Origin of the sequence: Natrialba sp. PRR66 (assembly GCF_034808065.1) — an archaeon.
Taxonomy (GTDB): domain Archaea; phylum Halobacteriota; class Halobacteria; order Halobacteriales; family Natrialbaceae; genus Natrialba; species Natrialba aegyptia.
The window spans coordinates 288,133-373,728 of record NZ_JAXHGN010000006.1; the positions used below are offsets into that span (position 1 = coordinate 288,133).

Annotated in this window: 69 protein-coding genes and 7 pseudogenes (1 of these 76 only partly in view); 32 read left to right on the forward strand and 44 right to left on the reverse strand. The window is 59.7% G+C overall.

The features are described 5' to 3' along the window. From SM755_RS20435 to SM755_RS20450, 4 genes are all read right to left on the reverse strand, one after another. Window positions 1–1,396: the 5' end (the start) of a S8 family serine peptidase gene (locus SM755_RS20435; protein WP_323174287.1), read on the reverse strand. Its footprint begins 3,671 nt before the window's first position; the window shows 1,396 of its 5,067 coding nt (coding positions 1–1,396); its start codon is at window positions 1,394–1,396; its stop codon lies beyond the left edge, outside the window. Between the two features lie 300 nt (window positions 1,397–1,696). Then, complete coding sequence (locus tag SM755_RS20440; RefSeq protein ID WP_323174288.1) at window positions 1,697–2,455, reverse strand: SDR family NAD(P)-dependent oxidoreductase; 759 nt, start codon at window positions 2,453–2,455, stop codon at window positions 1,697–1,699. A gap of 59 nt (window positions 2,456–2,514) precedes the next feature. Then, the gene (locus tag SM755_RS20445; protein ID WP_323174289.1) at window positions 2,515–3,888 is read right to left on the reverse strand and encodes an aspartate aminotransferase family protein; all 1,374 of its coding nucleotides are present in this window, start codon (window positions 3,886–3,888) and stop codon (window positions 2,515–2,517) included. A 218-nt stretch (window positions 3,889–4,106) separates the two neighbouring features. Further along, window positions 4,107–5,414, reverse strand: coding sequence for a M14-type cytosolic carboxypeptidase (locus SM755_RS20450; RefSeq protein WP_323174290.1), 1,308 nt, complete (start codon window positions 5,412–5,414; stop codon window positions 4,107–4,109). A gap of 611 nt (window positions 5,415–6,025) precedes the next feature. Here SM755_RS20450 and SM755_RS20455 point away from each other — a divergent pair. Further along, a complete protein-coding gene (locus tag SM755_RS20455; RefSeq protein WP_323174291.1) occupies window positions 6,026–6,928 on the forward strand; it encodes a DNA adenine methylase in 903 nt (300 codons plus the stop codon). A gap of 164 nt (window positions 6,929–7,092) precedes the next feature. Here the strand turns inward: SM755_RS20455 and SM755_RS20460 are convergent, their stop codons facing one another. Further along, on the reverse strand, window positions 7,093–7,551 hold the full coding sequence (locus SM755_RS20460) for a helix-turn-helix domain-containing protein (RefSeq protein ID WP_323174292.1): 459 nt from the start codon (window positions 7,549–7,551) through the stop codon (window positions 7,093–7,095). 371 nt (window positions 7,552–7,922) lie between these two features. Between SM755_RS20460 and SM755_RS20465 the strand changes: the two genes are divergently transcribed. Next, window positions 7,923–8,681, forward strand: a complete 759-nt coding sequence (locus SM755_RS20465; RefSeq protein WP_323174293.1) for a DUF1801 domain-containing protein — start codon at window positions 7,923–7,925, stop codon at window positions 8,679–8,681. 108 nt (window positions 8,682–8,789) lie between these two features. Here SM755_RS20465 and SM755_RS20470 read toward each other — a convergent pair whose 3' ends face one another. Together SM755_RS20470 and SM755_RS20475 are read right to left on the reverse strand one after the other, a co-directional pair. Continuing rightward, the gene (locus tag SM755_RS20470; protein WP_323174352.1) at window positions 8,790–9,236 is read right to left on the reverse strand and encodes a YeeE/YedE family protein; all 447 of its coding nucleotides are present in this window, start codon (window positions 9,234–9,236) and stop codon (window positions 8,790–8,792) included. Window positions 9,237–9,334: 98 nt separating this feature from the next. After that, on the reverse strand, window positions 9,335–9,829 hold the full coding sequence (locus tag SM755_RS20475) for a YeeE/YedE thiosulfate transporter family protein (protein ID WP_323174294.1): 495 nt from the start codon (window positions 9,827–9,829) through the stop codon (window positions 9,335–9,337). A 289-nt stretch (window positions 9,830–10,118) separates the two neighbouring features. Between SM755_RS20475 and SM755_RS20480 the strand changes: the two genes are divergently transcribed. The 4 genes from SM755_RS20480 (at window position 10,119) to sod (ending at window position 12,671) form a co-directional block, all read left to right on the forward strand. Further along, entirely contained in the window at window positions 10,119–10,361 is a 243-nt protein-coding gene (locus SM755_RS20480) for a sulfurtransferase TusA family protein (protein WP_323174295.1), read from the forward strand. 4 nt (window positions 10,362–10,365) lie between these two features. Continuing rightward, window positions 10,366–10,992, forward strand: a complete 627-nt coding sequence (locus tag SM755_RS20485) for a DsrE/DsrF/DrsH-like family protein (RefSeq protein ID WP_323174296.1) — start codon at window positions 10,366–10,368, stop codon at window positions 10,990–10,992. A 24-nt stretch (window positions 10,993–11,016) separates the two neighbouring features. After that, window positions 11,017–11,715, forward strand: coding sequence for a DUF2270 domain-containing protein (locus SM755_RS20490; protein ID WP_323174297.1), 699 nt, complete (start codon window positions 11,017–11,019; stop codon window positions 11,713–11,715). A 353-nt stretch (window positions 11,716–12,068) separates the two neighbouring features. Next, window positions 12,069–12,671, forward strand: coding sequence for a superoxide dismutase (sod, locus tag SM755_RS20495; RefSeq protein ID WP_006667799.1), 603 nt, complete (start codon window positions 12,069–12,071; stop codon window positions 12,669–12,671). Between the two features lie 94 nt (window positions 12,672–12,765). Here sod and SM755_RS20500 read toward each other — a convergent pair whose 3' ends face one another. The 3 genes from SM755_RS20500 to SM755_RS20510 form a co-directional block, all read right to left on the reverse strand. Beyond that, on the reverse strand, window positions 12,766–13,728 hold the full coding sequence (locus SM755_RS20500) for a helix-turn-helix domain-containing protein (RefSeq protein ID WP_323174298.1): 963 nt from the start codon (window positions 13,726–13,728) through the stop codon (window positions 12,766–12,768). Window positions 13,729–13,955: 227 nt separating this feature from the next. Beyond that, window positions 13,956–14,348: a DoxX family protein gene (locus SM755_RS20505; protein WP_323174299.1), complete on the reverse strand. Its 393-nt coding sequence runs from the start codon at window positions 14,346–14,348 to the stop codon at window positions 13,956–13,958. Window positions 14,349–14,494: 146 nt separating this feature from the next. After that, a complete protein-coding gene (locus tag SM755_RS20510) occupies window positions 14,495–15,973 on the reverse strand; it encodes an amidohydrolase family protein (RefSeq protein WP_323174300.1) in 1,479 nt (492 codons plus the stop codon). A gap of 273 nt (window positions 15,974–16,246) precedes the next feature. Here SM755_RS20510 and SM755_RS24530 point away from each other — a divergent pair. The 3 genes and pseudogenes from SM755_RS24530 to SM755_RS20520 form a co-directional block, all read left to right on the forward strand. Further along, window positions 16,247–16,433: pseudogene (locus tag SM755_RS24530) on the forward strand (IS5/IS1182 family transposase); the annotation flags it as partial. A 26-nt stretch (window positions 16,434–16,459) separates the two neighbouring features. Further along, window positions 16,460–16,795, forward strand: coding sequence for a transposase (locus SM755_RS24535; protein ID WP_369335267.1), 336 nt, complete (start codon window positions 16,460–16,462; stop codon window positions 16,793–16,795). A gap of 246 nt (window positions 16,796–17,041) precedes the next feature. Then, window positions 17,042–17,272 (forward strand): annotated as a pseudogene (locus SM755_RS20520) (hypothetical protein); the annotation flags it as partial. A gap of 7 nt (window positions 17,273–17,279) precedes the next feature. On the opposite strand, the pseudogene SM755_RS20525 reads toward SM755_RS20520, so the two are convergent. Together SM755_RS20525 and SM755_RS20530 are read right to left on the reverse strand one after the other, a co-directional pair. Further along, window positions 17,280–17,612, reverse strand: a pseudogene (locus tag SM755_RS20525) (transcriptional regulator TrmB); the annotation flags it as partial. A 135-nt stretch (window positions 17,613–17,747) separates the two neighbouring features. Further along, a complete protein-coding gene (locus tag SM755_RS20530; RefSeq protein WP_323174301.1) occupies window positions 17,748–18,812 on the reverse strand; it encodes a zinc-dependent alcohol dehydrogenase family protein in 1,065 nt (354 codons plus the stop codon). 150 nt (window positions 18,813–18,962) lie between these two features. Between SM755_RS20530 and SM755_RS20535 the strand changes: the two genes are divergently transcribed. The 3 genes from SM755_RS20535 to SM755_RS20545 all read left to right on the forward strand — a co-directional run bounded on the left by SM755_RS20535 (window position 18,963) and on the right by SM755_RS20545 (window position 22,847). Next, the gene (locus SM755_RS20535) at window positions 18,963–20,486 is read left to right on the forward strand and encodes an aldehyde dehydrogenase family protein (RefSeq protein WP_323174302.1); all 1,524 of its coding nucleotides are present in this window, start codon (window positions 18,963–18,965) and stop codon (window positions 20,484–20,486) included. A gap of 196 nt (window positions 20,487–20,682) precedes the next feature. Next, window positions 20,683–21,312: a helix-turn-helix domain-containing protein gene (locus SM755_RS20540; protein WP_323174303.1), complete on the forward strand. Its 630-nt coding sequence runs from the start codon at window positions 20,683–20,685 to the stop codon at window positions 21,310–21,312. A gap of 11 nt (window positions 21,313–21,323) precedes the next feature. Next, entirely contained in the window at window positions 21,324–22,847 is a 1,524-nt protein-coding gene (locus SM755_RS20545) for an aldehyde dehydrogenase family protein (protein WP_323174304.1), read from the forward strand. A gap of 69 nt (window positions 22,848–22,916) precedes the next feature. On the opposite strand, the pseudogene SM755_RS20550 reads toward SM755_RS20545, so the two are convergent. Beyond that, a pseudogene (locus SM755_RS20550) lies at window positions 22,917–23,734 on the reverse strand (IS5 family transposase). A 152-nt stretch (window positions 23,735–23,886) separates the two neighbouring features. Then, the gene (locus SM755_RS20555) at window positions 23,887–24,987 is read right to left on the reverse strand and encodes an MFS transporter (protein WP_323174353.1); all 1,101 of its coding nucleotides are present in this window, start codon (window positions 24,985–24,987) and stop codon (window positions 23,887–23,889) included. A gap of 419 nt (window positions 24,988–25,406) precedes the next feature. Between SM755_RS20555 and SM755_RS20560 the strand changes: the two genes are divergently transcribed. After that, a complete protein-coding gene (locus SM755_RS20560) occupies window positions 25,407–25,745 on the forward strand; it encodes a hypothetical protein (protein WP_323174305.1) in 339 nt (112 codons plus the stop codon). A 282-nt stretch (window positions 25,746–26,027) separates the two neighbouring features. Then, window positions 26,028–26,489 (forward strand): VTT domain-containing protein, encoded by a 462-nt coding sequence (locus tag SM755_RS20565; protein ID WP_323174306.1) that lies wholly within the window; start codon window positions 26,028–26,030, stop codon window positions 26,487–26,489. Window positions 26,490–26,569: 80 nt separating this feature from the next. Here SM755_RS20565 and SM755_RS20570 read toward each other — a convergent pair whose 3' ends face one another. From SM755_RS20570 to SM755_RS20600, 7 genes are all read right to left on the reverse strand, one after another. Next, a complete protein-coding gene (locus tag SM755_RS20570; protein ID WP_323174307.1) occupies window positions 26,570–27,400 on the reverse strand; it encodes a 2-oxo acid dehydrogenase subunit E2 in 831 nt (276 codons plus the stop codon). Window positions 27,401–27,435: 35 nt separating this feature from the next. Continuing rightward, a complete protein-coding gene (locus SM755_RS20575; protein ID WP_323174308.1) occupies window positions 27,436–27,699 on the reverse strand; it encodes a lipoyl domain-containing protein in 264 nt (87 codons plus the stop codon). After that, window positions 27,696–28,730 (reverse strand): pyruvate dehydrogenase complex E1 component subunit beta, encoded by a 1,035-nt coding sequence (locus SM755_RS20580; RefSeq protein ID WP_323174309.1) that lies wholly within the window; start codon window positions 28,728–28,730, stop codon window positions 27,696–27,698. Before SM755_RS20580 ends, SM755_RS20575 begins: the two co-directional genes overlap by 4 nt. Next, window positions 28,730–29,743, reverse strand: coding sequence for a thiamine pyrophosphate-dependent dehydrogenase E1 component subunit alpha (locus SM755_RS20585; RefSeq protein WP_323174310.1), 1,014 nt, complete (start codon window positions 29,741–29,743; stop codon window positions 28,730–28,732). The genes SM755_RS20580 and SM755_RS20585 overlap by 1 nt, the downstream gene beginning before the upstream one ends. Before the next feature lie 345 nt (window positions 29,744–30,088). Beyond that, the gene (locus SM755_RS20590; RefSeq protein ID WP_323174354.1) at window positions 30,089–30,958 is read right to left on the reverse strand and encodes a universal stress protein; all 870 of its coding nucleotides are present in this window, start codon (window positions 30,956–30,958) and stop codon (window positions 30,089–30,091) included. 456 nt (window positions 30,959–31,414) lie between these two features. Further along, complete coding sequence (locus SM755_RS20595) at window positions 31,415–32,569, reverse strand: MBL fold metallo-hydrolase (protein WP_323174311.1); 1,155 nt, start codon at window positions 32,567–32,569, stop codon at window positions 31,415–31,417. A gap of 111 nt (window positions 32,570–32,680) precedes the next feature. Further along, window positions 32,681–35,116, reverse strand: coding sequence for a heavy metal translocating P-type ATPase (locus tag SM755_RS20600; RefSeq protein ID WP_323174312.1), 2,436 nt, complete (start codon window positions 35,114–35,116; stop codon window positions 32,681–32,683). Between the two features lie 233 nt (window positions 35,117–35,349). Between SM755_RS20600 and SM755_RS20605 the strand changes: the two genes are divergently transcribed. Beyond that, on the forward strand, window positions 35,350–35,946 hold the full coding sequence (locus tag SM755_RS20605) for a TetR/AcrR family transcriptional regulator (protein WP_323174313.1): 597 nt from the start codon (window positions 35,350–35,352) through the stop codon (window positions 35,944–35,946). Continuing rightward, window positions 35,946–37,442 carry an MATE family efflux transporter gene (locus SM755_RS20610; protein ID WP_323174314.1) on the forward strand — a complete coding sequence of 499 codons (1,497 nt, stop codon included), beginning with the start codon at window positions 35,946–35,948 and terminating at the stop codon, window positions 37,440–37,442. Before SM755_RS20605 ends, SM755_RS20610 begins: the two co-directional genes overlap by 1 nt. 277 nt (window positions 37,443–37,719) lie before the next feature. Here SM755_RS20610 and SM755_RS20615 read toward each other — a convergent pair whose 3' ends face one another. From SM755_RS20615 to SM755_RS20630, 4 genes are all read right to left on the reverse strand, one after another. Beyond that, a complete protein-coding gene (locus SM755_RS20615) occupies window positions 37,720–39,636 on the reverse strand; it encodes a hypothetical protein (protein WP_323174315.1) in 1,917 nt (638 codons plus the stop codon). Window positions 39,637–39,721: 85 nt separating this feature from the next. Then, on the reverse strand, window positions 39,722–40,084 hold the full coding sequence (locus tag SM755_RS20620) for a hypothetical protein (protein ID WP_006667815.1): 363 nt from the start codon (window positions 40,082–40,084) through the stop codon (window positions 39,722–39,724). Between the two features lie 126 nt (window positions 40,085–40,210). Next, the gene (locus SM755_RS20625; protein ID WP_323174316.1) at window positions 40,211–40,909 is read right to left on the reverse strand and encodes a hypothetical protein; all 699 of its coding nucleotides are present in this window, start codon (window positions 40,907–40,909) and stop codon (window positions 40,211–40,213) included. A 329-nt stretch (window positions 40,910–41,238) separates the two neighbouring features. Continuing rightward, a complete protein-coding gene (locus SM755_RS20630) occupies window positions 41,239–42,012 on the reverse strand; it encodes an IclR family transcriptional regulator (RefSeq protein ID WP_323174317.1) in 774 nt (257 codons plus the stop codon). A 607-nt stretch (window positions 42,013–42,619) separates the two neighbouring features. Here SM755_RS20630 and SM755_RS20635 point away from each other — a divergent pair. The 4 genes and pseudogenes from SM755_RS20635 (at window position 42,620) to SM755_RS20645 (ending at window position 45,711) form a co-directional block, all read left to right on the forward strand. Further along, the gene (locus SM755_RS20635) at window positions 42,620–42,931 is read left to right on the forward strand and encodes a hypothetical protein (RefSeq protein ID WP_323174318.1); all 312 of its coding nucleotides are present in this window, start codon (window positions 42,620–42,622) and stop codon (window positions 42,929–42,931) included. Between the two features lie 183 nt (window positions 42,932–43,114). Next, window positions 43,115–43,273: pseudogene (locus SM755_RS24540) on the forward strand (glycoside hydrolase family 4); the annotation flags it as partial. A gap of 128 nt (window positions 43,274–43,401) precedes the next feature. Beyond that, window positions 43,402–43,770, forward strand: a pseudogene (locus tag SM755_RS20640) (DUF296 domain-containing protein); the annotation flags it as partial. Between the two features lie 489 nt (window positions 43,771–44,259). Further along, complete coding sequence (locus SM755_RS20645; RefSeq protein ID WP_323174355.1) at window positions 44,260–45,711, forward strand: aldehyde dehydrogenase family protein; 1,452 nt, start codon at window positions 44,260–44,262, stop codon at window positions 45,709–45,711. Here the strand turns inward: SM755_RS20645 and SM755_RS20650 are convergent. The 4 genes from SM755_RS20650 to SM755_RS20665 all read right to left on the reverse strand — a co-directional run bounded on the left by SM755_RS20650 (window position 45,705) and on the right by SM755_RS20665 (window position 49,722). Beyond that, window positions 45,705–46,565, reverse strand: a complete 861-nt coding sequence (locus SM755_RS20650) for an NAD(P)-dependent oxidoreductase (protein WP_323174319.1) — start codon at window positions 46,563–46,565, stop codon at window positions 45,705–45,707. The genes SM755_RS20645 and SM755_RS20650 overlap by 7 nt on opposite strands. Window positions 46,566–46,641: 76 nt before the next feature. Then, window positions 46,642–47,112, reverse strand: coding sequence for a universal stress protein (locus SM755_RS20655; RefSeq protein ID WP_323174320.1), 471 nt, complete (start codon window positions 47,110–47,112; stop codon window positions 46,642–46,644). Window positions 47,113–47,253: 141 nt separating this feature from the next. Next, entirely contained in the window at window positions 47,254–48,387 is a 1,134-nt protein-coding gene (locus SM755_RS20660; RefSeq protein ID WP_323174321.1) for a mandelate racemase/muconate lactonizing enzyme family protein, read from the reverse strand. 84 nt (window positions 48,388–48,471) lie between these two features. After that, on the reverse strand, window positions 48,472–49,722 hold the full coding sequence (locus SM755_RS20665) for a mandelate racemase/muconate lactonizing enzyme family protein (RefSeq protein ID WP_323174322.1): 1,251 nt from the start codon (window positions 49,720–49,722) through the stop codon (window positions 48,472–48,474). A 758-nt stretch (window positions 49,723–50,480) separates the two neighbouring features. On the opposite strand from SM755_RS20665, the gene SM755_RS20670 reads away from it, so the two are divergent. Beyond that, a complete protein-coding gene (locus SM755_RS20670; protein WP_323174323.1) occupies window positions 50,481–51,557 on the forward strand; it encodes a mannonate dehydratase in 1,077 nt (358 codons plus the stop codon). 287 nt (window positions 51,558–51,844) lie between these two features. Here the strand turns inward: SM755_RS20670 and SM755_RS20675 are convergent, their stop codons facing one another. From SM755_RS20675 to SM755_RS20685, 3 genes are read right to left on the reverse strand one after another with little or no spacing between them, the layout of a single operon-like run. Beyond that, window positions 51,845–53,140, reverse strand: coding sequence for a TRAP transporter large permease (locus SM755_RS20675; RefSeq protein ID WP_323174324.1), 1,296 nt, complete (start codon window positions 53,138–53,140; stop codon window positions 51,845–51,847). A 1-nt stretch (window position 53,141) separates the two neighbouring features. Next, on the reverse strand, window positions 53,142–53,702 hold the full coding sequence (locus SM755_RS20680) for a TRAP transporter small permease (protein ID WP_323174325.1): 561 nt from the start codon (window positions 53,700–53,702) through the stop codon (window positions 53,142–53,144). A 57-nt stretch (window positions 53,703–53,759) separates the two neighbouring features. After that, window positions 53,760–54,794: a TRAP transporter substrate-binding protein gene (locus tag SM755_RS20685; protein ID WP_323174326.1), complete on the reverse strand. Its 1,035-nt coding sequence runs from the start codon at window positions 54,792–54,794 to the stop codon at window positions 53,760–53,762. 337 nt (window positions 54,795–55,131) lie between these two features. On the opposite strand from SM755_RS20685, the gene SM755_RS20690 reads away from it, so the two are divergent. Continuing rightward, window positions 55,132–55,416 (forward strand): hypothetical protein, encoded by a 285-nt coding sequence (locus tag SM755_RS20690; RefSeq protein ID WP_323174327.1) that lies wholly within the window; start codon window positions 55,132–55,134, stop codon window positions 55,414–55,416. Here the strand turns inward: SM755_RS20690 and SM755_RS20695 are convergent. After that, a pseudogene (locus SM755_RS20695) lies at window positions 55,375–55,670 on the reverse strand (UxaA family hydrolase). The gene SM755_RS20690 and the pseudogene SM755_RS20695 sit on opposite strands and share 42 nt — an antisense overlap. Window positions 55,671–55,759: 89 nt before the next feature. Here SM755_RS20695 and SM755_RS20700 point away from each other — a divergent pair. Further along, window positions 55,760–56,698, forward strand: a complete 939-nt coding sequence (locus tag SM755_RS20700; RefSeq protein ID WP_323174328.1) for a dihydrodipicolinate synthase family protein — start codon at window positions 55,760–55,762, stop codon at window positions 56,696–56,698. Between the two features lie 946 nt (window positions 56,699–57,644). On the opposite strand, the gene SM755_RS20705 is transcribed toward SM755_RS20700, so the two are convergent. From SM755_RS20705 to SM755_RS20745, 9 genes are all read right to left on the reverse strand, one after another. Next, a complete protein-coding gene (locus SM755_RS20705) occupies window positions 57,645–59,480 on the reverse strand; it encodes an IucA/IucC family siderophore biosynthesis protein (RefSeq protein ID WP_323174329.1) in 1,836 nt (611 codons plus the stop codon). 20 nt (window positions 59,481–59,500) lie between these two features. Then, a complete protein-coding gene (locus SM755_RS20710) occupies window positions 59,501–60,913 on the reverse strand; it encodes a lysine N(6)-hydroxylase/L-ornithine N(5)-oxygenase family protein (RefSeq protein ID WP_323174330.1) in 1,413 nt (470 codons plus the stop codon). Then, the gene (locus tag SM755_RS20715; protein ID WP_323174331.1) at window positions 60,910–61,563 is read right to left on the reverse strand and encodes a GNAT family N-acetyltransferase; all 654 of its coding nucleotides are present in this window, start codon (window positions 61,561–61,563) and stop codon (window positions 60,910–60,912) included. Before SM755_RS20715 ends, SM755_RS20710 begins: the two co-directional genes overlap by 4 nt. After that, window positions 61,560–63,452 (reverse strand): IucA/IucC family protein, encoded by a 1,893-nt coding sequence (locus SM755_RS20720; protein WP_323174332.1) that lies wholly within the window; start codon window positions 63,450–63,452, stop codon window positions 61,560–61,562. Before SM755_RS20720 ends, SM755_RS20715 begins: the two co-directional genes overlap by 4 nt. Next, the gene (locus SM755_RS20725; protein ID WP_323174356.1) at window positions 63,449–64,936 is read right to left on the reverse strand and encodes an aspartate aminotransferase family protein; all 1,488 of its coding nucleotides are present in this window, start codon (window positions 64,934–64,936) and stop codon (window positions 63,449–63,451) included. Before SM755_RS20725 ends, SM755_RS20720 begins: the two co-directional genes overlap by 4 nt. 2 nt (window positions 64,937–64,938) lie before the next feature. After that, window positions 64,939–66,318: a diaminobutyrate--2-oxoglutarate transaminase gene (locus SM755_RS20730; RefSeq protein WP_323174333.1), complete on the reverse strand. Its 1,380-nt coding sequence runs from the start codon at window positions 66,316–66,318 to the stop codon at window positions 64,939–64,941. A gap of 765 nt (window positions 66,319–67,083) precedes the next feature. After that, window positions 67,084–68,139 (reverse strand): glucose 1-dehydrogenase, encoded by a 1,056-nt coding sequence (locus tag SM755_RS20735; RefSeq protein WP_323174334.1) that lies wholly within the window; start codon window positions 68,137–68,139, stop codon window positions 67,084–67,086. Further along, on the reverse strand, window positions 68,136–68,516 hold the full coding sequence (locus SM755_RS20740) for a RidA family protein (RefSeq protein ID WP_323174335.1): 381 nt from the start codon (window positions 68,514–68,516) through the stop codon (window positions 68,136–68,138). The genes SM755_RS20735 and SM755_RS20740 overlap by 4 nt, the downstream gene beginning before the upstream one ends. 63 nt (window positions 68,517–68,579) lie before the next feature. Continuing rightward, window positions 68,580–69,821, reverse strand: coding sequence for an aminotransferase class V-fold PLP-dependent enzyme (locus SM755_RS20745; protein WP_323174336.1), 1,242 nt, complete (start codon window positions 69,819–69,821; stop codon window positions 68,580–68,582). 94 nt (window positions 69,822–69,915) lie between these two features. Between SM755_RS20745 and SM755_RS20750 the strand changes: the two genes are divergently transcribed. Then, window positions 69,916–70,653, forward strand: a complete 738-nt coding sequence (locus SM755_RS20750) for an IclR family transcriptional regulator (RefSeq protein ID WP_323174337.1) — start codon at window positions 69,916–69,918, stop codon at window positions 70,651–70,653. Between the two features lie 70 nt (window positions 70,654–70,723). Further along, the gene (locus tag SM755_RS20755) at window positions 70,724–71,425 is read left to right on the forward strand and encodes a PIG-L deacetylase family protein (protein ID WP_006667852.1); all 702 of its coding nucleotides are present in this window, start codon (window positions 70,724–70,726) and stop codon (window positions 71,423–71,425) included. A gap of 571 nt (window positions 71,426–71,996) precedes the next feature. On the opposite strand, the gene dgoD is transcribed toward SM755_RS20755, so the two are convergent. Then, window positions 71,997–73,148, reverse strand: coding sequence for a galactonate dehydratase (gene dgoD, locus SM755_RS20760; protein WP_323174338.1), 1,152 nt, complete (start codon window positions 73,146–73,148; stop codon window positions 71,997–71,999). 192 nt (window positions 73,149–73,340) lie between these two features. Here dgoD and SM755_RS20765 point away from each other — a divergent pair, with 192 nt between their 5' ends. The 7 genes from SM755_RS20765 to SM755_RS20795 all read left to right on the forward strand — a co-directional run bounded on the left by SM755_RS20765 (window position 73,341) and on the right by SM755_RS20795 (window position 83,412). After that, window positions 73,341–74,621: an extracellular solute-binding protein gene (locus SM755_RS20765; RefSeq protein WP_323174339.1), complete on the forward strand. Its 1,281-nt coding sequence runs from the start codon at window positions 73,341–73,343 to the stop codon at window positions 74,619–74,621. Between the two features lie 52 nt (window positions 74,622–74,673). Then, on the forward strand, window positions 74,674–75,660 hold the full coding sequence (locus SM755_RS20770; protein ID WP_323174340.1) for a sugar ABC transporter permease: 987 nt from the start codon (window positions 74,674–74,676) through the stop codon (window positions 75,658–75,660). Then, window positions 75,657–76,583: a carbohydrate ABC transporter permease gene (locus SM755_RS20775; RefSeq protein ID WP_323174341.1), complete on the forward strand. Its 927-nt coding sequence runs from the start codon at window positions 75,657–75,659 to the stop codon at window positions 76,581–76,583. The genes SM755_RS20770 and SM755_RS20775 overlap by 4 nt, the downstream gene beginning before the upstream one ends. A gap of 263 nt (window positions 76,584–76,846) precedes the next feature. Continuing rightward, entirely contained in the window at window positions 76,847–78,013 is a 1,167-nt protein-coding gene (locus SM755_RS20780; RefSeq protein WP_323174342.1) for a sn-glycerol-3-phosphate ABC transporter ATP-binding protein UgpC, read from the forward strand. A 277-nt stretch (window positions 78,014–78,290) separates the two neighbouring features. Further along, complete coding sequence (locus SM755_RS20785; protein ID WP_323174343.1) at window positions 78,291–80,099, forward strand: glycosyl hydrolase family 18 protein; 1,809 nt, start codon at window positions 78,291–78,293, stop codon at window positions 80,097–80,099. 199 nt (window positions 80,100–80,298) lie between these two features. Beyond that, window positions 80,299–82,041: a glycosyl hydrolase family 18 protein gene (locus tag SM755_RS20790; RefSeq protein WP_323174344.1), complete on the forward strand. Its 1,743-nt coding sequence runs from the start codon at window positions 80,299–80,301 to the stop codon at window positions 82,039–82,041. A 12-nt stretch (window positions 82,042–82,053) separates the two neighbouring features. After that, complete coding sequence (locus SM755_RS20795; RefSeq protein ID WP_323174345.1) at window positions 82,054–83,412, forward strand: PKD domain-containing protein; 1,359 nt, start codon at window positions 82,054–82,056, stop codon at window positions 83,410–83,412. Window positions 83,413–83,648: 236 nt separating this feature from the next. On the opposite strand, the gene SM755_RS20800 is transcribed toward SM755_RS20795, so the two are convergent. Next, entirely contained in the window at window positions 83,649–84,650 is a 1,002-nt protein-coding gene (locus SM755_RS20800) for a hypothetical protein (RefSeq protein WP_369335268.1), read from the reverse strand. Window positions 84,651–85,596 lie beyond the last annotated feature (946 nt).

Genomic DNA, 85,596 nt, shown 5'->3' on the forward strand with positions numbered 1-85,596 from the left:
GTGCGTCGTCGGGTTTCCAGGCGGTTTCTTCGAGCGTCGACTGAACCTCCTCGGCGGTGAGATCGTCGTTCGCCCCGAGCATGAGCGCGATGACGCCCGACGTGTGCGGGGCGGCCATCGACGTGCCCGAAAGCGTGTCGTACTCGCCGCCGGGTGCGGCGCTCAGCACGTCCGCACCGGGTGCGGAGACGTCCGGTTTGATCCACTCGTCGGGCCACTCCGGATCCGGTTCGTCCCAGTTGTCGCCCGCGATCGTGTCGCCGCTCGAGAAGTCGGCGATGTTGCCGGCCTCGTCGGAGGCACCGATGCCGAACGAGTCGTAAATGTTCGCCGGCGAACCGACACAGCCCTCGCCGGAGTTGCCGGCCGAGGTAACCGCCACGACGCCGGCGTCGTTAGCGTTCTGAATCGCCGGAATCCAGGCGTCGTCGTAGACCGGACCGAAGAGGCCACAGCCCGCGCCGAAGCTCATGCTGACGACGTCAGTGTCCATCTCTTCGATGACGTACTCGAAGCCGGCGAGCGTGTCCGAGTCGGCACCCGATCCCTCCGGCAACACGAGTGCGTGCTGCAAGTCGACGTTCGGTGCGACGCCGTACGCGGGCGTCTCGCCGTCGGTCGGCGCATCGGCACCGACCGTACCGCCGACGTGCGTTCCGTGATAGTGCGTATCGTGCGGCTCGGAGCCCTCGATCGGCTCACCGTCCGGGCCGATCTCGACCCAGCCGCCCGGATACGTCGGGTCGTCCGCATCCTCGGTGTAGAGGTCGAGGTCCGGGTGACTGACGTCGAAGCCGGTGTCGAGCACTGCGACCTTGACGTCCTCGCCCTGCGTGCCGAAGTCGTTCCACGTCTCGGACGCGTTGACCTGCTCGAGGCCGTAGGTGAACTCGTCCGCGTCAGGAGTTGCGTCGGCGGCGGACTGGCTAGCCGGCTCCGGCACCTGGTACTCCGGCTTGAGCTGAATCGTCCGCACGCCCTCGATCGACGCGAGTTCAGCCGTGTCGACGGCGGTTGTGTCGACTTCGGCGCGGACAGCGTTCGTGATCCAGTAGGTGTTTATCACCTCGACGCCGGACAGAGTGTCTAGATCCGCCGTCACGGTGGCCTGTGACTCCGCCGCGAACTCCTTGAGGCGGGCAATCGCCTGCTCGCGGTCGTCGCCGAGTTCACCGTCGTACTGATCGAGGATGATGTAGACTTCCTCGGTCCCCTCCGCATTGTCGAGTGCGGGATCGACCGTTGCGGGGCCGGTCGATGTATCGGTTGCTTGTGTCTCGATTCCTTCTGTTGCGACTGCACTGCCTGCCAGTCCGGCACCGGCGATCGCGACGAGCGAAAGCACCAGCAGCACGGAGAGCAGCACAGCCATGAACCGTTCTCGTGTGTCTGTCATGTAGATGTGTCTCTTGAACCCCAGTAATTGCCACACAACGCGGACCTCACGTCTCTTCGGATCTTATTGATTTTCTTGTGTTATTTCACACTGCGTGATCACACTCGGAGGGAATCACGAACGGAGTGATATAATTAACGGACATTTGAATTACCAATTCTGTCTAGATATGCCCATTGATATCCAATCATCGACGTTCCGTGATCGGATGGAGGGTAAAACCACACACCCCACAACCCAGGAGAAGAGCGGAGTCACACCTCTGGCGCGGAAACCAGGCCGAAAGAGACAGAAAAATAGCTAGTCGGGGGACTCGACGAATCGGCTCGTGATCTTTCGCCAGAGTGATGGGAACCAGTCGATGAGCGCGAGGCCGAGCCTTGTTTTTCGGTCGGGTGTGATCACCGGTTGCGTCGATTCGATGTGACTGGCCAACTTGCGACCGACCGCATCGGGTTCGGATGTCATCCACGACGGGTATTCAAGCCCGGCCACCATCTGCGTATTCGTCGTCGGTGGCACCATCAGAGTACACGAGACGCCGGTGTGGTGCAGTTCGAGTCGTAGTGAACGAACGAACGCCTTAATTGCTCCCTTCGTGGCGGCATATCCGGACAGTCCGGGATGACCGACATCGCCCGTCCCGGACCCCATGTTGTGGATGATACCGTCACCGCGATCCCGCATATGTGGGAGTACCGCCCGAATCATCCGCATGTATCCGAAGACGTTCACCTCGAATTCGCGACGCGTCTCCTCCATCGCCAGCTCGCCGAACGGAGCGACGGTGGAGATCCCGGCGTTGTTGACGAGAATGTCGATCCGATCCCACGTCTCGATGACGCCGGAAACTGCGTCCTGTACGTCGTCCGGATCCGTCACATCACATTCGTAATACCGGACGCGCTTCGGTTCGGTTTCCTGGAGCGATTCGAGATTTGCAACGGTACTGTCCAGCCCAGCGACCCGGTAGCCGTCGGCGACCAGCGACGTGAGCATGTGATAGCCGATACCCTCGTTCGCACCGGTAACGACAACGACTCTATTACTCCCAGACAATTGTATCCCGTCCGTTTCGCGTCCGGGGTAACTATTCTACCGGTGGTGATGAATACGCGTTATCCCCGGGTACACTCCTCGATCGCCTCGCAGATGATCTCCGTTCCGACCTCGGCCTGTCGACGGGTGAGCACCAGCGGCGGAATCAACCGCAGCACGTTCCCGTGACGCCCCGCACTCCACACCAACACGCCGTTCTCGTAACAGTCCGTCTGGACCGCTTTGACGAGTTCATCGGCGGGACTGCCATCGTCGTCGACGAGTTCGACGCCGATGAACAGGCCCTTCCCGCGAACGGCGGCGATTTCGGGCGTCGTCTCGGCGAGTTCCGCGAACCGGCCGCGGATGAACTCGCCGAGATCGGTCGCGTGCGAGAGGAGATCGTGTTCCTGAATGTATTCGATGGCGCGAATACCGCCGACCATCGCGGGCGCGTTACCGCGGAAGGTGCCGACGTGACCGCCCGGCCCCCACGTGTCGAAGTCCTCGTGATAGAGCATCGCACCGATCGGCAGTCCGGAGCCGCCGAGGGCCTTTGCCATCGTGATCGCGTCGGGGGTGACGTCGAAGTGGTCGGACGCGAACCACTCGCCGGTGCGCCCGAGTCCGGTCTGGATTTCGTCGACGATCAACAACGCATCGTTGTCGTCGGCGATGTCCCGAAGGCCGCCCAAGAACTCGGCCGGGGGGACGTTGATACCGCCCTCGCCCTGGATCGGTTCGACCCAGATGCCGGCGGGGGATTCGTGACCGCCGTACGGGTCCTCGAATTTCCGTTTGACGGCGTCGAGTGCCCGGGAACAGGAGACGGCCTCGCTATCGCCGTCCGTCCCGGTAGTCGTGTCGGGGTAGGGCACGTGAACGGCATCGGCGAGCAACGGGCTGTAGTCGGTCTTGTATTTCTTGGCCGCAGTGAGGCTGAGCGCGCCGGCAGTCGTCCCGTGGTAGGCCCCTTCGAACGCCAGCAGGCCGTGGCGGCCGGTGTGTTGTTTTGCGAGTTTGATCGAGCCCTCGATGGCGTCGCTGCCGCTCGGACCGCCGAAGACGACGTTGCTCGACCCCTGGAGTCCACCGGGGGCGATTTCGCGCAGTTTATCGATGAGATCAACCCGTGGCTCGGTTGGAAAGTCGATCGTGTGCGTAACGGCATCTAACTGGTCTTTGACGCCATCGAGAACGTAGGGATTGGAGTGGCCGACGTTCAATACGCCGATGCCGGCGAAGAAGTCGAGGAACGTATTCCCGTCGGCGTCACGGACCGTCGCACCGCGTGCTTCATCCAGTGCGATGGGGATCCGGCGCGGATACGCAACGGCATTGCTATCAACCTCGCGCTGGCGCTCCAACAGGTCGGTTGATCGAGGACCGGGAACGTCGTCGACAGCGGGTTCGTCACTGAAGTGTAGGTCGTCGATTGCTGGACCGATAGGCATATCAAAACTATCTCACGCATCCCACATATATTTGACTCTTATTCCACATAGGTAGATATAGTGAGACAGTGTCCAACAGAACCCGGAGGTGAACTGGCCATCCCCGCACGTTCAGCCGAGAGATTGGGTCGAATGATCCGCATTGAACGACCAATCAAGACACAGTACTCTGTTACCCACCCGATCCGTAGTGCGTAGCGTTTTCACGAGTTCTTATATCAGAAGAGATACTCCATCGGGTCGAAATTCTTTCCCCAAGGAAGACTACTGGGCAGTTCAACCGGATACGGATGCTCACCACAGGAACCTGATGAACAGATGTTTTTCGGCGATCGACGACCACGCGATGGGGAGTCCTCCCGTGGAGCGACCTCGCTGAAGAAGTTTCGTCCTTCCGCCGCTAATTCTGCGGCCGAGTACTCGCGGTACGTCCACGCTTCGGTCACGACCATCACAGCATCGAACTCGTCGTTGATGAACGCGTACGCGGTACCATCTGTGTTGCTCGACCGTGTCGTATCTGGATACGAGAGTGAATGAGACGCAATCGCGTCGATCGTATCGAGATCGTCGTCATCGACAGCATCCTCGCCGTAGACTACGGCGTCCCAGTTGGAGTTCGTTGTCGAATGGAAGTCGAATCCCCAATGGACATCGTCCAGATTCTCCCGCATGTAAGACATCATGTTCTCGATTTCAACCGGTGGCTCCGTATTCCACTCACGGTTCAAATCGTATCCTTGTGGAGTGTGTCTGTGATGTCCCTCGTACATCCCGTCCGGATTCGCATTCGGAATGAAGTGGAAACAGAACTCGTCTTCGAATGCAGCCGTCGAATCACAGAGGGTTTCGAGCACGTAGTCGATCGCGGCATCCATATGCCACGAGCCCTCCACTTCTCCGGGGTGTTGTCTCGTGATAGAAATGATATCCGCCTTCTCTTCGTCGGGGACGGCCGGATTAGTGAGACGAACCGCGTGCATATCCCGTCCATTCGCACTCTGGCCGATCACATCCGTTTCGACAAATCTCGGATAGCTACGCTCGAGTTCAGTCACTCGCTGCACCGTCTGCTGATACGGATAGGCTCTGTAGCCCGAGATATACACTTCATCGGAGTCGAACGTCTGGGAAAAGCCGTCCCCGACTTCATCGTCCATCCGGGTCCAGTCTCCGGATTCGAGGCTCGATGTATACAGAAGCCTGTAGTTCGTAGGCATTCTCGACTCGTCGAGATTTGTGATGTTAAACGAAACATCCGTATTCGCTGCTCCCTCAAGTCTGAAATGCATATACCCGAGGAAACTATATCCTTCGTCGTCGATATTGGTTAATTCTACGTGTCTATTTTCTTGGTTGATTTCGACGCCACCGCCTGAATCGAAGTCTGTAGTCGCAGTTATCGAAGTTCCATCCTCGGTTCCGCTTGTGATACCACTCACCCCTACTGCACCCGTGAGACCCGCCACAGTCGTCCCACGAAGGAATCGTCGTCGGTCGAGTTCAGTGCTGATTGTATCTTTCATTCCGCGAAAGTCAACCGTGGCGATATAGTTAGTAAAGATCCGATTATGGATCGATATAAATTATGTCCATCAAATAATGACGATCTACCGCCGGTATTCAGTTACGTTTCAGAATAGCAATAGAGATCGACGCACACCGTCTCTAAGAGTGCATTCTCACCAGAGGGGCTCGTAGCGTCTTGATTCAGGAATTCAGGATGTTTGGCGGTGGATACCCGTAGAATTCAGCCAGTTTCACGAGAACCAACTGAGCGCACGACCGGAAGGGTGTCTCTTCCAGCGTTCCAGCGTTCTTTCGAGAGCATGCGGTCGTCGCCTTGCTCTTCGGCATAGCCCGTGTCCAGATCAGCATTCGAAGATCGATTCTCCGATCACGCGTGACGACTATCAAGCGGCGTCGAAGATAGGCTCGTCCAGAAGACGGACACGTACGGAAACGTATCCCCGTCCGGACAGTAGTATTCCCTGCAAGCGTCAAACCGCGTCTTCCGATGTCGTCCCGCAACCGAACAAGAGCGACCCCTGACCACGAGGCACATCGGGATACGTTACCGAAGACGTGCGAAGAGTCGAAGAGAGGGATTATAACGGCAGGGCCGAAACAAACCGCTGTGACTACGTCGGTGTTCCCGTATCCCGGCGGCAAATCATACCTCGCCCCGTGGATTATCGACCGCATTCCGCCCCACAGGTGCTACGTCGAGGTCTTCGGCGGCAGCGCAGCAGTTCTCGTCACCAAAGACGAGAGCCACATCGAAGTCTACAACGACCGTGACGGCGATCTGGTCCAGTTCTTTACCACCCTCCGCGAACGCGAGGACGAACTCGTCGAGTGGCTCCAGCAAACGCCCTACGCCCGCGAACAACACGAAGCGTGGAAACGGGCGTTTTACGACGGCAAGCGGCCTGACGACCCCATCGAGCGCGCCGGGCGCTTCTTCTATCTCCGATACTCCCAGTACGCCGCCAAGTACCGAACCGCGTCCGGCTTCGCCGCCGCCAACCAGCGAAACAAGGCCCGAAAGTTCCGCAACGCGACCGAACACCTCCACGAGTTCGCCGAGCGGTTTCAGAACGTGCAGATCGAGAACCTCGATTACGCCGATCTCATGGCCCAGTACGACGGGGAACAGACGTTCTTCTACGCCGATCCGCCGTACGTCGACGAGGGCGATATCCTGTATCGCCACGGCGAGTTCGATCACGAGCGATTCGTCGAGACGCTCCGTGAACTCGAAGGGCGGTGGGCAGTGTCGTATCAGCGGTTACCGGAGCGTCTGGAGGAGTATACGGTCATCGAACAGGACCGCTCGCAGTTTATGAACAAGCAACACGACGACGCGAGTCGGTCGACGGCGGCGACGGAGCGACTGGTGATGAATTACGAGATCGAGGAGACGGGACGCTTCCAGCGAGGCACGCAGACGACGTTACCGGGGGTTAACGGAGGGGTCGGTCAGTCTGATCGATCCGACCAGTCCGATACGTCCGACCGATCCGATCAGGGCGAGTAGCGTCGGCTGTGGGTCGTGTCACTCGTGATGGCTACCGGTGACCGTGATCGGCTCGACTTCACAGGCGGTTATCCGCGGAGAGGATAGCATTCGGAGACCGCTGTGCGGATATCGCGGAGATGGAGAGTATCGGGAGATAGTAGTGACGACAGCGAGCACGACAGCTACTGGTCGGCAGATGCAACCGGCTCAGATTCCGAGTCCGACTCTGACTCTGACTCCGATTCCGATTCCGATTCCGGTTCCGGTTCAACGGCGTACGTCTCGCTGAACTCGGCGATCAACTGACCCATTTTCGCGTACCAATCGTTGAGCAGCCGTTGCATCTCCTGGGAGATGTCCTCGGCATCTCGCGGGTGATAGACGTGATAGTATCCGCCCTGGTCGTAGTTGATCTGTTTCTTCTGGAGGAAGCCGGCCTGCAGCAGGCGGTTGACGGATCGATAGGCCGTCGAGCGCTCACGATCGATGTGATCACCGATTTCGTCGACCGTCAGCGGCTCCGCTTCGTCGCTGAGCAATTGGAATACCTCTTTGTCGATCTCCTTGAGGTCGTGGAAACACTCCAGCAGCCCCTCACACTGCATGTCCTGACGGAGCATTTCGCTCATTGAATCAGCCATCTGTTATCTGTAGTAGGGTCGCGGCGCTCAAAAGTATTCGCATAAAGAGCACAATACTGCCAGTAGAGCGGCGAGAGCAGGCGAGATAGTAGACCGGGTTCACTCGTCCGTCCGTTGTGCCGTGACAGGGGTAGAATCGATCGATTCTGTCACAATCCGCCCCCTTATAAGTCGAGTCGGGACAATCTACGGCCCCAGCGGCGAGGATCGCTTGACGATTGTACCCCTGTTAAGTCCGCTACCCTGTCCCGAGGAATACGGCTCTCCGCTCCCCCAGGACCGGGGAATATTGATAAACTACTACCACGTGTAGGTGAGTGACTATGAGTGTGTCTGACTCACTTACGACCCAGCGGGTCTCCGAACTCGTGATGGCGAATCGAGCGATCAGAGCACCCAACTACCGTGCCGACCACGACGAGGGGGTTCGTTTCACGGATCTGGAACGGGGGCTTCAGTGGGGTGCCGACGCCATTCCAGCCTTGATGGGCCTTTTCCGGGTCGAACAAGACGCCCGGGACGACCACCCCAACGGCTGGGTTGGCTTTGCTCGCCACTGGCGAGGAGGGACGTTGCGGCTGGACATCGACCTGTTTTCCGCTCCCGAAGAGCGGGACGAAATTTTGGTCGTGACGGCGATATCAGGTCGAGAGGGAGAGAAAACCATCGCGGACGAGGACGTCGGGGAAATCGAACTGGCGGACAAGGTTCCGACGGAAGAGGAATGGGAGGAACGGAGGAAACAATACCAGGCGGCACGGCGGAAGGATGATACCGATGGATCGGCAGCGGTGAAGGCGTACATTGCAGCGCTACCGGGTTGGAAGAGCGAAGTTGCGGCACAATTCGACGAGATCATTCAACGGGAAGTTCCCCATGTGCGTCGCGCCGTGAAGTACCACCAACCGTTCTATGGCGTCGAGGACCGAGGATGGTTCTCATCGTTCAGTGCGTTCTCGAAACACGTGAAACTGACATTCGTGTGTGAAACGTACCTCGATCCAGAGCCGCCCAGCGGGACGGGTCCGGATAGACAGGCCCTGGACCTGAAGGAGACGGATACGCTGGACGAGGAGCAGGTCGCTTCCTGGGTCCGGCAGGCTGCCGATGATCCGGGGATGGGCTGGTGAGCTTCTACGATCCGAAACGACTGTGAACTCGGGAGTCTGCGTTCGGTCACACTACTGACCGAATTTGTAGCTCCTCACGGGTTGAACGGAACCGATCGATCGACGGAGTTAGCTAGATGCTGTCTCGGGAGTGCTCTCGGCACTGGGTGAACGACGAGTTCGCCAGTAGCCCTGTGCGTACGCGCCGAGGAACATTCCGCCGATCGCCCACAGAATCGGATAGTTGCCGATGCCGACACTCGCGTAGGCAGCGCCCGGACAGATACCGGAGACTCCCCACCCGATACCGAAGATCGCACCACCGATAACGACGTTCCGGTCGAACGATTTCAGTCGGCGCGTGTACGCGGTGGCGGTCAACGGCGCACGGCGGAGGGATCGCGTTGCGACGGTGAACGCGATGCCGGTCACGACGGCAGCCCCGCCCATGACGAACAACAGCCCGAAGTCCTCGAACTGCAGAAAGTCGAGTACGACCTCCGGACGGGCCATGCCGCTAATCGCCAGTCCGAACCCGAAGAGCAATCCACCGATGTAGATAACTGGGACGACCAGCGGACTGCGATTATCGCCGCTGTCACTGCCAGAACGGTCCCCATCGGAACGGTCATCGCTCGCGCGCTCCGCAGGGTCCCGCCGAGCAAGTTCGGTGCTCACGGCGTCACCCCCAGTGCCTGCACCAGTTGGGCGGTCCCGACCGCAAACGCGAGAAACGTCGCCACGTTCACGACCGACGTGTTCGACAGCGAGCCGATTCCGCAAACGCCGTGGCCCGACGTACAGCCCTTTCCGAGGCGCGTTCCAACGCCGACGAGGAAGCCCCCACCGAGCAGTCGCCACCACTGTACTTCCGTCATCCAAAGACTACCCTGAAACAGAACTGCGTACACGGCAGCGCCGCTGACGATCCCCGCCGTGAATACGAGCCGCCAGTCCCGCGATTGGACATACGTAAGGCGATTGAATCGCGGGACGTCCGAGACGTACGACAGCGTCGACTCGAGGAACGTGCTCGCGCCCGCGATGGTCCCAGTCGCGAGGTAGATAACTGCGGCACCGAACCCGACGAGGACGCCGCCGAGGAGATACGGTATGATCCCGCGCGGAAAGAGTTCACCGAGCGCGAAGAGCGGGACGAAGTCGGTCATTTCAGTTCGGTCGCGTTCGCGGCAGGTAGCCGGTCATCCGAACTGAACTCGACTGTGGTCTCGAGGGCAACGACGGCGTGAGTCATCAGTACGACCAGCTATAGCCGCCGCGCCAATAAGGATTTCCATAGTATTCCCTTGATAGCACAATATAGAAATCCAGTTAGAGGGCCTAAGGACCGGTATCTAACTGAATAGATCAAATATGAATGTCGTCATGTACATAGTTTGCACTACTGTCGACATGCTTTTAGTATTGGCCATAGTATTGTGCGGTGAAGTCACTATCATGACCGACCACGACAGCGCCGAAACGCTCGACGTAACGGGACAGAACTGCCCGATGCCGGTTGTGAAGACGAAACAAACCGTCGACCAACTCGACGACGGCGACGTTCTCGAGGTTCTCGCAACGGATCCGGGGAGCATGACCGATATTGCCGGTTGGGCCGAGACGACCGACGGCGTCGAACTCGTCGCTCAAGAGGACGGAGAGACGGTCTTCACTCACTACGTCCGCAAAACGAAGTAATACGATGTGTCCGGAACCCACACAACCAGTCGCCAGCGAGATCGACGCGGCCGACGGGAACGAACGCAGCGTCGACACCGGCGAGTCATCGACCCGCGGCGAACTCCGAACTCGCGTCGCTGAACTCGAAGCCCGAGTCGCCGAGCTGGAGGCTGAACTCGACGACGAGGGACCGCCGAAACTGTCCATCATCGCAACGAAGGGCACGCTCGATATGGCCTACCCGCCGCTGATCCTCGCCAGCACCGCTGCAGCCTTCGGGTACGATGTTACGATTTTTCACACCTTCTGGGGGCTCGATATTCTCCACGAAGAGAACTCCAAGACGTTGGGGCTGAGTTCGGTCGGCAATCCCACCATGCCGGTACCGAATGCGATCGCCGCGCTTCCCGGAATGGATCGCATGACCACGAAAATGATGAAAAAGCGAATCGAAGACAACGACACCGCCACCATCGACGAACTCATCGAGACGGCCCTGGAGATGAACGTCGAGTTCCAGGCCTGTCAGATGACGATGGACCTCATGGGTTACGACGAAGCGGATTTCTACGATGGTGTCACTGTGGGCGTCGGTGCCGCGACCGCGGTTCGGGACATGGCGGACGCCGACGTTCAACTGTTGGTCTGATCGGACCGGATTACAGCCAGAACAATGACGGATTCATCAGCCGGAGAGAAAGACCCGACGGACGAAGCGCACAGCGAACTGGGAGCCGGGCTACTGGAGGCGGACATGGGCCCGAGTTCAGCGATGGCCCACCTCTATCGCGGTGAGATCCATCGCATGAAATTCTGGCGACAGCGTCTGGATCGAACGACAAACTGGGCGGTGCTCGTGATTTCGGCAATTCTCACGTGGGCGTTTTCCAGACCGGATACCCCGCAGTACATACTCCTCATCGGTGTTGCGACACTGTCGGTGTTCCTGGTGATCGAAGCGCGACGGTACCGAGGATACGACATCTGGCGGAGCAGGGTCAGAACGCTCCAGAAGAACGTCTTTGCCTACGGACTGGATCCATCCGCTGAAGTGCCAAACCCGACCTGGCGGCGACAGTTGAGCCGGGACTATCGGACGCCAACGCTCAAGATTACGATGGAAGAAGCGATAGCACACCGCCTCAGACGGGTGTATCTGCCGCTTTTCACCGTGTTGCTCGCTGCCTGGCTCGTTCGAATTACCGCGTTTGCGTCCGGATCGTGGACGGCCAGTGCAGCGATCGGCATGATACCCGGTGAGGTCGTCATCGCGGTCGTTGCAGTGTTCTATCTCGGGGCGACGGTCATCGCACTTCGTCCACGAACGTGGCGCGCAAGAGGTGAACTCCGGTCGAAAGACCTTCGCAAGTGATGAGACTACTCAGGAACGAGAACGAGCACAGTGGATACTCGGTCGTCGCTGGTGAGACGCCGACTATCGCACGCTGTTCTCGCCAGCCTATAACTCGCAACCGCCGGAACTCTCCAGCAATGATCGACTGCAAGAGCATAGCAGTCGTGCTCCGCCGCAGAGAGATAACTGAGGGGAAGAGAACACATCCGAAACACAGAAGACATCGAATATCTGATACATATCCCATCTATTCTCGATTTCGAAGCGGATGACCGTGTTTCTGCCCCAGGTGGAGATGGCAGGAAGGTTACTTGAATGCAGTACAGCGAACATTCATATCCGTTCCGCGTATAGTCGAATACGCGAGAAACATGAGCAATTACGAACTACCACCGCTTCCGTACGACTACGACGCACTCGAGCCACACATCAGCGAACAGGTTCTGAACTGGCACCACGATACGCACCATCAGGGCTATGTCAACGGCTGGAACAGCGCCGAAGAAACCCTCGAAGCAAACCGCGAAGCGGGCGACTTCTCCTCGTCGGCGGGGGCGATCCGGAACGTAACGCACAACGGCTCCGGCCACGTCCTCCACGACCTCTTCTGGCAGTCGATGAGCCCGGAAGGCGGTGCCGAGCCGACGGGCGACCTCGCGGCTCGCATCGAGGAAGACTTCGGCTCCTACGACGCCTGGAAGGGAGAGTTCGAGGCCGCTGCCTCCGCTGCAGGCGGCTGGGCGCTCCTCGTCTACGACTCCTTTAGCAACCAGCTGCGCAATATCGTCGTCGACAAGCACGACCAGGGCGCTCTCTGGGGCAGCCACCCGATTCTGGCCCTCGACGTCTGGGAGCACTCCTACTACCACGATTACGGCCCCGACCGCGGCGACTTCGTCGATAACTTCTTCGAGGTCGTCGACTGGGACGAGCCATCGACCCGCTACGAGCAGGCCGTCGAACTATTCGAGTAAGCCGGTACGTGGGCATCGTTCCGGTCGTTATTTCTTCGTTTTTCAGTTTTCAGCAGCAATTACGTTGCAACACGCTACTCGATAGATAGAGTCATCACTGGGAAGACTGTTCGACAACAGTCGTCTCGATTACCGAGACCGTCTCGTCGAGCCGTACCACGAGTTCAGCGCCAGCACAGGGAAGCGTCAGTTGAACGCGAAGCGGGTCGTCCGAGACGATCGTCGTCTGTGTGTCGCTTACGCACCAGTCAAATTGCCAGAAGGGTTCGGTATTCAGGTCGACGCCGCGCTTGGAATGGAAGACGAGCACCTCGGCGTTGTCGAGCAGGGTGAGCCCAACGGTCGACTGGAGGCGGTAGCCACAGCGTTGACAGACGTGAGTAACGGCGACGTCCTGATCATCCGGTTCCGGATCGCGAACGAGACTGGTCTCGACCGCGCCGGTGCACTCGGGACAGACACCGTCGGCGGCGAGGCAGTAGTGGTGGCGGACGTAGTGGTGAAACGCCTGGAGGAACTCGTCGGGTGATCGGTCGTCGAGGCCGCCGGTCGGGAACGGATACTGCACCTGAATCGTCCCGCAGTCGGTACAGCCGATGGTGAGCGTATCATCGACGTACCAGCCGTGAAGTGACCCATCACAGGCGTAACACGACCCATCAACGGGGAAAAAGCCCAACTTCGCACGATCAGTGAGTGTGCCGCTGAAGATCGAACTGACGACTTTCCGCCCCGGATGGCGGAACTCGTATCCGCCGTCGCTCTGCGTGATGAAATGGCCAGTAAGCTGGTTGAGATGGTAGCTGAAGTTCGCACTGTCCTGCATATCGACTTCTTCGAAGAGAGCCGTGAAGCTGACGGGAGCGTCGTCCGCGCCGAGTTCGAGCAGCGCCCGAAGAATAGCAACTCGCGTATCGTTGCCGAGAATCGAGAACACTTCTGCAGGGAGCAACTGGGATTCAGTTCGGGTGCTAGACTCTGACTCGAGTGTCCGATTCCGGTCAGCGTCCGTCCCTGATTCCGTACTGGAATCGACAGTCCGGTCGGAGTGGCTCATACGCGTCTCATTAGTGACCCGACGATAAAACCTGTCGGAGATGCTGAGGAGACACGACGAATCGAGTGCAGCCGATCGGGACAGCGGTCACGGCTGAATGCTGCGTCTCGCTCTCCATCGCGTGCTGAATAGAAAGCCGAGTTCCGGTGTGCAAAGAGATTGTGTGAGTGAACTCGTTCTGTTACTCGGAGAGAAGCCGGTTGGTGGAGTGGCGGTTCGGAGTTCCGTTAGTTCTCACTCGCTCGTCTGAAGAAGACGATAGCAGCACCGAGCAGCGTTAGGTTTTGGAGGAAGGACGTGAGTTCCTCATCGCGTGATTCCGAATCGACGGCCCAGAAGTCGTGCATAACCGGTGTCACGCCTGCAAGGAACGCCGCGACGCTTCCCGCGGAAAGTTTCGGGAATTTCCAGGTGCCGATGCCTAGGCTGCCACCGAGGAGGAGTCCGCTCGCCGCTGGAACGAGTCTGTCCGCAGAGGGGACCCCCTTGGCATCCGCATAGGCGATACGCCCTTCGAGGTCGGTCAGGTTTCGAATCGCGAGTATTGCGAGCCCACCCGCAAAGAGGAGTCGGCCGAATCGAGACGGTGTCCCGGTGTCTGCCGCGTCGGTCTCGGACATTATTGGACTTCAGGAAGGCTACCGGGTTAACTTCCCCTCTTACCGAAGCCACTGCCGCTACTCCGGTTAACAGGAAATATTCCCTGCGAGAAGGAATGGACGATCTGGTTCGGCTCCTACCGACGAGTTCGGCAGGTCGAAAGTCCTCAGTAGAGATCGCTTTCTCGAAGGATCCGTCGTCCCGACTGCACGAGCTGATCGCGGTGTTTTCTCGCGGGATCGTTGTATAGGACGCCGTCTTTCTTGACGATCCGTCCGTCAACTAGGACCGTATCGATGTTCGCAATGCCCGCCTGAAAGACGACCGTTTCGACCGGATCGTGGACCGGCGTCGTATTGATATCGGTCGTCCGAACGAGCGTGATGTCCGCTCGCTTGCCGGGCGTCAGCGAGCCGATCGTGTCGTCGAGTCCGAGCGCGCGAGCGCCGTCGATCGTCGCGAGTTCGAGCGCGCGTCTGGCGGACAGCGAGACCGTTTCGATCTGTTCGTTTTGCTCGACGGTCGGCTGGGCATCGAGGGCGCGCTGGACCTGCAGCGCCGTTCGCGTCTGCGTGAACAGGTCGCTGCTGACGTTCGAGACGATGTCGACGCCGACGGCAGGTGTCGCACCTCCATCGATGGTCTCGCGAAGGACCGGCATTCCCATGCCCATCTGCATTTCGACCTCGGGGGTCGTCGATACCGAACCGCCGGAGTCGCCGATGCGATCGAACTCCGCTCGCGTCAGCCGGTTCGCGTGAACGTAGTTGAGGTCGTCGCCGAGGAGTCCGAGTTCATCGAGCGTCGCGACGCCGCCGGGGCCGAGCGAGCCGATGTGCATCGAGGCGGGAATTCCGAGTTCCCGGGCGAGTTCGATGTCGTGCGTGACGACTTCGTCAGTCGAGTAATCCGGGCCGCGGATTCCCATCGCCAGCGTGAGTCGTCCGTCGGCCGAGGGAAAGCGCTCGCGATGAAGCCGGCGGATATCGTCCGGATGCGATTCCGTACTGTCTTCCCACCACGTTGCACTGTCGTCTCCGGGCGGTCCGTGAGCGAAGACCGCGCGGATGCCGGCGTCTTCGAGACCGTCTATCGCACGATCGGTGTGTGCCGGCGAGTTCGCGATGTGGAACCAGTCGAGGATCGTCGTCGTGCCGGCGTTGAGTTGGTCGACGGCACCGAAGAGGTTCCCGAGGTACGCGTCGGGGGGTCGATAGTGACGACTGATCTCTCCGAGCATCGTTTCGAGGTATTCGGAGAACGACCAGTTCCCCGCGATTCCGCGAACGCCCGCTTGCCACGTATGCAGGTGCGAATTGACGAATCCGGGAAGGACGATTGCATCCTCGGCGTCGAGGTGGGCGGCGCTCGGCTCGTCGATCGACTCGTCGATCCGTTCGATCGCTCCGTCCGCGATAAGCAGGTCCGTATCGCGGAGAATACCGAGGTCGGGATCGACCGTAACGAGCGTCCCGTTTTTGATTACGATCCGGTCGGGGTTCCCCTTGTGCTGATCGGAACTCTCCGGCCGTGCTGTTGCAGTTGCGCTGTCGATAGCGCCGATCGAAAGCGCCGTTGCACTCCCGAATTTGAGGTAGTTTCGGCGCGAGATGCCGTGGCGTTCAGTGCCGTTCTGCTTGTTCATGGGCTTGCAGAACTCGAGTTCAGGCGCTGATAGGATAGTAGTTCAGTTGGGATATCTCAAAGTAGCTCGAAAACGCGATAGATCACGAAGAGAAAACTAGGCCCTATGAGTGGGCTCTGGTGAATCGCCATACTGCGTCGGCTTCGACGTTAGAACTAGGAAGATGAAGCGGGAAACCGCCGATGCTCTATGTCGAAGATCTCCCGCTTCACGAGCAAAGTCGTTCAGTTAGCTAAAAACGCTGTTGATGGTCGAAGCGAAGTCGCCGCCCTCGAAGGGGGTGGCGGCTTCGCCGAGTATGCGGTTGTGTCGCTACACTGTCTGCGGGTTTACTTGGAGAAGTCGTACCGAGAAGCATTGGATCTGCTGAGCGAGATGCCACATATTCTTGGGGAGATCGGCCTTGAACCGGCTGATCCCCCCTGATCACTCGACGCTAGTCAAGTGGTTTGACAGAATCAAGACAGCACTCTAGCGAGTGCTGTTGTGCCTCTCGGCGTTCGCAAAAGCGAGGCTTTTGCGCAGCCCACAAAATCACAAAGTGATTTTGGGACGCAGCTGCACGACCCGAGCGGACACGCCGCCATCGACGCGACGTTTTTCGACCGCGAAAACGCTAGCAAGCACTACTGCCGCCGGACGAATTACCGCGTCCAGACGCTCAAAGCAACAGCGCTCGTCGACACAGCAAGCCAAGCCATTCTGGACGGTCACTGTACGACCGAGAAACGTCACGACACACAGCGAGGCTGGCGACAAAGGCTACGATTGGATGAACTTACGCGAAAACCTCCGCGAAAACGGCGTGAGACCGTTGATTAAACACCGGGACCGGGAGTTCCGGCCCATCGATCACGCGCACAACGCGCGGATCGATGGGCCTCGCTACCGGCAACGAGCGATGTGTGAGACGTCTTCTCGATGATCAAGCGCACGCTCGGCAACGCCATGCGTGCGCGAACTTGGTACGGTGAATTTCGTGAACTCGTCCTGATGTATGCGGTTCACAACATCAAGCAATCTCTGAACCCGTGAAATCACGCTACGTCTGGCGATTCACCACGGCCTGTCAAAGAGGTCGGCCTCGACGATGACGAACATCGACAGGGGTGCCCATGGATGGTCTACGGGCTCACCGAAGAGGGACATGAACTCCTCGACGACCACAACCTCCTCGCAGCCGAGGGGACGCTCCAGCAGATCTACGACACCATCTCAGACAAGCCCGAGAAGATGGTCAAGTACGAGAACGCTCCCCTCCGGAAGAAACGTAACTCCCGGAGGTTCGGCCCGAATTAGCGCTCAATCAGGATTCGGTTTTGTAGTCAGTCGCCAGCTCCTGGAACTCGTCGCACTCCGGAAGACGGTCGTCGTCGACCTCGCCGTGCGTCTCGAGGTAGCGGAGCAAGGCGTCGATTTCGTCTTCGAGGTCATACTTCACCGCCTGCTCTCGGAGGTCCTCCTCGTCGACGTCGACATGGCTGAGCAGGAGGAGACAGTACGAGCGGTGGCGGCTGCCGTCGTCGATGAGTAGCGTGTGACAACACAGCTCCACCGGCGAGACTGCCTCGAGTTCCTCGAAGTAGTAGCGGTGGCCGGAGAGCAGGAACTGGAGGTCAAGGGCTGCGAATCGAGCAACTCATCGACAACGTCCAAGCCGCGTTCGACCGCTGCCCGACAGAGATCGAAGCTGGCTCGTTCCTCAAATCCTCATCTAGACAGTGCTCATCAACAATCTCCTACGGAAAATCGAAATTATTAGCTAGATGAATATCTAGCTGAAGTCACTGCAGACGGGGATTCCCATCGTATCGTAGTCGCTCATTGCCGCAAGCGTATCCGGAACTTCATCGATCGAGATGGTTTCCGACACGAGTTCGGTCGGGTCAAGCTTCCCCGTCTTGATCATATCCAACATCTCGGAGTACCGTGATGGTTGAAGACCAAGCGAGCCACGGAAATCGATCTCTTTGGCTACGAATGCGTCGGTTGGTAGCGGCACTTGGCCCGCTTCTTCCGAGGTCGTCAGTCCAACCTGAACGTGTCGTCCGCCTTTTTTGAGCGAGTTCACAGCGTTTAGACAGGTAGTTTTGATACCCAATGCATCAACCGAGCAGTCGGCACCACCGTCCGTGATGTCCTGAACTTCCTTTGCAGCATCATCAACTTCACTTGCATTCACGGTTTCGACCGCGCCGAGGCTTTCTGCTTTGTCGAGTTTCTCATCAAAGAGGTCGACTCCGATAACGTTTGCACCGAGTGCGTTCGCTATATGAACGGCGGAAAGTCCGATACCACCGAGGCCGTGAACAACGACATCTTCACCATTGCCGACATCACCACGATGTGCCATCGCGTGATACGACGTCATGAATCGGCAACCGATTCCTGCAGCTGTGTCAGGATGAATGCTGTCCGGTAGCGGAACAGCATTGATATCTGCGTTTGGTACGTGAACCTCCTCGGCGAATGCACCAGGGGCTTCGTTCATGAAGCCAAGCCCAACATGATTCTCACAGATGTTCTCATGGCCATTCCGGCAAAGGTCACATTTTCCGCAGGCGAAGTTGAAGGGAATCGCGATATGATCCCCTTCCGAGACGGTCTCGACATCTTCACCCACGGCTACGACTGTGCCACAAGGCTCGTGACCGAGAACGTGTGGTGGATCGGGCCGGTAGCCGAACCAATCCCAATCTCCTTGCCAGCAATGCCAGTCACTTCGGCACACACCACAGCCGTTGACTTCTGCGACAATACCATGCGACTCTGGTTCTGGTCGTTCAACGTCCTGTACTTGCAGCGGTTCTTCGAATTCCTCGAGTACTACAGCTCGCATTGCACGTCATTGTCTATCATTATATTATAAATATTTACCGGATTGGGGCGTAATCGGTGTAGATTGTAATGGGTATAGTCCGATATCAGGTTTATATGTAGCTGTCAAGGGGAAATTGTTATTAATGATGACTACAGAATTACTGTCGCAATGTCGACTGACTCTCAACGATCAACCGACACGAAAGCAGCAATAAAACAGCGTCATAGCGAGGCAGCAGAAAAACACATCACATCTCAACCAGGCCAACTTTACATCGGAGGCGAATGGGTCGATAGTGAATCCGGTCAAACGCTCCAAACTCACGACCCAACAACGGGAGAGATTCTCGCAGAAGTGCAAGCTGGCAACGCGGCTGATATCGACAATGCCGTCAATGCCGCTTGGGAAGCTTACGACACGTGCTGGTCTGCATACTCGGCAGCAGATCGTCAGCAAGTTCTCAGTGGAATCGCAGATAGGGTCGAAGACCGGAAAGAAGACTTCGCGACGATCGAATCACTCGACAATGGGAAACCGATATCGGAGGCTCGAATCGATCTCGATCTCGTTATCGATCATTTCCGATATTTCGGAGGTGCCGCACGAATAAACAGTGGAAAAACGATTCCCAGTGACAGTGATCATCAGATCCAGACGCTTCGGGAACCATACGGAGTGGTTGGACAAATCATCCCCTGGAACTTCCCGCTACTGATGGCCGCATGGAAGTTGGCACCCGCCCTCGCGGCCGGGAATGCTGTTGTCCTAAAGCCTGCCGAGCAGACTCCACTCTCTGTCTTAGAACTTATGCGTGAAATCGACGATGTTCTTCCCGATGGGGTCGTTAACGTGGTGACTGGCTTCGGTTCCGAAGCAGGTGAACCACTGTCGCGTCACGATGGTATTTACAAACTTGCATTCACCGGATCGACAGAGGTCGGTCGTGGTGTGATGAAAAACGCTGCAGAGAATATTACGGATGTCACCCTGGAACTTGGTGGCAAAAGTCCTGTCGTCGTGTTTCCGGATGCAGACATCGAAAAGGCAGCCCAGGTCGCCCGAATCGGGATGTTCCACAATACCGGCGAGTGTTGTTGCGCAGGAACACGACTTCTCGTTCATGAAGATGTCAGAAGCGAATTCCTCGATTCGTTCGTCCAAGAGGTAGAGAATTTGACCATGGGAGATCCACTCCTTGAGGAAACAACTCTTGGCCCAAAGGTCACTCGTGACCAGGCCAATCGAACACTAGATTACATCAAAGAGGCACGCAAAACTGGAGCAGACATTGCAACGGGCGGGGACGTTCCCGATGATGAGACACTCAGTAGTGGGTGTTTCGTTTCGCCAACTGTACTCACGAATATCGATCATGAGAGCCGTCCTGTTCAAGAGGAAATTTTCGGTCCCGTCGAAACGGTCTTCGAGTGGTCCTCGTATGACGAGATGATTGAGCTGGCTAACGATGTTGACTATGGACTTGCGGCAGGTGTGATCACCAATGATCTGAATCAGGCCTATAGGGCTGCAGAAGACATCGAAGCTGGTAATATTTGGGTGAACACCTATAACGAATTCCCAGCTGGACAACCGTTTGGAGGGTACAAACAATCTGGTATCGGCCGTGAGACTGCATTCGAAGCCATAGAACACTATACACAGACAAAGACGCTCAATATCGCTCTCGAATAGAGATCGTTGGCTCTTGGCCTCCCAATGGCAGTCCTTGCAATCAGATAGTCAATGATCATTTTTGTGTAGAAAAATTCCACATATTATCAATAGAACACAGCACAGAATGACGTAGAAAACCCGATTAGAGAAGGTCAAACGAACTTGAATAGTGAAAAGACCTTTAATCTGGAAACCCCATAGACTCAATAAGACCATGCCTTCTGCCACCGATGAGATCGATAATATCTCTGCTCGAGATATCGCTATTCTGAAGGCCCGTATCGAGCATCCAACTGCTTCGGTGCGAGTGCTAAGGGAACGATTGGAGGATGAGTATGGGATCTCGCTGTCGCATAATCGTGTAAACGATATCCTTCGTAACCTGAGTGATAAGGATGTGTTTCGGCAAGTTTCGCTATTAAATGAGAGCTTTTTTGAGTATCATCTTTTCCAAATCGCATTTCATTATCCTAACTTTGAGGATCGATGGGAAGAGTGCTATGACGATTTGATGAATGATCCCCACGTCTTAATGTTCTTCAACGCAGATGATTATCATCACTGGCAATTTATCGCTCGCTTCCGAAAGGACGAGAAAAGCGAAAGTTGGAAACACAAATTTTTCAAGAAGCATGGAGATTTAATCGCTCAGTTTGATTCTAGTGCTCTACCAGAAATACACAAATTCCGCAACGATACGGAAGTGCTTGAGCAAATTCTCCACGAAACAGACGAAGGAAAAAAGTTCGTAAAAAATAACGACGGGGAAACAGAGGACCGTGAAGAAGATATCGACGATGAGACAGAGCGGGTAGTCGCCACAGATGGTGGGGAACATGACTAGCACTTCGAGCAATGTCAACACATTCTAATACATCTTCGAATCGAAAGCAAATCATTAAACAACGACACAGAGAAGTCGCGAATAAGCTCCTCCCGTACTATACTGCTCAACTCTACATAGGAGGCAACTGGGTTGACAGTACCTCTGGACAGACACTCCAAACACGCGATCCAACGACGAGAGAAGTCCTCGCTGAAGTGCAAGCCGGGAACGAAGCTGACATCGATCGTGCGGTTGATGCTGCCTGGGAAGCATATGATGATTGTTGGAGTGCATATTCAACAGCAGACCGGCAGCAAATACTAACCGAAATCGCAGATCGTATCGAGACTCGAAAAGAAGAATTTGCAAAACTTGAATCGCTTGATAACGGAAAACCAATTACTGAATCACGTAACGATATCGATCTAGTAATCGATCACTTTCGATACTTCGCTGGTGCTGCGCGTTTCTTGGAAGGAAAAACTGTTCCCACAAATAACAGTAATCATATCCAGACAATTAAGGAGCCCTATGGGGTTGTTGGACAAATCACCCCCTGGAATTTTCCATTGCTTATGGCTTCATGGAAATTGGCACCGGCTCTTGCCGCCGGGAACACAATTGTGTTAAAGCCAGCTGAACAGACTCCTCTATCGATAATTAAATTTATCCGCGAAACAAGAGATGTTTTACCACCTGGTGTCGTCAATATTATTACTGGATATGGTGCCGAAGCAGGTGCTCCTCTTGTAAGCCATGACAATGTACGGAAAATTGCATTTACAGGATCAACTGAAGTCGGCCATGGAGTAATGAAGAACACTGCGAACACGATCACTGATCTTACGTTGGAGCTCGGTGGAAAAAGCCCCGTAATCGTATTTCCAGATGCTGATATAGAAAAAGCAGTAGCAGTCACGACTAAAGCATTATCTTTTAACGCAGGAGAATGCTGCTGTGCTGGGACTCGATTGCTAATCCATGAAGACATTTACGACCGATTCATTTCTGAATATATGGAGGAAGTAGGGAGCCTCATAATTGGTGATCCGCTCCTAGAAGAAACCGAACTCGGTCCAAAAGTATCACAGGCCGAGTTAGATAGAACGATGCGATATATTGGATGGGCAGAGGAGACGGATGCAGATATTCTAACCGGTGGAGGTCCTCCTGATGATGAAGCGCTCACTGATGGAAATTTCGTCGCACCAACCGTGATTTCAGATCTCGACCACAAAAGTAGGGTTGCACAAGAAGAAATATTCGGTCCCGTCGAAGCAGTGTTTCGGTGGTCTTCATATGACACGATGATCGAACTGGCGAATGACACGCGGTTCGGTCTGGCAGCAGGAATCATCACAGACAATTTGGATTCTGCGTATAAGACAGCACGCGATATCGAAGCGGGTAATATCTGGATCAACACCTACAATGAATTCCAAGCTGGTCAGCCATTTGGTGGATACAAACAATCTGGAACAGGTCGTGAGACTGCGTTTGAAACCTTAGAAGAGTATACCCAAACCAAGAGCATTAATGTCGGGTTCGAGTGAAAACTTTCGGTATCAGTCTCATCTTTTCACTTCGTTGGGCTCTGTTGAATCGCTGTAAGGCGGTGGATTTCACTGTTTGATGGCACGGTTGATGTTGTAGACGACACACATCAGGGCAATTTCACGGAACTCTCGATACCAGGTTCGCGCTCGCACGGCATAGCCGAGCGAGCGCTTGACGGCGGAGTTGACGGTTTCGGTCAGTGACCGCTGAGCGTATCGATCTTCGTCAATGGGGGCGTTGTGTGCGTGATCATATGGGGCGAAGATCCGGTGTTTGATCAGCGGGCGAATGTCGAGTTCACGGAGTTGTTGCTTGTCATAGCCCTTATCAGCGGCCAGAGACCGCAGATCGCCCGCGTTCCGGCGGGCGATCTGCTCACAGAGATCGGCGTCACTGCCGTCTAACGTCGTCGAGCAGTGAAGGTCGAACACAGCTTGCGTTGCTGTATCGACGAGTTTTGTCACTTTGAGCGTCTGAGCCCGATAATTCGTTCGGTGGCAGTAATGGCGGCTAGCACGATCTCGTTCATAGAACGTTGCATCGATCGCAGCGTGCTCAGAGAGATCGTGCAGTTGCGCCGACTGGCGCAGCAGCACTCGACAGACACTCATTTCGATCCGATCAAACGCCTTACACAGCGTGGATGGTGCGGGGAGATCGGCCTTGATGCGCCCGATCTCCCCTGTTATTTGCGGCATTTCCTTCAGCAGATCGATCGTCATTCGATAGGATGTATCGAGGTAAATCCGGAGACAATGCAGCGAAACAAGGGCATAGTCGGCGAATCCGCCACCACCGCTTGGGGCGGCGATTCGCCTCGTTCACCCGTAACACTTTGAGCAATCGAGACACAACGCTCGATGAAGCGGGAGATTTTCGTCATGGACACCGAAGTCTCCCCGCTTCAACTCCTTTGATTTACTGACCTTCCCCGACGCCGTCTAGTGATGCAACACAGCCCAATCGTTCCAGACGGACACCCACAGCAACGTGATTTCTCACGGTAGTCACCGACGTCCAGTGATTCACCAGAGCCTATGAGTGGGCTACGTCTGGCATCCAAACCGTCAGACCGATGACGACCGCCATGATCACGGCTAAGGCGATGTACCCCTGGTCGAAGTATCCGTGTTCAGCGATGACGCCGAAGATGACTGGACCGCCAGCAGCGAGCGACGCTGATACCGTTCGAACGACGCCGAGTCCCGACCCCTGCAGCTCGTCGGAGAACGAATCTGCGAGAAACGATTGGGTCACCGCGCCGGTCCCGAGCATCGTGCTGATGAGCGCGGTGATTCCGACGAGGAACCAGACGGTATCGAGGAGCGGAAGGAGGAAGAACCCCGCAACTGCCGGCAACAGGATGCCGACGAGCGATTTTCGCATTCCGATGCGATCGTACGCTGCGCCTGCTGCTGGCTTGACGAACACACCGACGGCGAAAAAGAATCCAAAGAGGACGCTTGCGGTTGACTGAGGGAGTTCCTTGACCTGCATGAGATATGTCGGATAGAAGGCAGTAAACGACTGCCAGATGAACATATAGAGAAACAAAATTGCGGTCATCAGCCCAATCGACGGTGTTCGAAGCTCTGCGAACACACCAAGTGTGTCACTAATCGATTGTGAGGAAGAGGACTGAACTCGTGTCGACTGTGGAGTAGACGTTGTAGCGATGACAATTCCAGCGAGGACAAGAAACGGTGTCACAAACCCGAGCCCGGCCTGCCAGGCAACCGCTGCAGCGAGCGTGCTTGCAATCGGTGGAAGTACCGTTTGTCCAATATCACCGGTCGCCATCGTCACACCGAGGGCGCTTCCGAGCCGCCCGGAGTACAAGTTCGAGAGAAACGTGATCCTGGCGATCGGGTACAGCGAGTGACCGAGTCCCCAGATTGCAGTGGCGAGAAACAGTACCACCGCTGAGGAGGACGTAATCACAAGACCGAGCGCCGCTGCGACGATAACCGTACTCGTCGCCATGAGTGCGCGCTCGTTGTATCTATCGGCGAGCATTCCCCCGGGTAACTGGCCGATCGCCGCAAAGAACCACAGAACACTCACCAACAGGCCCGAAACCGCGAGGCTCAGCCCGTATGCGGTCTCGAGATCAGGAATAATGATAGGGTAGACCATCCGCGTCCCGTTTAAGAGCCCCCAGCCGGCAGCAACTCCGGCAAGCGAGATTCCTTTTCCGTTATCCCACAATGCCGTCACTTCTCGTTTAAAGATAGTCCGAACATTCATTGAAGAGCGTATACGCGAAGTCTCGCCCATGAGGCCATAGTAGCTGGTTTCCGCCGCCCATCTTTCCTCTTCTCAACGAACTAACTCCACGGTTATCGGGGAACAACGACCGGTACCCGCTGTGGGCACGAGTTCAGCTCTGGCGAGCGCTCGCGCAGAGAGCGAGAGCCGGGTGCTGTCGATGAGCCGCTGAACGCGGTTTCCTGCGCTTCAGCCGGCTGCTGATATCGTCCCAACGTAAATCGTTATATGGCCTGTCGAATTGCAGGTCAACGCATAGAACGGGTCCCGACTAGAGCAACGTACTCATGGCAACCGTTGAAACGGTCCTCTCGTCAATTTTCAGTACTATTCCCGAACTTCATTCGGGTCAACTCGGATTACTCGCGGGTGCCCTCGTCGGCGTTCTCTATTGGAACGGGTATCGCCGGTCTTCGCTTTGTCTCCTTACCCTGTTCTATTTGCTGGCGCTGGGTATCGTTCCCGCTTCGACGAGAGGGCTTACAGTGGTTCAGGCCAAGCCGTGGTACTTCTGTTCGCTGTTGATTATCAGCTCGATCGGCGCGATCATCGGACGTGCCGTCTGGACGCGGCTACCGTTCTCGAACCAGCCTCGGTCAATAGAGGTCGAACGACAGGATTTCTGACGCTACTGTCTGCGCTTGCTTGTTGAGCCACCGCTTGTCTGGAAACTGGCCCGGATCAACCCCGTAGAAGCCCGAGAGAGCTGGTAGCAGCCTCGTTTTTGTAGAGGAGAGACTGTGTTAAGTCGAAAAAGGCGAGACGATATGCGGATACTCGCTAGATGAAAATGATCATAGTGATTGCTACTGAAGAATTTCGCAATGGCAGTATCCGCCCCATTGGTCCTCTTTCTTAGCGGTGGTGGTATCGAGGCGTTCGTTGAATCGGTGACAGGCTGGCCAGGAATGGGGATCATCTTCATCTACTCGTTTCTCATCGCATTTGCCCTCCCAGGCCCCAGCGAGGTCGTTCTCGGCGTCCCACTTGATCTCGGTCTCCCCGCGTGGGGACAGCTCGGGAGTATTATGATCGTAAGTGCGACCGGAAAGGCTGCGGGAAGCGTTTTCGCGTTCCATATCGGACAGGAAGCCAAACAAGCCGGGCCGCTTATTCGGTGGTTACGCCGATCCAGATGGAATATACTAGAGTGGTCAGAGAAACGCTCAGTACAGCTCGCACAGCAGTACGGGTACGCCGGGCTCGCGATTGCGCTGTCCGTGCCTTTCTTTCCCGATACGATATCGATATACGCGTTCGCCGCGCTCGAAACGAACTACGTGCGGTTCGCTATCGCGACGTTTCTGGGAAGCCTCGGACGGCTGCTCGTCACGGCTGGCTTCGTTGGGTGGCTCATTACGGTATTTTAAGGTGCTCCCCTCACCTCGGGCCGTCCCAAGCATCGTGGGTCGTCCCAAACATCGTTCGAAAGAACACGGGCACCCGACGATCAGCCCGCAGGCGCGAATCGATCCGAGTTTTCCACGTGCTCCGCAAACGTCTCGAGAAATCGAGCTGCGTCTGCGCCGTCGACGAGCCGGTGGTCGAAGCTCGGGTCGACGGGCAACCGATTGCGGAACACGACGCCGTCAGACCCGCGCTGTGCGCGCTCGTGGATCCGGTCGACGCCGAGAATCGCAATCTCCGACGGGTTACTGATCGGTGTGAACGAGTCAACGCCAAAGACGCCGAGATTCGAGACGGTGAACGTGCCACCGCGAAGGTCACGCATCGAGTACTCGCCTTCCTGAACTCGTTCGGTCAGTCGTCGCCGTTCCGTTGCGAGTTCAGCGAGGGATTTCGAATCGAGATGGCGGAGGACGGGGGTCACTAACCCGGCCTCGATATCGACGGCGATACCGATATTGTGCTCCTCGTACAGGACGTGCGTCTCGTCTTCGAACGTCGCGTTAACGGCCGGGTGTTCGCCAAGGGTCGCAGAAACTGCGCGGAGTACAAGGTCGAACACGGAGATGTCCGCATCGAGGGTCGCCGCTGCACTCTCGGTCGCCTGCAGTAGCGGTTCGGCGTCTATCTCTCGGCTTACAGTCACGTGAACCGCGTTCTGCGAACTCTCCTGGAGATGGTCCGCAATCGTCTGTCGCATTCGAGACAGTGGCCGCTCCCCGGAGACGGTCCGGCCGAGATGGGATTCCCCGGCGTTCGTCGCCGGTGCGTTGTCGGTTCGGTCCGAATGTGGGTTCGAATGCGGGCCCGGATCTGCGTCTGAATCGGAATCTGGGCCGGTATCGGTGTCGGTGTCTGGATCAGTGTCAGTCATACTTTCTGGAAACGGGCTCTAGACGAGCGACGGAACTACTCACGACGAATCCAGGCGATCGTCTCGCCCTTTTCGAACTCGTCGTCTTCGTCGAGGGCGATTTCATCGAGAGTACCGGACGCCGGTGCCGGCACGTCGACGCTCACCTTTTCGACCTGGAATTCACAGAGGGGGTCGCCCTCGTCGACGCGGGTTCCCTCGCTCGTGAACCAGTTGACGACGACGCCCTCGTTCTCGTCGGTATCCGCGGGCCAGATATCGGCCGTCTCGACGGCGACGCGGGGAGCGTTCGAACTCATTCGTCCGATCGAACGCGTCGAATCGCCGCCGTGATATCGTCGGTGTCCGGAACGACTTCGTCCTCCATCGGGCGCGCGTAGGGTATCGGGACATCCGGAAGTGCAACCCGTTCGACGGCGTCGAGAGCGGCGAGTTCAGCTTCAGCCACCCCTGCGATGATTTCGCCGGTGAGACCGTACGAACGGTAATCTTCGTCGACGACGACGAGTCGGCCGGTCTTCGCTACCGAGTCGCGGATCGTCTCGGTGTCGAGTGGAACCAGCGTCCGAAGATCGATGACCTCGACGTCGATTCCGTCATCAGCGAGAGAGTCAGCGGCCGCAAGCGCGCGGTGGACGTGCAATCCGAGTGTGACGACGGTCACATCAGCACCCTCACGTTTGATGTCGGCGTGGCCGAACGGAATCGTGTACGCCTCCTCGGGGACGCCCGTTTTCGGACCGTCCGGTGCGGGAAGCCACCCGATTCCCATCAACCGCTTGTGAAACAGGTAGACGACCGGATCATCGTCGCGGATCGCGGTGTGCAACAATCCCTTGGCATCGTAGGCCGTCGACGGGACCACAACCTTCATTCCCGGCAGATGAGCGAACGTTCCGTAGAGCGTCTGGGAGTGCTGTGCAGCGTCGTTGTACGTCCCACCGACGGCGGCCGTAAGAACCATCGGAACGGAAACAGCTCCCCCGCTCATGTAGGTGTTCTTCGCCATCTGGTTGTAGATCTGGTCCATGCCGACGCCGAAGAAATCGACGAACATGAGTTCGGCAATCGGCCGCATCCCCTCCTGTGCGGCACCGACTGCAGCCCCGATGTACGCCGTCTCACTGATAGGCACGTCCATGATGCGGTCATGGCCGAACTCGTCGAGGAGTCCCTCGGTGCTATCGAAGATGCCGCCGTAGTCCGCGACGTCCTCGCCCATGTAAAAGACGGCATCGTCCTCGCGCATTTCGTGGGCGATCGCTTCGACCATCGCCCGGCTCATCGTCAGCGAGCGATCCGTCTGTCGGTGCTCCTCTTGCTGGGCCATCAGTCCTCACCTCCCGTGTCCGCGACGGACGGAGCGCGTTCCGGGTCCTCGGACGGTGGCGACGAGAACACGTCCTCGTAGGCCGCCGATGGCTCGGGTTCGGGCTGTTCTTTCGCCCACTCGATGGCGTCGTCGACGCGCTCGCGGGCGCGAGAGCGCAGTTCATCGAGCGTCTCGTCATCGATATCGCTGGCTCGCAGTTTCGTTTCGAGACGTTCGATCGAGTCTCGCCGGGTAGCCGCATCCTTGTCCGCATCCGGGCGGTACCCTTCTGCGTCGCCCATGAAGTGACCCATGCGCCGATGGACCTGGACCTCGAGTAGCGACGGGCCATTCCCGTCGCGAGCGCGTCCGATGGCGTCAGTAGCGGCGTCAGAGATTGCGATCACGTCGTCGGCGTCGACGCGAGTGCCTGGAAGGTCGAATCCGGCCGCCCGTTGTGCCCCGTTCGTGACGTCGGTGACGCGTTCTTTCGGCATACTGATCGCCCAGTCGTTGTCCTCGATGACGAACACGACGGGCAGGTTCTGGACGCTCGCCAGGTTGAGCGATTCCAGAAACGCGCCCTGGTCGATCGCACCTTCGCCGAGGAACGCGACTGCGACGCTGTCGGTGTTCCGTTTTTTCGCGGCCAATCCGGCACCGACCGCCGGCGGGCAGCCCTCGGCGATGATCCCGCTACACGCGAAGTTGACGTCGGGATCGAAAAGGTGCATGTGGCCGCCTTTGCCGCCGCTGAGACCGGTCTCTCGTCCGAATATTTCGGCGGTCATGGCTTTCAAATCGACGCCCTTTGCAATCGCGATGTGGTGCGGCCGATGGGGCGCTGTAACCGTATCCTCGGCTCGCAAATGGTGACAGACGCCAACGCCGGATGCCTCGTGACCGGCCGCCAGGTGCAGTTCGCCCGGAATCGGACCAGCGGAGATATCGAAGGCGGGCTGTTTTCCCTCGAGATACTCCTCCTGCAGCCGTTCTTCGTAGTGACGCGCCATCACCATCGTTTCGTACATATCTTGTAATTCGGTAACAGACAACATGGTTCCCCTACAACTGAGGACGTGATTCGCCAAATAGCTATGCCAAGTAGTCGTTCAAACGGAGAGTTCAGACTGCTTCCTACCGCCTGAACGTCCCTTCAACGGCTGTGGTGAACCGCTCGGGGTCAAGTGATTCGAGAGAGCAAAACTCGCTCGTCATCACGGAAGAGTTTCGCTCTTCCGAACGGCCTCGAGGCATTCGGCCTGCTCCGCCAGTAGAGACGAGGATCGGAACGAGTTCAAAACGGAGGCATTCGCCGTGGAGTTCGACGCTCCTATGTGACACGCGGAGATTCAGCGATAACGAGTGGAAGGCAGTCAGTCCGGTTGTGCGACAGTCATAACTGGCACTGGAGCAGAACGGACCGTCTTTTCGGCAATGCTTCCGAGCAGTATTCGTTCAGTGCCGCGCTGTCCCGTCGTTCCCATGACGACGGCGTGGATCGCGGTCGACTCGATGGAATCGAGAATCGCCTCGGTCGGCGCGCCGCGTTCGACGTGTGTGACGACGTCTGGAATGTCGTGCGCCTTCGCTTCCGAGACGATATCGTCGATTGCATCGGTTGCAGCCTGGTCGCTATCCAGCCCGGAGACTGTCGATCCGAGGCCCAGTTCAAGGAGCGTCTCATCGACGACGGACAGGACGTGGACGGTTGCATCGAGTGACTCCGCGAGCGAGAGCCCGTAGTTGGCGGCGTGCGCTGCGGCGGCGCTCCCGTCCGTTGGAATGAGGATGTTCTCGTAGGGAAACGTCAACTGCTCGTCGGGTTGCATCCGTACTGTAAGCACCGGAAGCGAAGCGAGACGAACGACTTTCTCGGAGACGCTCCCGGCCAGGTATCTCGAAATCCCGTCGCGGCCGTGGGTTGGCAGGACGATCAGGTCGTGCTCGTAGCGGTCGGCGTACTCAACGATCGTCTGCGCTGGATTTCCCTGGACGACATCGGTGTCGTACGGAACGCCGAGACTATCCAGGGTCTTCGCCGCTTCATCGACGATCTCGTCACCTTTCCGAACGAGTGCGTCGACGACCTGGCCGTCGACGACGGTGACGCTATCCCTGGTCGTGTCGGCAACGAACAACACGTGGAGCGTCGCATCGGCCCAGTGTGCGACCTCGGCGGCGTGATGGATCGCCTCTGCAGCCCCGTCGCTTCCATCGAACGGAAGGAGGATATCCTCGTACATGCTCACGAGAAGGGATACGACCGCCATCGCTACAAACCTTGCACCAAAATCGGCGACTAGTTGAGTTGGTCGCATAACGTCTCTCATATAGTATGGGGCACTTTGATTCGATAAGTACAGAAATCTCAATTATTGGCCCGACCAGTCCGGCTCGTCATGATAGATTATAACGAGTTGGACAAGAAGATAGAGTGGCAAGAGGAAGATTACCAATAGTGAGACTGTACTACCAATATCTATAAAGATCGCATTTGTAGCATCTGAGACGGTTTCAAGGGTGATTACAGCCAATAAAAAGTGATGAGCGCGAGGAACCAATCTGTTCTCTCCATACATCAATTCAAAGATGTCTTCTGATACAAATATTTTGATTCGGTAAATACGCACACCAATTTATCGGCCAATGCACCGTCGAAGTGGCTGTAATCAACACCGCGGGACAACTTCGATACCCGCCTAGTTGGCCGCGCAGTTGTTCGGGCCGAGTTCGAGTTCAAACGCCGCCGCATCATCGAGCGTCTCCGCGCCGAGGTTGGCGGCGATAATCGTCTCGTAGTTGGCCGGTCGCGGCGGCAGATCCGCGGCGACGAACTCGATGAACTCGGTTTCGTCCATCGACAGTGCGGCCACCGTTTCCGTCAGGTCGCCGAGTGTCGCGGTGATTGCCCCATCGTCGGTCGGCGTCGCGGAATCGCTACCGTGTGCTGGGGCGACGATCGTTTCGGCCGGCTGCGTCAATACCGTTTGGGTCAGCGACTCGTACAGGGTCTGCGCTGCGTTTCTGGCCGCCGCAGGGTCTTCGAGGTCGGGGCGGGCAACGCTATCCGTGAAGAGTCCGTCGCCGGTGAACAGCACATTCTCGACCTCGTATGCGGTCATTCCCGCCGTGTGCCCGGGCGCGTGAATGACGTCGATATCGACGGTGCCAACCGAGAGCGTGTCGCCGTTTGCGACGGTATCGAAGGCCATATCGTAATCGACACCGCGGGCCGCAGCAGCCTCGGGTACGACTGCCGTCACCCCAGTCCGATCGGCGAGTTCACGAACGCCGGAGACGTGATCCGCGTGGATGTGGGTATCGAGCGCGTACGTCAGTTCGGCATCGAACGCCCGAACAGCCCGACGGTACTCGTCGGTAAACGCCCGTAGCGGATCGATAACCGCGGCTTCGCCGTCCGAAACAACGAGATACGCCAGACAGCCGCTCGAGGGGCGTCGGTACTGTGCTATCGTTGCATCACTGTCGGTGTCGAGCGTCGTGAACTCGTAGACGCGCGCCCAGCCTCGCATCCCGTGTTCGAGGTGGATACTATCATAGCCCGCTTCTTCGAGGAGGGCGGCGACGAGTTCGCTGGAGTCGCCTTTCGCACAGACGACCGTGATGGGCCGGTCATCAGGGAGTTTCGCGTGGAGCGTGTCCGGAATGCCCTCCAGGAGTTGGAAGTAGGGGTAGTGGACGACTTCGACGGTGGGGCCGTCGATGTGCCACGCGTCGAAATCCGCTGCCGAGCGGACATCGAGGAGGAAGACGTCCTCGTCGCTGTCGATCCGCGAGTGCAGTTCTGTCGGCGTGATCGATTCGATCGCGTCGGTGACACCAGTAGCTGTCATCGTCGTCCCACACTACAGACAGCACACAGATAAGGGTTTGTATAGAATTCCAAATATTGCACAATACTACTTGGTGCGGGATAGCAACGACGGCGGCGGGAGAGACGCGGATCAATCCGCCGGTTGCGGAGATCGGGAACTGGAGACGCCGGGAAGGCTCGGACGGTCCAGATCGGTACGTCGAAGGAACTGCGCGTTGATCGCGACGATGACCGTACTGAGCGACATGAGCAACGCACCGACTGCAGGCGAGAGGAGGATGCCGATCGGGGCGAGGATACCCGCCGCGAGCGGGAGCGCAAAGACGTTGTAGCCAGCGGCCCACACGAGATTCTCCTGCATCTTTCGATAGCTCGCCTTGCTCAGTTTGACGAGGCGGACGACGTCCATCGGATTGTTCTGGACGAGGATAATGTCCGCTGACTGGACTGCCACGTCCGTCCCGGAGCCGATAGCGATGCCGATGTCAGCCCGCGTCAGCGCGGGCGCGTCGTTGACCCCGTCGCCGACCATCGCAACAGAACGACCCCGTTCTTGAAGCGCGGCTATGTTCTCGTCTTTGTCCTCCGGCAGCACTTCGGCGAAAACCGTGTCGATACCGAGGTCGTCGGCCACCGCGGTGGCGACGTCCTCGCTGTCGCCAGTGAGCATCGCGACTTCGATACCGAGTTCGTGAAGCGCGTCGACGACCTGATAGCTCTCCTCGCGGACGACATCCGCGAGTGCGAACGCAGCGATCACTGTTGCTTCGGTGCCCGCGGCATCGCCGCTCGTTCGAGCCGCAGGTTCGCTGCGTGCATCCTCGCCGGTCACCTGTTGTGTCGCGTTTGCTCGGTCCGAGAAACGACTGGGAGTGCCCTCGCGCACGAGATAGACCACGGTCTGTGCGTTATCGCCGGCGCGTTCCGCGAACGCAGCTAACTCGGACGGCGCTTCGACATCGAGTGCAGAGAGAAGGTTGGGACCGCCGACAGAGACCGTGTCACTGCCGACGGTTGCCCGCACGCCGCGGCCTTTGAGCGCCTCGAAGTTCGTCGCCGTCCCCGCCGCGACAGCCCGTTCGTCGGCGGCCTCGCGGATCGCCTGAGCGATCATGTGTTCCGAATCGCTCTCGACGGCAGCAGCGAGCGCGAGGGCATCGTCTTCGGTGACGCCCTCGACGGTTTCGATATCGACGACACCCTGTTCGCCCCTCGTGAGGGTGCCCGTCTTGTCGAAGACGATCGTATCCAGGTTGCGGGCTCGCTCCATGGCGACCCGATCTCGAATCAGCATGCCGTTTCGCGCGGCGAGTGACGTGTTGATCGCGACGACGAGGGGGATGGCGAGCCCGAGCGCGTGCGGACAGGCGATTACCAGGACGGTTACGACTCGTTCGATGACGACGGCGTCGAACGAGACGGCGACGGTCCACGCGATAGCAGTGACGATTGCCGCAGCGAGGGCGACGTAGAACAGCCATCCCGCCGCGCGGTCGGCGAGTTGCTGCGTTCGAGATTCGCTCTCCTGGGCCTCCTCGACCAGGCGCATGATCCCTGCAAGCGTCGTCTCGTCTCCCGTCGCGCTGATTCGAACGCGAAGGCTGCCGTCGCCGTTTAACGTGCCGCCAATTACTTCGTCACCCGGTTCCTTCGATACCGGCTTCGATTCGCCGGTGATCATCGACTCGTTCACGTCGGAGTCGCCCTCCTCAACCACACCATCGGCGGGGACGCTCGCGCCGGGCCGCACGAGAACGAGGTCGCCCGCAGATAGATCGCTCACGGGGACTTCCTCGGTATCGCCGTCGTCGGTGAGCCGTTCCGCCGTATCCGGCAGCAGTTTCGCCAGTTCGTCGAGCGCACTGGAGGCCCTTCGAATGGAGCGCATCTCGATCCAGTGACCGAGCAACATGATATCGATGAGCGTCACGAGTTCCCAGAAGAACGTCGATGCGGACGGGAAGACAACGCTCGCGAGGCTGTAGACGAACGCGACGGTGATCGCCATCGAGATGAGCGTCATCATCCCCGGCGTTCGGTCCGCGAGTTCAGGGACGGCCATTCGAAGGAACGGCACCCCGCCGTAGGCGAAGACGATCACCGCGAAGACGGGGGTGAGCCACTGGCTGCCGGGGAACGCGGGGACGGAAAAGCCGAGCCACGCCTGTAGCGTCTCGCTGTAGAGCAACACCGGGATCGAGAGCAGCGTCGAGACGAAAAAGCGCCGCCGGAACAGCTGTTCGTGGCCCTCGTGCATGCCGGAATCACTGCCGTGGTCACCGTGTTCGTCACGAGCATCGTGACCGCCACGGTCGCCGCCGGCTGATCGCCCGTCGTACTGCTCGTCGATCGTCCGGTGGCCCTCACTGGCGTCATCGGTCTCGGATTCGAGTATCGATTGTTCGACGCTCGATTCCTCGCGCTCGTCGGCAGGTACCGCGCGTTCGTCGGCCCGGTCGTGAGTGTCTCGCTCGTCGCGAGCGTCGCGAACTGCACGATCCGGGTCCGAATGAGGATCGGAGTCGGTAGCGCTACCGTCACCCGGTTGATCGCTGTGATCGTCCATACGACAGCCTCACCAGTACGGCTATGCGCTCGCAGGTGAAAGTTCCCGGCTTGCGCTGGCCACAGCGCGATCGAGTTCGCTGCGAGCGGACGACGAGTGAACGACGGGAAACGGGACGAACTCGTTTCCCCTGAGACACAGCCACGTGCCCTCGTCATGGGGTTACACGACATTGCGGTACCGGTTTCCGAACCCTTTTGACTGACCAGTTAGTAAGTCCTATACCAACCGACATGGATGACGATACAGCAAATGAAATACTAGATGGGACATATCGTGCCCTATGTAAACACGGTTATGCAGAGCTTACACTGCAGGATATCGCCGATGAGACGGACAAGAGTAAGGCGTCGATTCACTACTACTACGACACGAAAGAGGATCTCTTTACGGCCTTTCTGGAGTTCCTGTACGGCCGCTACACCGACAAGGTAACGGGGGTCACCGGAGCGTCCCCGCAAGCGCGGTTGTTGTCGCTGCTCGATGTCTTGCTTGCAGACGGAGAAGACGGTCCGGATACGGAGTTTCGGACCGCGATGTTGGAGATACGAGCGCAAGGCCCGTACAACGACGGGATACGGGAACAACTCACCAAATTCGACGAGTTCCTGTACGAGGAATTGCACTCGATCATCGAAGCGGGAATCGAGCGCGAGGAGTTCAACGAGCATGTCGACCCCGATCTCGCCGCGGAGTTTCTGACGACGATGATCAGCGGCGCGCACACGCGCCGCGTCGCCGTCGACTACTCGATGGATCGACTCCACGAGACGGTGCGAGCGTACGTTGAGCAACACCTCTCGCCCGAACCCCTGGAGGTGTCTTGCTGATGGGAGTCCGACAGTTCGTCAGCAAGTTCTTCAAGGGACCCGACGAGTTCAACCTCACCGAGGGCGGGATCGGCAAGCCGCTGTTTTACCTCTCCTTGCCGATCGTCATTCAGAACCTGTTCCAGGTCACGTACAACCTCGCGGACACGTTCTGGCTAGGGAGACATAGTACGGCGTCACTGTCGGCGATCACGTTCGCGTTCCCGATGGTCTTTCTGATGATCTCGCTCGCGCTCGGGCTCTCGGTTGCCGGCAGCGTCCTCGTTGCCCAACATATCGGTGCCGGAAACGATCAGAAAGCCGAGTACGCGGCCTCCCAGACGATGGCCTACGCTGCCGTGGCGTCCATCGTACTCGGTGCGATCGGGTTCATCTTCGTCGACGATTTCCTCGTGATCCTCGGGACGGGCCCCGAGATTTCGTCGCTGGTCGCAGACTACATGCGGGTCTACTCGGTCGGCCTCGTCGGGGTGTTCGGCTTCGCCGTGTTCATGGCGCTCATGCGCGGCTACGGCGACACGATCACCCCGATGTACGTGATGGGCGGATCGGTCTTCCTCAACGTCGTGCTCGATCCGGTGATGATCTTCGGCTTCCAGAACAATCCCCTGTTCGGGTACCTCGGGGCCACGGGCCTCGAAGCGTCGCTGTTCGAACTGACGGGCTATACTGGGACGGGAGTCGCGGGTGCCGCGATCGCGACGGTGTTCTCGCGGGCGCTCGCGTTCGTCGTCGGACTGGCGATCATGTTCCGCGGGAACCGCGGCGTCCGAATCCGACTCGGACAGATGATTCCCGATCTCTCGTTCGGGCGGAAGGTCATCGACATCGGTCTGCCGGCGTCGATCGAGGGAACGGCCCGCTCGCTGTCGATCACCCTCCTGTTGTTCGTCCTAGCGATGTTCCCCGAGGAGATCAGCGCCGCCTACGGGATCGGGACGCGAATCTTCTCGGTCATCTTCCTGCCGGCGCTTGCGGTCTCCCAGGGGATCGAAACGATAACCGGACAGAACATCGGCGCGGAGAAACCCGATCGGGCCGCCGAGACGAACCACTTCGGTGCTCGTGCGATGCTCGCCGTGCTAACCGGTCTTGGAATTATCACCATCCTGGCTGCACGGCCGATCTCGTCCATCTTCACGGACGACCCGACGGTCGCCGCAGAGAGCGCATCGTTCCTCCGATATACCGCGCTCACGTTCGGCTTTATCGGGGTCATGCGAGCCTACACGGGCGGCTTCCGCGGTGCCGGGAAGACGCTGTTTGCCGCAGTGATCTCCGTCGTGACGCTCGGACTCGTACGATTGCCCGTCGCCTGGTTCGGCGCGGAAGCGATCGGCGCGACCGGCCTCTGGATCGCGTTCCCGATCTCGAACGTCATCGGCGGTGCCATCGCGTATCTCTGGTTCAAGCGCGGCACCTGGCGGGAGGCGTCGCTCACCGGATCCGATATCGGCGCTGACGTTCCCGGCTCCGAGACGCCATCCGACGACTAGTACCAGTACCCAAACTGCTTTTCTTGACGAAGTCAGACAGGTAACGGGACGGAGCATACAGATCGAAATCCGAACCAAGAATACAAATTGTCGTCTTCTTCCGGATACTATTTCCATAAGAAACACGATTCTCGTTCGAATAGAATGATACAAACCGAGGTTCATCGGTCAAATCTGGGTTCAACAGCGGCGAGTTGGTATGCAGGAATCCAAACCAAATACGAAACTAGCATCTGACACAGATGCGAGTTCACTGTGCTGATCGCAGTACCGACGGTCACTCATCCCGAACTCGCGACCGACACGACCCGGACCACGGCAGCGCGTAGGACGGCTCGGTGACGAATCGATCGAGTGACGCCGCGACCGTGAGCCGCGTTCCGCTCGGGAGCGACACCCGAATGCACGTCGACTCAGGACGTACCCGTTCGTCGTCGAGTTCTATCGCCGTGAACTCGTGTTCGCCGTACGCGCCGGCCTGGACGATCACGTCGCGGTCCCGTCCGCCGACGTTGACCAGGGTCAGCCTCACGCCTTCCTGGGTCACGTCCTCGACGAGCGCGGCGACGCCGGGCGGCAGTCCCGGCCGCTCCCGTTCGGGGTCGAAGTGGCGAAGCTGCGCCATCACCAGTCCGCCGTAATAGACCGGCTGTGGGGCACCCATCGTCAACTGGAGCAGTCCGCGGTGAACGATCGGATTCCGGTCGCGGAGGTAATCTTCATCGACATCGTCCGGGACCCCGCCCTCCTCGCGCATGAGCGCGAGGCGCTCCTGGACGTGGGCGTGGCTCGCTTCCAGCCGCCGCTGGGGATAGTCCGGAAACTCCCCGTCGAGGTACGCCAACCAGGCGTACTCCTGGCCCGCACCGTGCTTGTTCGACGGCCGGTAGTCGACCTGCGTCCAGTCCCGTGACCCCCAGTCGCGAAGTCGATCGACCCGCTCCCGATCCGCTTCCGACAGGGACAGATACCAGAGATGGAACACGTACGGATCGTCTCGATGCGGCTTGAACTCGTACCACCCGTCGCGCCACAGCACCGCCCCGTCGTCCTCGGTCAAGACGCCCGAGGCGTCGTAGTGATAATCGCCGGGACCGCCGTACTTGTGCGGAACGTACAGCGTCGAGTGGACCGAATCCTCGTCGACCTCGAGTCCGTTCTCGATCAGCACGTCGAGCTGCGACCGCGGAAACGCCAGATGCTCCCGATCCCCGGTGAGCAACACGGCGTTCTCCGCGGCGACCGTCGGCCCGATACCGACGTAGTGCCACCCGCCCCACGACCAGCCGTAATAGCCGCCGTACCACGAGCCGTCGGTGTACTCCCCGATCTCGCCCGACCGGCCGACGTTGTCCGGAATGATGCCGCCGTTTTCGGCCGTTCGCTCGCGCCACGCCGCGAGATAATCGACGACCCACTCCCGATACCGGTCCTCGCCGGTGTGGAGGTAAGCGTTCGTCATCAGGCTCGTCACGTTGAGATTGAGCGGAATATCCCCCTTCGAACACCGCTCGTCGAGCACCTCGAACAGTCGCTCTTCGTTGTCGGGGTCGCACAGCTCGGCCGCCTCGTCGAACTCGAGATCACGCCACGGCAGGCCGTGACTCGCCCAGCGGTACTCGGCCCCGTAGGGGTGGTGTTCGTACGCGGAAAAATCGCAGTGATCCGGCCCCATACTGCCGTTCATCGGCCCGCGGACGAGCCGCCGGTCGCCGTCGTAGTTCCCCGCGTCCGCCTCGTCGTCGGTATCGAAGTACAATCGGGCGAACCGTTCCGCGCGGTCGACGACAGCATCGTCAGTCGGCGCTGCAAGGCCCATGTTGTACGTAAAGAGATTCCCCTCGCCCAGGTGAAACCAGTCGCGACACTGCTCGAACTCGTCGACGACCATCGGATGACCGAACGGCGTTTCAGCGTTCCTCCCACGTCGAAGCGCACCCGCATAGACATCCCGGGCGTGTTCGAGGAATCGCTCGTCGCCGCCCAGCGCGTAGACGAGCGGCCAGTTGTAGAATCCCTCGATCACGTCGTCGAACCCATCGACGCCGGTGTAGCCCCTGGGTGGCCAGTACGGTTCGCCGTTCTCGTCGACGAAGCGGTCAACAGCGTCCGCCATCGTCTCGAACAGTTCCCGTTGCAAAAGCGCCCACTCGGGCGGCCGGCCGATCGAGTGCTGCGCCGCTAGCTCGAACATACCTCGTGTGGCGTCGTTCGGGATGATTAATATTTGGGTCGAGGAGAGAGGCGAGTCGCGGGAGTTCAGAAATTCGAGTCCGGCGCTACCCGTCTACGTTCCCCTTCGAATCCCAGATCTCGGTGATGAGATCGACGAACAACGCCGGTCGTTTCGGCTCCCCGTCCGGAGTCGTCTCGTCGAGCGGACAGTTTTCGAGGTTCGCGACGAACTCTTGGGTGTGGGTCATCTCGCCGACGACCTCGCGAACGTCGAACGTGATCGTGTTGTCGCTGTCGGTCTGGAGCCACGCGGCGGCGCTTTGCTCTTCGGTGTACTCGAGCGTGTAGGTCTCGCCGATTCGATCGACGATGTACTCCATCGGACCGACTTCCAGGCGGTCTCCATCGTGGTCCAGGTAGAGCGTTTCGTCCTCGATCCGGGGTTCGTATCGCGGTTGGGCCGTCATTGTGTGATACGTTGGGACACGGCCGACGGTCGTATAAATGGTGTGCACTCCGGCGCGGACCCGCAAGGTTGCGGGGGGAAGTTTCGAGGCCACGAACTGCGCACGATTGCGGGACGGCGAACCGGATCAGCCGAACTGGCAGAACAGCGGCAAGCGGGTCCCGAGTTCAGCGACGGCGGGCGTCTGCCGTCGGTGGTCGGTGGTCGGTGGTCGGTGGTCGGTTCTTCGGTTCTTCAGTTCTTCGGCTCTTCGGAGTCGAGCAGTGACTATTCGACGGTACGGGCTTTCGCCCGAAGTCAGGCGCGTCCCGCTCTGGGGAACGGAGAGCGGACACGTCCGGACTGGAAGGTCGGGATAGCCGCCGACTTCCGACTGGCTGTCGATGTAGGTCCCCTCGCCGGCGTCGAGTTGTGCGAGGATACGCTCGTCGGTGGCGGTGCAGTCGGCCGGTCGCGCGCCGGCGTTGTCGCGGTTGTGATCGACGACGGACGCCTCGTCGCGTATCGCGACCCGCTCCGTACCGATGTCGGCGAGGAGCGTCCAGTCGTCCCCGTCGGACGACCCGTACGCTTCGAAGGTATCGCCGCGCCTGCACAATCGCAGCCACTCGGCCTCGAGACTGCCGCCGTCGACCTCGCTCTCGTCCTCGCCGCCGGAGGTCGTACTCACCGTCTCGGCTCCGGACTCGGGACGCCACTGCAGTGATACCGCCCCGTTCGGCGTCCGGCGAAGCATCACGTTCGCCGCGTCGGGAGCCAGCGACTCCCGAATCATGATTCCGGTCTTCGCGTTCGGATCGGTGTGTTCCAGCGCGGTATTGCGCACTCGAACGTCGATGTCCCCGCTGAACTCGTCGTGGTAGTAGTGAAACGCGTCTTCCGTATTCCAGATGTCTGCGCCACCGCCGCGGATCGTGATGAGCGTCGCTGCAGCAACCGCGTCGCTGAACAGCGGTAGTGTCGCGAGGCCGAGACTCCCTGCACCGACCGTCTACAGAAACGTCCGTCTGTCGTGTGTCATTAGCTCACACCAACCAGGGAATCAAGTCGGAAGCTGGTAAGTGTTTTTTCAACGAATGCACAGGTATCCGAGAGGAGGTGAGTGCAGCGACAACAATGGGAACTGGCCGGAGAGACGCCGAACGGCGGCTGTCGTCAGGAGAATTTCGTATTGAGTTCGATCACGTTAGCGGTTCGTTGCACGCTTTCGGCGAGTTCACCGTGGAGGACCTCGTCCGTGCTGCGACTCACTGGTCCGGAGACGCTGACGGCACCGAGGACCGTGTTCTCGTTTTTAACCGGAGCGGCGACACATCGGAGTCCCTCGATGTTTTCCTCGTCGTCGATGGCGTACCCCTGGTCGGTGATCGCGGCGAGTTCGTTGGAGAGGCGCTCGGGGTCGGTGATCGTTTTCGGCGTTTTCGGGGCGAACGAGACGTGGTCGAGGATCTCTCGGCGTCGGTCGGCCGGGAGGAAAGCGAGGATGGCCTTGCCGAGGGATGTCGAATGCATCGGCTGCTTGCCGCCGGGGCGCGAGACCGTTTCGACGGCCTGCGTCCCCATCGCCTTGTAGAGGTAGGCCACTTTGCCGTGTTCTTCGAGCCCGAAGTGAGCGATTTCGCCCGTTTCGGACGCCAGTTTATCGACTTCGTCGACGATGACCTCGTAGTTTGCAACCTGCTCTCGAACGTCGTTTGCCATATCGAGGAGTTGCAGACTGAGTCGGTAGCCATCGTCCTGTCGCACGATGATCTCCTGGCTTTCGAGGGTTCGAAGGTGGCTGTGGATGGTGCTTTTGGAGTGACCGAGCTCGTCGGCCAGTTCGGTAACGCTCGTCGCCTCGTTCGCACGGATGGCGTCGAGAATCGTAAATGCGATTTCGACCGACTGAATGCGCCGACCCGTGCGTTCATTGGGGGTGCTTGCCATACAAAATGGTATCATAGTTCAGCATTATAAGTCTGTTCCCCAGAAGGGAACTGAAACGGGTCGTCGGGAGCGATCGATCCGGCACTGACTACTCGCCGGGTGCGGTCGTCCGCCCCTGTTAGCGGACCGCCCGTCGGCGGGTCGGCATCCACACCGTCGTCCGATACAGTATCGCTAAACCGGTCGTCATTCCCGTCTCGCGAACGAAGTTTGTCACCGAACAAACGGCGTATTCGGCGCGTAGAAGTGCTATAGTGCTGCTATTCGGCACTACTGAGTGACGATCTGCCGAGACCCATTACAAGTATACGATTGTAATGTTTCCGCAGATACATTACAATAGTACGCTTGTCAATATTCGGCGAGCGGGAACTCACTGAACTCAGGGGAGAGAAGGATGTGGGAATCGATGGTAATAGCCGTAGCGGAAACCAGTGGGGGAAAGTCACCAGAACGAACAAGTGCCGGCCGCTGGACTGGGTACCCAGCATGGTGAACGCAGGAGCAGCGGAGCTGATCGACACCGTTCACCAACACGTCGACACGGTCCTTGCGGTCGGTCGTGACCGATACGGCGACTCGAGGCCGATGCCGACTTCCTCTGGACGTGCGCGATGGCCGCCCGCGCGACCGGCGACGTCGGCTGCTGGCTAACGACCTGAGACATCGCGAGCGACCTTGGATCGGAGATATCGGCACTCCAACGGGCGACGGGATCGATTTCACTGCCGCTCCTGAACTCGCCGATTACAGGGCGGTGTACGGACTTCTCGAACACTATCGGGTGACCGGACGGACCGCCTACCGCAACGCGGCGGCTCGTGTGGGGGAGAACGCTCGAGAGACGCGGCTGTCCGGCAACGTGTTCGTGGACGAGGAGGGGCGCGTCCGTCTCGAAGACCCGGTCCGGTTCCGCTGACGTTGTTACACTCGCTGCAGCGTTACGCGGCAAGCCGGTCACAGCCCTCCCGACGCCGATCGGAGGCCGTCGGTCGCCGCGTGGCGGCATCTAAACTGGATGGACGGCTGGCCGATCAGAAGGAGAGCCGGCAGTTTCGACCCCGACCACCAACGCTTTTTGCGTTCCGTTCGGGTGAGACGTATGCATCACCTCGGCAGACGGTCGAGCGACGTAATTTCGGAGATACGAATCGGCTACATCGGCGGCGACAGCCAGGGCTAGGCGCACACCCTCATCAACGATCTCGCGCAGTGTGCGAAGATCACCGGCACCGTTGCGCTGTACGATGTCGACTACGAGTCGACGCGCGGGGCGTTTCCCCGCGGCATCGCACTCTCGCCCGGCGCCGAACACGGATCGCCGTCCCGACGGACCGTCGGCTGCCGCGGCGTCAAGCTTTCTTCTCCCGGCCGGTCCACGGTGAGGCGATGAACTCGTTCGAATCCGACGACGGGCACGTCGTCGTTCGTCTCGACCGCGGCGATATGGCGCTCGAATCGATCGAGCGCGCCTGTACAACACACGAGGTCGATACCGGTGCTGTCGTCACCGGGATCGGCACGTTCAGCACCCTGAACATCCACATCCACTACGTGAATCGAACCGACCTCCCCGACGAGCAGGCCGATCGAAACGTCGATCGGGAGTTGACGGGTGCCTGGGAAGTCACCGACATCAACGGCGTCATCGCGGACGGCGAGCCCCACCTCCACGTGACCGCGTTCGACGGCGACCGAACCGTCGGCGGGCACCTGGAACCCGGCTGCGAGCTCAACGTCCTCGGTGAGATAACGATCAGAAAACTACCGGGCCTCGAACTGGAGCCGTCCGAACGACCGGCAGACCTCACAACTCGAGCGTCGCTGATACTGTCGCGCAGAAGTCAATACGAAGACGGTCGTAAATTCGCGGCCGTTGAGCAAACCGTCGGTTTGCAATGCCCAGCAGAACGTCTGCGTTCTACGGACATCCCCGCAGGCGACGGCCGCAGTGGAGCGACCGATCTGCACGTCGTTCTGTCCGACAGTATGAGAAATGCTCGCCGACGCGTTCTGAACTCGGGTAGACGAATTATCGCCGTCGCCCCAGATGAATCCGTAGAAGGTGAGGCCGACAACTCATATAAAGTAATTCGGGTTCGTCGGCGAACCGACGGCGATACCGCGTCACCGTCAGCATCGCGGAGACGGCCGAGAAAAAAGAGAGAACACAGCGGATTGTCACGCGAGGAGATTTTTGCCGGAAGACCAACGTTCGTGTCGGGAAACGCGAAATCACTAGTCCGAATGCCGACAGCATACCGTAACTACGTCGACGGCGAGTGGATCGAATCGCGTTCGGGCGAGACGTTCGAGGTCCGGAATCCCGCCGACACGAGCGATATCGTCGGGGAGTTCCAGGCTTCGACGAGTGCAGATACCGACGCGGCGGTCGAAGCTGCGGTCGGTGTACAGACGGAATGGGCGACGACGCCGGGACCGGAACGGGGCGACGTGCTCGCGGAGACGGCCCGGATTCTCGAAGAGCAGCGGGACGAACTAACCGAGACGCTCACGCGCGAGGAGGGCAAGACGCTCGACGAAGCCGGCGGCGAGGTCCAGCGCGCGATCGACATCTTCCGGTACTACGCTGAGAAGGCCCGCGATCTCGGCGGCACCGTCAAATCGCCGAGCGGCACGGACACCGAACTCTACACCAAACGCGAACCGCTCGGAACCGTCGCGCTGATCACCCCTTGGAACTACCCCATCGCGATTCCGGCCTGGAAACTCGCGCCGGCGCTCGCAGCCGGGAACACGGCGGTGCTAAAGCCAGCTTCCGCCGCACCGACGGTCGCCTGGAAATTGCTGGAGGCACTCGACGAGGCCGGCCTTCCGGACGGCGTCGCCAACTACGTCACCGGCTCAGGCAGCGAAGTCGGAGGGACGCTCGCGTCACACGAGAACATCGACGGCGTCTCGTTCACCGGCAGCACGGCGGTCGGAACGGTCGTCGCGCAGGCCGCCGCCGACGACCTGACCCGCGTACAGTGCGAGATGGGCGGCAAGAACCCCACCGTCGTCATGCCGAGCGCCGACGTGGCCGAGGCGGTCGACATCGTCGGGGCCGGCGCGTTCGGCGTCACCGGACAGGCCTGCACCGCCTGCTCCCGAGCGATCGTCCACGAGGACGTCTACGACGAGTTCGTCGCGGGCATCGCCGACTATGCCGCGTCGATCGAGATCGGTCCCGGTCTCGAGAATCCCGATATGGGCCCCCACGTGACGCAGAGTGAACTCGAGTCGACGCTCGAGTACGTCGATATCGCGACCGAAGACGGCGCAAGCCTCGAGACCGGCGGCCGCCAGCCCGAAGGGAGGGCCTACGAGGACGGCCACTACGTCGAACCGGCCGTCGTGTCGGACGTAACGGGCGACATGCGGATCGCCCAGGAGGAGGTGTTCGGACCGGTACTCGCGGTGTTAAAGGTCGACGGATTCGAGGCGGGCGTCGACGTGGCGAACGACGTGGCGTACGGCCTCTCAGCGAGTATCGTCACGCAGGAGCTTTCGGAGGCCCACCGGTTCACCGAGGAGATTGAATCGGGCGTCGCGAAGGTCAACGAGAAGACGACCGGCCTCGAACTACACGTCCCCTTCGGCGGCTACAAACAGTCCTCGACGGATACCTACCGCGAGCAGGGCGACGCCGGTCTCGACTTTTTCACGTCGACGAAGACGGTCTACATGAACTACTGAGACGGCCGCTCGGCGGACTCCGGCGGTGCGTCCCACTCCTCGCCGTCGTCCTGCGGATCGTAGCCGATGACCGATCGCGCGTGTTCGAGGTCGAACCAGCGCCGCCGGTTGTCGCTCACGCCGCTGAAGATATCGAACTCGACGCGCTCGTCCGCCAGACAGCACTCGATCTGGTGGGCGAAATCCCGGCGCGACTGCCAGGTCGCTTTCATCCGCGCGACCTCCCGTTCGTACGCGGAACTGCCGCGTTCCCACTCGCCGTTTTCGACGCTCGCCTCGGCGTCGCCGTAGGGATGGTCGTACTCCGGCATCCGGACACTGCAGATCCGAAGCGCGTAGAACCGGTTCGGATACGCACAGTCCTCGACGTAGTACCGTCCCAGATCCTCGCCGAAACTCTTGGAGGCTCCGTAGTAGGAATCCGGACGCACGGGGTCCGTGTGGTCGAGCACGAGTTCGTGCTGGCGGTCGTAGATGTCGGGGGCGAACTCCTGTTCGTACTGTCCCATCACGTGGTTGGTCGAGCCGAAAACGACCGAGTCGACCTCGGCCTCGCGAGCGGCCTCGAGCACGTTGTACATCCCGATGACGTTCGGTTCGAAGATGTCGCTCCAGTCGCCGTCGGTGTAGGGGTAGGCGGCGAGGTGAACGATCGCGTCCTGGCCGGTACAGGCCTCCCGAAGCGTCTCGTAGTCCGCAATGTCGCCGATAACGGTCTCGTAGCCGCCGTAGGGATCGTCTTCGTCCCGTCCGGATCGGTTGTAGTAGGTGAAGTCGTACCGATCGTCGTCGTGCAGGTGATCGATGATCGCGGTTCCACAGCGGCCGTACGAACCGGTCACTAGTACGTCCATGCCTCTAGTCCCACGCGGAGCCACCATCAAAATACCGGTCGAACCGACCCCTCGCCGCAAACACCGGACTGGCGGCTTACTCCATCATGACGGTTACCGGCCCGTCGAAGTTCAACAGCACGCGCTGGGCGATGTTCCCGAAAATCGCCTTGCCCGTCGGCGAGCGCTTTTGCCCCACGAGGAAGACGTGATCGCATCCCAGGCGGTCGGCCGCCGAGAGGATCGCATCGTCGCGCTCGTCGTCCGGCGTGATGACGACCTCGGTCTCGACATCGACATCGATGTCGGCGTCGACCTCCGACAACACGTCCTCGCTGAACTCGCGGGCGAACTGCCGCGTCATGGCAGTCGCGTCGGTATCCTCGAACGTGGTCCCCTCCATCTCCTCGACCCACTCGATCGCGTCGTTGCCATCTTCGGCCGCCTCGGGAGTCGTCCACGCGAAGACGACGAGTTCAGCGGCCCCATTGCGAGCGAACTGGCTGGCTTCGGTGAGCAGTCGTCGGTGCGCGTCAGTGTCGTCGATAACGACAAGTGCACGTTGCATACACGTCATCTGGGCGGGCGGTCTGATAAAAGTACCTCCGGGCTGCGGATAGACTGACGCTGGATCGGTGTTGAACCGAGGATGGGCTGGCGGCCGGTGCCAGTCTCGAATCTGCAGGATACAACACCCGATCTGGACCGGTCAGTCGGCGCGATACCGCTCGAGCGCCGCCTCGTCGATATCGATCCCGAGTCCCGGCGACTGCGGGACGGTGATCGTCCCACCGGCCGGATCGAACGGCGTCTCGAGCAACTCGCTTCGCAGCGGGTTCTCGCTGCGGTCGAACTCGATCAGCATCGGTTCGGGAACGTGGCGCGTGTGGGGGTACGACGAGATGCTGGCGGCGAACTGGATCGCGGCGGCCATGCCGACGGCGCTGTTCCAGATGTGGGGTCTGACGGCGACGTTCTCGGTCGACGCCATGCCGGCGATCAATCGCGCCTCGGAAAGCCCGCCGCAGCGACCGAGGTTCGGCTGGACGATGTCGACCGTTCGGTCGTCGATCAGTTCCTTGAACGCGAACCGGCCGTAGTGGGCTTCGCCGGCCGCGATGGGGGTATCGATTTTGGACCGGAGCTCGCGGTAGCCCGACCGGTTCTCCGGCGGCACCGGTTCCTCGATCCAGGTCACGTCGTACTCCGCGATGGCCCGCGCGGATTCGAGCGCCTGATGGGGGCGGTAGTTGCCGTTCATGTCGACCATCAGGTCGGCGTCGGGGCCGAGGATCTCCCGCGCCGTCCTGACGCGTTCGATATCGTCCGCGAGTCCGGACCCGATTTTGATTTTTGCGGCGGTAAATCCTTCCACGACGGCCTCGCGGATCGGCTCTTCGATCGGCCGGTCCGCCTCGGTGAAGTACATCGTCGACGCGTACGGCGTCAACTCCGAGCACTGCGTCCCGCCGAGCAGGCGGTGAATCGGTCGGCCGACGGATTTTCCGATGATGTCCCAGCAAGCGACGTCGATCGCACTGACCGCGCTCTGGACGAACACGTCGCCGCCGAAGTGGTAGGGATCGGTGTAGGAGCGGTCGGCGAGCGACTCGACAGCGAACGGGTCCATCCCGAGCACGTCGTCGGCGAACAGTTCCTCGACGGTCGCCGTCGCGATCGGTCCGGGGGCGAACGCCTCGCCCCAGCCGACGGTTCCGTCGTCGGTCTCCAGTCGCACCACCGTCGTTCCGCGATCGGTTCCGAACCCCCGCGCATCGCCGAGTCCGTGACCCTCGGGGAGCGAATGAGCGAGCGGAATCGCGCGAATATCCGTAATCTCCATGGCGTGTACGAGAGACTACCACACAATATAGCTTGCGTTGACGGGAACGCCAGACGTACTCGACGGCAGTCCGAATCGTCGCGATTACGCCGTCTCGCCTTCGTAGTGAAACTCCGTCCACGGCCCCTCGACGAACGGATACTCCTCGAGTACGTCGAGATCGACCTCGACGCCGAGCCCCGGCGCATCCGAGACTGACAGGCGGCCGTCCTCGATGGCCGGCCGCCCCTCGATGATGTCGAACGCCAACTCGAACGGATACATACCCGGATCGACCGCCGCCTCGCCGAGCGCCGGATCGTCCTCGAAGACCGGATACTCGAGCAGTCGAACCTCCGGGGCCGCGGCCACGAGATGGGCGTTGGCCTGCAACCCGAGCCAGGTGCCGAAGTTGTGCGGAACGAACTCGACCTCCCGGCCGGCACAGAACTCGATGGCGTCCCGGCAGCCGGTAAAGCCCTCGTGGTGGCGAACGTCTCCCTGCAAGAACTCGACGCCGCCGGTCCGACCGAGTTCAGTGAGCGCGGCGGGCGAGGACTCGCTCTCACCGCCAGCTAGCGGCGCACCGGTTTCAGCTAGCTCGACGTAGCCGTCGTGGTCGGCGGGTTCGACCGGCTCTTCGATCCAGTAGGCATCTTGCTCGGCCGCGTGTTCGACGAGTTCACGAACGGTGTCCCGACCGTACCCGTTCTCGAGTTTCCACCAGGTGTGGGTGTCGAGCATGAACTCGGTTTCGTCGAGCGCGTCGGCGAGCAGGTCGATCGTGCGGCGGTCGCCGTCGGGGCCGATTCCGGGGCGGTACTTGTAGCCGAAAAAGCCGAGTGATTCGATCGCGGCGGCCTGTTCGGCGTATCCCTCGGGTTCCATGTACATCCCCGCGCTGGCGTACAGGGGGATCTCCGTCGTCGGATCCGTCTCGTACTCCTCAGCCAGAAGGTCGTAGATCGGCATACCGAGTTCCTTGCCGCGGATATCGTAGAGGGCGACGTCGATCGCCGAAATCGCCTCGGTACGAAGGTGGGCCGGGAGGCTGGTCGCCGCGAGCAGGTCGCGGGCGGAACGGATGTCGTCGATCGATTCGCCCTCGAGTGCGGGTGCGACGTCGGTCTCGATGACATCGGCAAACGTCCCCTGGGAGTCGCCCTCGAAGTACTCGCGCATGGCGGAGCTACTAGCCCCGGCCGTCGCAACTCCCTGATGCCCGGCTTTCGTTTCGACGACGACGAGGACGACATCTCGTTTGCGAAGGCGGCGCGTTCCACCGAAGAACGGTCGTTCCTGCACCGGTTCGATCGGCGACGAGAGGGCGTACCCGCTCACCGAAGTGATGTGCATACACACCGCATTCACCGCCTGGCCTATAAATCATCCGAGTGGCTGCCCTCTCGTCGCGTTCCCGCGCCGAGAACGGCTGTGAGAGCACGGTCGCGTGACGAGACGCTCGAACTGAACTCGTCCAGCGTCGGTCACAGTGTGGACATCACCGTCGTTGATCTGCTGCTAGGCCCTTACTCGGGAGCAACGCGTTCGCTAGAGGGGAACAATATGAGATGGCGATGAAAACAACTGTGATGCGATGCGATAACGTAACAGCGGCTACCAGTTCGTTTCACAGCGTCTCACGAGTTCGGTACCGGCGATTCCGATGACGACCGGTAAGCGAGACCATTATCCGGATTCTGCTGCTTCAAATCGGTCGTCTCAGTTCCGAACAACGGGGTAAACGGGAGTAGTGAGCGAGAGTAGCGATCGGAAATTACAAGGACGGGAGTAATAATTCGCCTGTTAATACAGCGCTTCGGCGACTCACGATGGCAATTACGTTTGTACTCCCGTAATGTTCCCCAGGCGGGAACAGATAGCCGTTGATCGAGCAGAATTGACGCTGACGGTGGCAATCAGCCGCTGACACGACGGCATTGCCACGCGAAGGGAGGCTGGCTCAGTCGGACGTTAGCGATGGGATCGATCGTCCGGTGGCCGATTTGTAGGGACGGGCCGACGCATCTCGAAGGCCGTCCATACACACGCTGCGATGGACACGACGGTTTTCGACCCGTAACAGTTTAGTTATTTCGAGAGCGGTATAGAGTATGAGCCAAGATAGTAAAGCCACAGCCCGTGTTGGCGTTCGAACACGATCCCTTTCAGAACCTCGATTACAGTACATTCGTCAACTCGGTGCGACGGACATTTTTGTTGACCATGCTGATACGGATGAGGAACCCGACGAATTCAACGACCGCGATGGAACGGATACGATTTCGGTCGGTCCAAACCAGATTCCGTCCGTTCCGGAACTCACAGCCACTCGAGATCAGATCGAAAGTGCAGGGCTATCTTTTACGGGTATTCAATCGCTTCCGTATTCGATGTACGGTGACATCATGTTCGACCGTGACGGTGCGAATGAAGCACTTGATCAGATTACGACTTTGATTCGGAACCTTGGTGAGGCCGACATCCCAATATTAGGATACCAGTGGAATCCCCGCAGCGTCGTTCCGATGCGCACCTCCCCCGTTGAAGCACGAGGTGGCGCCGAAGCTACCGCCTTCGATTACGACGAACTTGATGATCCGGACGGGCTCGCACCTGGTCTCGACCGCGCGTATACTGAAGACGAATTTTGGGAAAACTATCAGTACTTTCTCGAGACCGTTCTTCCGGTCGCCGAGGAGGCAGATGTCGACATGGCGCTTCATCCGGTTGATCCACCGGTCATCGAGTCGATTGGTGGGATTCCGCGCCTGTTTCGTAACGTAGAGAACTTCGAGAAGGCCATGGAACTCGTCCCGAGCGACAATCACGGGTTAAAACTCTGTTTGGGGTGTTTCTCACAGATGGGTGAGGATGTTACCGATGTCGTCCGCCGATTCGGCAAGCGTGACCAGATTATCTTCATTCATTTCCGTGATGTCGTGGGTACGATGCCACAGTTTCACGAAACATTCGTCGATACAGGTAATTTCGACACCGTCGACGTGGTAAGAACACTCCAGGATATCAATTTTGACGGGGCAGTCATCCCTGATCATGTACCGATGATGGAGGGCGATGATGATTGGCGCCACCGAGCACGTGGATTCACTGTCGGATATCTTCGCGGTGTCATTGGTACGGTCCGTTCGGAGGCGACTCAGACAACGCCCACACCTGCGACCGAGTAGTTGGCTCCGCTCGATAGGGGGTCACGATGCTGTCACAGGCACACATACACACACATACAATACAAATAGACTCATTTCACGAAATATAGAACGACAATCAGGCCATCGCTCAGCGCTATCTAACCGCCAACGACAATCATTCACTGGGCCCACCAAGCGCTGGAAACCAACTACCAATCAAAACACTCGAACAGAAGGAGTCAATCTATCAGTGATGTGTAGGACACCGTTGACAGGTAATGTCGAATATTATCGCCAGAGTGAGTATGAGAGAACAGAGGAGGAGACTAGAAGAAATAGTTGTTCGGAAGGTAGATCGAAACTTCCGGTACAAGGGCGACAATCAAAATGACGATAACTAATGGAATATAGAACAAGACCATCGCGCGCATGACGGTTTCGAGCGAGGCATCAGTCACTTTTTCCAGAACGAAGAGAACAGATCCCAGCGGTGGCGTCACGACACCAGTCATTAGCGAGAGGATCATCACGATTCCGAAGTGAATTGGATTGATCCCGAGTGTTTCAATGATCGGCATGAGAATTGGGACCATGATCATTATTGTAGCAGTGATACTCATGAATGTCCCAATAAGCATGAAAAGTGGGACAAAGATGAGGATTGCCACTGTTGGACTGGTTGTGAATCCAGTAATCGCGTCAGCCAGCAGCATTGGGATTCGAAGTTGAAGCGCGACGAGACCATAAAGCATAGCGAGAGAGATAATGAATAGAATAGAGAATGTCTCAACCATTCCATCTCGGAACTCCTCAAGCAGTATTTCTCCAGTTAGTGTGCCCTGGTAGAACCCCAGTCCGATTGCGTAGATGACTGCAACCGCACCTGCCTCCGTCGCAGTGAACACCCCCAAGAGAATACCACCGACGATGAATACGGGAATTACTAGTGCAGGAAGAGCGTTGACAAACTCTTGTCCAATTGTCCGAATTCCGACAGGGTCGCCCTTTCCGTATCCTTTCCATCGGACAACGAGATACGTGAACACGGAAAGGACTATCGCAAGTAATAGGCCGGGTACAATTCCAGCAACGAACAGTGCTCCGATGGATTGTTCTGCCAGCACACCGTATAGAATGATCGGCACACTCGGCGGAATAATTGGCCCGATGATTGATGACGCACCAGTGACACCGATCGCTGTCTTTTTATCATATCCCTGATCGCGCATCGCATTGTACTCGACCCGGCCGAGACCCGCAGCGTCAGCGACTGCCAGTCCGGACATCCCAGAGAAGATGACGCTTGCGCCGATATTGACCTGCGCAATTCCGCCTCGGACCCGACCGAATATGGCGTTCGCGAAGTCGAAGACCTCCGAAGTCATATCCGTCCTGTTCATCAACCGTCCTAACATGAGATAGAACGGAACTGCGAGTAACGTAAACGAGTTCAGGCCGTGCATCAACTGATTCGACATCAAGCCATAATTGAGGGGTGGGCCGAACGGGGAGAGCATAATGAGGACACATGCTGATCCAATTGCAACCGCGACGGGCATGCCAAGAGCATAGAGGAGCAGCAATCCGCCGAGGAAGATGAGTGCAATTAGAAGTAGCTCCATCTTATTTCACTTCCTTGTTCGCGCGGTTTTCCTTGTTCATGAGTTGTTGGCTGAAGTCGTTTGTCGTTAGTATATCGCGTAGATTGATCAGTTCGTAGAACACCATCATCCCAATGAAAGCCGTTATTGACCCGTATATCCATCCCTGCTGTACTGTTCCTACACCGATCATAGGTGTATCCCAGTTCTGAATTGTCGCCCGTAATCCAGCATAGCCTAACAGAATCAGGAAGACAATTGTCAATACCTGTGCAAGGGTATCAACGATCGTTCCGATCAATGGAGATCGTTTTTCGAACTGGTCAGAGACGATTGTCATCTTAATGTGCTCCCCATTTCTGGAGGCGACTGCGGCCCCACCGTATGTCCCGACTATGAGCGAATACCGTGCAAGAGGCTCTGTCCACCATGCACCCCCGCTGATTGGGATATTGAAGACACGGACGATTATCTGAGCTGTCGTCAGAAGTAACATTAGAATGAAAATAACTGTTGCCACGTTCAGTACGACCCAATCGTACCATGTGCCTTTTTTTAGCCCTAATGATTGATCAATATCCATGATTAATATCATTGATTGCACAGATATAATAGCACCGATTCAGTGTAACCGTGTCACTCATAGGTTACGCCAGTCGTCCCACGAACCCGCATAGGTAGTTTCGAATAATTGTTCGATAGCAGGAGCGGCTGCCTCATAGAATGCCTCTGAGTCGACATCTTCAATGATTTCCATGCCGTTTTCTTCGGCCTCACTGAGTAGTTCTTCTTCCGAGTCACGGGCCCACTGTGTTGCCTCTTCGGCAACTTCATTGACGACTTCGTCGAACAGATCCTGCTCAGACGGATCCAGTCCGTCATAGAAACTGGTACTGACGTACATCTGCCCACTCTGAGGAAGATGGTTAGTGAGACTGTAGTAGTCCTGTACTTCCCAAAGACTAAGCGAAGCGATTTGGGCTGGTGGGCCTTCGGAAGCTCCAACAACGCCCTGCTGAAGGCCTGAATACAGTTCATCGAGTGAGACAGGTGTTGGATTCGCACCAACGTTTCCCCACGCATTCACCCATGAATCGTGACTCGGAAGTCGTAGATCCATCCCTTGAACGTCCTCAGGAGTACGAACTGGTTTGTTCGACGTATAATGTCGCATCCCTCTATAGACCCGAGGACCAGCGACCTTAATCCCTTGCTCCTCAAGAGCTGGGAATACTTCTTCCTTGAACTCGTCCGATTCCATGATCTTTTGCTGCTGTTCAAAACTATCGAGAATGAACGGCGAGTTGAAGAAGTAGTACTTAGGTGCATACATGTCATAAGCGTCTGATCCACCTGTATACATGTCAACTGCACCTTGAGTCATCAGATCGAATGTCTCGGTTTCTGATCCATATGAACCGCCGTAGGAAAACTCGACACTGATGTCCCCATCCGACTCTTCTTCGATGCGTTCTTTGAATTGTTCACCAGCGTAGACCAGTGAGGTTCCATCTTCCATCACACTGGCGAGTGTGATGTTGGTGCCTCCACTAGAACCACCCATACATCCAGCGAGGCTCGTTAGTCCCGATGCCCCGATACCCACTTTTACGGCTTCTCGCCGTGTCACAGTAGCCAGGCTACTATACTCCTCGGTCATCTGATTGCCAGACATACTCACACCATTGTAAGGGTGGTATATGAATGTATCTTTTATTTCCACTATAGTGCTCTTCGATACCATAAATACCCTACGCATGAAATACAGAGCTGTCTTCAATTTTGATCGTCAGACGTGTCTAGTGAAGTTGGAAACAAACTAGCGAAAACGAGTGGTTCAGTAGCTTAGGTGCAGTTCAAATATGTTCTTTTTCTGTGCGAGTTCATCGGGAATCTCCTTTCGGAACCGCTTCTTGGTCATCCGACTTTGCGGGCCAGCGTCTCACATCGTCGAACGAAGTCACACTCGCTCGTCGCTGGCGTGTGGTCAAGGCAGACGACGAATCCCGGGCATGGTCCGTAATGGCGTCGAACCGCTCTTGCGCGCACGCGCCGTTGCGACGAGTTCAACGAAGGCGTCCGCGTGGGCGGCGACGAGTCGATCGCACGCGTTCCCAACCGCGGAGTCCGGCCGCGATACCGCTGGTCGCGTCGCTTCCGCCGCACTCGGTGCCGAGGGCGAGTTCGCTCTCGTCCACCCGTTCGCGGCGAGCGGTGGCGGTCGTCTCGCAGTGTTCGGTCGCTGCATCGACACCCTAATCGACCGTCGATTCCGTCCCGCCGGCGTTGCGGATTGATAGTGTCCGGACCGACGTCTCGCCGGCTGCGATGTCGTCCGCGATCCGCTCGCCGTCGACCGTTTCGGGCCCTAGTTCGACGACGAGCGCGCCGCCGACGTTCGGGTGCCGGCCGCGATGCAGTCGGCGACCGCCCCTGCTAGGGCTGATGTCGGCACGACGACGAAACGGTTGCGGATGCCGATTCGACCATTGGCACGCCTGTAACCGGCGAACGTCTGCATAGATGGTCGTACAATAAGGCGTGGCAGCATCGTTCTATTTGCCAAATCACATAACCAAAACGACCGTCTCGTGGCGACCGGGCGATGGGTTTATACTATCCGCGATACATCGACACGCTATGTCATTGTCAGCGCAGCAGGTGCGGAGCCACCTCCGTGGCGTTGCCGTTGGACTCCTGACGCCGTTCGACGACGATCTCGAAATCGAACACGAAAAACTTGCAGAGAACGCCCAGGATCTCTATCAGGAGGGGATTCGGACGTTTCTCTCTGTTGCGAACATCAGCGAGTACCATTCGCTCTCGGAGAGCGAACGCGTCGATGTCGCCGAGACGAGCGTCAACGCGCTCCCGTCCGATGCCTGCGTGCTCGCCGGCGTCGGCGGCAGCACGGCGGCGGCACAGGACCTGATCCGGGCCTACGACGGGGTCGGCGTCGACGCGTTGATGGTTATGCCGCCGGATCACACGTACCTTCACGAGCAGGGACTGCTCGAGTACTACCGCGACCTCGCGTCGATCACGGAAACGCCGCTCGTTCCCTACGTCCGCGGCTTCGATCCCTCAGTCGAGTACCTCGCCGCCCTCACTCGCGTCGAGGGCGTCATCGGCATCAAATACGCCCTCGAAGACCCCGTCAAACTCGGCGCGGGCGTCGCCGCCGGTGCCGACGATGTCGTCTGGGTCGACGGTCTCGCGGAGCCGTTTGCGGTCTCCTTCTGGGCGGAGGGCGCAGAGGGCTTTTCCGCCGGCGTCAGTAACTTCCGCCCGGAAATCGGACTCGAACTCTTCGAAGCGCTCTCCGACGGCGACTGGGAACGAGCCTGCCAGCTGCGAAACATCTGCCTTCCCTACCAGAACTTCCGGAGCGAAACGGGACAGCAAAACACCATCCCCGGCGCAATCAGCGTCTCCGCGGTCAAAAAGGGACTCGACCTCGCCGGCCTCCACGGCGGCACCGTTCGCGAACCGATCCGCCCGCTCGCCCCCGAGGAAGCGGACAAAGCCGAGCAACTGTACGCCCAACTCGACGACGACATCGAATCGCTCGTTCAGTAAGCAAATCGATGCGAGCTGAGAGCGCCGCAAAGCGGTGCAACCGCCCCAAACAGCCATTTTCGCCGTTTCGAGCCCTGCACCAAGCAAGCCGACAGCGAGCGTCCGCGCAACCGACGAACCCGCAACCGCTTGAGCGCTGCCGCGCACCGACGAGTTCACTCGAGTCGACGCGGCGAGTCACTCCACACCCGATCGCGCTCTGTAATCGGTGTGACTCGGTGCAGTGGTGACGATAGGACTGCGACGTCGTTCCCGTCGGGGGAACGGTGATCGGCCTGCAATCCCAGCCGGTGCGGCGAACTGAGACGCTATCACGTCCGGTCGCTCGCGCGTGGCGGCTGTTGGGGGGTTGTCGGCGGCCCCGATTTGTAACGCCGATCGCGTATCGGGGCTTCGAAGGCGGAACAGCGCGATTCGGCCGTCGGGAACGAGCAGAATCGGAGCGGCTCGGTCGAGCCGCTGGCTCCGGATGGAACGGCGGACGTGGCGACGCTGAACTCGGGTGCGAATCGAGATGTTCGAAGAACCCGCGAGTCGCGGTCGCTGCCGTCCGGATCGGTGCGCCGTTCTCGGTACGGGAACGGCCAAGAGGCGCGACGAGTTCGGATCGCACGCGAATAGCGAGGGTGAGAACGGTGCGATTCACGGACCGCCTCGAAAAGCGCACAACGAGAGGCAGACAGGGCAGTGTTCCGGATGACAATCGGTAGAGTCCGATGATGTTCGGTACGGAAAGCGCATCGGCGCGGGCGTTCTCGTCGGCCGAGCGAAGTGAACTCGCGCAGATCGTCAGTATCGTTCCCGAAACGGGAATAGATCGCTCTCATCCGCCAAACCAATTACATTCATACGTGTGTAAAATAGATCGTAATTCTGCGAGATGAGGTAACAAGGGGGCACAGAAAAGGGACCGCCCGAAATGCTATGGGACGACGGGGCGGAGGTTTCAGTCGTCGTCGGATTTGGCAACGGCGCGCACGGAATCGTCCGTAGCCACCTCGTAAAGCGCGTTCGTGACGGTTCCGTGCTCGGAGGCGTGGGGGCGTCCCGGCGCGTCATCGTAGCCGGAGTCGAAGATGCGATTCCGGTTGAGGGTGAGTTTCGTGAACTCCGGCTGCAGCAGATCGAACAGCTCGAATCGGTCCTCGAGTTCGGGGAACTGCGCCTGGTAGTCGAGGATGGCCGTTCTCGCGTGCGTCCAGAACGCTTCCTCGGGGTAGTCCTCGTGGGTTTCGAGGATGTCGGCAACGTACCGGAGGACGCAGACGAACAGGCCGGAGAAGATGAACTGGCAGAGCCCCTCCGGCGGCTCCTTCCGGAGGATCTCGTGCATCTCGTCCGGGAGCGCCTCCAGTTCCGGCAGCGGCTGGTCGCTCACGTTCACGTCGTCGACGAAGTCCTTGACCGCCAGCCGGGTCGGAACGCCGTCCTTGACGACGAGGATGGTGTTCTGGCCGTGCGGGGAGAATACCGTGCCGTAGCGATAGAGGAAGTGCAACAGCGGCGGGAGGACGGTGTCGAAGAACGTCTCGAGCCACTCGTCCGTCGTGAGCCCGGACTGCTCGATGAGACGGGAGATGTAGGGCTCACCGTCGCCGTCGACGTGCATCAGTGCCGAGAGCGTGATTGCACGCTCATCGTCCTCGAGGAAGGTGTAGATAGACTCGCGCCAGACGGCACCCAGCAGTTCGTGGTACTGGTACGGCGAGTTCTCGATGTCGGTAAAGTCGCCGTGGTCGTAGTTGATGCCGGCGATCTCGCCCGGCAGGATGAGTCCCTGTTCCTGAAGGAAGGTGTCGTCCTCGTAGATCCCCTTGATGTACTCGGTGACCGTCGGCGCGAGTTCGGTTCGCTCGCCGGGGAGGCCACGCCAGACGAGCGTGTTGAGGATGCGCATCGGGACCTTGACGTGGTGTTTCTCGGCGTCGTCGATGTTGACGAAGGTCCGGACGGACTGCTGGGGGAGGTACGCGTCAGGCCCCTCGCCGAGCGGCACGATATCGTCGGCGGCGATGTCGTCGGGGAACAGCGGCACGATGCTGTTGTCCCACTGCCAGTCGTGGACCGGCAGGAAGTAGTAGGCGTCCGGATCGAGCCCCTGTGCGGCGAGTCGATCGCGGAACTCGTCGTAGCGAGCGTCGAGTTCGGTGCGAACGAGCGAGTCGTGATCGACCGCGTCGGTGGCGACGAAGGTCGCTTTCTCCCGGCGGACGGCGACCCACGAGAGCGTGACCGGGGTCTGGCGCTCGGGCGCGTACTGGCGGTAGTCGTCGTACCCCCAGCCGAGGCGGCCCTTGTTGTAGGTGATCCAGGGATGGCCGTCCATCTCGCCTTCGAGGTGAGCGTAGTCGAGTTCGAGGGGATCGAACTCGTCTCGCTCCCGGCGTCGCGCCTCGATGTGGGCGTCGGCGAGCAGCGTCCGCTTGTACTCGCGGACGAGGTTGCCCTCGGTCAACCCGGCGAGCGACGTCGTCTCGCCGAGGTCACGAAGTAATCGAAGCGGATCCGAGAGGGATTCCCACTCGCCGCCGGCGCGCCGTTCGATGGTCTCGCCGTCGACGTGGAGGCTATCCATCAGGCGTTCGGTCCCCTCGAAGCGATACGCCGCGTCGCCGAGGTTGAATCGGTAGGTGTTGCGGTCATCGCCGCTCGCCACCACCCGCGGCGCGATGATCTCCTCGTACGCGAACTCTGCGAGCATCTTCGTCAGCAGCCGCCGTTCGGCGGTTTCCCAGACATCCTGCTCGAGTGCGTGCTGTAGCGTCGGATCGTTCGGATTCATGATTGGGTCAATATCTCGTGTTAGTCGTTCTGCGTCGGCGGAGACGGACGACTCGGGTCCGCTCCTGAACTCGATTCGCTCCCATTTCCGTGCCGGCGGGAGGCATTCGGTGCGCGTTCGACGAACTGCTCGACGGCGAAATCCTGATAGACGGTGTCCGTATCCTCGGGGTAGGCCTCGCGACCGACCAGCCGATTGACGAACCGCGTGTTGCGATAGCAGCCGAGGCCGAGGTCCGGCACGCCGACCCCGTGCGTGTGCATCTCGGCGTTCTGGAGGAAAACATCCCCCGGCACGTCGATTTCGAGACGGTGATCCGCCGTCACCTCGAATCGGCCCTGCTCATCCCAGCCGATGGCGTCCGCGAGCGGATCGAGGAAATCCGGAATCGGCCGTTCGTAGCCCGTACCGAGGACGACCACCTCGCTCTCGTGGACGAACGACTCCTCGGCCTGCCACTGGCGGCAGTCGAGCGCGTACTCGGATCCGCCTCCGACGGGCTCGATATCCCGAACCTCGGTCATCGCGAAGAGACCGATGTCGGGGTCCCGATCGCCGATCGACCGCCGGTAAAGCAGGTCGTATATCTCGGCGCTCGTCCCCGGATCGATCCCCTTGTAGAGCAGTTCCTGCTCCGGGATGAACTCGTCTTTGACGTCCTGGGGAAGGTCGTAGACGTAGCGGTCGTACTCGGGCGTGAAGTGTTGCAGTCCGAGCTTCGAATACTCCATCGGGAAGAAGCCGTCAGACCGGGTCAGCCAGTCGAGCCGATAGTCGTTGTCGGGATCCGCCTGGCGCTCCAGCAGATCCTGGAACACCTCGGCGGCGCTCTGCCCGGAGCCGACGACGGTGACCGAGTCGGCCTCCAAGACGCGCTCTCGATTGCCGCGATAGGTCGCCGTGTGGAACACGTCGCGCTCGGGATGGCCCTGCAAGTGGTCCGGAATCTGCGGTCGCGACCCGACGCCGAGCGCGAGGTTCTTCCCCCGATACTCGAAGCGCTTGCCCGTCTCCGGATGCGTCGCCGTAACGACGTAGTGCCCGTGCTCGTCGTCCCACCGGACCGCCGTCACCTCGCGTCCGAACCGACAGCTCTCGAGTTCAGCGACGACCCAGCGCAGGTACTCGTTGTACTCCCGCCGGGGCACCTGGAACGTCTCGTAGAAGTAGAACTCGTAGAGCCGTCCCGTCTCCCGCAGGTAGTTGAGGTAGCTGTAGGGGCTCGTCGGGTCCGCGAGCGTGACGAGGTCCGCGAGGAACGGCACCTCCAGGGTCGCCCCCTCGAGCAACATTCCCTCGTGCCAGTTGAACTCGGCTTCGCGTTCGAGGAAGACGGCGTCGATGTCCTCCTCGATGCTGTCGAGCATGGCCGCGAGGCCGAGGTTGAACGGGCCGATACCGACGCCAACGACATCGTGGACGGCCTCGCTCATCGGTGCTCACCTCCCGGAGTGGCGTGGTCAGCCGTCTCCCCTGCGTCGGGGGAGTCGGGGAGAACCGACGACTCGAACCGCTCGCGGTCACAGACGAGCAACACGGCATCCTTCTCGGCTTCGTCGAAGTAGAACTCCGATCGTGGCTCGAAGCCGCACCGTTCGAAGACGCGGATGACCCGCTCGTTGCGGGCGTCGGGTTCCGCGATGACGCGGTCGGTCTCCGCGTGGCGAAACTGCATGGCAACGACTGCCCGCAGCAACGGTGCCGCATAGCCGTGCCCGAGGTACTCCTCGGGGCCGATGAGGAGGTGAACGCCCTGATCCGCCGGGTCGGCGTCGTAGTGATGGGAAACGTCGTCCTCGGCCGCCCAGTAACACTCCCAGTAGCTCATCGGAACGTGGTCGAGACAGCCGACGTAGGGCGTGAGGTGGTCGTCCGCCAGTTTCGAGGCGAGACGGTCGCGAAACGTCGGGAGCGGCAGGTCGAGCTGCCAGTACGGTTTCACGTGCTCGCTCCCGAGCCACGCGTGGAGCCGGCCCAGATCGCGCTCCAGCGACGCCTGCCGGAGCGAGATCGTCCGGTCGATGCGCTCGTCGTACGTCTGGTGGTCGTAGTCGGTCGCGATAGTGGCGTCCGGTCCTGTCATGGGTCGAGTTCACCGTCGGATTCGAGGGCGATTGCGGGATCGAGATCGTGTTCGTGTTCCCGTCCGGCGTCGCGATCCAGTTCGGTGACGATCGGATTCCGCACGTCCGTGTAGACGGACTGGTTCTCGAGGTCGTTTTCCAGTTCGTCGAGCCCCCTGAAGCGGGTAAGCAGGTTCGCCTTGCAGGGGACGGTCGGCGACTCCAGGAGCGGGTCGAGGAAGGCCGACGACGGCCGATCGTAGCGCTCGCGGGCGAACTCGAGTTCGTCGCGAAGGAGCGCCAGGAGCCGACGCTCCGCGACGAGATCGGCACTGCCGAAGGCGTTGATCACGTCGAAGGCGTTGTTGCAGATCACGTAGTATCGGAGCCGTTCGTCGGCGATGGCGTCCGGACAGACGGTTCCCGACCGCTCGCCGACGCCGGGAAGATACCGTTCGACGTCGTCGACGAGCGCCTCGGGGAAGTAAAAGCCCTGATTGTCCCGGTAGCGGAACCCGTCGGGATACCCGTCCTCATCGAGTAGCAAAACGGAGTTTTGCTGGTGCGCCTCGACGCCGACGCCCTGAACGAGGTAGAGCCAGAGGACGGGGCGAACGGAGAGCCGAAGGTAGCGGCGGAACCAGTCAGTGCTCACGGCGGCGGTCGAACGACCCTCGCGGTCGGCGATGGACTCGATAAGCCGGCCGAGCCGCGAGTGGCCGGTGATCGCGTCCTGGCAGAGCGAAACCAGCGGCGTGGCGTTCGCCCCGGCCTCGCCGCGGAACGGGTTCGTTCGGAGGACCGTCTCTAACCCCGACTCGCGTCCCTCGCCGGCGTCCAGCGCGAGGTAAGCCGGATCGCGAACGATGTCGAACTCCGGGAACGCGGCCGCGAGTTCGTCGCCGAACTCGGTCGCGAGGAGGTCGGCGACGGCGACGCCGCGCTCGAGTTCCGGTCGCTTGTTGGTCCGCACGGAGTTGGTGATCGTCACGTTCAGCGACGACTTGACCATGAACGGGGCGGCCTCGCTGTACAGCGTCCGGACCGAGGTCGTCGGGATGAACTCGCGGCCGACGGGACCGAGGTATTCGAGGCCGTCGCCGAGCAGGGAGCGGACGTGTGACTGATCGCGGAGATAGTCCGCCTGCCACGGATGGACCGGCAGGAGGACATCGTCGCTCTCGACGTGCTCGGCGACGAAGGACGCAGAGACAGCGGGATCGTCGCGGAGGGCGTCTTTCACCCACGTCGCGGCGCTGCAGTCGAGCGCCGAGTCGGCGGAGACGAGCGTCGGGTCAGCCCGGAAGTAGTGCAACGGGAACGATCCGCGCAGTTCCGGCGCGTACCGCTCGCGGTTGCGTGCGGCGATGCCCTGCCTGCTCTTCGGCGTCGGGTGTCGGTGATGGCCGAAGACGAGCGCCTGCTCGGCGTCGCGAAACGACAGCGTTTCGGCGTACAGGCGGTCCTCGTCGCCCGCACGCGCCGCGACGAACGCCTCGGTGGCTCGCTTGCTCCGGAGCACGCGCTCTAATAGTTCGTCGGGGACGGCCTCGCCATCCTGCGCGAGGCTGAGATCCTTGATCACAAGCGCGGCGAGGGTCGCCGCATCGAGCGGGCGGCTGCCATCGTCGCCGAGCCGGTACCGGACCGGCGTCTCGAAGCGGTGTCGCTCCGTCGGAGAGCGGTGTGCGAGCGGAGCCAAGAGGTCGATCTCCTGTGCCGGCAACGTCGCGCGAAGCAGCCCGTCTGGACCGGGATCGACGCCGGCGACGGCGTCGTCGCGAATCTCGTAGTCGCCCGTCTCGCGCAGGTAGCAGTTGAGAAACGCGTGAACGGTGGCGTCGTCGGCCCGTACCGCCGGATCGACGCTGCGATCGCGGTCGACGCTGCGCTCGGTGCCGGTGCTCATACCGTCACCTCCCGGGTGTCGGCGACCCTGTCGCCACAGTCTCGGACCGCATCGAGCATCGCCGCCACGTCCTCGAGCGTCGCCGTCGGGTTCAGGAGCGTCACCTTCAGGCTGGTCACGCCGTCGACGGTGGTTCGGGCGACGAGCGCCCGTCCGTCGTTCAAGAGTTCACGTCGGGCGGCCGCGTTCAGGTTGCTCACGGTCTCGTCGTTCATCCCCTGACGGGGTCGATAGCGAAAGACCACGGCGTTCAGCGTCGGCTCTCCCAGCAGCTCGAAGTCGTCGGCCTCGCGAACGAGTGCAGCCGCGTCGTCGGCCAGTTCGAGCGTGTGCTCGACGAGTTCGGCCAGACCAGTTCGGCCGAGCGTCCGGAACGCGACGTAGGGCTTGAGCGCGTCGAACCGGCGCGTCGTCTGGACCGACTTCGAGACGAGGTTCGGAATCCCGCCTTCGTCGTGGGCTTCCGGGTTGAGGTAGGCCGCGTTGCGAGCCATCAACCGGAAGTCCGCGCCGTCGCGGAGCAAGAGTGCCCCGCAACTGATCGGCTGGTAGAACAGCTTGTGGAAGTCGACGGCGATCGAATCGGCTCGTTCGATCCCGTCGAGCAGCGTGCTGAACTCGTCGCTCACCGCGAGGGCACCGCCGTAGGCCGCGTCAACGTGGAACCAGAGGTCGTGGTCTTCGGCCCGGTCGGCGAGAGCGGGCAGCGAGTCGATGCTGCCGAAGTCGGTGGTTCCGGCGGTCCCGACGAGCGCGAAGGGGAGTTCGTCTCTCCGATCCAGGTCATCGAGGGCCGCGTCGAGTTCGTCGAGGTCCATGCGGCCGTCGGCGTCCGTCGGAACGGTGTAGACGGCTCGTTCGCCGAGCCCGAGGTGGTGTGCGGCCTGTTTGCCGGTGAAGTGGGCCGCTTCGGAACAGAGGATGCGAAGCGACGGGGCCGCCGCCGGCAGGCCGTCGGTCTGTACGTTTCGGTCGAACTGCTGGTCGCAGTAGCGGTCGCGGGCGAGCAACAGCGCCTGGAAGTTCGACTGCGTCCCGCCGCTGGTGAAGACGCCGTCGGCGTCCGCAGGCAGGTCGAACAGCTCACAGAGGGCGGTCACGACTCGTTCTTCGAGGACCGTCGCAGCGGGTGCCTGGTCGAACGAGTCGAGCGACTGGTTCGTCGCGGTGAGCAGCGTCTCGGCGGCCAGGCCCGGAATCATCGGCGGACACTGGAGATGGGCCGCACAACGGGGGTTCGACGGATCGACAGAGTGGCGAAGAACGCGCTCGGCAACCTCGTCGATCGTCATCTCGAGGCGTTGGCCCTCCTCAGGAACGACCGGGTCGTCGAACTGGGCGGCGAGTTCCTCGGGCGACGCTCCCGAGTGAGGCCGCTCGCGGTTCGCGACCGTCTCGATCACCGTCTCGACCGCCCGGTTCATCGCGTCCCGATAGCTCGTCTCGCCACGCCCGGTTCCAAGGAAGCACTCGTCGGCGCTCATGTTCATGTGGATGCGGCCCCCGCTCGTTGCGCGGCCGAGTCGTCGACGGCCGCCGCGACGGCTTCGTCGAAGCGCGCTGCGATGTCGTCTACCTGCGAGGCCGAGACGATCAACGGCGGGAGGAATCGCGCCGTCGCACTCTCCCGGCCGCCGAGTTCGATCACCAGCCCGCGATCGAAACACGCCGCCTGGACGGCTTCGGCGAGGTCTCCGTCCGGCGCGGCCGGACCCGCACCCTGCCAGTCGGCACGCTCGTCGACGAACTCGACGCCGAGCATCAGCCCGCGGCCGCGGACGTCGCCGATCGCGTCGAACCGTTCGGCGGTGGACTCGAGGTGATCGCGCAGGCGCGATCCGACATCGGCCACGTGGTCGTCAAGATCGTTCTCGAGGATATAGTCGATCGTCGCCTCACCGGCCGCCATCGCGAGCTGATTCCCGCGGAAGGTGCCGGCGTGGGCCCCCGGCTCCCAGGCGTCGAGGGACTCGTCGTAGACGACGACGGCGAGCGGGAGCCCGCCGCCGATCGCCTTCGAGAGCGTCACGACATCGGGGACGATATCGGCGTGTTCGAACGCGTAGAGTTCGCCCGTGCGACCGAGTCCCGCCTGGATCTCGTCGACGATTAACGGCACGTCGTGCTCCCGCGTGATTCGGCGAATGTCTTGCAGCCATTCTGCGGGCGCGGGCACGGCACCGCCCTCACCCTGGACCGGCTCGAGTATCATGCCGGCCGGATCCGTGATCCCGCTTTCGGGGTCGGTGAGGAGATGCTCGACGTACCGGCTGGCGGTTCGGTGACCCTCCTCGCCGCCGATTCCGAACGGACAGCGGTAGTCGGACGGATACGGCAGGTGGTGAACCTCGCTGACCGTGCCCGAAACCGGCTCCTTGGCGGCCGTATCGCCCATCAGACTGAGCGCCCCGCTCGTCATTCCGTGGTAGGCACCCTGGAATCCGAGGACGCTTCGGTTCCCCGTCGCCGTCTTGACCAACTTCAGGGCCGCCTCGACGGCGTCCGTTCCGGCAGGACTACAGAACTGTACGCGGGCAGAACGGGCGAACTCCGAGGGGAGACTCTCAAAGAGCGAATCCACGAACCGCTCTTTTGCCGGCGTCGAAATGTCGAGCGTGTGAAGCGGCCGATCCGCCTCGAGAACGCGCTCCATCGCCTCGCGAACCCTGGGATGGTTGTGTCCAAGCGCAAGTGTCCCCGCGCCCGCGAGGCAATCATAGAACTCGTTGCCGTCCATATCCGTTACCGTCACGCCCTGAGCTTCGCGGATGGCGAACGGAAGATGGCGCGGGTACGTTCGCGCACTCGACTCGCGTGCCGTCTGTTGGGATAGGATCTTCTCGTTTCCGGCGGATAGATAGCTCACAACACATCACCGCCAGAATCGGCGTTCGATGGCGTACAACGACAATATCGGTGCAACCGTTCTCGCATACAGTTCTTTAGGCCAACCTAAAACATTGTAAAGGCACCGGTTTTAGCCCAGCCTAAAAGACAATTCAAATAAGATTCTTGATGGAACGAGTTCACTCAAACCGGCCTAGCGGCCGGTAGATATGCGTAGTAAATACAATTCTTTTCGGTGAGAATAAACCCATCTATCGATAATTTACGCAGGAGATACCGATTCTCATTGTGGAGCAGCCCCGGTCCAATGTCGGTCTCTGTTCCAGGTGGATGGAAATAAAGACGAGTTCATTGTCTTATACCGACGATGGTTGGAAGAGGAAACCGGTGTGGCAGAGAACGAATTAGATAGAAAGACTACTCAATCAATACTAGTAAGTAGTATATGGTTCTCAGATGGATATTCATAGAAGCAGCACGATTGATGCTGAAGAGCGACGTAACATCAGATGTCTAATAAAAAGTCGATCTGTAAATATCATCATGTGAGTGGAGAGTGACGTTCGGGGCAGCAACGAACGCAACCACCATCTTTGCAGTTACGGTAAACTGCGAGTCCAACGAGTTCACCGAGCGCGGTCACGGCACGACTGTGCGGAGGGGGAAGCAACCTGCCGCGCCCGACTGCGTCGGCCCCTGGTATCGTCTCATCAAGCCACCTTGGCGGATGGTTTCAGGAGCCTGCATACGGCAGAGGGCGTAAGGTCGATGACTCCGCGTGCACTCAGGTGAAATCGATCACTTGCTTAATACAGTCGGTGGAATCGTCGAACGCATCCTCGAGTTCAGTCGGCGAGTACACATCGGTGATGATCCGGTCGAGGAACCAGTCGGGAAGCGTTTCGAGCGATTCCTTCGCAGACTCGAAATGACGGATGTGCGAGTTCACACTGCCGAGCAGCGCCTTGTTACCGAGTACCAGCTCCCGGTGGAGACGCCCGCCGTCGATATCGAACGTCCACTCGCTCGGAATCCCGAGCAAGACGCCGACGCCGTTCGGTGCCAGGACGTCGATCGTGTCGTAGGCGTGCTTAGCGTGGCCGGTCGCCTCGTAAACGAGATCCATCGGTTCGTGGACGTCCGCGATCTCCGAAACCGGCGTCGTTCGCGAATCGACGTACGTCGCACCGAACTCCTCGATGATATCGATCGTCGGATCGGGCCGATCGCGCCGCCCCAGACAGTACGATCGCTCGACCGTCGGTTGCAACATCGCAAGCGTGAGCAGCCCTAGCGGGCCGTTTCCGAGAACGAGCGCCCGCTCTGGGTCCCACTCGAACAGCGACCGCGACGCGAACGCGAGTTCGAGCGCCTTGACCGTATTGCTCATCGGTTCGATCAACACGCCCGTCTCGGCGAACGCGTCGGGAATCGGAACCAGAAACTCGGCCGGCGTCGTCACGAACTCCGCCATGAACCCATGTGCGCCCTCGATACCGCGCTCGCGGTAGGTCCCCGGCGGAGCCATATCCGGTTCGCCCCGCTCGAAGAACTCGTGGGAGCCCTCGGCCGGCCGTCTCACGGTCGGAACGACGAGTTCACCTTCCGTCAAATCCGTTCCGTTCGGATCGGCGACGGCACAGACGGCTTCGTGACCGAGTATCTGGTACTCGTCTCCCGCGGGAAAGCCGCCGTGGTTTCCGTCAAGCACCTCGAAATCGGTGCCGTCGATGCCGACCCGAAGCGTTCGAAGCAGCACTTCACCGTCGGCAGGCGTCGGTTCGGGAACGTCGAGCAGCGACGGCTCGGTCTCGCCGCGCTCGACGGCGATCGCGTTCATCGGCTCACCCGTGCAACGACTTCGATTTCGACGCCGATGTCGACGGGGAGTGCCGCGACCTCGACGGCGCTGCGTGCGGGATAAGGATCGCTCAGGTACGTTTCGTACACCTCGTTGATCGCCTCGTAATCGTCCATGTCCCTGACGAAGACCGTCGATTTCACGATGTCGTCGAGCGAACTGTTCGCCGCCGTCAGGACGGCATCGATGTTTTCCATCGTCCGTCGCGTCTGGGCCTCGATACTCTCGCCGACGATCTCGTCCGTCTCGGGGTCAATCGGTCCCTGGCCCGAGACGTAAACCGTTCCGTCGTCGATTACGCCCTGTGAAAACGGGCCGATACTGGCCGGTGCACTGGCTGTAGATACCTCTTTCATAGCCATTCGATCAGTCTCCAGCGAGGGTGATGTAGGTTTCGGTACACATATGTCATCTATCGTCTATGGATGGGATCCCGATTCTGCGCCCATATGCGCCCGAATTCGCTCGAGAACGTACGGCACCTCGTCGTCGTCGAGGCACATGGGATTGATCGTCACGATATCCTCGTCGAGCCGATCAGCCCCGACGAACACGCGAGGGTTCTCGGCACGAAGCGAGCGGACGAGTTCGGTCGCGGAGCAAGCCGCGTCGGTCGGATCGACCTGGACGACGACCGTCGGGGCGACCGAGACGTCGGTGTCTGCGGTGACGGTCGCGTCGAGTCCCGAACTATCGGCGAGCGACTCGGCGATACGGGTCGCCGTCCGGTGCCAGGCCTCCGACTGGGCCGCGCGGTCGGTGTCGCGGAACGAGTCGAGCGCGACGAGGAGGCCGACGAGTTCTTCTTTCCCGACTTTCAGCGAGCGTCCGATTCCCTGTCGCGGGACGCCCTCGAGTCGGTCGGTGTCGATGAGTTCGGCCGGCGGGTCCCAGACGGCGTCGGCGGCGTGCATGTCGAGGTGTTGCAGTGCGATAGACTCGATGAGGTCCTCGCGACCGGCGACGATACCGGTCGTCTGCGGGCCGCGTATCGCCTTGCCGCCGCTGAAGACGACGAGATCAGCACCGGCATCCGTGAATCGCGACAGGTTCTCCGCGGGCGGTAACTCGGCTGCGGCGTCGACGATGACGGGCACGTCGTGTTCGTGTGCGACCGCCGTAACGGCCTCGAGTGGCGGCTCGGTGAACGGTTTCTGGACGTAGCCGACCGCGGCCGTATCCTCGCCGATCGCGGCCTCGATTTCCCAGGGCTCGACGTTCGTCGACCCGGTTCCGAGGGTGCGGTCGTTCGTCCCCACGTCGACGATCGTCGCCCCCGCGGCGCGAAACGCGTGATCGTACCCGGTGCGGTGGGTTCGCGGCATGACGATTTCATCGGGGATGCCATCCGTCTCGGGGAGTCGCTCCATCCGGTCGACGTTGCACCCCGCGAGCGCGGCGGCAGCGCTCAAGAGGAGCCCAGCGGCAGCGCCGCTGGTCACGTAGCCCGCCTCCGCCCCGGTCGCGGCAGCGATCCGTCTGCTGGCCGCGGCCTGCAAGTCGGACAGTCTGACGAACGACTCGCCGGCGCGCGCCATCGCGTCGAGCGCGTCGGTTCGAATGCGACTCCCCCCGATACGCGTCTTCGTCCCGGTCGCGTTGATTACCGCGGGGACGCCGAACTCGTCGTAGATAGAGTCGTCTTTCACAGCTCGGTCCATACCGACAGTGCGGAGATGTGAGATAAAAAAGTTCGGTTTCAACGGTGTTTCGGTGCGGGAAACACTAATGACATCCCGCCGGAATACACGGTGTATGAACGCGGACGGCCACGGAGAGACCATCGATGCGACGGCTCGCTCACTGTCGGTGCTGAACGTTCTCATCGACACCCCCGAACCGGTTGGCGTCACGGAAATCGCCTCGCAGACGGCGATGACGAAGAGCACCGTCCACAAACACGTGAGCACGCTCGCGAACCTGGGCTACGTCACCAAAGTCGGTCGCCAGTACGAGCCTTCGATCCGATTTCTCGACTGTGCGAGACGAGTGCAGTGGGGTACCGATCTCGTCGACACGGCGCGCGAACCGGTCGACGAACTCGCGGCGATGGCAAACGAAGTCGCAGGATTCGTCGTCGAACAGAACGGCGTCGCGGTCGACGTCTACTGCGCCGATCAGTACGCAAGCGGAACGTTCCCGGCGTACAACACCCGTCACCTCCACTGCAGTGCGGCCGGGAAAGCTATCCTCGCGGCGCTCCCGGACGAGCGTCTCGAGTCCGAGCTGCCGGCCCTGACCCCCCACACGATTACCGACGGCGAAGAACTGCAGTCTGAACTCGATCGCATCCGCGAACGCGGCTTCTCCCTCGATCGACAGGAACAGTTTGCCGCGGTCAACAGCGTCGCCGTCAGCGTCGAAACCGACTCGCTGACCGGCGCCGTCTACGTCTCCGGACGGGCCGACGAACTCTCCGGAAAACGCTTCGAGGAGAACATTCCCGGCCTGCTTCTCAGCGCGAGTCGACTGTTGACCGATGCGCTCGAATAACCGCACCGGCGACCGCAGACCGGCCGGGAGTAACAATTAACACGGATTACTGTCAACATGGCGGGTGCACATGAAGTTATTAGCAATCGTTGCCCATCCCGACGACGCGGATATCTTCTGCGGCGGCACACTCGCAAAGCACGCCGACCGCGGCGATTCGGTCACTATCGCCCACATGACCAAAGGCGAGTACGGCGGCTTCGAGACGACGGAAGCGGACATCGCGGCGACGCGTGAAGCGGAGGCGCGTCGATCGGGCGAGCACCTCGGCGCGAGCGACGTAACGTTCCTCGGCTTCCCCGACGGCCGCATCGAGTACTCGCTCGAAAATCGTCTCTCCATCGTCGAAACCATCCGCGCCGCCGACCCGGACCTGATCCTCACGCACTACCGAGACGATATGCATCCGGATCACCGGATCACCGCCCGCCTCGTGACCGACGCCTACTACATGGCGTCGCTCCCGCTCGTCGAAAGCGACTTCGAACCGTGTGACCCGGACAACGTGTACTTCTTCGGCAAACCGACCTCCTCGTTCGAACCGACCGTCCACATCGATATTTCGGGCTACGAAGACCGGAAAGCCGCCGCCATCGGCGAACACGAATCACAGGTGGCCTTCCTCGAAGAACACGGCGGGATCGACGCCGAGTTCGACAACCTCATCGACGGCGTCGCCGCGGAAGACGCCACCCGCGGCAAACGAACCGGCGTCGCCAGCGCGGAGGGCTACGTTCCGCTTCACGACCGGGCCGACGCGTTCCTCGGCTGAACTCGGTCCCGTGACAGTGAACGAGTGAAAGACCACAGCGGAGACGAGCGCGACAAGCCGACGAAAGACTGGCGACCGAACGCCGGTAACTCGAGAGAGGGAGAGAACGCAAAAGCGACGGGACGATGATCGAGCCATCGGTTCCTTTTTCGCCGCTGTCGAAACGATAACTGAGCCGAGAAGCCGACCTCTGTCACCGGAATAGTGGCGAATCAAGCCCACTGTTGTCGGAACGAGCCATTACGTCGAGCCGGAACGGCTACTTGGCAGGCTCGACGTGCCCGATTGTTTCGGTGAGCGAAATTTAGTGCAGCGACGCCAGTAGATTACAATTGTATGTTTGTAATTCCTTGTGAGACATATCCACCCAAGACGCTATTTTTCCCACTTTTGTTTCGGCCAGCGAAACACCGGATCGCGAACACAACCCCGGAGACACGGCGCGGAGGCTGCCGGCACTACCGCTCGAGTTCACCGTCGTCGCGGCACTGGTGCTCCGCCCCTCGAACGCGAGTGTTTCGACTGTCGAAAACCGCCGGGGTTCAGCACTGGTCTGCGGCGTCGGCGAGCGTTACCACTCAGCGATACTGCCGTCCTCGTGCCGCCAGATCGGATTCGACCAGTCGAGATCCTGCCGGGACCGGTTCCGGACCGCCGACTCGTCGATGTCGACCCCAAGTCCCGGCCCGTCAAGCGGGGACAGATAGCCGTCGGTGAACTCGAAGACGGAGGCGTCGTGGAGGTAGTGATCCGCTGCGCTCTTCGGTGCCGGATAGATATCGAAGCCGTGATCTTGAATCAACAGGTTGGGAATGTACGTGCTCACCTGGAGCGAGGCCGCGAGTGCGATCGGACCGAGCGGACAGTTCGGCGCGACGGCGATATCGTGGGTTTCGGCCATGGCGGCGAGACGGACGAGTTCGGAGATGCCGCCGGCGTGTGAAACGTCGGGTTGGATAACGTCGATACCACCCCGTTTGAAGAGGGGTTTGAAGTCCCAGCGGGAGTAGAGACGTTCGCCGGTTGCCAATGGGACATCGGTTCGGCCCGCGAGTTCAGGAATGTATTCGAGGTTTTCGGGGAGGACCGGTTCTTCGACGAATAACGGGTTGAACGGTTCGAGGGCGGTGATAACGCGCTTTGCGAGTGACTTGGAGATGCGGCCGCGGAAATCGACGACGATGTCCATTTCGTCGCCGACGACGCTGCGAACGTGTCGAACGCGGTCGACGATGTCGGTGATTGCGCGCGGCGGTTCGAGGTGGCGTAGCTGGTTCGACGCATCCATCTTCAATGCGGTATAGCCGGCTTCTAACAGCTGTTTCGCTTCCGTCCCGATTTCGCTGACGCGGTCGCCGCCGATCCACTGGTAGACGCGAATGCGATCACGAGTTCGCCCGCCGAGCAGTTCGTAGACCGGGATATCGAAGTGCTTGCCCTTGATATCCCAGAGGGCTTGATCGATCCCGGCAATTGCACTCATCAACACGGGGCCGCCTCTGTAGAAACACCCGCGATACATCGCCTGCCAGTGGTCCTCGATGTTGTGGGGATCCTTGCCGAGTAGGTAGCTCGTCAGAATTTCCTCGACGGCGGTGCGAACGGTCTGGGCTCGCCCTTCAACGATCGGCTCTCCCCAGCCGACGAGCCCGGTATCCGTCTCGAGTTTCAGAAAGAGCCAACGCGGGGGGACTTCGAACAGTTCGTACCCGGTGATTTCCATAGTGGCACAAGTAGATGGACCACCAAATAGCTACGCGATAGCAGCGGCTACCGTGGTGTTCAGCGGTGTCCATCAGTGACTGGGTTCGGTGACCGACGGACAGAGAGATCGGATCCGCAGCCAAGCGGAGAGCGTTCAGCCGAGGGAAACAATTATGTATAATGTATCATAATACGGAGTCGAGGTCTAGCTATGAGAAACCATACCCGTCGGAAGATACTGGCGACGACAGGTGTAGCGACCGCGTTCGGCGTTGCAGGGTGTCTCGGTGGCACCAATAGCGGTGGGACGACACTCGAGACCCGGTATATGGATGCACCGGGCTTAGAGGAATTTTTCGAGGAGCACACCGCACAGTTCGAGGACGAGACCGGAATCGAAGTCGAGTACGAGTTCGTCGGCTGGGGAGAAGCGCAGGAGACGATGCTCAGCGATATTATGAGCCGAAGTGGACCGGACGTCCACGAAATCGCCTCGACGTGGATTCCGGAGCAGTACGACGCGGGCGGATGGATGGATCTGGACTCCGGCAGCGTCGCCGACGAACTACCGTCGACGGATCTGTTCACGGACGGCGCATTGGATGTGGCGACGTTCCAGGATACGCTCGTCGGCATTCCGTGGTTCTGGGGCCCGCGAGCGTACCAGCAGGTCGACGAACGGATCGACGCCGGCGGGGTCGAGGGGACGCCGTCGGACTGGGACGGCCTACTCGAGCAGGCACAGGCGTACGACGCGGAGAACAACTACTTCGCCATCATGGGTGCGGATTTCGAGCCGATTCGGAACTTCGCGATGTTCCTCTGGCAAAACGGCGGGCAGTTGCTCACCGACGACAACGGCGCCCCGGCGTTTCACGACGACAGCGGGGTCGAAGCTCTCGAGTTCTACGCGGACCTGTACGCCGAGTACGACGTCTTGCCGTCTGAAACCATCGAGTGGGGAGCGGCCGACATTCAGGGCGCGTTTACCGGTGGGCAGATGGCCAGTACGTGGGGCGCGCTCGGAACGGTCTCCGCCTACGAGGAGGCGGACGGCAACGCGCTCGACGACCTGTCGGTCGCGGCTCCGCCTGCAGGCCCCGACGGCGATCAGGGAACGTTCTTCGGGATGGAATTGCTCGGGATTCACCCGTGGACCGACGAACCCGAGGCCGCCGCGCAGTGGATCGACTATCTCCTGCAAGCGGAGCCAAACGCCGCCGTCTCGAACACGGTCGGGTTCCTGCCTACGAATCCCGACGGACTGGAGACCGACTACTTCGACAATGAACTCTATCGGACCTTCGACGAGGAGGTGTTCCCCCACGCCCGAACGTATCCGCAGGTCCTCGGCTGGGGCGAGATCGAAAGCGAACTCAACAGCACGGTCTTCGAGGTGCTACAGAGTGCCGTTACGGGCGAGCTAGCGGCCGGTGACGTCGAAGCGGCGCTCGAACGGGCTGCCTCCGTGGCCGAACAAACGTTAGAATAAAACAGCATGAACGATCGAACTAGAGTAATGAACGGCTCACCTGTACGTCGCTATGACACGGACGAGTAGTCGGGTCCGGAGCAGCGTCGCCGAGATCGAAATCGGGCGCTATCTCCCGCTGTACAATCGGCTATCGGACGAGCAGCAGTACGCGTACAAGCTGTTGCTGCCGGGGCTGCTGATGATGCTGCTGATTCACTTCATCCCGATCGTCTGGGGTGTCCTGATCAGCGTTCTCGGCGTCGACTCGGGCTACGTTTCCCAGTGGTACGAAGCCCCCTTCGTCTGGTTGGAGAACTATCGATTCGTGCTCGACCCGCGCACCGTCGTCGGAGAGCGGTTCTGGTACTCGCTGCGCCAGACGGTCATCTTCTCAGTGGGGACCCTGCTGTTGACGTATGTGCTGGGGCTAACGGCCGCACTGCTGCTCAACCAGCGGTTCAAGGGGCGGTTCGCGGCTCGAACGCTCCTGTTGCTACCGTGGGTCGCGCCGTCCGTCGTCACGCTCCTCATCTGGCGAATGATGTTCCAGCAACAGAGCGGGATCATCAATTCGCTGTTGCTGTCGCTGGGCGTGATTTCGGAACCGATCTACTGGCTGATCGGTGACAACACGATCTGGACGCTCATCCTCGTCCACTCCTGGACGCAGTTCCCGCTCGTCATGATCATGCTCTACGCCGGGCTCCAGTCGATTCCCGAGCAGCTATACGAAGCCGCATCGATCGACGGTGCGGGTCGATGGGAACAGTTCCGATACATCACGTTCCCGCAGTTGAAGCCGGTATCCGCGGTCGTCGTCCTATTGATGATGCTGTGGACAATGATCAACTTCACCTCGCCGTACATCCTGCTCGGCGCACAGCCGCCCCAGTCCGGACAGGTGTCGATCCTGTACATCTACAACTTCGCGTTCTCGAACTACCAGTTCGGCCGCGGGGCCGCGATGAGCGTCGTCCTCTTTGCGATCGCGATGGCGATGGCGATGCTCTACTACAAGTATCTCTTCGATCAGGACTTCACGGAGGGCGACCGATGATTCCCGACGAACTCCGTCTCAACGATTCGGGGCGAGAGACGCTGTTCAATCTCCTCTCGAAGGGCGTTCTCGGCTGTCTCCTCCTCTATGCCCTGTTTCCGATCTACTGGATGATCCTCTCGAGTTTCCGAACACGAGCCGAAATTACGGCTTCGGAGCCATCCATCCTCCCGTTCACCCTCGACGAAGCAGCAGATGCCATCCAGGACCCGAGCGTTCTCCTGACGCTCCTCGAATACGAGAACTACCTGACGATGTGGGACCGGTTTCCGGTGTTCGATTACTTCGTCAACAGCCTCATCATCGCGAGCGTGACGACCGTGTTCGCACTCGCCGTCGGCTGTCTGGGAGGCTATGCGTTCTCACGCTACCGATTCCCCGGCAAGATCGGCGTCGGCGGCGCACTCCTCGGCACGCAGATGATCCCCGGAATCCTCATCCTGTTACCGATGTTCCTGCTGTTCGTCTGGATTCAGGAAACGCTCGCGATCCCGCTGATCGACACCTATCACGGGATCATCTTCGTCTACACGACGTTTACCGTGCCCGTCGCGATCTGGATGCTTCGAGGGTTCTTCGACTCCATCCCGAACGCCATCGAGGAGGCTGCCCGAGTCGACGGCTGTTCCCGGTTTCAGGCGCTCGTCCGAGTCGTCCTCCCGATGGCCGCACCGGGTATCGCCGCGACCGGCATGTTCGTCTTCCTCACCGCGTTCAACGAAGTCCTGTTTGCCTCGGTACTCGCTCGCGGCGACGTGACCCCGTTCGCAATCGGCATCCAGAGCTTCGAAACGCAGACGACGGCGTACTGGGGTGAAATGATGGCCGCATCGACGGTCGCGACAGCACCCATCCTGATCCTGTTTATCCTGTTCCAGAAACCAATCGTCGAAGGTCTCACGGAGGGCAGTGTTAAGCAGTGAGCTACCGACTCCGCGTACCCACACGAGTTCAGTGAGCCACGCACTATGACCACAACAATCATTATGGTTCGATCTGAACGTCACGATGATGAGTGGACTCGAGTGCAGCACCAGCGATGGCGAGCCAGTTCGTCCGGGGGCGCCGGTCGCCTGCGACTACTCGCTGAAACTGAACTCGAAGCGGCGGCGCGGTCGCCATCGTCTCGGCGGGACCGTGGAATGGATAGATAACTATACATACCGACACCACACAATCGCATACAATGAGCCGTGTTACCATAGATGAACTCACGAAAGTGTACGACTCACCCAGCGGATCGATCGAAGCCGTCGACGACCTCACGCTCGCCATCGACGACGGCGAGTTCGTCGTCTTCGTCGGTCCCTCCGGGTGTGGCAAATCGACGACGTTGCGCTGTATCGCCGGACTCGAGACCGTAACTGACGGGACGATCGAGTTCGGTGGGGAGGACGTGACGGACCAGAAACCGAAGGAGCGAGATATCGCGATGGTGTTCCAGAACTACGCGCTGTATCCGCATATGACCGCCCGAAAGAACATGGCCTTCGGACTGAAGATGTCGACCGACCTTTCAGAGGACGAGATCGAAGACCGGGTCGAGGAGACGGCACAAATGATGGGGATCGAAGAGTTGCTGGCCGACAAACCGAAAGCGCTCTCGGGCGGCCAGCAACAGCGAGTCGCGCTCGGCCGTGCCATCGTCCGCGACCCGTCGGTGTTTCTCATGGACGAGCCGCTGTCGAACCTCGACGCGAAGCTCCGCGCCCAGATGCGGACGGAACTCCAGCAGTTACAGCACGATCTGGACGTAACGACGGTGTATGTCACGCACGACCAGACGGAAGCGATGACGATGGGCGATCGGATCGTCGTCCTCAACGACGGTGAACTCCAGCAAGTCGGCACGCCGCTCGAGTGCTATCACCGGCCGGCGAATCGGTTCGTCGCCGGGTTCCTCGGCTCGCCGCCGATGAACTTCCTGCCGGTCGAGGCTGATCGCGACGCGGGCGCGCTTTCACATCCTAACTTTTCGCTCTCGCTATCGGACTCGGTCGTCGCCGATCTCGACGCTACTGAACTCGTCATGGGGATCAGACCGGAACACGGGTCGCTGACGACGACGCCGGACGCACACCCGGAGCCCGAGCGGTTAGTCGAGGCGACCGTCACGGTGACGGAACCGATGGGAGACGTGACGAACGTCTATCTCGATGTCGGCGGCGAATCAGTCACGGTGACGGCCGGCGGTCATCTGGGGCTGACGGACGGGGAGTCAGTCTGGCTGTACATCCCGGAAGCGAAGTTGCATCTGTTCGATGCCGAGACCGGGGCGGCGATCAAACACAGCGACGAGCCGATCGAATCAACGCGAGTTTCCGAGGCGAGTCGGCACGCTGAGACGGTGTAGACAGCACGGACATCCCGAATCCCTGCAGACTGGTGCCACGATAGCACTTCCAAGGCAGACAGAATCAGACCCGACTCGGTATCGCGTTCCGCGTTCTCCTCGATGAAACACACGTAGAGAATAGGGGTAGCGAGGATTGTCTCATACTGTTTCTCACTGGTTCAATATCGTATATTATATATTACAATACTATTTTATACTCCGGAATGTAGTATTGGAGTGGCTGTAGACGAGCAGCCATCGACAGCGATGACGCCAACAGCGAGGGCTAGCAACTATGAAACGAACACGGCGACACGTACTACGGAACGCAACGACATTCTCGACCGTCCTTGCCGGACTCGGGACGAGCACGCTGACAGCAGCACAGGAACAGGACTATCCCACCTGGGATCCAGAGACGATTTATACTGACGGCGACCGCGTTATCCACGCCGGCTACGTCTGGGAAGCGCAGTGGTGGACGCAGGGCGACGAACCCGGTACAAACGAGTTCGGTCCCTGGGAGGAAATCGAAGAGCACGACGATGACGACGGCGATGGCGGCGACGACGGCGTCGTCGCCCGCCTCTCGGTCAGCACGCAGTTCCCCGACCCCGGCGAAACGATCGAGTTCGACGCCAGCGATTCGACGGGCGACATCGAAAGCTACGAATGGGACTTTGGCGACGGAACGACCGCAACCGGCGAGACCGTTACCCACGCGTTCGATGAAGGAGAGTACGACGTGACGTTAACCGTCGAAAGCGGTGCCGGCGAAACCGCCAGCACGTCGATCCAGATTACTGCCGGTCATCCCTCATCGGACGAGAAACGCGTCGTCGCCTACTACCGCCAGTGGGCACAGTACGACCGTGATTTCGTCCCCGGAGATATCCCGTTCGAGCAGGTCACGCACGTCCAGTACGCCTTCGCTCGTCCGGAAGAAGACGGCTCCGTCGAACTCGTCGGCGACAGTCACGGCCAACAAGTATTCTACGCCGAAGAAGACTGGCAAGGACCGGACCGCGGCAAGACGTTCGCGGAATATGCCGCCGAACGGGACGATACGAAGTTCGTCCTCTCGATCGGTGGCTGGGGCGACTCGGAGTACTTCTCCGACGCCGCGTTGACGCAGGCGAACCGAGAGCGCTTCGCCAGCGACTGCGTCGATCTCGTCGAGATGGCGAACCTCGACGGGATCGATATCGACTGGGAGTTCCCCGGTGGCGGCGGCTGCACGGGAGACGACCCCGTCTGCGATATGGACAACGTCGTTCGCGACGGCGACCAGGAGCGCTTTACGCTCCTCTGCCAGGAAGTTCGCGATCAGCTCAATACCGCCGCGACAAACGATCCGGAGAGGGACGAGCCGTACGAACTCACCGCGGCCGTGAGCGCAAACCCCGAGATCGTCGAGGGAACCGCCGACGGAAACGACGGCCTCGAGCACGACGAACTCTCGGATATCCTCGATTTCATCCAGGTGATGACGTTCGATTATCGGGGTATCTGGAGCGAGACGACGGGCCACCACGCGCCGCTGATGGAGAACTCGGACGACACGTTCGAGGACGCACACGTCTGGAACGCCGAGTACGCGCTCCAGTACTGGGCAGATCAGGGCTGGGACCCCGACCAACTCAATATGGCCGTGCCGTTCTACGGACGGAGCTGGACGGACGTACAGCCGCCCACGGACGACATCGGGACCGGCGAGGACGACGGCCTGTTCCAGCCGTACGAGGGGACCGGCCGAGATGCGAGCGGCGAGGGTTCCTATCCGAGCTGGGACCCGGCACAGGGAACCAGCTATGCGGGCGTCTGGGAGTGGTTCGACCTCGAAAGCGACGGCCGCGAGGGGAGTAATCCGGTCGATCTCGAGGGGCCCGGCTGGGAGACGTACTTCGACGAGGACGCGGTCACGGCCTGGAGTTTCAATGCCGACGAACGGCTCATGATCTCCCACGATACCGAGCAGTCGATGGCGGCAAAAATGGACTGGCTCCGCGACTCGCCCTACGGCGGCACGATGCTGTGGGCAATCGGTGGAGATACGTACGACGGAGCCCTCATCGGAACGCTCTGGCAGTCGCTCAACGGCTGATGGCTAACGACGGCCAAACCGCGATGCCGACAACGGCGGACAACGGACAAGACACAACGGACCGGTGACCGCATAACGAGTTCAGCACGCATACGCAGACCACAGTGCAGACGCAACACGGACGACAACAGTGCGTAGAACAGACGGAAGGACACACATCGATGTCAACCCACAATTACAACCAAACGATTGCACACGCATGAAACGAAACCGATCGCGACGCGACATCTTACGAAACGCATCGACAGCGCCAGTCCTGTTTGCCGGGCTGGCCGCGAGTTCAGTAGCGGCACAGGACGGGGACTATCCAGCCTGGGATCCCGACGCAGTCTATACGGACGGTGACCGCGTCGTTCACGATGGTACCATCTGGGAGGCGAACTGGTGGACCCGTGGCGACGAACCCGGAACGGGGGAATGGGGACCCTGGGAGCAGGTCGAACCCGGTGAGGAACCCGAACCAGGGTTGAACGCCAGAATTAACGTGAGCGCGACCCGCATCGAAGTCGGCGACGACATCGAGTTCGACGGCAGTGACTCCACCGGTGAGATCGCTACTTACGACTGGGATCTCGGCGATGGAACCGAAGAAACCGGCCAGGTTGTCACCCACACGTACGACGAGTCGGGTGAGTACACCGTCGAACTCACCGTCACCGATGCCGATGGGGAAACCGACACGGCGCTCGTCGAACTCACCGTCGAAGACGAGATCGACGGCCCGGGCGATGAGTTCAAAGTCATCGGCTATTATCCCGGCTGGAAGGCGAACGACGAACAGGACTACTATCCAAGCGACATCCCCTTCGAGAAGGTGACAGACGTGCTGTACGCGTTCATCGCACTCGACGAGGAGGGCAACGTCTTCCCGCCCGAAGACGACGAAACCGAGTTCGATATTCCCCGCCAGTCACACGAGGAAAACTTAGCGGCGTTTGCGGACCTGGCGGGCGACATCGACTGTCGACTCCACCTCTCGGTCGGCGGCTGGACGCTCTCGGACAACTTCCACGTCGTCGCCGCCGATCCGGACCTCCGACAGACGTTCGCCGAGAACTGCGTCGCGTTGCTACGCGAGTACAACTTCGACGGGATCGACATCGACTGGGAGCACCCCGGCCCCGAACAGGGGCAGTGTCAATGTGGCAACGCCGACGACTACGACAATCACGTCCGATTGCTCGAGGCCCTTCGAGCTGAACTCGACGCCGCAGGCGACGAGGACGGCCAACACTACTACCTCTCGGTCGCCAACGGCGGCTCCGACTGGAACGCCGGCGGCCTTCGACACGGCGAGATCGGCGAGGTCTGTGACCACGCGATGATCATGGCCTACGACTTCACCGGTTCCTGGCACGACACGGCCGGACTGAACGCACCGATCTACGGCGACGACCACCCCCTCGGGACGAGCGACTACGGCGAGGACCACCACGACCAGTACTCCGTCGAGTACGCCGTCGACGAACTCTGGGCGGGCACCCACAGCGAGGAGGGCTACTGGCCCGGCCAGTGGGAGTATCCGCCCGCCGAACCCGCCGCGTACGATGAACTCGTCCTCGGACTCCCCTTCTACGGCCGCGGGTTCAACAACGCCACCGAGCCATACGACGGAATCGGGTTCGGACCCGATGCGCTGCCGGAAGGAACCTGGCATCATCTGCTTGCGGATGGAGCAGACCCGACCGGCGCGTTCGACTTCGGTGATCTCGAAACCAACTACGAGGGAGCCGACGGCTGGGAAAAGTATCGTCACGATCCCGGCGCAGTACCGTACCTCGTTAACGAGGACGAGGAAACGCTCATCGGCTACGACGACGAGCAGTCGATCGCCGAAAAAGTCGAGTTCGCCAAGGAACGCGGCATGCAGGGCGTGATGTTCTGGGAACTCTCCCAGGACTGGAACGAATCGCTACTGGATACGATTCTCGAGACGATCTGAGAGACAAAATCAATGAAACAAACACGACGAGACGTACTACGGAACGCATCGACACTGACCGCACTCGCCGCCGGCGCTGGACTGGGTACTTCCGTCTCCGCACAGGAGTATCCAGCGTGGAATCCCGAAACCGCCTATACAGAGGGCGATCGGGTACGCCACGATGGCGTCGTCTGGGAAGCAAAGTGGTGGACCCGCGGCGACGAGCCTGGCGAGGGCGGTGAGTGGGGCCCGTGGAACGAAATCGGTCCTGCCGACCCTGGTCCGAGCGCCTCGATTACCCCGAGTACGACGAACCCCGAACCAGGGCAGGAAATCGAGTTCGACGGCACCGACTCTACCGGCGAAATCGCCACCTACGACTGGAATTTCGGCGACGAAACCGGAGCCACAGGCTCGGTTGTCACCCACACGTATGGCGAGAGCGGCAGATACGACGTTGAACTAACCGTCACCGACGCCGACGGCGAAACCGATACTGCCAGAACGATTGTGTCCGTTGGCGACACCGCACCACCAGCATCCGACCGATGGTTCGCCCCGTACCAGGGTACCTGGCAAGATATCGTCGGCGAGACGTTGAACGCGAATACGAATCGGGTCGTCCTGTCGTTCGTCGGCGACGGAACCGACGACGGCGACGTAACGCCAGGCTGGTTAACCGGCTGTAATCAGCCACCCTGTGACGACGAACCGCTCGAGACGTATCTCGATGAAATCCAGACGCTCCAGGACGAAGGTATCGAGGTCGGCGTCGCAATCGGCGGCTGGCAGGGCCGCGTCGTTGCCCGCGACGCCGAGAGCGCAACTGAACTCAAGGATGCCTACGCGGAGATCCTCGATACCCTCGGCGTGACCCACCTCGATATCGACGACGAGAACGCCCACCGTCGTGATCGAACGATCTACGAACTGCGAAACGAAGCGCTCGCGATGCTTCAGGCCGAGCGGCCGGACGTTACGGTCGGGTACACGGTCCCGGCTACCGAAAACGGAATTGCAAACTCCGACCACGCCCAGGCCAGAACCTGGGTCGAAGACGCCGCAACGAAAGGCGTCGACCTCACATACGTGAACATCATGACGATGGGTATGAACCCGACGACAACCGACAAGATCTTCTCCGCGTGTGAGGGCACCGTCGACTTCCTCGGGGACGTGTATCCGGACAAATCCGAGTCGGAACGCTGGGCGCTGCTCGGAAACACGCCAGACATCGCAGAGAACTCGGTTACAACCGATGTTGCCGCCGATATCGTCGCCTTCGCCGACGAACAGGGTATGGGACACCTGTCCTACTGGGCACTCTACAACGATCCCGAGGGAGAATTCTCGGAGATCTACGCTGACTTCGAGGACGGGCCGACCTGACACTCGATACCCTTCTCTTGGCTAGCACCAGCTAGCTCGGTCCGGAAGTGCCGTACGGAAACGGCTCAACGAACGCCTCTCCACGAATTTTGGCCGCGAAACACCGCATAGTACCGTCTGATATCCGATTCCACGGAACAAAACGTCTGAGACAATACAGACGGTGACTCAGTACTCTCGAACACTCGAACACTCGAACACTCGAACTTATATTGATAACGAGGAGTCGTACCATACTACACCACCGGTAACTCATCGAGATACGCGTTCCACACTGCCTCCGGTTCGGCACAGGCAATGCTCGAAATCGACCGACAGCCGTCGTATCCCCACATGAAGACGCTATCTACACCACCGTCAACCGCTGCCCGCGTCGCTTCTCTCACCTCCCGAACTGTCTTCTCGCCCCCACGGAGGCGGAATCCCTGAATCCAGATCTGACTCTCGAGGTCGTACTCCGCTGCTAACGAGACGACAGTACCGGTGAACGACGAGACGAACGCCTCGCTCTCCTTCCCGTGGACACCCCAGTATGGGTCAGTAGCGAGTATATCAAGGCACTCGGACGACGCGAGGTCCTCCCAGTCACTGAGACCGTGTTCGGCATCCTTGCTCGGTAACAAACAGACCGCGTTCTGGCAACCACGATCCCTCGTGTAACTCATCATCTCCTCGAGAAACGACAGTAACGATCGTTCACGGAACTCGTCAATCCGGTCCGTCCTGACCGCCGGCATTTCTTCACCATAGTCGTCTTCATACAATTCTTGGCAGGTCTCACACCGACAGGTCCAGGCACCTTCTGGAAGTTCGTCGTCGAACCATTCCGGAATGTACCAGTGCGGTTCATCCCAGAAGAGCACATCGGCCCCGATCTCGGCCGCATCCGTCGCCCACTCGCGCATATACGTCCGAAACCTCGCGTCGTTAAAACACGCCGCCGGGATCCGCTCACCCGTCGAAAGGACCTGACAACTCTCCGGATGTCGTCCGATGAACTCGGAGAGTGCCTCACCACCGAAGACACGCCCAACAGCCCAGGGATTGACGTATACCCGCATATTTCGGGCGTGACTCGCCGACACTATGTCGGCCATCGTTTCCATATAATACTCGCGATCACGCTCGCTAAAAGTGTGCAATACAGCGTTTAACCCGCGTTCGTGGAATCGGTCGAGATCGGACTCAACGTGTTCGATATCACGGACACCGAAGTAGCTTGTCCCTTGTTCACGCATCTAGCTCACAAAATAACTCGTCGTATGTTACTCTTTGGATATACGCGATGTATCGCCGCTTAATGCACTCGAATCGTCACAGACACACAGCTTAGCAGTATTCGGAAGGACTTACACCACGACGCGATACTCACAGATCGCTGCGAAAACCCAAATCATCCGCAACGGACACCTCCCATAACACAGTCATTGGTACGTCTTGCTACAACGATTTTAATATGTATTTCCAGTCTGCTCAAAAACAACGAATATCTCACCTGCACATTCAGAATCCTGGTTTCGTATCCGCGTTTCTCAGTTCGAAACATTCAGTGTTCCCAGTCATAGATTACAGCTGTACACCCGTAAGCATAGTCGCCTTTGTTCCACTCCCTACTGCCGTTCTTCTATTATATGGTTGAATTATTTCCCAGGTCGAAACGTTCCTCTGAACTACACCCAATAGGATCTCTCGGACCCAGATAGACCGAGTCCTGTAGTCCGAGACAATTTTTGAACTCGCGCACTATCGGATATCATACCAAGTAAACTGAAGGATTGTTTATTATATGTCTAAATAACAACACTGACACTAATCAGACAACACCATATATAAGATGAATATTTGAGTTCAGGTTATGAAATATCATATATTGCCGATCAGTCCCCATAGTTCTATAAATATGAGGGTTTAGAGAAAGCCGTTGACAAGTGATTCACTCGTTCAACTAATTATCAAATGCTAGTTGAAACGACCAATAGAAAACTTTTGGAACGTTGTATAGATATATTCTTAATCGCGTCTATAAAGATGTACGTTCGCGGACCCGACAATTATGAAATACAAACTGCCCCACACAGCCGCTGCTGTGTGGGGCAGTTAGTCTGAGTATATGAGTGGAGGCGGCGAATCGAATTTCCCAGAGGATCTCTCACTCCAGTACTCGCCGATACGCAGGCGGGCTTA

What these genes read in the sequence shown, in the direction of transcription:
- SM755_RS20610 (WP_323174314.1), top strand. Translation starts at nt 35,946, where the DNA reads ATGGGAGTCCGACAGTTCGTCAGCAAGTTCTTCAAGGGACCCGACGAG.
- SM755_RS20570 (WP_323174307.1), bottom strand. Translation starts at nt 27,400, where the DNA reads ATGACTGACACTGATCCAGACACCGACACCGATACCGGCCCAGATTCC.
- SM755_RS20605 (WP_323174313.1), top strand. Translation starts at nt 35,350, where the DNA reads ATGGATGACGATACAGCAAATGAAATACTAGATGGGACATATCGTGCC.
- SM755_RS20690 (WP_323174327.1), top strand. Translation starts at nt 55,132, where the DNA reads ATGGTCCGTAATGGCGTCGAACCGCTCTTGCGCGCACGCGCCGTTGCG.
- SM755_RS20530 (WP_323174301.1), bottom strand. Translation starts at nt 18,812, where the DNA reads ATGCGAGCTGTAGTACTCGAGGAATTCGAAGAACCGCTGCAAGTACAG.
- SM755_RS20750 (WP_323174337.1), top strand. Translation starts at nt 69,916, where the DNA reads ATGAACGCGGACGGCCACGGAGAGACCATCGATGCGACGGCTCGCTCA.
- SM755_RS20480 (WP_323174295.1), top strand. Translation starts at nt 10,119, where the DNA reads ATGACCGACCACGACAGCGCCGAAACGCTCGACGTAACGGGACAGAAC.
- SM755_RS20650 (WP_323174319.1), bottom strand. Translation starts at nt 46,565, where the DNA reads ATGGACGTACTAGTGACCGGTTCGTACGGCCGCTGTGGAACCGCGATC.
- SM755_RS20545 (WP_323174304.1), top strand. Translation starts at nt 21,324, where the DNA reads ATGTCAACACATTCTAATACATCTTCGAATCGAAAGCAAATCATTAAA.
- sod (WP_006667799.1), top strand. Translation starts at nt 12,069, where the DNA reads ATGAGCAATTACGAACTACCACCGCTTCCGTACGACTACGACGCACTC.
- SM755_RS20665 (WP_323174322.1), bottom strand. Translation starts at nt 49,722, where the DNA reads ATGCACATCACTTCGGTGAGCGGGTACGCCCTCTCGTCGCCGATCGAA.
- dgoD (WP_323174338.1), bottom strand. Translation starts at nt 73,148, where the DNA reads ATGGAAATCACCGGGTACGAACTGTTCGAAGTCCCCCCGCGTTGGCTC.
- SM755_RS20800 (WP_369335268.1), bottom strand. Translation starts at nt 84,650, where the DNA reads ATGCGTGAACAAGGGACAAGCTACTTCGGTGTCCGTGATATCGAACAC.
- SM755_RS20655 (WP_323174320.1), bottom strand. Translation starts at nt 47,112, where the DNA reads ATGCAACGTGCACTTGTCGTTATCGACGACACTGACGCGCACCGACGA.
- SM755_RS20540 (WP_323174303.1), top strand. Translation starts at nt 20,683, where the DNA reads ATGCCTTCTGCCACCGATGAGATCGATAATATCTCTGCTCGAGATATC.
- SM755_RS20675 (WP_323174324.1), bottom strand. Translation starts at nt 53,140, where the DNA reads ATGGAGCTACTTCTAATTGCACTCATCTTCCTCGGCGGATTGCTGCTC.
- SM755_RS20590 (WP_323174354.1), bottom strand. Translation starts at nt 30,958, where the DNA reads ATGTACGAGGATATCCTCCTTCCGTTCGATGGAAGCGACGGGGCTGCA.
- SM755_RS20720 (WP_323174332.1), bottom strand. Translation starts at nt 63,452, where the DNA reads ATGAGCACCGGCACCGAGCGCAGCGTCGACCGCGATCGCAGCGTCGAT.
- SM755_RS20620 (WP_006667815.1), bottom strand. Translation starts at nt 40,084, where the DNA reads ATGACGGCCCAACCGCGATACGAACCCCGGATCGAGGACGAAACGCTC.
- SM755_RS20600 (WP_323174312.1), bottom strand. Translation starts at nt 35,116, where the DNA reads ATGGACGATCACAGCGATCAACCGGGTGACGGTAGCGCTACCGACTCC.
- SM755_RS20560 (WP_323174305.1), top strand. Translation starts at nt 25,407, where the DNA reads ATGGCAACCGTTGAAACGGTCCTCTCGTCAATTTTCAGTACTATTCCC.
- SM755_RS20575 (WP_323174308.1), bottom strand. Translation starts at nt 27,699, where the DNA reads ATGAGTTCGAACGCTCCCCGCGTCGCCGTCGAGACGGCCGATATCTGG.
- SM755_RS20735 (WP_323174334.1), bottom strand. Translation starts at nt 68,139, where the DNA reads ATGAACGCGATCGCCGTCGAGCGCGGCGAGACCGAGCCGTCGCTGCTC.
- SM755_RS20490 (WP_323174297.1), top strand. Translation starts at nt 11,017, where the DNA reads ATGACGGATTCATCAGCCGGAGAGAAAGACCCGACGGACGAAGCGCAC.
- SM755_RS20755 (WP_006667852.1), top strand. Translation starts at nt 70,724, where the DNA reads ATGAAGTTATTAGCAATCGTTGCCCATCCCGACGACGCGGATATCTTC.
- SM755_RS20725 (WP_323174356.1), bottom strand. Translation starts at nt 64,936, where the DNA reads ATGAGCGCCGACGAGTGCTTCCTTGGAACCGGGCGTGGCGAGACGAGC.
- SM755_RS20475 (WP_323174294.1), bottom strand. Translation starts at nt 9,829, where the DNA reads ATGACCGACTTCGTCCCGCTCTTCGCGCTCGGTGAACTCTTTCCGCGC.
- SM755_RS20535 (WP_323174302.1), top strand. Translation starts at nt 18,963, where the DNA reads ATGTCGACTGACTCTCAACGATCAACCGACACGAAAGCAGCAATAAAA.
- SM755_RS20460 (WP_323174292.1), bottom strand. Translation starts at nt 7,551, where the DNA reads ATGGCTGATTCAATGAGCGAAATGCTCCGTCAGGACATGCAGTGTGAG.
- SM755_RS20765 (WP_323174339.1), top strand. Translation starts at nt 73,341, where the DNA reads ATGAGAAACCATACCCGTCGGAAGATACTGGCGACGACAGGTGTAGCG.
- SM755_RS20745 (WP_323174336.1), bottom strand. Translation starts at nt 69,821, where the DNA reads ATGGACCGAGCTGTGAAAGACGACTCTATCTACGACGAGTTCGGCGTC.
- SM755_RS20645 (WP_323174355.1), top strand. Translation starts at nt 44,260, where the DNA reads ATGCCGACAGCATACCGTAACTACGTCGACGGCGAGTGGATCGAATCG.
- SM755_RS20795 (WP_323174345.1), top strand. Translation starts at nt 82,054, where the DNA reads ATGAAACAAACACGACGAGACGTACTACGGAACGCATCGACACTGACC.
- SM755_RS20715 (WP_323174331.1), bottom strand. Translation starts at nt 61,563, where the DNA reads ATGACAGGACCGGACGCCACTATCGCGACCGACTACGACCACCAGACG.
- SM755_RS20485 (WP_323174296.1), top strand. Translation starts at nt 10,366, where the DNA reads ATGTGTCCGGAACCCACACAACCAGTCGCCAGCGAGATCGACGCGGCC.
- SM755_RS20630 (WP_323174317.1), bottom strand. Translation starts at nt 42,012, where the DNA reads ATGGCAAGCACCCCCAATGAACGCACGGGTCGGCGCATTCAGTCGGTC.
- SM755_RS20680 (WP_323174325.1), bottom strand. Translation starts at nt 53,702, where the DNA reads ATGGATATTGATCAATCATTAGGGCTAAAAAAAGGCACATGGTACGAT.
- SM755_RS20770 (WP_323174340.1), top strand. Translation starts at nt 74,674, where the DNA reads ATGACACGGACGAGTAGTCGGGTCCGGAGCAGCGTCGCCGAGATCGAA.
- SM755_RS20450 (WP_323174290.1), bottom strand. Translation starts at nt 5,414, where the DNA reads ATGAAAGATACAATCAGCACTGAACTCGACCGACGACGATTCCTTCGT.
- SM755_RS20505 (WP_323174299.1), bottom strand. Translation starts at nt 14,348, where the DNA reads ATGTCCGAGACCGACGCGGCAGACACCGGGACACCGTCTCGATTCGGC.
- SM755_RS20775 (WP_323174341.1), top strand. Translation starts at nt 75,657, where the DNA reads ATGATTCCCGACGAACTCCGTCTCAACGATTCGGGGCGAGAGACGCTG.
- SM755_RS20685 (WP_323174326.1), bottom strand. Translation starts at nt 54,794, where the DNA reads ATGTCTGGCAATCAGATGACCGAGGAGTATAGTAGCCTGGCTACTGTG.
- SM755_RS20700 (WP_323174328.1), top strand. Translation starts at nt 55,760, where the DNA reads ATGTCATTGTCAGCGCAGCAGGTGCGGAGCCACCTCCGTGGCGTTGCC.
- SM755_RS20465 (WP_323174293.1), top strand. Translation starts at nt 7,923, where the DNA reads ATGGCGAATCGAGCGATCAGAGCACCCAACTACCGTGCCGACCACGAC.
- SM755_RS20565 (WP_323174306.1), top strand. Translation starts at nt 26,028, where the DNA reads ATGGGGATCATCTTCATCTACTCGTTTCTCATCGCATTTGCCCTCCCA.
- SM755_RS20555 (WP_323174353.1), bottom strand. Translation starts at nt 24,987, where the DNA reads ATGGTCTACCCTATCATTATTCCTGATCTCGAGACCGCATACGGGCTG.
- SM755_RS20500 (WP_323174298.1), bottom strand. Translation starts at nt 13,728, where the DNA reads ATGAGCCACTCCGACCGGACTGTCGATTCCAGTACGGAATCAGGGACG.
- SM755_RS20780 (WP_323174342.1), top strand. Translation starts at nt 76,847, where the DNA reads ATGAGCCGTGTTACCATAGATGAACTCACGAAAGTGTACGACTCACCC.
- SM755_RS20615 (WP_323174315.1), bottom strand. Translation starts at nt 39,636, where the DNA reads ATGTTCGAGCTAGCGGCGCAGCACTCGATCGGCCGGCCGCCCGAGTGG.
- SM755_RS20660 (WP_323174321.1), bottom strand. Translation starts at nt 48,387, where the DNA reads ATGGAGATTACGGATATTCGCGCGATTCCGCTCGCTCATTCGCTCCCC.
- SM755_RS20785 (WP_323174343.1), top strand. Translation starts at nt 78,291, where the DNA reads ATGAAACGAACACGGCGACACGTACTACGGAACGCAACGACATTCTCG.
- SM755_RS20445 (WP_323174289.1), bottom strand. Translation starts at nt 3,888, where the DNA reads ATGCCTATCGGTCCAGCAATCGACGACCTACACTTCAGTGACGAACCC.
- SM755_RS20705 (WP_323174329.1), bottom strand. Translation starts at nt 59,480, where the DNA reads ATGAATCCGAACGATCCGACGCTACAGCACGCACTCGAGCAGGATGTC.
- SM755_RS20670 (WP_323174323.1), top strand. Translation starts at nt 50,481, where the DNA reads ATGAGCCAAGATAGTAAAGCCACAGCCCGTGTTGGCGTTCGAACACGA.
- SM755_RS20580 (WP_323174309.1), bottom strand. Translation starts at nt 28,730, where the DNA reads ATGGCCCAGCAAGAGGAGCACCGACAGACGGATCGCTCGCTGACGATG.
- SM755_RS20585 (WP_323174310.1), bottom strand. Translation starts at nt 29,743, where the DNA reads ATGTACGAAACGATGGTGATGGCGCGTCACTACGAAGAACGGCTGCAG.
- SM755_RS20790 (WP_323174344.1), top strand. Translation starts at nt 80,299, where the DNA reads ATGAAACGAAACCGATCGCGACGCGACATCTTACGAAACGCATCGACA.
- SM755_RS20740 (WP_323174335.1), bottom strand. Translation starts at nt 68,516, where the DNA reads ATGAAAGAGGTATCTACAGCCAGTGCACCGGCCAGTATCGGCCCGTTT.
- SM755_RS20595 (WP_323174311.1), bottom strand. Translation starts at nt 32,569, where the DNA reads ATGACAGCTACTGGTGTCACCGACGCGATCGAATCGATCACGCCGACA.
- SM755_RS20510 (WP_323174300.1), bottom strand. Translation starts at nt 15,973, where the DNA reads ATGAACAAGCAGAACGGCACTGAACGCCACGGCATCTCGCGCCGAAAC.
- SM755_RS20710 (WP_323174330.1), bottom strand. Translation starts at nt 60,913, where the DNA reads ATGAGCGAGGCCGTCCACGATGTCGTTGGCGTCGGTATCGGCCCGTTC.